Genomic DNA, 111,069 nt, shown 5'->3' on the forward strand with positions numbered 1-111,069 from the left:
CATGCTGCCACAGAGAGCGTATTTTTTATCCGGTTTCGTATGATGCAATCGCCCTGACGCACAGGCAAGCATCGCTTGCCTGTCCTACAAACTATGCTACAATCACGTGTTGGCAGTTGAACCTTAGCGATGTGCCGCGTGTCGGTGCATGCCGATGCCGGAAAGAGTGATGGTTTCACGACGACTCCTGCTTGGCGCGACAATCTTTTGCCTCGCAGTTGGTGCGCTGGGTGCGCTGCTCTATCTTCAGCAACGGATCGCTCGTTGCAATCCGCTTGTTGCCCGTGAGTTGTTGCCAAATGCTGACTTTGCCCTCGTGAGTCTGCCTGGTACACTCCCTGATGGCTGGAACCGCCGTGCCGGTGGCGTCGAGTTGCGTGGCCCGGCGGTTGATGGTCAGGGCTTTGATCTTGATGGCGATGGCCGTGCGATGCAGGTGATCGGCATTGGCAATTATCTCCAGACACCCGCTGTGCCGGTGCAATCCGGTGTGCGCTACTGTGTGTCGGGGTTTGCCCTGACCGATTCGATCCAGCGCTCGCCCACCCGTCTGCGCGTTGCGTTTCACTGGTACGATGAGGCCGACCAGCCTATCCAGACCGACCGAACCCTCTGGCAGCCTGTGGTGCTCTGGACCCCTGCACAACCTCCACGGGATTGGTCGCCGATCCTGGGGAGTTTTGAGGCCCCTGCTGAGGCAGCGAGCCTGACCATCCGATTTGCGCCGGCCTCAGATGATCGCATCTACCTTGATCGCCTGCGTGTTCGCCACGGCGGGGTTGCCCTGGCGCAACTGGCTGCCATGCCCGATCCACGCTGCTGCGACCAGTAAGCCTATGAAACCAACCAGACCAGGCCAGCAATCAGGGTTCCTCTCACGGCGTCGCTTTTTGCGGCTCGCTGGGGCATTGGCTGGCGGCTCCCTGCTTGCTGCCTGTGCATCACGTACGCCTGCTTCTCTCGGCGATACACCCTTCCTCCCTCGACTTGCAACCTGGCCGGCCGGGCGGCGGGCGGCGGTCGCTTTTACCTTCGATTGGGAAACGGCGATGGGAGGCCTGGTTCATTCGCGTTCGATTGGCGATCCAAATGTTGATCAAGACTATCTGCTGCGCGCCCGGCGTATGCGCGAGGGCCTTGCGACAACCATGGCTATCTTTGCCCCACTCGCGATCCGGGCGACCTATTATGCGACGGGCTACAATTTTTTGCGCGGCAACCGCGAGCAGCGTCAGTTCCTCGGCAATCCGATCTTTCCCTGGGCGACCCAGGCCAATGGCTGGACTTCGGATCGCTGGACGACAACGCCCTGGTTTGCCGATGACCCCTTTGGCACGGTTGAGTCCCATCCCGAGTGGTATTTTGGGGATCTGATTGAGCCGTTGCGTGAAGCCGGGCATACGATTGAGAGCCATACCTTTAGCCATTTCCACGGCGGCCTTGTTGATCCAGTGACCTGGCGCCTTGATCTCCAGACGTGGAATAACCTTGCGGCAGAACGGGGTGTGCCCCCCGCTCGTTCGCTCGCCTTTCCCTGGAGTAGTAGCGCAGGTATGAGCGATGCTTCGTGGGATGAATTGGAATTGGCAGGCATCACCAGTGTGACTCGTCTCAGTAACCAGGCCCAGTATAGTCTCTGGGAGGTTGATCAAGACGGGGTTGTGCTCCATCCGCGCCCATGCTGGTTGCCTGGACGTGAGGGCCGCATGATGGCGTGCCCCGATTTTTACCTGACGGTATCGCGCACAAGCCTCGCCCTGGTGCAAATTGAACGAGCCGTCGAGACTGGTGGTATGATAGACTTCTGGGCGCATACCGAAGAGGTGGTTAGCGCTGAACAGATTGCTTCCTGGCAACGGGTGGCTACCCGCGTGGCGAATGATATCCGCCTCTGGGTTGCACCATTAGATGAGCTTGCGACATGGTCTGCGGCTGTTGCCGAAGTACGTGTTGAGGCTGATGCGCTTGATGCGCAGCGTGGCGATCTTCATCTGCAACTCACCAATCCAACGCGAACCGCTTTATCTGGCCTGACGCTGCATGTGCCAGCGGCAACGCAGCAGGTTTTTGTCGAAGATGTCGAGCTTGAAACTTTGCGTGGGCGGTTGTCGTGGCGGATGGGTTGGTGGCCCGCCGCCGCCCTGGTCACGCTCGATCTCCCTGCGGAAACAGTACTACGTATGCGGATAGTAACGTGAATTTCTTTGATCGTCTTGCTCTGCTCAATCGAGTTGTCCTGGGCTTACGGCTCTATCAATGGCTCTGGGTGCTGCTTTCCGTAGTGGGTGCTCTTGCCGTTGCCGTGCCGCGGGTACTCGCGCAGCCGGTTGTCTATTATGCGACGGCGCAGACCCATTTTGATCTCGAGCGCTATGGCGCGATCTATAATCCGGTTGGCCCTAATGTGACTGGCCTGAGCATTGCGATCGGCGATGCCAATGAGGTCTTGCGTCAGCGCGCCTTTGCCCGTGGCGATGTGCGCTTTGGGCTGCCTAATTATCGGGTTGATTTCATTCCTGACGAGCCTGGCGTGGTGCTGGTGCGCGGCGTTGGGTCAACCGCAAGTGACGCACAGGCTCTTGCAAATGCTGGGGCCGAAGAACTGGTTCGCCAGATTCGTGCCGCCGGTGGCCGCGAGATCCTGCGCAATATGCTTGGTTGGGAGCTCTGGTTGTCTACCTCGCCTGAGGCTACGCCCACTGAGCCTGATGCGTTTGCGCAGTTGCTGCGCCAGATTATTCGCTCTCAGGCATTTCCGATGTCACGCGAGCTTGAGCCCTTTGCGACGCCTCGCGATCTGGCGACCCTCCCTGAAGAGGAACTCCAGGATGTGGCTCGTGCGCTCGAAGCGCGCTACGATCTCTGGCGTTTTGCCATCAATACGCGCAATGCGACCCTCGATGCCCTCTGTGGTACCGCCGGGATCAATGGTACTGAAGCCCGCGAGACTGCGTTGGTGACCTGTGCAGCGACGAATCCCGTTGCTGGCGCTGAGCTCGCCGAGCGTGATCGCGCCATTGTGCGCCTCCGCATCATTGAGGCAACGCTCAACTATGTCGTCGTGACCTATGATGTACGGTTTGATCCAACGTCCCCCGCTAGTGTCTGGGCAGTTCCGGCACCCCTGCCGGAAGCCTCTGAGCCACGGTATGTTCCCCATTTGATCGCCCTCGCGACCGTCTTTGGCCTCACCTTTGGAGTCACAGGGGTTGCTTTTGAGCGGAGTGCCGGGATTACCTCCAAAGCTGTTGAGCTCTGGAGCTATCGTGAACTGATTCGCAACCTTGCCCTCCGCGATCTCCGCACGCGCTATAAAGGCAGTGCGCTTGGCTACCTCTGGACGCAACTAGCCCCCCTGGGGATGATGCTGGTCTATGTGATTGTTTTTAGCCTGCTGCTGCCTAGTAGCATCGCCATGTTTCCGGTCTTTATTATTGTCGCGCTCTTGCCCTGGAACTATACCGCCGAGTCGATCATCGGTGGTACCCGCAGCATCATTGACAACGCGTCTTTGATCAAAAAGGTCTACTTTCCTCGCGAGGTTTTGCCGCTGGTGACGGTCTTTTCGAGTCTGATCAACTTTGTGCTCTCGTTGCCGATGATGTTTCTGGTGATGGCGGTGGTGCAGTTGACGACTATCGGGCGCCTCAATTTTGCCTGGTCGTTTGCCTATTTGCCGGTGCTTATGCTTATCCAGACGATCATGCTTGTGGGTTTTGCCATGCTGCTCGGCTCGGCGGCGGTCTTCTATCGTGATGTTGTCCACCTTATCGGCATCATCATGAATATCTGGTTCTTCCTGACGCCAATTATCTATCCGCTTGGGGTCTTTGGCGAAGGATTAGCGGTTCGCCTGGTGCGCTGGTTCAATCCGATGGCGTCATTGATCGAATTTTATCGTGAAATTCTGTATGGCAATGTCGTTGCCGTTGGGCAGATCCCGACGCCCGCACTCCCTGCGTTGAGCAGCGTTTTACGCGTGAGTGTGATGGCGCTGGTGATTCTCGTGGTTGGTTACTGGGTCTTTCAGCGCGTTAGCCGCAATTTTGGGGAAGAAATTTGAGCCCTGTCATTGAATTCAACCAGGTTAGCAAGCGCTTTGTCTTGCACAAAGATCAGCGCAAGACCGTGCAAGAGCGGGTGATTGGGCTGGTGCGCCCGCGGCCGCCTGGCGATGTCTTCTGGGCGTTGCGTGATGTTGATTTTGTTGTTCACGAAGGGCAGTCGCTGGGCCTGGTTGGGCATAATGGGGCCGGCAAGAGCACGGCGCTCAAGTTGATTACGCGGATTCTCGAGCCAACAAGTGGGCGCGTGCGTACCCGTGGGCGCATTGCAGCGCTGCTTGAGCTGGGGAGCGGCTTTCATCCCGAGTTGAACGGGCGGGACAATGTCTTTCTCTACGGGTCGCTGATGGGGATCGGGCGGCGCGAGATGGAACGCAAGCTCGAAGAGATTGTTGATTTTGCTGATATCGGCCCCTTCATTGATACCGAGATCAAGCACTATTCTTCGGGTATGTATACGCGCCTCGCCTTCGCTGTTGCGACCGCAGTTGATCCTGATATCTTGATCACCGACGAGGTGCTGGCTGTTGGCGACGAGGCGTTCCAGCGCAAATGCATGGAACGCATTTATGGTTTTCGACGGGCTGGCAAGACGATCATCTTTGTCTCGCACGCCCTCGAAGTCGTGCGCTCGCTCTGCGATGTGGCCGTCTGGCTTGACCACGGTGAACAGCGCGCCGATGGCCCCGCAGGCATGGTCATTGATGCCTATCTCGCTGAGGTCAACCGGAAAGAAAAGATTCGCCTCGAGCACGAGCGTACCCGTGAGGGTGAGGAGAGCGAGGATGCTTCACCAGCGACCGAGAGCCTCTTTCGGCGGGGAACACGCGAAGTTGAGGTTGTTCGTGTTCAATTGCTTGATGAGACCGGTGAAGAACGGGCTGTCTTTCACACCGGAAAATCTTTGACAATACGGATACATTACGAGGCCCACGAGCCGATCACCGAGCCGGTGTTTGGGGTGGGTATCTACCACGAGAGCGGGATCTGGATCAGTGGCCCCAATACCGGGTTTGACAGTGTTGCAATCCCACGTATCATGGGCCAGGGTTTTCTTGATTACACCGTCAACGATCTGCCTCTCTTGACCGGTCGCTATAGCCTTAGTGTTGCGGTCGTGGATACTACCCAGTTGCATGTCTTTGACCTGCATGATCGGCTCTATCAGATTGTTGTGCATAATGATGCCGGACGTGAGCGTTATGGAATGCTGGCGTTGCGAGGCACTTGGCGTTGTGATGCGTGAGAAGGAGCAGCGGGATGTCGGAACAGAATCCGCAGAGCCTGTACGATAAGTTCTATTTTGCGACAGGCTGCGGAAGACCGTATGAGCGTGATGATCACTGGACGAATTTTTTTGGTGAGATTGCCGACGAAATCGTTGCCACGATTGCTCCCAGCGATGCCCTTGATGCAGGCTGTGCTCTCGGGTTACTGGTGGAACAATTGCGTGAGCGCGGGGTCGCCGCCGAGGGAATTGATATCTCGGAGTTTGCGATTGCCAATGCTCCCGAAACAGTCAAGCCCTATGTCCGGGTTGGCTCGGTGGCTGAGCCATTTGAACGTCGTTATGACTTGATCATCTGCATCGAAGTCCTCGAACATATGCCAAAGGAAGACTCCGAGCGTGCGGTGGCGAATTTCTGCGCCCACAGCGACGATATCCTCTTCTCCTCTTCGCCGTTTGATTATAAAGAAGTCACCCACTTCAACGTCAATCCCCCTGAATACTGGGCTTCCCTCTTTGCGCGTCACGGTTTCTACCGTGATGTTGATTTTGATGCGTCCTTCATTACGCCCTGGGCGGTACGCTTCCGCCGTCGCAATGAACCGACAGCACGCATTGTGCGTGATTATGAGCGCCGTTTCTGGGAATTATGGAAAGAGACGACCGACCTGCGGACGTTGAACCTGGAACAGCGCGATCAGTTGCGCGATCTCAATGCGTTGTATGTGCAGGCCCAGCAGAACTATGAGGACGAACAGCGTCGTCATTACGAGACTTTCCAGCGTTATGAGGACGAACAGCGTCGTCATTACGCGACCCTCCAGCATTATAATGAAGCGTCGCAGCAGAACCAGGAATTCGACGCACAACTTCGCGATTTGCGGCAACAAGTCGCTGCACTCAAGCAGAGCAAAGCCCTTTTGCGCCAGCAGCGTGACCTGATCCGGGCGATGGCGCGTGAGGATCTTGCCGATCTCCGCACTGATCCAACGCTGAGTCAAACCCAGGCCTATGCCCATCACCTTGAAGCTGAGATCACGCATCGCGATGAGTATATCGCCTGGCTTGAAAGTCTGGTGCGGGCCTTTGAGCAGGGACGGTTGATGTCACTGATGCGACGTTTGCGCCGGAGTGGCACGATCCTCCCGCCTGCTTCTTCGCCTGCTCCTGCGCTTCCACCGCCGCCACCATCACTGCCTGAAGCGCCTCCTGCACCAGTGGCCTTGCCTTCTGATCCTGCGTCGGTCTATGCACGCTGGATCGCGGCCCATGAGCCCGATGCGGTTACGTTGATTGCCCAGCGGCAGCAGGGGCATCACCTGGCCTATCGTCCCTTGATCAGCATGGTGACGCCGGTCTATAATCCTGCTCCAGAAGCCCTCAAGGCGATGCTTGCGTCGGTCTTTATGCAGACCTATGATCGCTGGCAGTTGTGTCTCGCCGACGCTTCGACCGAGCCAGAGGTGCGTGCGTTGCTCCAGCAGTTTGCTTCAACTGATCCCCGCGTACGCCTGACGACCCTTGAACAGAATGCGGGTATTAGCGCCAATTCCAACGCTGCCCTTGCCCTTGCCACCGGTGAGTTCGTTCTGCTCCTTGATCACGATGATACACTGGCCCCCGAGGCGCTCTTTCAGGTGGTGCAAACCCTCAATGCCCATCCAGAGGCTGATATCGTCTACTATGATGAAGATAAGCTCAGTGAGGACGCGACGACACGCCATAGTCCCTGGTTCAAACCGTCGGCCTGGTCGCCGGATCTGTTGCTCTCGACCAACTATCTGATGCACGGGGTCTTCCGGCGGAGCCTGGTCGAAGAGTCCGGGCGCTTCAATCCGGCTACCGACGGTGCCCAGGATTGGGATCTGGCGTTGCGTTGCAGTGAGCGTACCAGGGCGATCTACCATCTTCCGCGGGTGCTCTACCACTGGCGTCAGATGCCTGGTTCAGCTTCGCGTGATGCCAATGCCAAGCCGTGGGCGCTGGTAGGCCAGGAACGTGCGCTGCGCGATCATCTTGCGCGTGGTCTCGGTTCTTCCGCCGAGGTGGTGCGGCTCAATGTGAGTGACCTCCGGGTGCTCTGGCCTGTTTCAGATAAACTTGTTTCGATTATTATTCCCAACCGCGATCGCTACGAGTTGCTGCATGCCTGTCTCAGTTCGATCTTTGCCGCCACAACCTATCCCAACTATGAGGTGATCATTGTTGATAATGGCTCGGTTGATGGGCGGACGCTGGCCTATTATGAGCAACTCAAGGCCGACGGTCGGGTGCGCGTCGTTCCGCTTGCGGAAGCCTTCAACTGGTCGCGGGCCAACAATCTTGGAGTCGCCGAGGCGCGGGGCGATCTGCTGCTCTTCCTCAATAATGATACCGAGGTGCGTGCCGGTGACTGGTTGCACGAACTGGTTGGCTGGGCCGAGCGCCCCGAGGTTGGGGTGGTTGGCTGTAAGCTGATCCGCCCTGATGGCACGACCCAGCACGCGGGGATCGCGATTGGTGTGGAAGGCCACGGGAGCCACCTCTTTGATGGGGATGTGACCCCGACCTATGGCCCTTTTGGTTCCTCTGAGTGGTATCGCGATCTGCTGGCGCTTACGGGTGCCTGTATGATGATGCGCCGCGATGTTTTTGAAGCCATCGGTGGCTTTGATGAACGCTACCGTGTCGGTTATAGTGATCTGACCTTCTGTCTTGCCGCCCATCAGCACGGTCTGCGGGTTGTTTATACCCCGCACGCCTCGTTGTTGCACCACGAAGGTGCATCACGCGGTTTTGCTTTGCCCTTTGCTGATATCCTGCGGGCCACGCTTGAGATGTTGCCACACATTCTGGCAGGCGATCCCTACTTTAGCCCCCATCTTTCGCCGGTGCAGCGCCGTCCCGCGATTGCCGATCCCGCCGGTGAAAAGATCATTGAGCGGATGGCGCTGCTTGTTTCCACGTTTCACCTGACCAAGACGTATGATCCCGCCCAACTGGCTGCAGTTGCCGAGCAATTGCTCAAGCCACGTCTTCCTGCGCAGCCGGTAGGATCAAGCGCACCACGACTCCTCGTCTGTTCGCACGAGCTCTCATTTACCGGAGCACCGTTGATCCTCTTCCAACTGGCCCAACACTTTGCCGCGCAGGGTTATGAGGTGACGATGGCTTCGGTCAAACCCGGGCCACTCGGGGCTGTGGTCGAGGCCGCCGGCATCCCGGTCGAGGTTAATCCATTGCTCTATGACGATGCCCTGGTTGCAGCTACCCTGGTGCGTGACTATGATCTGGTGCTGGTCAATACGATCCTCGGCTATCGGGTGATCCTGGCTGCCCACGTGATGGAGGTTCCCTCGGCCTGGTGGATCCACGAGTCGCGCTCGGGCTATGCGTTGATGGAAAGCGAGGCGGCCCCGCGTGAGGCGTTGTCCCTTGCCGATCGCTTGATCTTCCCCGCCGCAGCGACGGCGGCCCTCTATCGCGGCTTTACCTCGCGTCAACTTCCCACGCCGCTGCCGTATGGAGTTCCCGACCTGCCCTTTGAGCCTGACCGGCCACGCGATCCTGAAGAACCGCTGATGGTGCTGGTGATCGCCAGTATGGAGACCCGCAAAGGCCAGGATCTTGTGGTCAAAGCCTTTCAGCAGTTGCCCCCGGCGTTGCGTGCGCAGTTTGAACTCTATTTCATCGGTGGGATTCACGATCCACACTATTATCGCCAGGTACGCGCCGATCTCGCGGCTGAACCGAATGTCTATTTTATTGGGTTGCTCAACCGCGATCAGACCCTGACCTATCTGCGCCAGGCCGATATCTTTGTTCTGCCTTCGCGTGACGAGGTGTTGCCCGTCTCGATCCTTGAGGCGATGGCCTGTGGCAAGGCGATGGTCGTGACTGATGTTGGGGGTGTGACCGAGGCAGTTCGCCATGAACAAGAAGGCCTTGTCGTACCGCCTGATGACCCGGATCAACTGGCTGAGAGTTTGGCCCGCTTGATCAGTGCGCCCGAGCTCCGTCAACGCCTCGGTCGTGCCGCACGTGTACGCTACGAAGAGCGTTTTACCGCTGCGACCTTTGCGCAAGCGATGGATGCGCTTGTGCGTGATCTTTTACCCCCTGAACGTGCGTTGCCCGCTGGTGAAGATGCTGATGCAGAGACTCAGGTACCCCAGGAGTAATATGACACGTGTTTTGATGGTGAGTACCGATGTGGTCGGTCCATCGATGGCGGGGCCCGGTATTCGTGCGCTCGAATTGGCTCGCGTGCTCGCACGCACACACGAGGTGACACTTGCGATCCCCGCAGGGAGTAGCCCTGCTTCGCTGCCATATGCGGTTGTTCACTATCAGCCAGGGCGCATTGGTGATCTCGCGGCTGCTGTCGCGGCTGCCGAGGTGATCGTTGGTCAGGGGTTTGTCTTCACCAGCCATCCTGAATTGCTGGCTGCCTCACAACCGATTGCCATTGACCTTTACGATCCTCAGATCCTCGAGAGTCTGCATCTGGTGCGCCAGGTCGATCCGGTGACGGCGGCTATTGAGGCTCAGGGTTTTGTTGTTCGTACCAGGGCGCAACTCGAGCGCGGTGACTTCTTTTTCTGTGCGACTTCGGTGCAACGCGATTATTGGCTCGGGGCTTTGAGTGTACTTGGCCGTATGACGCCAACCCTGGTGGCTGAGGCTGATGATGATCTGCGGAGTTTGATCGATCTCGTGCCGAGTGGTCTCGATCCTCAACCGCCACGCCGTGACGAGCCGGTGTTGCGTGGGGTGCATCCAGCGATCCCCGAGGATGCGTTTCTCTTGATCTGGGCCGGTGGTCTCTGGGATTGGTTCGATCCGCAGCTTGTCGTACGTGCCGTTGCGCAACTGCGTGAGACGTGTCCCCAACTCAGGCTCTGCTTCTTTGCTGGTGCTCGCCCTAATCCTGATGGCCCGCCGATTGTGACGCCCGAGGGTGTTGCCGTTCGCGAGTTGGCCGCTCACCTTGGGGTGCTCAACGAGACGGTGATCATGCTTGATACCTGGGTGCCCTATGCTGAACGTGGTCGCTATCTCAGCGAAGCGGACGTTGGCGTCTCGGCGCATATGCCTGGGATCGAGACCCATTTTGCGTTCCGAACTCGCTTGCTCGATTATCTCTGGGCGCGCCTGCCGATCCTCTGTTCGCTGGGTGATAGTCTGGGGGAGCAGATCGCGCAGGCGGGGGGCGCGATCTGTGTTGCGCCCTACGATCTTGATGGCTGGTGCGCGGCCCTTCATCAGCTCTATCACAATCGTGTGCAATGCAGTACCATGGCTGCGTCAAGCGATGGCGTGGCTCGTACGTTCACCTGGGACGCGGTTGCGCAACCGCTGGTGGCTTTCTGTGATGCACCGCGCCGCACGGCACCCGATCATGTTGCAACAGAACGCCCTGCCCCAGTTGGGCTTGATCCGCAGGTGCTCGCGGCTAAACAAGCGCAACTCGCCGCGCTTGATCACTATGCGCGGCAGCTTGACACCGCCTTGAACCAGAAAAATCAGCACATTGTCCACCTCGAACGCCATATCGAGCGGATCGAGATGGGCCGTGTGATGCGCTTGCTCAAGCTTTTCACCCGACAGCGCTAGCCCCTCGTTGTTCGTTCCGTTGATCTGTGTGGCCTCGGCCGACTCTGGCCTGGAGCGATCAGCCTGGCTTTTCTAACGTTATGCAGTTGTTGATGTTGAGCCACGATGTTGTAGGATCGCGCATGGCCGGGCCCGGTATCCGCGCCTGGGAGCTTGCCCGTGCCCTGGCGAGCTATGTGCCAACGACCCTGGTTGCGCCCAATCAGATTGATCTGACGCCACCACCTGGTTTGCAACTCGGTTCTTATACTTTGGGTGAGCCAGCTAGTTTTGCTCCCTGGCTTGCTGGTGCGACCGTTGTGTTGCTCAACGGGCATTTGCTTGAGGCGCATCCTGAACTGGCTGAGCTCGATGTGCCTTTGATCATCGATCTCTACGATCCCACCATGCTCGAAAATCTTGAGCTTTTCCGCACTGCCTCGGCGGCGGAACGCTCATTGCGCCACCAGCGTGATGTGGTGCTTTTCCAGCGTCAGTTAGCCGCCGGGGATTGTTTTCTCTGCGCCACCGAGCGTCAGCGTGATCTCTATATCGGTGCTTTGCTCCTCGCTGGCCGGGTGACGCCCACCTTGACTGACCACGATCCCGATCTTCGTCGCCTCATTGATGTGGTGCCGTTTGGTCTCCCTGCCGCTGCTCCTGTTCGCCAGGGGCCAGGGTTGCGCGGTGTGGTGCCCGGCATTGGCCTAGATGATCTGCTGCTGCTCTGGAGTGGCGGCCTGTGGGATTGGATGGATCCGCAGACGCTGGTCGCGGCGATGCCGGCGGTTGCCGAGGCGCTGCCTCAGGTGCGGCTGGTCTTTCTGGCGGGGCGGCACCCTGGGCACGCGCTGCCAATGCAGGCAGGGGCGCAGGCACGTACGCTTGCGGCACGCCTTGGTCTGCTTGATCGCCACGTCTTTTTCTACGACGAATGGGTGCCCTATGCCCAACGCGCCGATCTGCTGCTTGAGGCGGATCTCTTTGTCTCGTTGCATCGAGACCACCTCGAGACCCGCTATGCGGCGGTGCGTTCGCGGGTGCTTGATCATTTCTGGGTGGGTCGCCCCAGTCTCTTGAGCGACGGCGATCCAGCGGCGGAATTGATCCGTGCCGAAGGCGTTGGTCTGGTTGTTCCCCCTGAAGATCCTGCTGCCGTCAGCGCGGCCCTTGTGCAGTTGCTTGAGGATGCTGAACTGCGGGCACAACAGGCGAGCCGGGCGCACGCCCTGGCGTCACGGTTGCAATGGGCTCACCTGATTGAGCCAATCCTGCGGTTTGTCCGTGAGCCTCGGCATACCCGAGTCCTCGTTCCCCTTCTCCGTGAGCCTGTCCGCCCGACGGTGGCTTCGCCGGTTGGGCGACGCAATGAAGCCGTGCGATTGCTGGAAGAACGCTGGCACCAGTTGCAGCAACCTGCCCCTGGCACGCCCTTTTTGGCCCACCTCGGCAGACGCCTGGCGCATCTGCTGGTGCGCCCCGTCATGCCGCTGCTCGCAGCGCATATTCAGGTTGTCTATGCCCAGGCCGAAGTAACCGATCATCTGGCTCGGGTTGGCAAAACCCAGATCGAAGCCTTTGCGATGCAACTCCAGGGCCTCGAAGACGCTGTGTTGCGCCTGGAGGCGCTGCAACGCGGGGAGGTTCCACCTCCCCCGATCAGTAAGGAGTAACGCCGGTGCGGGTGGCTGTGTTGGTCTTGAGTTGGAACGCTGCCGATGCTCTGTGCGCCTGCCTCGCCGCTGTGTTGCGCCAGCAGCGCCCTGCCGACAAGCTTCTGGTTGTGGATAATGCCTCTGCTGATGCGAGTGTCGCCCGGGTTGCCACCACCTTCCCCGAGGTTGAAATCCTGGTGAACGCACGCAATCTTGGCTTTGCCGGCGGCATGAATGTGGGTCTGCGCTCCCTGCTCGCCGCCTCGCCCCCGTTTGACGTTGCTGTCCTGCTTAACCAGGATACCCTGGTTGATCCAGGCTGGTTGGCCGGTTTGCTGGCTCCGCTCGATGAGCCTCAGGTTGCAGCCGTTGGCAGCAAGATTCGCTACCCTGATGGACGTCTGCAGCATGCCGGGGCTTTGCTTGAGTGGCCGTTGGGCCTGGTGCGCCATGTCGGCCTGGGCGAGCCTGATCAGGGCCAGTATGAGTCGCTGCGTGACTATGAATTGCTGACCGGCGCGGCACTGGCGTTGCGCCTGTCGGCCCTTGTTGAGGTTGGTCTGTTTGATGAAGGCTTCTGGCCTGCGTATTACGAGGACGTCGATCTCTGCTGGCGACTCGCCCGGGCTCGCTACCGACTCGTCTATGCACCAGCGGCAACCCTCACCCATCAAGAGTCGCATTCGACACGCGACGAAGTCACCCGCATGACCTACTATCACCGCGGTCGTCTACGGTATCTCTTCAAACGCATCACGGTCGATCAGTTAACCAGAAGCTTTCTGCCTGCCGAAATGACCTACCTGGCGACCAGGATTGCCTCACCCGAAGCGCGCGCCCTCCGGCGAGCATATGCTGACATCCGTGACACGGTGGCCGAACTCTGTGCGGCGCATGCCTTCTTCCATCCAGATGAGTCTGATATCAGCACGCATCTACCAGCTATCCTTGCTCGTGTGCAACACACCATCGCCCAGGTCTACGATCGGCAGGCGCACGAAGCGGCTACTGCCTTGGGTTGAGCCTGGACTGTAATCAGATAGTACGTAAAATCATAATAAATTCAAGCTCGTTTTTGATTGTCATTTCAGTATCAAATAACAATGCAAAATCGCGCCTTAAAATTATCAGAAGCTCAAGTAATTCAAATTGCGTCCAGGCGTGATAGTGGATGCTGTAATCCATCCCCAACAGAAAAGCGACGTGCTGGGCAATCGCTTCTTCCCCTTCGACTTTATGGACAAATTGAGTCCACTCTTCAAAATGTTGATGCTTTGACCAGGTCGGTCCTTCGGCATGATCACGTAACAGATGTTCAATGCTGGTTGACGGGCGTTCATGGTCAAAGGTAAAGCGTTTATCGGGAACAGCCAGGTAGAGGATGCCTCCGCGCTTCAAGACACGTAACAGATTTTTGATCGTGCCAATGGGATCCTCGCAATGTTCAAGGAAATGATTGGCAATCACAAAATCTTGCGACTCACTGCCAATGGTTGTTAATGTTTCACCGTTGTCAATAATGTCTGGTTCAACCAGATCTAGATGGGCCAGTTCAGCATAGTGTGTACGCAAATCGGCGACTGACATCCGATCCACATATTTGACATGGGCTGTAGGCGGAACACGTAACGGTTGATTGAGTGCCCCGATCTCAAGTCCTTCACCGTGGAGGTACCGCGATGCGGCGAGCCAACGCCCCATCTCGAAAGGTGTGTTAGGTGCAGGCTCGGCAGGTGGGGCTTCTTCGCTGGGTGGGGCTTCTTCGCTGGGTGGGGCTTCTTCGCTGGGTGGGGCTTCTTCGCTGGGTGGGGGTGGCTCGGCGATTGAAACGGTGCTTGATAGAACTGGGGGTGGTATCGAAGCTGGGCCTGATGGAACCGGCATTGCAACAGGCTCAACTCCTGCTAGCGCACGGAGGCTTGCACGGAGGCGTTTCTTGACTCCATTCAATCCTGACATAAGATCTGCTTCCTCCAGGTTATGTTACGCAGAAAATTACAGTCCCCATTGCATGTCAATAGCACGCTCTTATTGATGAAACGAGGATAGCGCAAGTATATCACATTGCAATCTCATGCGTTTTCTGCTAGAGGTCTTCACAACTTTGCAAGGCTTGAAGGACTGGTATAGTATAACAAGTACGACGTTAGGCCATCCTCTTTATGACCAGGGCTGAGGAGCCGTTGTGACCAAGAAGTTTGACCCCCAACCGCTGTTTGTTGTCCCTGATACCCACGACGAGCCGCTGCTCGCTGCGGTTGAACGTGGTTTGCACGCTGATCACCCTGCGCTCGCGTTGTTGCCGACGCTGACTGAGCTTGCACTGCGCGATCCGTTTCTTGCCCGTGAGTTGATTACGCTGCGTGAGCAGTACGAGCTCCGCCCGCCTCCGGCGCACGGTTTCATTGCCCGTCTCCGTACACGTCTGGCCTGGTGGTTGCTTGGCCCCGAGTTGGCCCAGACGAGTACGTTCCATGCTTCGCTGGTGCGTGTTGTTGATAGCCTGACGGCCCATCTTGATGAAGAACGGGCCGCCCGCGCACGCCTCGAAGCGCGTGTACAGACATTGGAGCGTGAGGCGTGACCGAACTTGTCTGGCATTCCTCGTTTACCTCGCTCACCGGCTATAGTGGCTCGTCCCGGGCGCTTGTGCTTGCGCTGCGTGATCAGGGGCGGGCTGTGCGCCCCCTCTATCTCTTCGACTCAGATGACCGCGAGGCTGCCCTCTTTGGGGTCGGTGATGCGCAGGTTACCGCTTTGCAAGCGTTGCCCCTGCGCCTCGATGTGCCCCAGGTAGTCTATGGCCGCGGCGATCTCTTTGCCAAGAATAGTGGCCGTTATCGGATTGGCTTCACGATGCTTGAGGTTGATCGCTTGCCGGCAACCTGGGTTGACCAGGCCAATCTGATGGACGAGGTCTGGACGCCGACGGCGTGGGGGGCGGCAATGTTTCGCGACAGTGGCGTGACGCGCCCGGTACACGTGGTGCCACTCGGCGTTGACCTGGCAATGTTTCGCCCCGGGCCTGCCCGTGAACGTCTTGCCGAGCGGACGATCTTTCTTTCGGTCTTTGAGTGGGGGCGGCGCAAGGGGTGGGATCTGCTGTTGTCGGCCTATCGGGCGGCCTTTCGCCCTGATGATCCGGTGCTTTTGCTGCTGAAACTTGACTGTCGTACGCCTGCGACCAATCCGCTCCGTGAGTTACACGCTGCCTTGCCCGCGCCTGCTCCGCCTGTAGGTATTCTTTACAACCGTGCCATGACTGCGCCGCAACTGGCTGAACTCTATCAGAGTGCCGATTGTTTTGTGCTGCCGAGTCGCGGCGAGGGTTGGTGCATGCCCGCCCTTGAAGCAATGGCCTGTGGGTTGCCTGCGATCGTCACGGACTGGAGCGGATCGACTGCTTTTCTCACTGAACCCTATGGCTATCCGCTCGCCGTGCGTCGCCTGGTGCCTGCTGATCCGCACGAGCCACTCTATCGTGGTGCGCAGTGGGCCGAGCCTGACCATGACCATCTGGTCGCCCTGTTGCGCCACGTCCATCTGCATCGTGACGAAGCCCGCGCCCGCGGTCAGGCCGCCGCGCTTGAGGCGCAACGCTGGAGTTGGGCGACAGCCGCAGACGTGATCGGGCATCGCCTTGATGCGCTTACGTGACTGCGACTATCTATTGTACGCTTGGCGTCCAGATACGTTCTCAAAACCCTTTGCGCCTTTGCGCCTTTGCGTCAAATCATCAGAAAGGTGATTGAACGTGCTGCTCGTTACGCGGCATCCCCCAGAACCTCGCCCACCTTCAGCACCTCTTCCGTTGTATTGTAGAAGTGGGGCGCAAAGCGCAACCCGCCGCGTACCGTCGCAATCACCCCGGCTTCATCAAGGCGCTTGCTGGCTGCATCGGGGTCGGGCAGGTTGTTGATGACCACAATGCCACTGCGATGCGCTGGCGACGGATCGGCGGCAAACGTATACCCGCGCTCACTTAGGTCGTTGATCAGCGTATCCACATGGGTCAGCACCTGGCGCTGAATCCGCTCGATGCCAACCTCTTGCAGCAACATCACCGACTCGCGCAGCGCCACCGCCCCGTAAATATTCGGCGTGCCAAGCGTAAAGCGATCAGCGCTTGCCGGGAAGGTCAGGTTGTAATCGAGGTAGTTCATCGAGTCAACGACACTCGATGCCCCCACATACGCCCCTGGCTCAAGCTCATCAAGCAGTTCTTGACGGACATAGAGAAAGCCCGCCCCCGGTGCCGCGAGCATCCATTTTTGCGAGCCAGCCGCCAGGAAATCAATGTTGCACGCCTGCACATCCATCGGGAACGCCCCCAGCGTCTGGATGCCATCAACCACAAAATAGATCCCACGCTCTTTGCAGAGTTTGCCGACGGCCTCGATATCATTGCGAAAGCCGGTGGCAAACATTGCGGTACTCAGAGCAATCACGCGGGTATGGCGATCAATGCGGGCGGCGAGCATGTCGAGATCGAGGCCACCCTTGTGTTGCGGCACTACCTTGGTCAGAACGCCCTTGTAGGCCAGTTGCTGCCACGGGTAGACATTCGCCGGATAGTCACCTTCGAGAATCAAGACATTATCACCGCGCCGCAACGGTAGACTGACCGCCGCCGTATTGAGCCCCATCGCCGTATTAGGCATCAACACAACTTCAGCGGACTCGCGGGCATTGATCAGCGTTGCCAGGCGTTGGCGCAGATCGCCCATGAGCTGAAAGACCTGCCCCAGAAAACGCATCGGCGGCTCGGTTGAAGCAAGTTGATTGTGGGCGGCAACGGCCTGCACAATGCGCGTATTGAGTGGCGAGACAGCCGCATGACTCAAAAAGGCGTATTTCTCAGTAATCGGAAATTCGGCTCGGTAACGTACGAGATCTTCGCTCATGCCATCCTCTTGCTCAATCAAGAAACTCACGCAATACGCGATGGTAGACCTTCGGGCGCTCGATCATTGGCAAATGCCCACACCGCTCGATCCAGGCGAGTCGGCTATTGAGGATCAGCCGTGCCACCTCGGGGGTTCCTGATGGTGGCATAATCGTATCCTGGCGTGCCCCGATCACCAGGGTTGCATTGCGTACCGACGCCATCGCCGGATGGATGGCGTGATCGCCGGCACTCGACGCCGTTTCGAGCGCGGTACGCTGATCCATCTTCATAAAGTCAATGAAACTCTCGTAGAGGATCTGATCGTCACTGGGCGTTCGGTAAAAAAAGCGTGACGCAACCGTACGATAGAAAGGGCGAACCCGCCCCATCCACGGTCGTCGTAGCGCCATCCAGAGCGCTAGAATATGGTGAACCTGCTCGACAATGCGGCGTTCGCCTTCACTGCGAAACGTGCTTACGCAGGTAAGCACCAGCCGTCGCACGCGGTGCGGATAGCGCACTGCCAGATAAACGGCGACACTTGCACAGAACGAGTGCCCATTAAGGTCAAACTGTTCCAGGCCCATCCTGTCGGCAAACGCAATCACCATCTCAGCCAGATTCTCGGCGGTAGCAGTACCCTTGAGTGGTGGCGACTCACCGAACCCGGGCAAATCAGGGGCGATCACCACACGATCGTTGCCCAGATCCGCCATCGTGGGTCGCCAGTAGCGTGACGAGCCGCCCCATCCGTGCAAGAGCAAGAGGGGTGGGTGAACCGCTGGCTCACCAATCGTTTCACGGTAAAAGACAGGCCCATCCCAGATTTGAACCGGCCCACGGAGTGGATACTCATCAACGGGCAGGACGTTTGCCTGCATAATGCCTCCGCGAACTAAACCGAGCACATAATGTCTGCTATTATACACCACGCTTGACAATCATTAGCGCAATGCGCTATACTTCCCCCGAAAGCGGCGCGTAAAATTGCGCAGTCTGATGCCGCAAATGTGCCTGAGCAATCTTGTTCACAGTGCTGTTCAGCGTCTCTCCTCCCCGGTGTTTGTACAGCATGCACCAGTTTGCACAACCACGAGGTTTGTCCTATGGCTCAAGGCTCTGCCTGGCCTCCTGAACCTGATCTCCCGCCGTCTTCAGCCCAGGAAAGTTCGTTTGATGACGAACAGCGCTTCAGTGAGTGGATTCAGAAGCGGTTGGCGATCTATCAAACACTTGAGCAGCAAATTCAAACTAGTATCCAGCAGACAGTGGAGTTTGGTGGTGAGTTTACCCGCCAGCTTGAGCAGGAGACCGAGCGCTTCATTGCGCGCTATCGGCGTCAGCGTCAGGAGCAGATCCAGATGCGCGATGCTCTGCGCCAGGAACTTGCCGATCTCCGCGTGGCTCTCGCTGAGGAACGCCGCCAGCACGAGCAAGCTCTGAACCAGGCTCGTCATCAGGCCGACCAGGAACGTGCCCAGACACGCCAACAGGTGGCCGCCGAGGTTGCCCAGCAACGCGCTTCCGCTAAAGCCGATTGCGAACGCATGATCCGTGAGGCCCAGGCCGAGCGTGAGCAGATCCTTGCTGAAACGCAGCAGATGTCCGTCCAGTTGATGGACCTCCAGCGCTCGCTCAGCAATATGCTCAAGCCAATGTCTTCGGTCGGGTTGCCCCCGTCATCTACCTCTGAAGCAAAAAAAAACGCTGAACTAGCTGAACGCTCCTATGCGCGTGTCAGTGAGTCACCGTCGACTGTTCCTCCCCCCTCTGTTCGTACGAACTGGCCCGAGCCATCGGTGCGCCCGTCTGTGCCCGATGCTCCTGCGTCTCAGCCAGCTCCCGAGGCTCAGCGGATGGTCGAAGCGACAGTGCCCGGTGAGCCTGCGGTGGTGGTTGAGCCCGAGCCGCCCGCCGAACCTGCGCCGCCCGCCGAACCTGCACTGCCCGCTGCCCCCCTTGAACAAACCGAATACACGGTGCATTTCAAAGATGTGCAGAGTTTTATCATTGCCTCGGATCTGCTTGATCGCATCGGCAACCTCAACGGGATTGAAAGCACGCGTCTGGTAGAGTACGAGCATCAGCAACTCTCGGTTGCGGTAAGCTACCGAGGTACTATTCCTCTTGAGCGTATACTCAAAGAACGCCTGTCAGAAGTCACCGTAGTGGTTGACGCAGCTGGTCAGTAGCCTTCGCAACGCTGATGACACGCCACCCTCAGCCATCAGACGCCTTTCTTATTGATGTTGCCAGTGATGGTCAACCATTTCTTGTTGATACCCTGACCGGTGTTGGCTATCAGGTGACGTTGCTTCGCCATGATCAGGTGCCGTTCCATCCTCTGGTGGAAATGGCTGTGCTGGTTGTCGTTGGCAGTGCCGGTGGTGATACGAATGTCCTGATCACCTATCGCCATTTTCATCATCATCCCCCGCTGATCATTGCTGCTTCCGATCAGGTGCGCCTGGCTGCTGGCTTCGAGCCTCTTCCTCCCGGGCCGCATCCCCTTGCCACTTTGCCTGCGTTGCTCCGTCAACATCGTGGCCTCCCTGAGCCTGCGCCTTTCGCCGGGGTTGGTGGCGATGATTCTCACTCTGAGGCGCTAGTGAGGCCGGAAGCGCCGCTCACGCCTGCCGAGGTAGCGACAGAAGCGCCGCCCGCCGAGGTGGCTGAGGTAGTGGCAGAAGCGCCGCTCGCGCCCATTGAGGTGCTTGAGGTCGATGACGGGGAGCATCTCGTTCGCCCGGGAAGTGAAGACCAGCCCGTGTCGGAAGAAGACTCGCGAGCTTCCTGGGGTGATCAGCCTCGCCAGTCCCCGTTCCGCAGTCCGCTCGAAGAGGCTCTTGGTACATATGGCAAGCCCGCTGCTTCTTCGACCGTAACACCTGATGAGGGGGCTGAGGAAGAACGTTCTGGCCCGGTCCTATGGATCTGGCTGCTCTTTTTGCTTGGTGTGGTGATGTTGGTCGTTTTTGTGGTGGGCAACCTCATTGCGCGTCAAGACCCGCTTGCTGGGCAAACACCGGTGGCAACCGCTGTCCCGACTCTGCCGACTAGCCTTGTCGAGGCTACAGCACTTCCTCTTCCACCTGAGCCATCGATCATTGCCAATACCCCAACCCCCGTTTTGCCACCGACGCCGACCCCGGTGCCTGCCATGGCGCAGATCGAGATCGCGATCGTTGCCGTCACGCCTTCGCAACCACAGGTTGGTGAAAACGTCAATATTCTCGTTCAGGTGCGCAATGTTGGTACCAGGCCAATCAATCAACCCTTCTGGGTAGATCTCTATGTTGATCCTGATTTGCCGCCGGCGCTGGCCGTCGCCTGGCCCGAGATTGCCGAGTACGGCTCAACATGGCGGGTTGATCGATTGGCACCGGGTGAAGTTCGCGATCTTAATACACTCAGTGCCGACCCCGAACGCTCGAACTTCCTTGCGTTCTCCACCGCCCAGGAGTACGAGATCTATGCACTGGCCGATACATTTGACGAGTTGTCAACTGACCCCTCCTTTGATCAAAGTGATCTGTTGCCCCTCGCAATGATCACGGTGAACGTGGTGGAGAATGTCTCAACACAGCCGTAGTCTCTTCCTCCCGCTTTTGCTGATCCTCCTGGCATTGATGATCGCCTCGGGGGTATACGCGGATGGAACAAGGGTAGTGCAGGCACATGCCAGTCCGCCTCGCGAGGCAGGTGGAGCCATGGTTAGCCTCCGCCCAACGCTTGATCCGACTCGGAAGCCGCTCACCACGCAGCCAGTTGAGACGATTCGCGCCGAATTGACGGCTACTGTACTGGCTTCGTCACCGACTCCCTCACCGACTCCCACCGCAATGCGACCAACCGTCACACGCACGCCTAGTGCCATTGCCACGGTCACCCCGACGAGTCCACAAGTTCCCCACGTAGGGGCCTCCCCTTCCTCCGCAGGATCGCTCTCTTTGCTCTGGATCGGGTTCTTCTTCTGTGTCGTAGGGCTTGTCTTCAAGTGGCTCAGTTCACAACGTTCGTAGCACGAGGCTAGCGTTGTTCAGCAGGCTGAAGAGCAAGGCTCAATGCGAAGATACGTGCGCAGCAAGTTCGGTGCTTGTGGCCGCAGGTTCAGCCGACGTTTTAGCGTGCGAAGAGATGGTTGGTTGGCGCAGGGACTCTTGTGATCGCTTATAGCGCACGGCCAGCGGCCACTTGCCCCAGACAAGCAATGAGTCGAGGCCAGCAGCATTTTTGTTTGCCGAACGTCGCCAGCGATAGCCACGCCCATTAAAAGCTGTCAGGTTCTCTTCACCCCAGACGATAACGCACGTGCGGCCATTCATCCGCAGTTCATGAAAAAGCCTCAAAATGTGCGTATCAGAATGGGTAAGGGGCAGAATAACATAATCAGGCATCTTTTCTGTCACCTGATAATAGGCTTCTTTACTATCTTCTATGATCTTGAACTCAACCAGAATGCGCACAGCCTCAAGCAATGAGCTATTCTCATCGCTTATTTCACCAACAAAAATGGCTATGTAGGCACTGTGTATCAAAATACTCTTCTGCTTTCTTCTCTCACCCACATACGTATTATAGCATATAACATCCCCAGAAAAGAAGCTTTTTGCGTTGGTCAAGTGTGAGGTTTTCGGGGCAATGTGCAGGATCGTTAGGCCTGCTGCCACCCCCCCCCCAGTTCGCTAGCGGGAGGAGCTGGGAGGGAGGTTGGCTCGGTCGCGGGCGTAGCCCGAAACCGAGCCAGGTGGGCATTTGTTTCTTTTATACAATCAGGCCGTGCTGAGATTGGATCTTCTCACTCTGGCACGAGGGCCAAGTGTCGCTTATGATGGAATGTAATGTGCATGGGCAAATTGCTTGTCCAGACCCGCGCAAGGAGAGATCGACATCGTGGTGCGCCAGGTACGCGTGATAGTTGTCGACATTGCAATGGCGCAGACAGTCGCAATCAACGGTTCAGCCCTTTCTGTATCTCGGAAGACATACAGAGTCCCCGGGGTTGACGTTTTCTCGTATCTTCTCCCGTCCATCGCCCATCAGGGCATGTCGTCAGTGCATTCGCGCCGTGTCGCGCCCCAGTATTGTCGCGCCGCCGCGTTGCGCAGGTTGGATCGCGTCCGCAGGACCCTGTCCGTTCTGTAGCTACACAAGGAGATTGGCTGTATGAGTATGACCGCTAAGGACGTTCTCAAACTGATTAAAGACCATGACATCAAGATTGTCGACACCCGTTTTACCGATCTTTTCGGTGCATGGCAGCACTATTCACTGCCTGCCTCGCGGTTGACCGAAGATATGATGGAAGAGGGTCTGGGGTTTGACGGTTCATCAATCAAGGGTTTTCAAGTCATCAACGAGAGCGATATGCTCATGGTGCCTGATCCCAGTTCGGCCTTTGTTGATACGACGCTCGGGGTGCCGACGCTGGTGCTGATCTGTGACATTATTGATCCGCTTGTCCGCGAACCCTATTCGCGTGACCCGCGCAATGTTGCCAAGAAGGCCGAAGCTTATCTCAAGAGCACTGGCCTTGCTGATACGGCCTACTTTGGCCCCGAGGCTGAGTTTTTCCTCTTTAGCGATGTGCGCTTTAGTCAGGCGGCGAATCACGGCTACTACTTCGTGGATAGCCCCGAGGCAGTGTGGAATACCGGCGCAGAGGTTCCTGGCGGCAATAAGGGCTATCGCATTCGCCACAAAGAGGGTTATTTCCCTGTGCCGCCCACCGATACCCTTCAGGATCTTCGTTCCAAGATGATCTTGAAGATGATGGAGTTTGGGATCGATATCGAGTTGCACCACCACGAAGTGGCCACAGCCGGGCAGTGCGAAATTGATATGCGCTTTGATACGCTGGTCAAGATGGCTGACCAGTTGCAGAAGTACAAGTATGTGGTGCGTCAGATCGCACGTGAGCATGGCTATAGCGCGACCTTTATGCCCAAGCCCCTCTTTGGTGACAATGGATCGGGTATGCACTGTCACCAGAGTCTCTGGAAAGATGGCGAGCCGCTCTTCTTTGATGAGACGCAGTATGCGCTGCTCTCGAAGATGGCGCAGTATTACACTGGCGGCATTCTCAAGCACGCCCCGGCTCTGCTGGCGATCTGTGCGCCTTCAACCAATAGCTACCGGCGTCTGGTTCCAGGCTTCGAGGCTCCGATCAACCTGGTCTATTCGGTACGCAACCGTTCGGCGGCCATTCGTGTCCCGACCTATTCGTCGTCGCCCAAGTCACGCCGCATCGAGTTCCGTGCCCCCGATGCCATGTGCAACCCTTATCTGGCCTTTGCTGCGATGATGATGGCTGGCTTGGATGGGATTATGAACAAGATCGAGCCGCCTGCGCCGCTTGATGTTGATATCTACGAGCTATCGCCCGAAGAGAAGGCCGATATTCGTGGTACGCCTGGTTCGCTGAGTGAAGCGCTGGATGCGCTTGAGGATGACTACGAGTTCTTGCTCCAGGGTGGCGTCTTTACGCCTGACCTGCTCGAGGCGTATATTGATGCCAAGCGCCGTGAGGCTGTCTCCATTGCTCTGCGCCCCCATCCCTATGAGTTCTCGATGTACTACGACGCATAAGCCGCGGTTACAGACGAACACAAAAAAGGCCAGCATTGCTGGCCTTTTTTGTGTTCGTCTGTAACCGCGATTTATCTTACTTCAAGAGCGGGTGTGTGTCCGACGCGACACGCCAATCACCATAATCACGCCAAGGGCAAGCGTCGTGATGCATACATACAGCACGGCGGTGTAGGTGGTGAGCAAGCCTTGCAACACCAGCGCCCCAAACGCGGGAATCATCCAGATCGTCCAACTAAAGACACTCATGACTCGACGGTCGGTAATGGTTAAACGTGAAGCATTCTCAAGCATCAACGTGGTGGCTGCCCAGCCGATCAACCCGATCAGGATACTTTGCAGGTCAGATAACATTTCCATGGTTGAACCTCCGCTGCATCGTTGCAGTTTCTTTCCCGGTTCAATCATAGCAGACTAATTGGATCATTTCAACAAATACAAGCACGATGAAGTGTACAAAATGCACAACTAATGGCTTTCTGAGGTGATATGATTGGTTGTGAGACAACAAAGAGGTGGCAGGCTCGAGCCTGCCACCTCTTTATACTCGCTTGATGAAAGCAAAGCTTACTTGGCTGGAGCGCGGCTGACACCACCGGAAGGAGGAGCAGGCGGGGCCATGCCCGGGGTTGGGGTCGGGATGAAGTCAGGATAGGCAGCCATACCGTGTTCGCCAAGGTCGAGGCCGAGTTCCTCTTCCTCTTTGCTGACGCGCAGACCGATGGTGGCCTTGATGCCATAGAACAGCGCACCCGAGAGTACCACGGTCCAGACACCAACCGCGACCACACCAATCGCCTGAGCGATCAACAGGGCCATCCCGCCACCATAGAAGAGGCCAAGCGTGCCCGTGTTGCCTTCGATGGCGGCAAAGAGACCAAGCGCCAGCGTGCCCCAGACGCCATTGACCAGGTGGGCAGGCACAGCGCCGACCGGGTCGTCAATCTTCAGCGACTCAAGCCAGGAGGTCGAGAAGACCAGGAGCGGCCCGGCGACCAGGCCGATGATCACGGCACCCACTGGCGTTACAAAAGCACACGCCGCAGTAATTGCCACCAGACCGCCGATGACACTGTTGAGGGTCAGGGCAGCATCGGGCTTGCCCGTGCGGATCCAGGTGAGAATGACAGTGGCAACAGCAGCAGCAGCGGCCGCCAGGGTCGTATTGACGGCAACCAGGGCCACCGCATTGGCATCAGCCTGTGACGAGAGCGCCAGCTGGCTCCCAGGATTGAAGCCGAACCAGCCGAGCCAGAGAATGAAAACACCAAGACCGACCAGCGAGACGTTGTGGCCAGGAATTGGCTGCGATTTGCCATCTTTGGAGAAGCGGCCAATGCGTGCGCCGAGCACAATGGCTCCCATCAAGGCGGCCCAACCACCGACGCTGTGGACGACCGTGCTCCCAGCGAAATCGGTAAAGCCAAGATCGGTCAGCCAGCCTGCGCCACTCCACACCCAGTGAACCACCACCGGATAGATGAGCACGGCCATCACGGCGCTGACAATCAGGTAGGACGAGAACTTCGTGCGTTCGGCCATAGCTCCCGAGACAATTGTGGCTGCGGTACCGGCAAAGACGACCTGAAAGAGCCAGCTTGCCAGGATTGGTACGCCACCAGCCTCAGTTGCATCATAGCCGAGGAAGAACTGATCGATACCGATAAAACCACCTGCTGAAGCACCATAGGCAAAGCCCCAGCCGATCATCCAGAAGGTGAGCGCTGCGATGCAGAAGTCCATCAAGTTTTTCATCAAAATGTTGACGGCATTTTTTGAGCGCGTCGCCCCTGCTTCCAGCAAGGCAAACCCGGCCTGCATGAAGAAGACAAGGAACGCTGCCAACAGCAACCACATCGTATCAAGTGCAACTACCATCTCTTCCATTCTGAACACTCCTTAAACAACATATGCAGCTTGTGACCAGTTCGGATGCGTGAAACTTATGATACATACGAGAGAAATCCATCCGGTCGACTTCGGAAGTACGCTACTCAGCGATAGTTGTGTCTCGTTAGAGCAGCTCACCCCCGGCGCTGCGACGTTGCAGAGCGGGTAGCGAACGTAGTACTCACCCCCTTACGCATGTTGGCGCACATGGCCTGAAATATCTGTCTTCTTTGGTTGCTAGATAGTAACCATGTTAACAGAATGCTCCGTTGCATCAAGGGTCAAGGCATCCAAAATCATTCGAACGAAAGCTGGATCTTTTGTACAAGTCATTCATGTTGACTGCACACAACCGTATCCAGACGCGGTACAATAGAGACAATGGTGGCGAGCTACGTCTGCTTGCCGGCAAGCCCGTATGGGCAAGGAGCACGTGCCATGGCAATGGTGATGGCAACCTTTACTGACCAGGCGCAAGCCCAACTGGCGGCGTCCCGTTTGCGAGAGGCTGGTTTTGGTGAGGTGACGGTCGGGATGAGTGACGATGACGCTGGTGCGTACCTTGGTCTTGGCGAGACGGTTGAATGGTTTCGCATCAAGACCATTCTGGTCTCGACCCTGGGTGGGATGGTGACCATCGGTGCGCTCGGTGGTCTGCTCGGGTTGATTTATGGGGTCTTTCCCGAGAACCGGAATATGGGTGTGCTGGCAAACTTTCCGACGACCCTTGCCGTCGCGCTGACCTGGCTCGGGGTTGCCCTGGTTATTGGCATTGTCCTCGGTTTTCTGGCTGGCATTCCGGTTGCGTATCTGCTGGGCAGCGCGGCCGAGAAGGCCGCTGCGCGCGGTGAAATTCAGCGCCGACCGTTGGTGTCGGCCAGTGCGCCTACCCCTGAGTCCGTTGATACGGCGTTTGCTGTTATCAAGACCTGCAGTCCTTTTGAGATCGCTCGCGTCGAGCCTCCGACCGGGCTGCGACGGATGACGGTACGAGCGTAGGCTCCCAGGAGGGGCTGTTTTAACTTGCTCAAAAACGCCAGCTACGCTGGCGTTTTTGAGCAAGTTGAATCTCCCCTGTTTGGGCAATCACGCTAGCTATGGTATGATCATGCTGGTTCCGGCTTACCCCAGACAGAAGGGTAGCGATGAAGATTTTACTGCTTGCCCCGTATCCTCCTTTCCCACCGCGTAGTGGCGGTGCTTTGCGCGTCTTTCATCTGGCTCGCGGCCTTGCGATGCATCATGATCTGACCTTGCTGACGTTTGCTCCCAATCAGGCTGCGGCTGCTGCACTGGCGCCGTTGCGCGAACGTTATAGTGTGGTGACCGTGCATGGCCCTCCCCCGCGTTCGATGCTGCGCCGTGCCGTGACCACGCTGGCTGCACCGTTGCCCGATATGGCCCTACGGAATCGTAGCCAGCCGTATGCAGAGGCGCTGAGCCGGTTGTTGGCGGCGGAACATTATGATGTGGTGCAGGCCGAGAGTATCGAGATGGCTCATTATGCGCTGATGGCCCGCGATCTGACGCAGCGGATCGTGCTTGATCAGTTCAATGCTGAATATCTGTTGCAACGCCGCGCTGCGCTTGCCGATCTGAAGGGCGGTCTCGCGCTCCCACCTGCCAGGCTCGTTGCCGGGATCTATTCGTTGGTGCAGTGGCGTAAGTTGTCGCGCTATGAACGACGTTTGCTGCGGGCGTTTGACCATATTCTGGTGGTCTCGGAGCAGGATCGCGCTGCGCTGCAACGCCTGGTGCCTGCGGCTGCGTCGAAACTGGCGGTTGTTCCCAATGGTGTTGATACGGCGCGCATCCGTCCTGGGGCCGTGCGGGGCGATCTTGGTGCCTCGACCATGGTCTTTGTGGGTGCGCTTGACTATCGACCCAATCTTGATGCCCTGCGCTGGTTTACCACTGAAGTTTTGCCTCTGCTGCGCCAGAAACGTCGCGGGGTGCGCCTTTTGGTTGTTGGCCGTGCCCCGGGGCGTGTTGTGCAGACACTGGCAAGCGATGAGGTGGAATTGGTGGGTGAGGTGCCCAGTGTTGCCCCGTATATTGATGGGGCTGCGGTCTTTGTTGTCCCGATGCGCATTGGCGGTGGCTCGCGCCTCAAGTTGCTCGAGGCGCTCGCGATGGAGGCACCAGTGGTGGCTACCTCAATGGCGGTTGAGGGAATTGCCGGGCTGCGCAATGGCAAGCATCTCTTGATTGCGGATCGACCCCAGGCCTTTGCCGAGGCAGTGATCCGCTTGATGCACGATCCCGAACTGGGACGGACGCTCGGGGCCGCCGGGCGTGACCATGTAATCAATCACTATGATTGGGATGCAAGCATTGCCTCGCTGAATCAATTGTATCAGCAGGTGAGTGAACCAGTAGCCAACGAACGGAAACGACGATGACAGCTTCCAGGCAGCGCCGCCCGGCAGATGCGTTGCCAGTGGACACGCCACTGGCTCCGGTTGTATCCGCAGATGAGCTTGCGACCCTTGAACGGGTGCAGCAACGGATTCGCTGGTTGTCTACGCTCATTGTCCATCATGCCAATTATGTACGCCCAAATCATGATGGCACCAAGATTGGTGGTCATCAGGCTTCTTCGGCTTCGATGATTTCGATCTTGACGGCACTCTATTTCCACTATTTGCGCCCTGGCGACCGTGTGGCCGTCAAGCCCCATGCCTCACCGGTCTTTCATGCGATCCAGTATCTGCTTGGTCAGTTGCCCGAACACTATCTGCCGACGCTGCGCGCCTTCGGTGGGTTGCAGGCCTATCCGTCGCGCACCAAAGATCCTGATCACGTCGATTTTTCGACGGGTTCGGTTGGGCTTGGTGCGGTGGCGCCTGCGTTTGCGGCCCTTGCCGGGCGCTATGCGACCGCCCATTTTGGCGCACCCGATACCCGTCGTTTTGTCGCCCTTGTCGGTGATGCTGAACTCGATGAGGGCAATGTCTGGGAGGCGATTCTTGATCCGGCCCTCGCCGGTCTTGAGCATCTGCTCTGGATCGTTGATCTCAATCGGCAGAGCCTTGATCGGGTCGTGCCTGGGATTCGGGCAACTCATCTCAAGCGTCTTTTTGCCGAGAGTGGCTGGCGTGTGCTAGAGGCGAAGTATGGCCGTCGCTTGCAGGCGCTCTTTGCCTGTGAGGGTGGCGCGACGCTTCGGCAACGCATTGATGAGATGCGCAACGAGGAGTATCAGGCGCTGATTCGGTTGCCGGGGGCGGAACTTCGCCCGCGTTTGCTTGGCGATGATCTGGCTCTGGCTGCGTTGCTGGCTGATGTTCCTGATGCTGAATTGCCGCAGATCCTGGCGAATCTGGGTGGTCACGATCTCGAAGAACTGCTGGCAACGCTGGCTCAGGCTGATGAAGCGCCGCGTCGCCCGACGATCATTTTTGCCTATACGATCAAGGGGTGGGGGTTGCCGATTGCCGGGCATCCGCTGAACCACTCGCAGTTGCTGACAACTGAGCAGATCGAGACGCTCCGTGAAGACCTTGGCATCAAGCCTGAGGCGCTCTGGGCTGGTTTTGAGCCTGCTAGCCCCGAAGGGCAGTTGTGTGCTGCCGTTGCGCAGCGTCTGTATGGGCCACGCGAGGCGTCTTCGGGGGCGCGTGAGCGGCTCGCAGCGGTGGTGGCGGCGATGCCTGATGATCTTGAGGTACTGGCGACTGGGCAGACAAGTACGCAGGAGAGTTTTGGGCGTGCGTTGATGCGACTGAGCGAGGTGCCGGGGCTGCGTGAACGCATTGTGACGACCTCGCCGGATGTCTCGGTGTCAACGAATCTTTCGGGCTGGATCAATAAGACCGGGGTCTATGCGCCCACCGAAGAACCCGATTTCGAGAGCGCCGAGGTTTATCGGTTGCTCCGCTGGAAACGCGGGCCTTCGGGTCAGCACATTGAACTGGGCATCTCCGAGATGAACCTGTTTATGCTGCTGGGCATGTTTGGGTTGAGTCACGAGTTGCTTGACGAGGTGCTGCTACCGATTGGCACCGTCTATGACCCATTTGTGTGTCGGGGGCTTGATGCTTTGATTTACGGGCTCTATGCGGGGGCAAAGTTTGTGGTAGCCGGCACGCCTTCGGGGATTACGCTTGCCCCCGAGGGTGGAGCGCACCAGTCAACCGTCACGCCTTCGCTCGGGATCGAGTTGCCCAATTTGCATAGTTTTGAGCCTTGCTTTGCGGTTGAATTGGTCTGGACGCTGCTGGAGGGGCTAACGCAGTGTTGTGATCGCGAGCAGGGCCGGGCGACCTATTTGCGTCTTTCGACGCGGCCACTTGATCAGGGCTTGCTTGAACCAGCGCTGCAACGGCTTGGGCGGGCCGAGTTGCGGCGTCAGGTACTGGCGGGTGGGTATCGGCTGATAGACCGCCGTGATCATGCCGATCATCCTGCGGCCCCGGTCTTGCAACTGGCGGCAGCGGGCGCAGTTATGCCCGAAGTGGTGGCGGCGGCTGAATATCTGCGTCGCGAGGGCGTTGCGGTCAATGTGCTCAACCTGACGAGCCCGCGGCGGCTCTATGAAGCCTGGCGTGCTGGTGATGACCTGACCTGGCTGCTTCCACCAGATGAAGCTACCGCACCTTTTGTGACCGTCCATGATGCTGCGTCACACGCACTGGCCTGGCTCGGCAGCATCTATGGTGCGCCGGTTCTTGCGCTGGGCGTGGATACCTTTGGTCAGTCGGGTACACGTGATGAGCTCTATCGAGCGTTTGGACTTGATGTCGAAGGCATTATCAAGGCGGGTTTTGAGGCGGTTGATCGTATACTGGTGCCCACAGCAGGGTGGTAGCCATTTCTCAACACCCTGTAGAGCGCATGAAACCATTTTCCTGATCGTGGCTGTGACTGCCGGGTGTATACTACATAGCATCCAGTGAAAGGCAGTGCGGCCATGAGCATTGATCACTATCCTAATCGCATCCAGGAACCATCGGGGCGCTTTCTCGAAATTGCTGAGCGTGAGGTCGGCCGGATCATTCTTGACATTCATGATGGCCCGGTGCAAAATATCTTTGCCGCGCTCTCACAACTCTATGTTGTGCAACGCCGGATGGTGCAAAGCCCTGATCAGGCCCCGGATGAGCTCGAACGGATCAGACGTAGTGTGACCTTGCTTGAGCACGCCCTCAATGAGATTCGTACCTTTATGGGTGCGTTTCGTCCACCTGAATTTGAACGTCGTGACCTGGTTGCCATCCTTGAAGGGTTGGTGATCCAGCACGAGGAATTGACGGGTAATTCGGTCTGTCTTGAGCTTGAGGGTGAACTGCCTTCGGTGCCTTTGCCCGTGAAGATCAGCTTCTATCGTATCTTGCAAGAGGCGCTTTCGAATGCGGTGCGCCATGGCGAAGCCGATCATCATACGGTGAGCCTGCGTTGCAAGGGTCAGAATGTGATCATGGAAGTACGCGACAATGGCTGTGGCTTTGATGCCCCGTCGGTGTTGCAGCAGGCGCTTACTGGTCATTTCGGGTTGCAAGGCATGCGTGAACGGGTGAGTCTGCTCGGGGGTACCTTCATGATCGAGAGTAGCCCTGGCCTTGGGACGTGTGTGCGGGTTATCGTGCCATGTGGTGACAATGATCAAAGTCTTTCTTGCGGATGACCATGCGCTTGTCCTTGAAGGTCTGCGTTCGCTGATCGAGAGTGAAGGCGACATGGAGGTTGTAGGGACGGCCAGTGACGGTGATCAGGTGCTCGAACGAGTTCGTGCGCTTGCGCCCGATGTGGTGGTGCTCGATCTTCAGATGCCGACCGTTGGTGGGATTGCGTGCCTGCAGAGTATCCGGGCGGCGAATGTGCCTGCGAAGGTGTTGATTCTCTCGGCCTTTTATGACGGTGATACGATGCAATCGGCGCTTGAGGCCGAAGCCGATGGCTTTGCGCTCAAAACCGAGGCCCCACAACAGACCCTGGCCTGTATTCGTCAGGTCTACCAGGGCCAACTTGTCTTTCCGCAGGCGGCCAAGCGTTGGTTACGGCAACACCGCCAGCGCCCCAGCCCGGCCTCCGATCTCTCCGATCGTGAAGCCGAGGTCTTGACCCTGGTGGCGCAGGGGTTGACGAATACGCAGATCGCCCAGCGCCTTCAGGTGAGCGATAATACAGTCAAGTTCCATCTGCAGAATATCTACCAGAAGTTGGGTGTGAGCAACCGAACCGAAGCAGCTGGTATCTTCTTCAAGCTGCGTCAGGAAGGTCGGCGGTGAGTGCGTATGTGCTCTTCTTCGGTGCTGTCGTGTTGCTAATCGGGCTGATTGGCCTCGTCTGGTATGCCTGGTTCACATTTGTGCGCCGGAGTCCCGCTGAGCAAGAGCATGAGCGGGCGCTGGCGTCACTCAACGATGCCCAGGCCAACCGGTTCAGTGATGAGCAACTGACGCAGGTTCCCGACACGGATACCGCCTGGCAGACGATGGTGCAACGAGGGAACGCACCGCCACGTCGCACAAAACGACGACGGCGTTGAGTTCATTCTTCGTGCCCCCCAAACCCGCGCAGCGGGTTTGGGGGGCACGAAAGATTCTTACACCAGGGCTGGTGCCTCATTGCCCACTTCTTCGATCGCACGACGGACGTTGACAAAGAAGAGCAAGACAATGCCGGCAATGAAGAAGACCATCAGCGAGATGAGGGCAATGCGGTAACTGCCCGTCATTTGGAAGGCGAGACCAAACAAGAGCGGTGCAAGCCAACTCGTGCCACGTTCGCTGATCTCGTAGATGCTGAAATATTCGGCTTCCTGCCCCTTCGGGATCATGAGCGAAAAGAGCGAACGACTGAGCGCCTGACTGCCCCCGAGAACGACGGCAATCGCTGCGGCAAGCAAGAAAAATTGGGCTGGCACCCCGGCGGGCATCACATAGCTATAGGTGACCACAACAGTCCAGATCACGAGACTGAGCATAATCGCCCTTTTGCTGCCGATGCGCTGCGCTAACCAGCCAAAAGCGAGGGCACCAAAAAAGGCGACAAACTGCACCATCAGGATCGCCTGAATGATCACGCCCTGGGGCATACCGAGCTCTTCGGCGCCAAAGAGGGCGGCCAGCGCAATGACGGCCTGAATGCCATCGTTATAGAGCAGGTAGCCCAGCAAAAAGAGCAGCGTCTGGCGATAGTGCCGCATCTGGCTAAACGTATGGGCCAGTTGTTTGAAGCCGATCGTCAGGTAGCGCTCGCCGGGGGGCAGGCGCTTGATAGCACCACGGGTACGCAGGCGGATCAGCGGCATAATCGTGAAGATAGCCCACCAGAGACCGGCAGAGGTGATACAGATGCGGACTGCTGTACTTTCGTCGATCCCCAGCGCCTCGGCATTGGTAAAGAGGATCAGATTCAGGAACAAGAGCAAGCCGCCGCCAAGGTAGCCCATGGCCCAACCCCGTGACGAGGCCCGGTCGCGGTTATCGGGGCTGGCAATTTCGGGCAAGAAGGCATTGTAGAAGACAATGGAAGCGCCAAAAGCGAGATTGGCGATCAAAAAGAGCGAGCCACCAAGTATATAGCGTTCGCCCTGAAGGAAAAACATGCCCATGGTGGCAAAGGCCCCGATATAGGCAAAGATACCGAGCATGAGCTTTTTGGCACGCGAGTAGTCAGCAATCGCCCCGAGGATGGGCAGGAAGAAGACCTGGAGGAGCACTGAGAGCGAGACGATATAGGCGAAATAGGAACCGGCTGCGACTGGAATACCGAGCGGATAGATCATTCCATCGGCATCGGCTGCGGCTCGGGCAATTGATGTGAGATAGGGGCCAAGAAAGACTGTCACCACCGTGGTTGAAAAGGTCGAGTTGGCCCAGTCATAAAAATACCAGCCAACCAGTTCGCGTCGATCATCAATGGGATACTCGGTTGTGGCCGTTTGCTCGGCGCTCATAGAGACTCTTTCTGCTCAGATGCATTAACCTCCAGCACGAGCGCAATCCTCGGGAGTCTGCGACCCCATCATACTTCTGACGCAAGATGCCAGCAAAGCTGGCATCTTGCGTCAGAAGTATCTTTCCTGGGGGCTGCAGGCCCCCAGAAAGCACCCCTATCCCATCACGTTCACCGGGTTGAGTAACCCTGGGTGTTCGCGGTTAGCGGTGGCGATCGCCTCGGCGGAACCAACGACGGCAATGATACCATGATCTTGCACGGTGTCGAGGATCTCGGCGAAGGCACGGAAGTCGGCTTCGGTCGCATTGAGGATCTGTTCGCGCAGTTCTTGACGGTAGGCGTCGGTAATGCCATTAAGGTGGCGCATCATGGCGGTGTAGCCTTTGGCGTCGGGCAGTTGGTAGCCGTCAATGTCGCCAATGGTTCCGATGATGCTGCGTTCGATCGCCGTCGCATCCATTGCTACCGTGCGCAGATAGTCGCCGGCATGGTCATAGACAGCAAGGGTTTTGAGCAGATGTGGGTCACGATATGAGACAGCCCCGAAGATGCCCGTACTACGTTCAAAACTGGCTCCGACCCCATAGGCACCGCCTTGAACACGCACTTTTTCGAGGTAGTAGCCGATATTCATGAAGCGGGTAATGGCACTTGCGGCGCCACTGACCTTGAGACCCAACGGGTAGAGGCTTGCAGCTTTGGCGACATAATTGACTTTGGCGGGGACGATCAGGCCTTCACCGGGGCCTGCCTCGGTGATCGGCCACAGGGCCGGTTCGTAGGTGGTGGAAGGCAATGCGCCGAGGAAGGCGGCGAGGGCCGGTTCCACCTGGCGCTGATTGGCTTCGTCGAGCGTCAGATTCGCCACCATCGTGCTGCGGTTGATCAGGCTGGTGCGGATCAGTTCGAGATCGGCGAGTACACCCGGCCAGTCCTCGTCGATGCGTTGCACCAGTTGACGGACAAAGAAGAGGGCGCTGATGCCACCGAGTTGCTCGTCGGCCCATTCGGCAGGGGCGAGTCGAGCGAGAATGCGCTTGCGGGCGAAGGCATTGCCACTTGGCACAAGGGCTGACTCGCGCATGGCCCGACTGCGGGTGGCGATCTGGCGGAACCGCTCGCGGTCATTGAGGTTGACGGTTAGCAGAATGTCCCGCATTAGGGCGAGCATCGCCTCGGTCTGGGCGACGGTCGCCTTGCCTCGGATCACGAAGTGCCCCAGCGGTTCGCCGGTCTGGAGATGGGTTGAGGTGCTTGTTGAGGCATAAATGCCACCGGTATCGCGTCCGATGCGCTGGACAAGGCGCACAAAATCCTCGTTGGCGGTGCCCATCTCGGTCAGGGCGCGGGCGAAGAGCGGGACATAGCCGAGCAGGTGCGCTGGAACCGCTCGCAGATCAAAGGTGAGATCGAGATAGACGATGCCGTTGGTAAAGAGATCGTGATAGAGCAGGGGCACTTCAGCGCTGGTCAGTCGTGCCGTTGGGATCGTTTTGCTCTGACGATCTAGGTCGCCCAGGGTCAGCGTGGGAATCCGGGCGAGATCTTCGGGGCGATCCGGGGTCTCTTGCAAGATCTTCAAGGCCTGGGTGTCGGCAATAATTTGTTCAAGATCCTGGTCGTTCAGGGTCGCCTGGACGGCGTCGAGCCGAGCGCGTTCTTCGGCCGCATCGCGGGCTGCCTGTTCGGGATCGGGGCGCAGCATCACTCGTACCCGGTGCGTATTTTCGAGCAGGGTGCGCCGGATTAGATCTTCGAAAATTCGTTCGCCGTTGGTCAGGGCAGCCTTGATCGTTGCCAGCGGTGTCTCGAAGCGCAGCGGGGCCAGCGGGTCGCCATCGTAGAGCCAGGTATCGAGCGCCCGGAGCATGATGCTCAGCCCGCGAGGGAAGCCGCCGGTATTATTCTCACGCAGCGAAAACTCGACCGTGTTGAGTGCAGAGGCCAATTGGTCGGCATCAAAGCCTTCGTCGGCCAGGCGCTGCAACGTGGTCAGAACGAGATCCTCGATGGCCGATGCATCGGTCGGATCAATGCCTTTGAGCCCCACCGAAAAGGTGTGTTGCCGTAGCCCATCGTTATAGCCCCCGCCGGTCAGGCTATCGCCGAGGCCCGAGTCGGTGAGTGCCTTGTAGAGCGGTGCGGCTGGCGTGCCGAGCAACAGATAGCTCAGCATTGCCATCGCGAGGACACGGGTTTCGTCGGCTTCTTCACCGATCATCCAGTTGATCGTCACCATCCCCTTCTTGCTGCTCTCTTCAGAGGGTGCCGTATAGGTCTCTTCGACAATGCGAGGCTCGGGGAAGCGGGGTTGCAGGGCCACTTCTGATGGGATCGGCAGAGCTTCGAACTGTGCGAGGTACTCGTCGAGCAGTTCGAGGCGGCGCTCGGGATCGTCATCGCCATAAAAATAGATCCGAGCGTTGGAGGGATGGTAGAGCGTCGTGTGGAAGTTTTGGAACGCCTCAAAGGTGAGATCGGGAATGTATTTTGGATCACCTCCCGAGGCCATGCCATAGGTTGTCGCGGGGAAGAGCGCGGCCTGACTGGTGCGATAGAGCAGATAATCAGGTGACGAATACTGCCCCTTCATCTCGTTAAAGACCACCCCGTGGAAAGAGAGCGGCTCATCTTTGCGGGTCAGTTCGTAGTGCCAACCCTCCTGCTTGAGCACTTCGGGCGTGATGCGCGGGAAAAAGACCGCATCAAGATAGACATCAACGAGATGATAAAAATCGGCAAGATTCGTTGATGCGACGGGATAGGTCGTCTTATCCGGGTAGGTCATCGCATTGAGGAAGGTCTTGACTGAACTCTTGATTAACTCAAAGAAGGGCTTCTTAACCGGATACTTACGTGAGCCACAGAGCACGGAATGTTCGAGAATATGGGCAATTCCAGTATGATCGGATGGCGGCGTACGAAAGGTGATGCCAAAACATTTATTTTCATCGTCGCACTCGAGCGAAAGCAGTTCGGCCCCGGTGCGCGTGTGGCGATACAGCCGGGCGCGGGTATTCAACTCGGTGATCTGCTCATCGCGAAGCAGTTCAAAACCGTGGTTACGCGTCATTGCAACCTCCATCGAAAACAAGGATCAGTTTTACGCGACTGGTGACGATGACTGGAACGTAAGCGCCGGATAGAACCGGTTCATCAAGCCAGCCGTCTGCTGGAGCAAGGTCGGGGTTTCGTGGGCAAGGCTGACCAGGCGGTTGTGCATCGGCGAGCCTTCATCATATGCTGCATTGACCCTGGCCCATTTGGGCAAGACATCCTGCTCGATCCACTGCCAGCGGTCGGCAGCATTGGTGACACTGCGTGTCCCGGCGAGCACCGCGAGCGGCCCATAATAGAACGTGAACGAGGCCTGGCTTTCCAGACTGGTGCCGCCTTCAAAGTCGAGCCACGAACCAAGCGAAGCAATACGTCGCCCCAGATCTGACATCTGCTCCATATACCGGGGCAAGACGGTCATTTGCTCGTGGCGCAGCATCGTCACCGCCGCCTGGTTGATCAGGGTGAGGCCTGCCTGATACTCCTGTGGTTTGCAGAGCAAGTGGACGCCTGCGTCGAGCATCCGAAACGCCTCGCGCAACCCGGATTGATCATGTGACGTAAGATTCGCCTCTACGGTATCAAGGCCACCATAGAGATAGGCGAGGTGGGCCCAGCCAATATCATTGAAGATGGCGTCGTTGGCCTGCTTGACCAGTTCGAGGTCAGCGAGCAGTAGGGGGCGCGTGGCGGCATCGTGGAGGGCCAGCGGAAGTGAGAGCATCAGGTTAAAGACACGCACCGCCATCTCATTGTTGGCTGGAGACTGTCCGCTCGCGAGCGCCTCTTTGACGCGCACGGCCTTGTGTGGGGCAAGGAGCATCTCGACCATCGCGAGGCCGACGCCTACCTGGAAGGAGGCAAACGCCGCCATACCGGCCCATTTGAAGAGCCACGGCTCTTGCAGGTACCACCCCGCATAACAGGCGGTAATCGATCGATTACGGGCAATATAGGTTGATTGAGGCGGAAGTTCGTGCTCAAGAATGGCATTCCACTCATCGCGTGTAGGCATAGATAGATCTCCAGGCAAAGATGATCGGTAGGGCAGAACGACACCAAGGCTGTTATGGGTACAGAATGTTATAATTCATTATACGTCAGTTCAGATAGGCTTGGATATTATTTTGATGCAACAATTCCTGCGGCTGCAACAGCATATTACCCCTATTCTCGAGTTGCTTGACGAGGGGTTGCGGCTTTACCGGCGTCATTTGACGCGGTTTCTCTTGCTGGTTGGCATGCTTGCTTTGCCCCTGGGGGCGGCGTTGTTTGGCATGTTCCTGTTAGCGGATCGCGTGAGTGAGGCGGTTGTCGTATTGATGATCCTGGGCGGCACTCTTCTCACCCTCCCACTGAGCTTTTATATTATGGGCGCCCTGAGTCGTGCGGCGGTGATGGCGGTTGCAGGTGAGCCGGTCCGTCTGCGTGCTGCGCTGGCGATCAAGCCGCGGCATCTGGCCGGGATGGGCTGTTATGGCACGATCTTTCTGATAGTCGCGAGTACGATGATGAGCATTGCAAGCCTGGCGTGCATCTTTCTTGCCTACCTCGTCGTCTTTGTTGGCATTATCTCGGCGGCGGCCCTGCCTCTCGGTGGCGGGGCGATTGAGCAGGCGACGGCTGGCTTGCTGGTGATAGTAGTCGTGCTCATCTTTATCGCCAGTTATGTGGTGAGCCTCGTTGCGAACGGGGCGGTCTATAGCAGTACGATCTATGCCTTGCAGCCGTTTGTGCAGGATCAGATCGGGGTACGTGCCGCGATGCAGCGGAGTCTCGATCTGGTGACCTATCGGTTGGGGCAGAACCTGTTGATGTTTTTCTGTGCGAGCCTGGTCTTTGGGGCGGCAGCGTTGGCGACCACACTGGCAATCGGGGTGCTGGTGCCCTTGCCGACCTTTTTTTTGCTGGGGGAAGAGTCGGCGGTGGCCCAGGCGATCACGGCGGCGGCCTGGGTTACGGGCCTGGCGGCGGCGATTCCGTTGCTGCCGATCTGGATGGCCCTCTTTTACCAGCAGCGGCGCATTGCGCGACGTGGTGAAGACCTCGCCGCTCGGATTAACAGAGTCGCCTGAGTGATGGTACAATAGAACATCATACAGGCGTGCTCCAGTCGTTCCATGTGTTTAGCGCAGAGTTCTATGCCCATTGCTTATCAAGAGCCTGAAGCGTTTGTGTGCCCCGACTGTGGTGCCGATTTCGAGGCACCAGTCTGGCTCATTCTTGATGCCCAGGAAGTGCCAGAAGCGGTTGCGGCGTTGCTTGAGGGCACCCTCAATCTGGTGACCTGCCCGGCGTGCCAGCGGCGTGGTCCCGCCGGTGCGCCATTACTTTTTCACGATGGTCTGGCGCGCCGCGTGATTTTTGCGCCTGCACCGGGCTTGCCCGAGCATGCCTGGGGTGAGCAGGCCCGCGATTTGCATGCAGTGCTGGTTGGCTCGATCCCTGAAGAAGCGCGCCGCCCCTATCTGGCGGATGTTGATATTGCCCAGGATCTGGCCGGTATTGCCCATCTGTTGCGTCGGATGAAGCGTCGTCCGATGGCGCCTGCGCAGGCCCAACCAGCCGAGGCACCTGTTGCGCCACTTGTACGTGAACCACTTGTTGAGGCGCAGGCGCCCCCGCCAGCCGATGAGCAAGATGCTCCTCCACTGTTGCTGGCGGTCGAGGCGTTGCTGGGGGCCAATAGCGCCGAAGAGCTTGAGCAGGTCGTGGCGCAGTACCCCATTCTCTTTGATCCGACCACTGATGCGGTGCTCAACGAACTCGCTGAGGTTGCCGTGAATCAGCGTGCCTTCGAGATTGCCGAGAGTCTGCGTGAGGCGCGGGCTTTGCTCGCCCGGATGAGCCAGCGCCTCAGCGTTGCTCTGCCGCCCTCTCTCGTCGCCGGTGAGTCTGTCTCCCCTGCTCCGCTCACCCATGTGCCTGACGAGGTGCTCCAGGCGTTATTGCAAACCCAGAGTGCCACAGAAGTTGCGCAGGTTGCGGCACAGTATCCGCTGCTGTTACAGCCAGAGATTGATCAATTGCTGGCAGAGCGTATCGAGCAGGCCCTTGATGATGAGCACGAGCGCCTGGCGCAGGTGCTCGAAGATCGCCGTGAGGCTCTTGCTCAGGTGCGTGAGCAGGTTGCTGGTGGGCCAGGTGAGCTTGATGAGGCGATTGAAGCACTCTTGCTGGCCGATGGGGCTGACAGTCTTTCGCAGGTGCTGGATCGCTACCCGATTTTGCTCGAAGAGATTGCCTTGCAGGCGCTCTGGCAATTTGCCGCCGAGGCGCGTGCCGTTGATGATCAAGACCTAGCCCGCTATGCCATCGAATGTCGTGAAATGTTGCTTCGTGTTCGTAAGGGACTGAATTCGTCGTAAGCAAGGAAAGATGCCATGCTCAAACGCACGCCGCTTTTTGCAACCCATGTTGGCATGGGTGCTCGCATGGTCGAGTTTGGCGGCTGGGAGATGCCGGTACAGTATAGCGGGATCATCAATGAACATATGGCGGTACGTCAGGGGGCGGGTCTCTTTGATATCAGTCATATGGGGCGTTTTATGGTGCGCGGGCCGCAGGCCGAGGCTTTTTTGCAGTATGTGGCGAGTTGCAATGTCGCCGCGATTACGCTGGGCCAGGCCAATTATGGCTTGCTCTGTCAGCCTGACGGTGGCATTGTCGATGATATTTTCATCTACCACCTGCTCGATGAATATCTGGTGGTGGTGAATGCGTCGAACCGCGACAAGGATTGGGCCTGGTTGCAGCAGCATTGCGTCGGGTTTGACGTTGAGCTTGAAGATCGCTCCGAGCGCTGGGCGATGCTCGCGTTGCAGGGGCCTGCCGCCGAGCAGTTGCTTGCTCAGGCTGAAGACTCAACCACCCACGATCTGACCCATCTGCCGTTTCACGGGGTGGCGCTGACGACGGTCTTTGGACAGACGGCGCTGATTGCGCGTACGGGTTATACGGGTGAAGATGGCTTCGAACTCTTTTTTGCGGCGGGTGCAGCGCCCGAGATGTGGCAGCGCCTGCTGGCCCTTGGTGACGTCAAGCCGTGTGGCCTTGGGGCGCGTGATAGCCTGCGTTTTGAGCCGTGCCTTGCGCTTTATGGGCACGAGATTAGCGCGACGATCAACCCGTACGAGGCCCGCCTTGGCTGGGTCGTCAAGCTCGATAAGGGCGATTTTGTGGGGCGTGAGACGCTGGCCGCGATCAAGCAAGCGGGGCCAACGCGTCGCCTGACCGGTTTTGAACTGGTTGGCAAGGGCGTTGCCCGTGGTGACTATGCCGTGCATTCGGTGGAAGGTGAACCGATCGGTGTTGTGACCACTGGCATGCCTTCACCAACGCTCGGCAAGCCATTGGGGATCGCTCTGGTGCCGACCGCCCTCAGCAGTGAAGGCAGTGCCTTCGATGTTATCATTCGCGACCGCCCGGTTCGTGCGCGTGCCGTGAAAATGCCGTTCTATAAGCCGCGCTATAAGAAATAAGAGGAGACCATGAGTATCAGTATCCCAGGCGATCTTCGCTACAGCACGTCTGACGAGTGGGTGCGCACCGAGGGTGAGGAAGTGGTGATCGGGATCACCGATTATGCCCAGGATGCGCTTGGCGATGTGGTTTATATCGAACTGCCTGCCGTAGGTACGGTATTGATCCCGGGGGAATCGTTTGGTGTGATCGAGTCGGTGAAAGCCAGTTCTGATCTCTATGCGCCGGTCGGTGGCGAGGTTGTGGCGGTGAATAGTGACCTTGAAGCCAATCAAGAACCGATTAATCAGGATCCCTATGGTGCCGGATGGCTGTTGCGCATCCGCCCGTCAGGTGAAGAAGAGCCGTTGATGGATGCGACGGCCTATGCCGCCTATTGTGAAGAACGAGCCCACTAGTGGAGCAGAGCATGTCCCATTATATTTCGATTACCGCGACGGAACGCGCCGAGATGCTCAAGGCGATCGGAATTGCGTCAACTGATGACATGTTTGTTGATGTGCCGGAAGCATGGCGTTTCCCGGCCCTTGATCTGCCCGCGCCAATGTCTGAACCAGAATTGGTACGTGCTCTGCTCGAGCGGAGCAACAAGAATGCGCATGTCCATACGCACAGTATCTTTCTGGGGGCAGGTGCGTACAACCATTTTGTGCCGACGGCGATTGACCAGATCCTGCGTCGTGGTGAGTACTATACCTCGTATACCCCCTATCAACCTGAAATTAGTCAGGGAACGCTCCAGGCGATCTTTGAGTACCAGAGCATGATCTGCTCGCTGACCGGGATGGAGATTGCCAATGCGTCGCACTACGATGGTGCGACGGCGCTGGCCGAGGCGGCGATCATGGCGCTCAATGTGACCCGCAATCGGCGCAAGATCGTCGTGGCCCGCAGTGTCAATCCGCAATATCGTGCGGTGTTGCGCACCTATCTCCAGGGGCTCGACATTGAGGTTGTCGGTGACGAGACGCCGGGCAGCAGTATCGACGATGCGCTGGCTCTCGTGGATAAGCAGACGGCCCTGTTGATCGTGCAGAGTCCTGATTTCTTCGGGCGGATGCACGATCTGCGTGGTCTGGCCGACAAAGTCCAGGCCCAGGGCGCGCTCCTGTGTGTCCATTTCGACCCGATTGCGTTGGGGCTCTTTCAGACGCCCGCTGAAGTGGGGGCCGATATCGCGACCGCCGAAGGGCAACCGCTGGGTCTTGGGCTCAATTTTGGTGGGCCATACCTCGGTATCTTTACCACGCGCCAGAAGCATGTCCACAAGATTGCCGGACGCATTGTTGGTGTTACCAAAGATGTTGATGGGCAACTGGCCTATGTGTTGACCCTGCGTGCGCGTGAGCAGGATATTCGGCGCGAGCGGGCGACGAGCAATATCTGTACCAACCAGGGCCTGATGGCGCTTGCCGCAACGGTCTATATGAGCCTGATGGGGCGCCAGGGGATGCGCAAAGTGGCCGAGCTTTGTTATCATCGGGCGCACTATGCCGCCGAGGCGATTGCCCGGTTGCCTGGATATCAGGTTGAACCGGGGACGTTCTTTAAGGAGTTTGTGGTGCATTGCCCACGACCGGTGGCCGAGATTAATGCGGCCCTACGTGAGCACCAGATGATTGGTGGCTATGATCTGGCTGAGGATGAACCGACGCTCGGCAACGCAATGTTGCTCGCAGTGACCGAGATGAATAGCAAAGCAGAGATTGATCGCCTGGTGGAACTGCTTGGTCAGTTTGATTGATGCCGACGAACGTTGGGTGTCTGGACAGGCCTCATGCTTGTGCACAGAGGCCGAACTCAGGTCAATCGTTGCCCATGCCTTGCCGGGGGCAGGGCTGCTGAGCACGCAGCCCTTTGGTGAGCGAACCCACTCTTGCGATGGCACTACTGAGAGGTGAAGAGGTGACACGATGAGTACGCTCACGCGCTTACTGACAGCTGAAACCTTTGCCCTTGTACCTGGTTCACGACATCAGGAACTTGTAGCTGGAGAGGTTATTGATCAGGTGCCGCCTGGTGGTGTGCATGGGGTTGTGGCCGCTATGCTTGCGGCCCTTTTGATCCAGTGGAACAGGCAAACCAACCAGGGTTTTATTGGCGTTGAGTCGGGGTTTGTGCTTGCGCACGATCCGGACACGGTGCGCAGCCCTGATGTCTATTACGTTCGTGCCGAGCGATTGCCTAAGAATGGCCTTCCCGAGGGCTTTTGGCCTTTTGCGCCTGACCTTGCCGTCGAGATTGTGTCACCTCATGATACAGCCGATGAAGTACAAGCCAAAGTGGGTGAATACCTGCACGCTGGTACGCTTGCCGTCTGGATGGTCTATCCGACGACGCACCTGCTGGTGGTACATACGCCAGATGGGCTGGCCCGTACCTATGGCCTTGAGGCAACGCTAGATTCTGTTGCATTTTTGCCTGGTTTTGTGTTGCCGATCAACGCTTTGTTTTAACGGGGCAATCATCGAGCGCCCTGGTGCCAACGATACGTGTGAAATAAGGAGAGCTACGTGGATACGTACGAACCACATATTTATGAACTTTCGGCTCTGGGCAAGCATGGCACTAACCTGCCGCGCCTGGATGTACCCGAAGCAGCGTTGCCGACCGCATTGCTGCGGCAGGACGGGATGAATGACTTTCCCGAACTGACCGAGCCTGAGGTTATGCGGCACTACACGCGGATCAGCCAGCGCAATGCTTCGCCAGATACGATGATGTATCCGCTGGGCTCGTGTACGATGAAAGCGACGCCCAAGTTACACGAGGAAGTGGCCCGTTATGCGGGGTTTGCGGCGGCGCACCCGTTGCAAGACGAGAGTCTGAGCCAGGGCGCGTTGCAATTGATGTACGAGTTGCAAGACTACCTTGGTGAAATCTCGGGGTTCGAGGCGGTCTCGTTGCAACCGGCGGCGGGCGCGCAGGGCGAATTCACGGGCATTCTGGCGTTCCGGGCGTATCACCTTGATCGCGGCGACGATGATCGCACCGAAGTGCTGGTGCCCAACGCTGCGCATGGAACCAACCCTGCGACCGCCGCGATGGTCGGGCTCAAGGTTGTCGAGTTGAAGAGCGATGCCCGGGGCAACGTGGATATGGACGATCTGCGGGCGAAACTTTCGCCACGTACGGCCGGCTTGATGCTGACCAATCCCAATACGCTCGGGCTCTTCGAGGATCAGATTGTCGAAATTTGCCAGCTTGTGCATGACGCAGGTGGCCTGATGTACGGGGATGGTGCTAATTTCAATGCAATTCTTGGTATTGCAAAACCTGGCGAACTTGGTTTTGATTTTATGCACTATAACTTGCACAAGACCTTCACGACCCCGCACGGTGGTGGTGGTCCTGGCTCAGGGGCCGTCGGTTGCACGGCAGAACTTGCGCCCTTCTTGCCGGGGCCACGGGTACGCCAGACGGCGAGCGGCAGCTACGAACTTTTTACCCCCGAGAAGAGCATCGGGCGGATGAAAGCTTTTCATGGCAACTTTGCGATGCTCGTGCGGGCGTGGACGTACATCCGCACGCTAGGGGCGGCAGGGTTGCGCGAAGTGAGCGAGATTGCGGTTCTCAACGCCAACTACGTTCGGGTCAAACTGAAAGACCTCTACCCGCAGGCTGTTGACCGTATCTGCATGCACGAGACCGTGCTCAAAGGGCAGATTGCAGGTGCGCAGGGTATTCGCACCCTCGATATCGCCAAGCGGTTGATTGACTACGGGTTCCACCCGCCAACGGTCTACTTCCCCCTGATCGTGCCCGAAGCACTGATGATTGAGCCAACCGAAACGGAAGGCAAACGCACCCTGGACATCTTTATCCAGGCCATGCGCGACATTGCCCGCGAAGCCGTCGAGACCCCCGACGTCCTGCATGACGCCCCGACGACCGCACCAGTGCGCCGACTCGACGAAGTGAGGGCCGCCCGCCAACCAATTTTGCGTTACAACGCCGCAGCCTTTGCGCAGATCCTCAACGAGCGGTAGCGGATGGGCAAGGCTTGGGGGCCACAGGCCCCCAAGCCTTGGTTTTAGGCCGCTAGCCCTAACGCCTCTATCCCCCACTTTCCCCACTTAGCGGTATAATAACTCAAGCGTATCTGGACGATGAGCTCTCCCGGCAGATACCATCCATGCCAGAAACAAAGTTGAGCCAGGGATTAGCCGTGATTCATCTGAAGAACGGCGTGCGGAGCACGCGATGAGCCTCTATCGGAGCCGCCACGCTGCGGCGCGTTTTCTGCCCGGCATGTTTGTGCGTTTTGTACAAATGTATGTGCGGCCGCGCATCAGTGGGCTTGAGTATCTTCCTCACGAGGGTGGGTTTGTCATTGCTGCCAACCACCAGAGTCACGCCGATACGGCCGTCATTTTTGCAAGTCTTCCTCCCGATATTCGGGCGCATTTTGTGGCGGCAGCGGCTCAGGACTATTTTTTTCAGGGGGGGCCGCAGCAATATTTTTCCCGCGTGCTGTTCAATGCAATTCCAATTGCCCGCGATCGCCGCGGTGGTCAGGATCCACTTCGCCATGCGGCGCGGGCGCTGCGTGAAGGGTATGCGCTCTTGCTCTTTCCTGAGGGGACGCGGAGCAAGGACGGCTCACTGGGGCCTTTTCGGGCAGGCATTGGCAAGTTGCTGGCTGATTTTCCGCAGATCCCGGTAATTCCAACCTGGATCGGCGGGACTACCAGGGTCATGCCCAAGGGTAAGTTTGTGCCCCGCCCGGTGCAGGTGACGGTTCGTTTTGGTGAACCGCTACATGTCGAGGCGCATCCGCGGATGCGGCGTTCGTGGCAGACTGCTGCTGACCAGATTCGCAATGCGATCCTTGCCATTGGTGAGTATCCTCCCGAAACGCCTGATCAAACCGATGATTTTGTCCAGGATGATGAATAACCAAGAGGAGTTTTGTGCATGGCTGATGCAAAGAGTCTTGTCGCCCTGTTTGAGGCGATGACCGAGAATCTTGAGCGCGATCGCCCCGATCTCAACCAGCTTGATCGCGATGATGGTGATAGCGGCGACAATATGGTCAATAATTTTCGTCTGGTTACCAGTGCGTTGCAGCAACAGATCAATACTGGTGCTGGCAGTGACCTCGGAGCCGCGCTGGCTCAGGCGGCTCAGGTATTGCGTGACAATGGCAAAGGGGCGACGGCACCGATCTATGCTCAAGGGCTTGATCAGGCCGCATCGAATCTGTCCGGGCGCTCGGATTTTAGTCTCAATGATCTCCAACCGATGCTTGAAGGTCTCCTGGGTGGTGCTCAGCAGTCGAGTGGTGCGGCTCCCGGCCAGGGTACCCTGCTTGATGTCTTGTTGCCCGCGATTGGGGCCTTCAGTCAGGCGAAGAAGAAGGGCGATGGCGATCTCGATGCGATCCTCACGGCGCTGCTCGAGGCGCGTCGTGCCGCAAATCATACGGCTCAATCACCTCAAGGGCACGGGCGTGGTTCGGGTCGAAATACCCAGGGTGAGATCGATCCTGGCGCGGCCGGTGCGGCCTCGTTGCTCGAAGGTCTCTTTGGGGCTTTGCTCAAAGGTGCCTTGAATCAGGGTGGCAATGCGGCCGGCTCCAATGAACCTGCTGCACAGCCAGCAGCGAGCGGCAACCCGATTTTTGAGATGATTGGCAGCCTTTTTCGTCCGAAGGGGTGATTTTGTGGGCTGCGCCGCCAAACCCAGCTTCTTTTGCTAAAAAAAGCCAGCGCAGCTGGCTTTTTTTAGCAAAAGAGAGGCTTACTCTTCATGCACAAGCCACGCCCGCAGCGCCGCTTCATGCCCTGGCAAGAGCGGCAAGGCGGCGATGCCACTGGCATAGTGTTCCGCTTTGCCTCGCCCTGGATAGAGCAACGCGACGCGCTCGACGAGGCGTTGCCCTGCGCTGTTCCCGATGGCCCCCAGATAGCTGTATCCGTCGGCCAGGGCGTCGGCAGGCACTCCGCCACTGGGATCAAGGCGATATTTGGCGTCGAGCAGGCTGATCCGGGGCAGGCCTTCCGGCGGGGTGCTCTCAAGCGCAAGATCGGGGATGCGCGTGTGCCGGTCGAGTGAGCGTACGTTGGTGCCGTCAGGTGGATAGCGAGGATGATAGCGCAAGGTCAAGATGTTCCCATCCTCGTTTGCCAGCACAACAAGCGCCGTTCCTTCGGTCAGTGTCAGCCCCTGCTCGGCGGCATCGTCGTTCCACAGCGCCTGGCTGATCAGCGTATGCCCTGGCAATTCAAGCAACGTGAGCGCGACACGCACAGCGCACCATCGCTCGTAGAGGCGGGGTAACTGGCTGATGGGCAGGGTCAGGGTCGCTGCGTCCCAGGTGATCAGTGGGTGTCGCCGGAGCCATTGCCAGACGCGGGCGACAATGCGGTAGTCGGGGTCGCGCTGCATGCGCGACGTGAGTCCGCGATAGGCTTGCAGCGGAGGCACCTCGGCAAGCAAGGGCAGTGACCGCAGTTCGCGCAAGCGTTGCCGGGCTGACTCCAGGGCTGGCGTCGGGTTGATCAGGCTCGCCAGTTGACCAAGGCGATGCAGCAGCACTTCGATGAGCCGTCGCAACAGGCGTGTCTCATAGCTGTCGTAGCTCGCCTCGGTTGCCTCTTCTGGTATGCTGCTTAAGGAAGCTGGCGACAGATGCTCCGATTCAGGCGACGGCGCTGGTGATAGATTGATCAACTCGCCCCGGTGAAGGGCCGGTCTTCGCGCCGTGCCTGGATCGACCGCGATGGTACGCGTCTGTAGGCGCTCGGGGGGGCGTTGGGCGAGGCGTTCCACTGCCGCCACGAGGCGCGGGATTTCGTCGCGACAGAGGGCGTTCAGCATCGCGGTGGCATTCGCGCTCGGTGAAGTTGGATCAGGTTTTACCCCGTGACGCCCACCAGTGAGCGCAAAGACCAAGCGGGGGGCCACTGTTTGCAGATCTTCGAGCAGCAGCGCATAGTGTTCAGCGTCAAGCTTACGTGGCACAACCACGATCTGCGCACGCACCTCTTCGGTGCGACCATCAGGCCAGCGGGCACACACCAGCACTTCATGCTCGCCTGTACTTGCTGGAGCAAGCCAGCGCCAGCGCCAGGCCGGGTCGCCCGGGCGCAAAAATGGCTCCAGAGATACCCCACCAAGGGTCAGGGTAAGCGAAGAAGCCCCGGCTGGTGGCACCGCGTGCAACTCAACCGACGCCCCCTCAACGACGGAATAGGGTTCACGATACATCTGCTCATCAAGCAACAGATCGATAGGCATACGACTTTAGGTGAGGGTAATCGATCGTGGTCTACCACGGTCAAACGTGCAGCCTTGCGCACCGGGGTTACAGTTGCCGCATCCTCCAGCACATGCAGCCAGGCGGCTATCTTTCAGCTTGCCTTTGCGCACCCAGAAATCGATCATTCCCTCGAGTACCCCCACATCAAGCTCAAGTTGGCGACTCAACTCATCGAGCGACACTGGGCCTTGTGTCTCTTCGAGGGCCTGCAAGACTTTTTGCAACATGTGATTCTTTTCTTTCTTTGCCTGGCATAAACGGTTCGTTTCGCTGGAAAAAAGCCAGCGTAGCTGGCTTTTTTCCAGCGAAGGAAGCCGGGTTTGGGGGCCGCAGGCCCTACAAAAAGAACCGTCCCCCCTGGAAGACGATCAGCGCTGCGAGCCAGGCAATCACAAATTGGCCGATAATGCTGACCCACATCCAGCGTGAGCCGAACTCCTGGCGGGCAGCCGCAACCGCGACCATACAGGGTGTATAGAGCAAGACAAAGACCAGGAAGGCGAGGGCCGCGAGCGCCCCGTGCCCGCCGCTACTCGCGTCAAAACCGGTGCGAATCGCCCCTGTGAGGCCATCCGGGGCTTGCTCGTCCTCTCCTTCAGCCAGATTGATCCCGATAATCGAGGGAAGTGCTTTGAGTGCGTCGCCGGTGGCGCTGAGCAAACCGCCGCCGATTGCCAGCAGATCTTCCCCAACGGTCGTTGCCACGGCCTCTTCTTCTTCTGCCCCAGGCACATTGTAGACCTGGATCATCGTGCTCACCACGACTTCTTTGGCGACAAAGCCGGTCAACAGTGCCCCACTCGTCTCCCAACTGCCAAAGCCAAGGGGGGCAAAGACGGGCGTCATAACCCCTGAAACGGCTGCGAAGGCACTCTGGTCAACGTCAGTATCAGCAAAACTGCCTTCGCCGCTGACGGGAAGTGCGAGCAGCAGCCAGACAACAATGCTCGTTCCCAGGATGATCGTCCATGCTTTGCGCAAAAAGGCCGACGTACGTTCCCACATCTGTTGCCAGACGCCACGGAGGGTGGGAAGACGATAGGGCGGCAATTCGAGCACAAAAGGGGACGGCGGCTCATTGCCAAAGAGCGTACGTTTCAGTAACAGCCCTAGCGCAATTGCGAAGAGGATGCCCGTCAGATAGAGGCCAAAGATGACCTGACCTGCGAGAGCGGGAAAAAAGACAGCTGCGATCAGAACATAGACCGGCAGGCGCGCACTGCAACTCATAAAAGGCACCAGCAGCCCGGTCAAAATGCGGTCGCGTCGGTTTTCGAGCGTGCGGGTTGCGTAGATCGCGGGTACCGTACATCCGAAACCCACAATCATTGGCAGAAAACTCTTGCCATGCAGCCCAAGGCTGTGCATCAGCCGATCCATCACAAACGCAGCACGAGCCATATACCCAGAGTCTTCCAACAGCGCGAGGGCAAAGTAGAGTGATAACAGGATGGGGACGAACACCAGAACACCGCCTACACCCGCAATAACGCCATCAATCACCAAGGACTCAAACCAGCCTCCACCGAGGCCGGTCAGCCCAAGCAGGGCCACCATCCAGTTGCTCACCGGCCCACTCAAGACCCCGTCAACCCAGTCAACAAACGGCCCAGAGACGTCTGTGGTCAGTTTGAAGACAATCCACATCAGCGCCAGAAAGATTGGAATACCCAGCCATCGATTGGTCACAATACGGTCAATCCGATCCGACATCGTCAAGGGAGGTGTTGATGGGCGGGTCAGGACGCGTTGCGCCAGATGATTCACAAAGCGGTAACGCTGGTCAACCATCGCCACATCAAGGTCTTCACCATAGGTCGGTTCGAGGATGGCCAGACTCTTTTCAAGGGCCTGCGTCACGAGAGGCCCACCGAGGCGTTCAACCTCGGCACGGAGCACGTCATCGCCCTCTAACAATTGAATCGCCAGCCAGCGTAACGGATAACGCGCAGCGAGCTCAGGGCATTGCCCCAGGGCATCAATCAGTCGTGTCAACTCCTCTTCGATTGGTGGGGCATAGGTAATGCGGAGCGACGGATTCAAGGCAAGAGTAGTCATCGTACAACCTCCTGCGTTGCCCCAACCATTGCTTCGCGTGGAGCGGGTACCAGCTTGGCCAGGATTGCCTTGAGTTCACCGATGCCTTCGCCTCGGCTGGCTGCCATTGAGACAACCGGAATATTGAGTTGCTCACTGAGCACTCGTGGCTCAAGGATAAGACCTCGTGACGCGGCGACGTCAGTCATATTCAACACCAAGATCATTGGTGCCCCTGTTTCAAGGATCTGTGCGGTTAGATAGAGATTGCGCTCAAGATTGGCTGCATCAAGCACATTCACAACTGCATCGGGCCGTCCACACACGATGAAATCGCGGGCGATCTCTTCTTCAGGCGAGCGTGCAGCGAGACTGTACGTGCCTGGCAGGTCGATGATGGACAGGCGTTTCCCGTTCATCACGACTTCACCCTCTTGCTTTTCCACCGTTTTGCCGGGCCAGTTACCGACATGTTGCCGTTTGCCTGTGAGAGCATTAAAGAGCGTGCTTTTGCCCACATTCGGATTGCCAGCGAGCGCAATTGTGAGATGCGTCATGAGCCATTCCTCTCCAGGAAAGTAACCAGCACTTTATGGGCAAGACCTCGCCCTACACCCAGGCGGGTGTCACCAACTGCCAACAACAGGGCACCCCCATCATTATTCAGAATCGTTACTTCTGATCCAGGGGTCAAACCAAGCTCGGCCAGACGATGTGCACTGCGCATGCCGCCGCTGAGTCCGACGATCTGGACACGGGCACCTGTCCCTGCGATCGAGAGCGGAAGCGTTGGTTCAGAGGTTGGATGCATTGACTGACTCCACAATAATAAGGCGAGCCTCTGCTTTGCGCAGTGACAGGTGATACCCTTTTACCAGCAGTTCAAGGGGGTCACCCATGGGGGCAACACCGGTAAGCGTGACCTTTTCCCCTGTGACGAGGCCCATATCAAGTAAGCGCCGTCGGAGGGTTCGTTCGCCACTCACCCGTACAATTCGTCCCTGTTCACCATGCCCGAGTTGATCAAGGGTTCTTTCGCTAGAAACGGCCGTCATTGCGCGTCCTCACTCCTTGTTTGTTGCCGCAGTCAGAGCGGATACGATGCGATCTTTGGGTGTGCCTGTACACTAGAGGTATATCACTTTGGGTAAGGCTAAACAAGTAGTGGCAAGACAACTGTTAGGAGAGAAAAATTCACTATTTAACCATCGGAAAGTATTGTATACTACTTTTGTCTCACTCGATAGTATAGGTTTACCTTATTTTTCTTCTACTGGTGGAAAATGTCAGTTCCACTGACATTTTCCACCAGTAGAAGAGCGGATGTTGAACGCCTTGCTGCAGAGATATCGTATAGCATGCTCCAGGGTAGGAGTGGATGATGAGTGAAAGTATTGAGATGTACCTGGTGATGACGGCGCTGCTCCGCAGCGAGCCGCAGCAGCCAGTACCAGTATCGTTATTGGCGAATAAGCTTGGCGTCTCGCAGGTCTCGGCCAACGAGATGTGTCACAAACTCGATGAGCGCGGCCTTCTTGCCTATCAACCCTACAAAGGGGTGACGCTGACCGAATATGGTGAGGCTCAGGCTCAGCAGATCCTCTCACGACGCCGTCTCTGGGTGATGTTTCTGGTCGAAAATCTGGGGATTGAACCGGAAGAGGCCGATGATCTCGCCTGTCAGCTTGAACATATTACGTCGGAACGGCTCGTGACGGCGCTCAAGGCGTTTCTCGAGCACGCACCCGGGGCGAGGCAGCGTGCGTTTGAGGCTGTTCCTGTGCAGGATCTAACCCATTGTACGGCAGGTACGCGCGGTGTCGTGGCGTCGGTCGCCACCGATCCAATGGTTGCCTCGTTTTTGCGTGCTCAAGGTCTGGTACCGGGGATGCTGGTCGAGGTGCTGGCGATCAGCGCCGAAGGTGCCGTCCTCGTCGGGCTTGGCGAACGCCACGTCGCGCTTGCCCCTTCAATGGCGTCGCAGATTATACTCGCTCCGCCTTCAACTGATCAGAGCTCACGCCATCGTGCCTGGGCCCGTTGCAGTGCCTACTGGTCGTGTCCACACAGTGACGCCTGTGATTGTGTCCTCGACTACCAGGTGCAATGATAGATCTGGAGCGGGGTGGCAAACCGTGGATCGGGCAGGGCGGCAACTTCTTTACATGCTGCAGCCAGCGTAGGATCATGCGAGATCAGCGGGAAGGCCTCTTCGTGGTTGACCAGGTACGCTGGCCGGTGATGCGCAAGGGCAGCAAGCGCCGCGTCGCGGTAGCCGCCTCCCTCGCGAAAGATCGCGTTCACCTCGGGCTGGATCAGTCCGGCGAAATCAATCATGTGGCGTTGACTGTAGTAACCAATGACCCCGATTTCGAGGGTGCCGACATGGGCGTCGGGCTCGGTATTGGCAGCCAGCCACTCGCCCGCAGCGCGGTACGCGGGAATGCGTAGATCAGGATTGCGTGCGGTAAGGTTGACGATGCTACCATAACCAGCCAGGGCGAGCACGATCAACCCTGTTGCTACGCTCAGCCCCATTCTTCGCCCCCCGACACGCTCCCCAAGCTCAGCCAGCAATTGGATGCCCAGTGCCCCGAGGATGGTCAAGCCGGTCATCACCGGGCCAAAGTACCAGAAATAGTCGGTCACCCCCAGCAGACTATAGGCCAGCGCGTGAGCCAGTGACCATCCGGCAACCAGGGCCAACGGGCCACGTTTCCAGAGCGCCTGGACGCACCCGATGACGATGAGGACGGCAAAAGGCCGCCACGGCATCCAGTTCCAGAGGCTGCCCAGGCGCAGCACCAGGCCCGCCAGATAGCTGCGCCCACCTGGAATATCGGCCTGGCTCTGTTTGGCCCCCAGCGTCACCGGCAAAGGCGAGCCAAAATACCACCAGGCAGCCGCCACAAAAGGCAGGGTTGTCAGCGCCACAACCGCCCCAAAAGTCAGCGCCGGACGCACGCCACTGCGTCGCAGCAAGATTGCCCCGGCCATCACCACGGCCAACCCCGCATCGGCGCGGGTCAGGGTCGCCGCCGCGAGCAGCACCCCGGCGAGCCAGGGCCGTTCGCGCCAACTCGCCTCGAAGCCCCAGAGTACCAGCGCCAGAAAGAGCATCGTTTCGGCCCCGAGCGTATTGATCAGCAGCGGCGTCAAGGGAAAGAGCAGTGCTGCCGCCGCTCCGGCGACGGGCATCCCCCCCATCCGGCCCATCCGCCAGAGCGCCACCGAACCTGCGCCGAGACTCAGCGTGCCGATCAGATTGCTCACGAGCGGCAGATCTGCCCCGACCATTGCAAACGGCACCAGCAGCAACGCATAGAGCGGAGCTGTTGTACTGAGCACCCGTTCACCAGGATTATAGACAAACCCGTTGCCGTTCGCGAGATTGACCGCGTAGCGATAGGTAATGAAAGGATCATCAAAGCCGGCATCGCGGAAGATCACAAAGAGCACCGCAGCGCTCAGAAGCGCCCAGGCGAGGATCAGCCGATCAGAGAAGGTAGACTTCGCGATGCTCATTGCAACGCCTTTAGACGCTGATAGATCAGCAAACCGATCACCAGCCACAGCCGGAACGAAGGCGGATAATGCCGTCCATAAAAGGAGCGCAGGCTTTCATAATACGCGTCTTGCGCCGCCGGATTCTGTTGCAAACTCTGCCCACCGAGATGGGTAATCGCAATGGTAGGCACATAACAGATCTTCCAGCCATCATGCCTGATCCGCCGACAGAGATCAACATCCTCAAAATACATAAAAAACGCCTCATCGAACCCCTTGACCCTAGCCAGGGTTTCGCGCCGGAGCATCAAACAGGTTCCGGCAACCCAAGCCACTTCAAGCACCTGCGCAACTCCCCAGTCATGGAGCGGGCGCTTCAAGAGCAAGCGCCACAGACCTCGACGCAGCAGATAAGCAGGCGTTGGATCATCACCGAACGCAAACGCCTGTGGCTGACCCTCAGCGGTCAACAGACGCGGACTGCAAGCCCCCACCTCTGGATTGGTCGCCATAAAATGCAGCAACCCCGCGAGCGCCCCAGGTGGCACGAGCGTATCAGTATTGAGCAACAGCAGATAGCGCCCCTGGGCAAGCGCGAGCGCCTGATTATTGGCACGGGCAAAACCCACATTCTGCGCATTCTGGATCAGCGTCACCTGCGGGAAATCAGCGGCCACCATCGCCCCACTGCCATCGTCTGACGCATTATCAACAACAATGATCTCAGCCCGATCCTGTTGAAGATAGGGCACAAGCGTTGTCAAAAGCGCGTGCAGCAGGGAGCGGGTATTCCAGTTGACGATAATGATAGAGAGTTGAAACATTGCATCAGGCTCGCTGACAGACCTTCTGGTAGATCGACTCGAGCGTTGCAATCGTTGAGGGCCAGGCATGGTTACGCAGCACACGTTCTCGACCTGCGCGGGCTAATTGCAGCCACAGGGTATCATCTTGGAGCAGGCGTACCACTGCACGACCAAAGGTAGAAGCATCATCAGCTACAAGCACTTCTTGTTCGTCGCGTACCGCAATGCCTTCCACCCCAATGCGTGTCGTAACGATGGGACATCCGGCTGCCAGCGCATCAATTGCCTTCTTGATAATGCCGCCCCCAACAAAAAGAGGGACGATGGCGAGCCGCGACGACGCATAAAAGTTCTCGATCCGTTCAACTGCACCCGTCACAACAACACCTGGATCGTTCGCCAGGCTTGTAATGGTATGCGGAGGATCGGCCCCGACCACCATTAAACGGGCCTCAGGCACCTGCTGGCGCACATACGGAAACACCTGGTGATAAAACCATAAAACAGCACTCACATTGAATGGACGTTGCATATGGCCCACAAACACAATATCTTTGGATTGATGCAGCTGTAGCGGCAGTTGTAGGAGGATCTCATCGACTCCGGGCAGCAAGACACTCGCTTGCACATGACGCATATGGCTCATCAGATAGTCGTGGTCTTTTTGCGACAGCGTGATGATATGGTCTATCTGAGGATAGATCTTTTTTTCGTAGCGTTTGGCATCCTTGGCATACCAAGATAGCCAGAGCTTACGCACAAAATCCTTCTCGTTGACACAGTCCCGTTCAAGCGTCGTCGACAATACATCAATTGCACATAACACCGTCGCACTTTTTTGCTTGAGCAAGCCCACATACTGGCCCAGTTCACTCCAATTGAGCTGCACAACATCAAAAGTTTCCTGAGCCACCAGGTTCCGCAAGATCGTTGCCAGCTTCGGATGCCAGCCTGGAAAGGTTGCCGGAGCAACGAGGTGGCGTGGCAAATACTGTACCGCATGTCGCCAGTGCGGATCGGTAGGAATCGTAATAACACGGCTACAGATCGCCTCCATTGCCGCAAGGTGGCCTGCTTCATCCTCAGTAATAAGGGAAAGCAGTGAAACCTGATGACCACGTTCAATCAATCCCTTGATCATCTGAAACACATACACGCCACCTGCATGTGCCACACTCGGGTAGGGAAAATAGGGTGTAACAAAAAGGATCTTCACAGCAATGGGCTATTTTCTACCGACAATGATGATCTGACTTCCGATTGATGTGTAATGCAGCAAGCGATCATACAACGGTCGCAGTCCTCGTCCTAGCAGGGGCATCTGTGTTGTTGCTACGACCATGCGATGAACCCAATGCTGGGGTTGTCCACGCACAATTGGCTTGACCGCAATCTTGCGCAGACCAGCTTTCCGCAGGGCCTGCACATACTCAGACTCGAGATAGCTATGTTCATTCACCCCAAACGGAACGGCGGGATGGCGTTGCCGAAACTGTTCATCGCTACTCCACCATGGGCGACGATGATCGCCATAAGCATAAAAGATCCCACCTGGTTTGAGCACACGGATCAAGTTTTTTGTTAATTTTTGCAGATCAAAGGCATGATGCAACGCCTCACGGCAATACACAATATCGAACTTATCAGCTTGCACGGCAATATATTCGCCATCAGCAACAACAGGCTGGATCTGCTGGCGATAGGGCTGAAAAATATCTGCACTCCGCATCATCCCAAGGCCGGCATCCTGACTTGCATTGATGTCAATGGCTACGACGTTGCACCCAGCCTGCGCAAACGCAAATGAAGCGAGACCTCGGCCTGCACCATAATCAAGCACTGTCATACCTGGAACGAGCTTAAGCGCGATGACTGTAGCGCGCCATTCTTCGCTCTTGCAGAAACGTTCGACCGCAACCTCGATCTCCTCATCGAGAAAATTATCGGCAATGATCTGTGCGCCATCGGGCAAACGACGCAAGGTAGCCAATACATCGCCATACCCTCGCACCTCATTCTGTTTAATATGGGCTTCATCCCTCATCATGGATCTTTCTTTCTTTTGCCTCGTACAACGAATCCAGGATTTCGGCAAGCATACCGGTTAAATATTTGCGGTCGTAGTGTGGATAAGCCCCCACCGCTCCTGCCTGATGTGGCTCTTGCTGAAACTGCTTGAACAACAGCATAATTGCCTCGTGGATCGCATCGACATCATCAGGATTCACCACGATTCCTGCGCTCTCCTGCCGAATAAGTTGTGCAGCTTCACCCTCAGGCGGGACAAGCGCGAGCATCGTTTTGCCACATCCCAGATATTCAAAGAGCTTATTGCCATGCGAAAGCTCAATCCCTGGTACATCAGACGGATATTTCAAGAGAGCCACATCAGCCTGAAGTATTTCGCGTAAAGCTTCGTGATGCGTGACAGGTGGACGGAGCACAAGAAATTCATGATCTTGCATTGCAGCGAGTTGGTACTGTATCTCTGGTAGTATATGCCCGATAAATCTGAATTGCATCGCATTGACGAGATCTGTATCGTTGTGGATTGCTTGCAAGGCTGTGATCAAGGGATCTTGCTTTGATGAAGCATACCATGTCCCTACATGCGTAACCGTGAATCTTGCATGCGATTTGCGATCAGGTCCAAGCTGAAGCTTGCTCAAGTCATAGCCATTGGTAAGCGTTACGATCTTTGCTTCTTCGAGGTCTGGCTGCTGACGCAAAGTAAGCTGGCGAATGCCCTCAGTCACAACAAGGACGCGATCAGCCTTTTGCATACACCGACGTTCTTGTTGTACGGCGGCATGGTAGCCTGATGTTGCTTTCGTAAAGCGGTTTTCGCTCCACAAATCGCGTAGATCCATCACCCAGGGTAGCTCAGGATAGCGTTGTTTGAGCCAGTACCCTAATAACTGGGTTCGATGTGGTGGCGATGTTGTGAAAATGGCATCAACCGTGCCAGATTCGATGAGTGAACAGGCCTGTTGATAGGCTGAAAGCATCCATGAGCGCACATTGATCTCGAATTGCACAACCTTTTGCATGATGCTTTTGAGCGAAGAAGGCGCTCGTTGCGTTGTGAGCGCAGCTTGAACGGAACGAGCGCTGGCGGTGTGTTGTGCCATCCTCAACTTTCGCAGCGCGGTAAAAAGTCCGAACCGTTGCATTGTTGTGAAGAGATCATACGTGCGATAGATCGCTTGACCGTGTGGCAGATCCATAAACAGATCGCGATCATACTGTGAGACAAACGAGGTTGTCACAATAAGCGGCTTCCACCCATAGTCTGGCAGATATGTGCAGAACTTGGCGATTCTGATTGTTCCAGAACCAGCCTGAGGAGGATAATAGTAGGTTAGCACCAGCACTTTTCGCACGTTTCGCATAGGAGGGTATCTCAGGATTGACCTCGAGTTGGGCGCGAGGCGACACGATCACGTACTTCCCTGGCAATCGCCCGAACAAAACGATACGTTCGACTGAACACATTCGTGATGGGCATCCAGCGCTCGTTTGCCTGGCGTTCGTAGAGCGTCGGATCAGGCAGCACAAAATCATCGCGTAGCCGGGTCATCGAAGCGCGGGGCCAGATCGCTACCTCATTGCCCAGGTTGCGTTGATGCACAAGTTGCAGCCACATCGGGTCAGTGCGGAGGTTCTTGATTGGCCCGATCTCGCTGAGAAACGTATGATTGTGGCACAAAACGGTACGCGGGTTGTCCGCACGCTCGATCAGGCTGATAAACGAATTAGAGGTGTAGTTCCGTATAAAGAGCCGACGACGCTGCAAATCGAGGGTATAGCCATCAGCAAAATTGATAAACTCAAACGCTTGAAACGCAAATTGACTCTGCAATTGCTCGACAAAACGCCTCGAGAGTGCATCATCATTGTCAAGCCGGGTGGTGATCAAGTAGGGTGTTTGCACATAGGGCTTCACCACAGCTAACAGACTCTCGATCGTGAAGTGCTGCATGTAGATGGGCTGGAAGTTTGACCAGGCTGCATACGCCGCGATCCTGGCACGAAATGGCTCAGGTGTTTCAGCATCAAAGAGCACCAACCAGCGAAAATGTTGACATGTTTGCGCCTGGAGCGAAGGGAGGCAGAAGCGTTCAAACAGCTCGAAGCGATGCGCCAACCATGCCTCATCGGGAGGTTGCTGAATCCATTGTCCAATGCGCACATTGAAGCGGGTCAGAATCAGGTGCTCAAACGGTGCTTCGGTCATACCGATCTTTTTTCCTGGGTTATCGTAGCCAAGATGGTTATGCTTTGCAGCGCTGCTTGGCCAGCACCAAATACCGCTGGTGGCGCGGATGACGGCCAGGTGTGTTCCGCCAATGTCGTGACAATGCGTTCCTTGCTAGCACCAACCACCACATTCCACCCCGCCTCGACCGTCTCAACCCACTCCGTCTCTGGGCGCAGCGTAAGACACGGCACGGCAAAGAAGTAAGCTTCCTTTTGCATGCCACCCGAATCGGTCAGGATCATCCGGGCATGCTGCTCCAGCATCAACATATCCAGGTACCCCACTGGCTCAATCAGGCGCACCTGCGGCGCATCTTTGAGCATCGCCATCACGTCGGCTTCTGCGAGTCGCGCCCGCGTACGGGGATGCACCGGAAAGATCACCGTTTCACCACATTCCACGAAAGCCGCGATGATTGAGCGCAGATGCTCTGGGTTATCCGTGTTGTAGGGCCGATGCACGGTCGCCAGCAGATACTGTTTGGGCGTCAGGCCAAGTGTCTCCAGGATGCGCGAGCGCTGGCGGGCAAGTTCGCCGAACTGCAACACGGCATCGTACATAGTATCGCCGACCAGATGGACGCCCTGGGTGATGCCTTCATGGGCCAGATTGTTCACCGCAGTTTGGGTGGGGCAAAAGAGCAGGTCGGCGCAGTGGTCGGTCAAGATCCGATTGTGCTCCTCGGGCATCGTGCGGTTGAAAGAGCGCAGCCCGGCCTCGACATGGGCGACGGGTACGTGCAATTTGACCGCAGCCAGCGCCCCAGCCAGCGTGGAATTTGTATCGCCATAGACGAGCACCCAATCCGGTCGCTGCTCGAGGATCACCTCTTCGAGTCGCATCAGCATTGCGCCGGTCTGTTTGCCGTGCCCCCCGGAGCCAACCCCCAGGTTGACGTCCGGCTGCGGAATGCCGAGCTCATCAAAGAAGATCTGCGACATCGCGTGGTCGTAGTGCTGACCCGTATGAACCAGATACTCGTGGTGACCGGCCTCGCGCAGCGCCTTGCTGACCGGCGCGGCTTTGATGAATTGGGGGCGAGCACCGAGGACGGTAAGGATGTTCATGCTTCGGATCCTTCGGTAGCATCTCGAAGCAAGGCTTCAAAAACCTCCAGGTCTGCTTGAACAGTGCGCCAAGTGACAGGTAGCCGATCGAGCAGCGCATGCAGGCGCTCGGCATCCAACTGAAATGTATAGATGTTGCGTACGCGGTGACGAAAGGCCAGAAATTCATCCAGCATTTCGACGGAGCCAGCGGAAAGCAGCGCTGGTCGCACACCAGGGATTTCTCGCCCCATTTGCATCAAAAGATCACGATGCCAGCGCTCGCCAACGGGGAAGGTTGGATCGAGTTGGCGGGCAATGGTTTCAAAGATGCGTTCCAATCCGTTGTAAAAGTTGTGCAAACTAAGCGCAAGCGAGTTCAAGAAATGTGTCTGCTGATCGGGGAAATCACAGGCACCCTCCCACGCCGCAGTAGCAATCTGCACCGTGTATTCAACATCCTTGCGCTCACGCATGATGCGGTCATGAAGTGCGTGCAGGTTGACGCTCAAGATCAACCCCTTCCCGTTCAACGATTGTCCAAATAGCGGGTGGACATAACTCGGGATCAACCAGATCGACGACGATCTGATTGTCGAGGAACAAAACGTCTGCCAGCGCATCCCAGTAATGCTCAACCGCCAATCCTTCCACAGCCAGATCAACGTCCGACTGACGATGAAACTGATCGGGGGCGAGAAGCGACCCAAAGACGCGCACGCGTGTGACGCCATATTTTTGTCGTAACAGGTGTGCAGCCTCGTGGGCGACTTCCCATGCTCGCTCGATGCGCGTACTCAAGCGGGGGCGCTGTTGGGTCGCTGCCCGACGCAACCATCGGACGTGTTGTTCATGAAGTGTGTTTGGTACAGGTGGCTCAGTGGATGCAGCCATCAATGCATGCTCCTCGTGATCGTTCAGAAGCCCGCACGGTTCGTCTGGACTTTGCGGTTGTCTTCATCCATCGGGATAGAGACCATTTTACAATATTCCACCCTACCTTCACCATCTCCATCCACGCTATCGTCGGACGCAGGAAGCATTACCTCTTCCAACCGCATCAGCATCGCGCCGGTCTGTTTGCCATGCCCCCCTGAACCAACCCCCAGGTTGACGTCCGGCTGCGGAATGCCGAGCTCATCAAAGAAGATCTGCGACATCGCGTGGTCGTAGTGCTGACCCGTATGAACCAGATACTCGTGGTGACCGGCCTCGCGCAGCGCCTTGCTGACCGGCGCGGCTTTGATGAATTGGGGGCGAGCACCGAGGACGGTGAGGATCTGCATAATCATGGATTCACTGATTTCAGTCCGGTGATTTTAGATAAGACAAGCTGTAATTGATGAAAGATCTGTGCATCATATGCATTGAAAAGAAAAACTTCATGCCAAGCATTTTTACTCAACCGTGCATACATCCAGACCTGAGTAACGCAAGCTACAAGGTATGCAATAGTTGTCGCAAGGGCGGCCCCTGTGATGCCCATGCGTGGTATTAAAACAATGTTCCCTACGATATTAATCACCACAACGATAGCCATATTGTACATATTTAATTCAGGGCGTCCACGTGATGCCAGATCATTCGCTAAGATTCGTACAAGACTCCAGCTTACAATGCCAGGTAGTAAAAAGAGAAGAGGGTTGAGCGTTTCTCTATAGGCGGAGCCAAATAGGATCTTAATCAAAAATGGGGCGATAATGGCAAGCGCAATAGCTCCTGCGGTTGTGAAGATGAGCGTCCAACGCGCAATCAAGGGGGTTAGTTGCTTGCGAACCTCATCATCATTATGGAGTTCTGCCAGGCGCGGGAGCAGTACAGCGCTGATTGACTGTGATAGAAACCATAATTTTTCACTGAGTGATAGAGCAATAACATAAACCCCTGTCATTGCTGGATTCAGCATTAAATTAACAAAGAATAAATCTGCTCGGTAATTGATAAAAGTCAAAATCCCGCTTCCGTGGGCTTTTATGCCATATTTTGCGGCTTGAATTACATATTGTTTGTAATTGATATCTTGTTGTGTCGTTGCCACCTCATCTACATCTGATCTCAGATGGTGTTGAACTAATAGATAATGGATTATGACGTTGATAACCTGAACAACAACTATAGCTACGATGACAGCAGTAATTCCTCCTTTAAATACAAGGAGTAGCGATACGAATCCAAACATCATGACAGGTGAGGAAATGGTTGCCAGATTATAACGACGAAAATCTTGTACTGCCTGAAGCAGACTCCCTAGATAAAATTGCAATAACCCTGGTGGAAAGGAGAGTAGCGCTAACCAAAGGAGCAATGCCGGTATTCCCGGAAAGAGAATATCATCATAAAAGAAGATTAACACGCCCCCGATAAGCATGCCAATACCTGAAAGGCTTATCCATATATAGAGACTAGCCTTAAAAGCAGTATCTGGTGTGACTTCTTGACGTCCTACATAATACACATTGGCTGCACCAATACCTAACTCTAATAGGGTCAAGAGAAATGTTGGGAGGAGCAGAGCAATCGCATACTGTCCATTGCCTTCAGGACCAAGTACACGGGCTATGATGACAACTGTGCCAAGACCAAACAGAAAGCCAAGCAATTGCCGCCCAAGGGTCTGTCCAATATTGCCAGCGATTTTGCCTAGACCCAGTTGACGTGGTGGCTTGTCTTCTTGGGAAACCATGTTATGCTTTCATCTGCACAGGTGTCATATCATCAATGACCTGATGCACGAAGGATGTGTAATTGCTCTCGGCGTTGAAGTGTTTGATGATCCATTGTCTTGCTGCTTGACGTGTCTGGTTATCTTTATAGTGATCATAGGCACATAAGGCACAGGCTATTTCTTCTATCGAGGGTTCGGTTGATAATAAACATCCATGTTCTGGTCGTACCAGTTCTGGAATACCACCGACAGTTGGTGCAATGCTTGGAATGCCATGGGCCATGGCTTCCATAATCGAAACAGGTATGCCCTCAGACGCGCTTGTATTGATCAGTACATCAATAGAATGTGTTTTGAGATAATGTAATACTTCTTGATTCGCAAGCTGGCCTACAAATGTGAAGTTGACATTGCTAAGTTTGCCAAGCATCTCTTTGGCATATGCGATCAGTTCGTCTTGAAGATCTCCTGCCCCTATATGAACCCAGTCTATGCCTACTTCTTGTCCGATCTGCGTTGATGCAAGCGCCAGAGCATCAATGATGCGATCAATTCGCTTTATAGGTATGCAGAACGCAATAGATACAACCTCTATCTTGCCATCTGGTGATGGTGGTGTTACGTCCTGAGCGATGTTGACACCAAGCCGCGCAATGGCAAGGCGATCGTGAGGGATGGCATATTCTTTGTTTAGATAAGCATAACTTGCTTGTGAAATGGTAAAAATTTTATCAACTTTATCTCTGAACTGTCTTTTAATGGGCATATAATGTTCTTTTTGACGTTCTTGATACACATCTGAACTATGTGCTCGTGTAATGACCTTGTGCAATAGATTTTTCTCTTTTAATAACGCGGCCCCATACGTTCCAATATCAAACCAGTAGCTATAACAAACTACGGACTCAGCTTCTGTTTTTTTGCGTTTGTGCTTTAAGCTTGTATATATACGGAGAACGGTTCCTGTCATGCGCCAGGCAAGCAAGATACTATGGAGAGAGCAAGCTCTGTTTTGTTGTAACCAGATAACCTCACGCAGGAAGATTACAGAAAATAGTGCTTGAACAAGCGAAAAGAATTTTCTTGAGGGATTGTTGTGAGCAATGCAGCGATCGATTGACATATTTGTTGGAACCGGTCGCATCTCCCCTTTCGCAAGTATTGGAAGATAAGTGACTTTAACTCCCTCTAATTGACACCAATATTTAATTTCAGTCTCTAAGAATTGTTCTCCGGATCCATAAGGAAATGCACTCGTTAGAATCCAGATTTCTTTCATAGGTCGTTAAGCCTGTTTCGTTGCAATGATGAGCAGGCCATCTTGAAGTAAAGGATATTTTTTGAGGAGTACATTGCGGTATAATCTAAATTTTGATGGGTAATCGGTGAATTCGATCGCTTCGACTTGGTATTGTGCGTCTGTTACTGCTTTTGCTAACGTAAAAGGCGAAAACCAGTACCGATGATCGGTGTTGATGATTTCTGCTTTGTATTGTCTTCGGTTTATTCTTCGGTATGCATTCGGGGTTGTAATAACCAGTCTGTCAAAGTTGTATCGTTTCAGATCGGTCAAAAACACATTGACATTTGATACATGTTCAATGACATCAGCAGCAATGAGAAGATCGTATTTTCCTTCTGGTACCATTGAGGGATGGTAAATATGTGGAAAACCTAGCTTTTGCATCACCTCTATGCCTTCAGGATTTATATCTACTCCTACGAGTTTGCTGCTGCTATGCTCTAATAACTCATGTAAATACGTACCCTCTTTGATTTTGCGCTGAATTAAAATGGTATGATCAGCACATCCGATGTGAAGAACTGATTTGTTTTGTGCAAGTTCAATCAGACGCTTGTTGCGCGAAACGATGCGCTGTTGCCTGGGTATCGGAAGTGACCATCCGTTTGAAAAATGCTCTCCACGAAGGTACTTGTGCGCTTCTTCAGAAATCAACATGATCTTTAGATCCAGGTATGAATGGTATCGACAATCCTGGCTTGCTGCTCCTCCCCCAGCTCCGGATACACCGGGATCGCTAGGGTCTCCTCGGCCGCGTCTTCGCTTGCCGGGAAGTTGCCTACTTCGTAGCCAAGGCTGGCAAAACATTCTTGTAGGTGGATCGGTACTGGGTAGTAAATTTCACAGCCAATCTGGTGTGTTTTCAGGTGTGCCATGAGGTCGTCACGCCGCGTACTGCGGATGACAAATTGGTTGTAGATGTGGCGTCCGTAGCCCGCATCCTGGGGGATCTCGATGTTCGCTCCGGCTGCGCTGAAGAGTTGACGGTAGCGCTCGGCGTTGCGCTGGCGGCTAGCCGTCCATTCGTCGAGATACGTGAGCTTGACCCGCAGGACGGCTGCTTGCAGCGCGTCGAGCCGGAAGTTGCCGCCGATGATGCGGTGATAGTATTTTGGGTGCGCACCATGGCCGCGTAGCAGTCTGATCCGCTCGGCAAGTTTGGGGTCGTTCGTTGTTACCATGCCCCCGTCCCCAAAGCCGCCCAGGTTTTTCGAGGGGAAGAAGCTGAAACAGCCCATGTGTCCAATCGAGCCGGCTCGCCGCCCTCGATATTCCGCGCCGATCGCCTGCGCTGCATCCTCGATGACATAGAGGCCGTGATATTCTGCGAGGCCCATGATTGGTTCCATGTCGGCCATTTGCCCAAAGAGATGCACTGGCATGATCGCTCGGGTGCGCGGGGTGATCGCTGCCTCGATGCCCGCCGGGTCGATGTTGTAGGTCAGTGGATCAATGTCAACAAAGACCGGGTGCCCGCCGAGACGTGCGATCGAGCCGGCTGTGGCAAAGAAGGTGTACGGCGTCGTGATGACTTCGTCACCCGGCTGTAGGTCGATCGCCATCAGGGCAACCAGCAGCGCGTCGGTGCCCGATGAGACCCCAATGCCATAGGTACACTGGCTGTACGCAGCGACTTCCTGCTCGAAGGCCTCAACCTCTGGACCCAGGATGAACTGTTGACTCGCAACGACCCGTTCTATTGCAGCCCCGATCTCCTCACGCAGCGCTGCATACTGGGCCTTCAGGTCGAGCAACGGGATTGGCTCTGGATTTGATACCGTCGTCATAGGCTTGTTCCTGCTTTCAGCAGAAGTTGAGGGGTGCGCCAACCGTTTATTTGGCACATGAAATCATATGTCTAGCGTTTGCTCTTCGGGCCAGTCGAGGCAACGCACGAGGCCCGGTTGCGCTTCGCGGTAGCGCCACCCGCTTATCTCGCACATCATGATACCATTCTCGTCTGGCGGTGGCAAGCGTTGCCCGTGGCGACTCATCCAACCTCGTTGTTTGCCAGGGACGCCGACGATCAGGGCATAGTCGGGAACATTGCCCCGTATGACCGCTCCTGCCCCAATGAAAGCATAGCGCCCGATGGTGGCCCCGCAGACGATGGTGGCGTTGGCTCCGATGGTCGCCCCGCGTCGGACGAGCGTTTGCTGGTACTCGCTCTGGCGGTTGATCTGTGAACGTGGGTTGATCACGTTGGTGAAGACGCACGATGGCCCGCAAAAGACGTCGTCTTCTAGTTCGATGCCGGTGTAGACGCTGACGTTGTTCTGGATTTTGACGTTGTTGCCAATCTGTACGTGTGACGCCACCATGACATTTTGCCCCAGGGTGCAGTGTGCGCCGATGCTTGCGTGGGGCATGATGTGACAGAAATGCCAAATTTTGGTGCCTTCCCCGATGGTACAGGGTTGATCGATGTAGGCACTTGCGTGGGCGAAATATGGGGTCATTTTTTTCTTCTTTGCTGGAAAAAACCAGCGTAGCTGGTTTTTTCCAGCAAAGAAAAGACTCCTGGGGCCGCAGGCCCCAACCCTCCGTCACGGTAACAATGGATGCCGCAGCGGTGGTTCGTTGGTGACGATGGGGGCGTTACGCAGTTGATGCACCAGTTCAATCGATGGTCGCACCTCGTCAATGCCAAAGCCCCCGCCCGCCAGGATGTCTTCGTAGACGCGGGTGTGCAGGTCGGTAAATCCTGCGGTGAATTCAACTTCTTGTTCGTCAATGGTGATTGAGCGGTAGGTTGTTTTGCTTCCGGCCTGGGCCGCAAAGGGCAGGTCGTGATGATCCACCGAGAGAAACCAGCGCACGCGGGCGCGTTCGAGTTCGAGGATGCCCCCCATCCGCTGTGGATCGTTGTGATGAACTCGCTGCTCAAGCACATCGCCAAAAAGCCAGATCAGCAGGTCAAAGAAGTGAATGCCAATGTTGGTGGCGATCCCTCCCGATTTTTCGCTGATCCCTTTCCATGAGATGTGGTACCAGAAACCGCGGGCGGTAATGTAGGTGAGCACAACGTCGTGACGGTGGCCGCTCGGCGCTTGCTGGAGTTGTTCGCGCAGGGCGATCAGCCGTGGATGGAGCCGAAGTTGCAGGATCGTGTAGATTCGCCGCCCACTCTCTTGCTCGAGTTCTTGCAGGGGGTCAAGGTTCCACGGGTTGATCACCAGCGGTTTTTCACAGATGGCGTCGGCGCCAATGCGCAGCGCCGCCCGGCAGTGCGCGTCGTGCAGGTAGTTTGGTGCGCAGATGCTTAGGTAGTGGATCCGTTGTTCTTCTGGGCCGCGCCGCAGTTTTTCGAGGTGACGATCAAAGCGCTCAAATTCAGTAAAGAATCTGACATCAAAAGCATATTGATCAAGAATGCCAACGGCATCATTCGGGTCGATCGCCGCCACCAGACGGTTGCCTGTCTCTTTGATGGCCTTGAGGTGACGTGGGGCAATGTAGCCCGCCACGCCCGTCATGGCGAAGTTTTTAGGCATGGACACCTCCCTGCATGCGTTGTTCGGCCCAGAGTCCGAACATCAAAAGCGCCCAGAGCTTTTTGCCGTGGTTGGCCCGTCCTGCGCAGTGGTCTTCAAAGAGGGTCTGGACGGCGGCCGGTTGAAACCATTCGTCAAGCGCTGGATTGCCAAGCAGCCGTTCGCTGGCCCAGGTGCGGAGATCGTTGCGTAGCCAGTGACTGATTGGTACGCCAAAGCCCTGTTTGCCGCGTGCAGCAATTGCCGGTGGTAGTGTAGCGCCAAAAGCGGCTTTGAGCAACCATTTGGTGGTGCCTCCACGGATTTTGTAGCGCCTCGGTAACTGCGCAGTCCAGGTGACCCAGTCCACATCGAGAAAGGGTGCGCGTGCTTCGATCGAGTGCGCCATCGTCATGCGGTCAGTTTTGGGGAGAAGGTCGCCCGCGAGATAGGTGGCATGATCTGCGGCCAGGGTGCGGTCGAGTTGGCTGTGTGCCTGCGCCGCATCATACGCTGCCGCCAGCCATGCCGCGCTGTCGTGTGCGCCCGGCTCTTCCCGCCAGCGGTCATGGTACAAGGCTAGCTTTTCGGCGTGGTTGAAGTACGAGCCCCAGCGTACCAGCGAGGCTTTGTGGGTGACAGAAGCGAAATGACCAAGACGCTTCAAGCCTGTGATCGGGTTGCGATCTTCTGGGAGCCACGCGGGTTCTGGGATCATTGCGGCCATTCCAGGTATTGCCTGCTGGGTAATCCAGTTTGGGAGGGCGGCATAGGGCCGCAGCCATCCGTCAAGCAGGTAGCGCCGGTACCCGGCAAGGGTTTCGTCGCCGCCGTCGCCACTCAGGGCGACCGTGACATGCTGCCTGGTCTGACGGGCCAACTCGTAGAGCGGTAGCGCGGCCGGGTCGGCAAAAGGCTCGTCGGCGGCAGCGGCGACGCCTTCAATCACGCGCACGAGATCCTCGGGACGAAAGATAAATTCGTAGTGCTGGGTGCCGTACCGTTCGGCCAATTGGCGCGCATAGCCGACCTCGGAAAAGTGACGTTCGACAAAGCCAATTGAAAAGGTGCGCACCGGCTCGCGGGTGCGTTCGGCCATGAGTGCGACAATGATCGACGAGTCGATCCCGCCACTGAGAAACGCCCCGAGCGGTACTTCGCTGATTAATTGACGCTCGACTGCCGCAGTTAACAATGTCCGCGCCTGCTCAATCGCGTCGGCGTCGCTCAGTTCCTCTTTTGGCTCAAACTGGAGTTGCCACCAGCGCTCGATTCGCGGCGGTTTGCCATCTTCTACCACTAATTTGTGTGCTGCCGGCAATTGCTTGATATCGGCGTAAATCGTTAGCGGGTCAGGGGTATACTGCAAGCTCAAATAGTGGTGCAGCGCCACCGGGTCAATGCGCCGTTCCACCCAGGGCGCCGCCAGCACCGCCTTGGCCTCAGAACCCCAGACGAGGCCGTGGTCGCTGTCGTGCCAGTAGAGCGGCTTTTCGCCCATACGGTCACGTGCCAGCAGTAATCTGCGCCGCCGCCCATCCCAGAGCGCAACCGCAAACATGCCCTTGAGTCGCAGCAGCATCGCGTCGCCCCACTCTTCATAGGCATGCACGATCACCTCGGTATCGCTGTCGCTCGCAAAACGATGCCCACAAGTGCGCAATTCTTTACGTAACTCTTGAAAATTGTAGATTTCGCCGTTAAAGACCAGGGCAATCGTTCCATCTTCATTGAACATCGGCTGTTGCCCACCGCTTATATCAATGATCGCCAGGCGCCGCATCGCCATGCCCAGCGCCCCTTGCACCAGGAAACCAGCGCTATCAGGGCCACGATGGATCAGCGTCCCATTGAGCCGCTCGAGCAATGCAGGCTCGACAGGGCGTTCAGGATCACGATAGAGCACGCCGCAAATTCCACACATGCGTTTCTCCACCCCAGATAAGCTTCGTAGGCACTTGACATTTTGCTGCCCTACGTAGTGCCGACTTTAGTCGGCCTCAGCCGACTGAAGTCGGCACTACAAAGGTCACGCTCAAAGGCTCTTTCTGCAACCTTGGCTTAGCGTGACAGTCCTCGCTCAAAGATCGCCAGATAGCGTGCTGCGGCATGTTCCCAGGTAAAAGCGCGCGCACGTGTACGGGCAGCGTCTCCCATCTGGCGCGCCAGGGTGCGGTCCTTCGCAAAACGGCGCAGGTACTCGGTCAGGGCTTCAAGATCCGCCCAGGCGAACCGGAAACCCGAAACGCCGTCGGCAATCAATTCGTCAGTCCCACTCGTCTTTGTCACCACGGCGGGCAATCCAGCTGCCATCGACTCAAGCGTCGCAACGCTCATTCCCTCGTTGAACGACGCAAGCACAAAGACATGCGCAGCAGCATAGCGCCCAGGAATCGCTTCACGCGGCACATAACCAGCAAATTGAACGCGCTGACTCACCCCGGCTTGCTGTGCCTGCTCGCGTAGCGCTGGCTCGGCATCGCCGGTACCAACGAGTTCCAGGACAACATCGTACCCTTCGGCGACCAGGCGGCGCATGGCTTCAATGAGATGGTGCTGGCCTTTGCGCTCAATGAGACGCGCCACGCTTAGCAGGCGCATTGGGCCATCATCACGGATAGGTGCCTGGGGGAACTGGGCCAGATCAACCCCATTGGGAATCAGATCAATCGTCAGCCCAGGCGCAACCGCCAGCATCATTTCAGCCTCACCCTGACATTTAGCCACCAGATGCGACGCCCCATGCCAGATCGCCTTGATCACCGGCGTCAGCACCGGATAGAGCGCCCCATACCGTCGTTCGAAACCAGGAATATCGGGGCCACAGACCCGCACCAGGTACGGTAAACCCGTAAGTTTACGCAGGGCCAGCGCGACCCCCCCGGCAGGCACGGCACTCCACGCAAAAACGGCATCGTAGGGATGCCTGCGCTGCAAACGCAACGCCAGGGGCAGCGCACGTGCCGCATACGTCAGCAACTCGCGGTTACTGGAATGGTGCAAATTCCGGTTTCTCACTGGCACCTTATAGATCCGCACGCGTTCGGCAAACTGCTCATGCTCAACCGCTCGCCCGAGCGCCGACGTCACCAAGTCAATCTGCAACCCTGGCACATCCGCCAGGCGCGCCAGAATCGCTCGGTTCACCGTCCCCGTCCCCCCACCCAACGGAGGGAACTCGTTATTGAGCATGAGAATATGCATAGTTTCGATAAATCTGTCTGACAACGTAGAGTGGCCGGTGCTTGACCTCTTCAAAGATACGTCCGACGTATTCGCCAATGACGCCGATGGTGATGAGTTGGATGCCGGCAAAGAAGAAGACGGCGACGACGAGCGTGGCAAAGCCGGGCGGCGAGAGGCCGATGGTGAGACGCTGGATGGCGTAGCCAATGGCGATGAGGATCGAGAGCAGCGAGACGATGAGGCCGGCGATTGAGATCATGCGCAACGGAATGTAGCTGAATGAGACGAGGCCATCGAGGGCGAGGTAGATCAGTTTGCTGATCGTATATTTGGGCTTGCCAGCATAACGAGCGTGCCGTTCATAGGCGAGTCCGGTTTGCCGAAAGCCAACCCAGCTCCGGATGCCGCGAACAAACCGGTTGCGTTCGGGCATCCCGTTGAGGATGTCAACGACCCGGCGATCCATCACGCAGAAGTCGCCCGCATCAAGGGGGATGTCAATTTGGGCGATGCGCTTCAGGATGCGGTAAAAACTCAGGTAGGCGAGTTGCTTGAGCATGCATTCTTTGCGTTGTTCGCGGATGGCATAGACCACCTCGTAGCCTTCACGCCATTTGGCGATAAAAGCAGGCAATATCTCGGGTGGATCTTGCAGATCAGCGTCCATAATGGCGACCGCCTGCCCATGACTATAGTCCATCCCGGCACTGATGGCGACCTGATGCCCAAAGTTACGCGCCAGATCAACGACTAATACACGCTCATCTTGGCGGGCCATTTCTTGCAACAGTGCGAGCGTCTGGTCGCGGCTGCCATCGTTGACAAAGATGATTTCGTAGCTCAGGCCCAGTGGGTCAAGGGCTGCGATGATCCGTTGATAGAGCGTTGGCAGATTCTGTGCTTCGTTGAAGGCCGGGATCACCAGCGAGAGTTCAACGGTTGGCGGTCGTCGCGGGGGCAATTGTGGGGCAAGAATACTCGTTTGCGCCAGCCCTATGCTCGAGTTGTTGGCCCCTGTCAAAGCCGCCAGGGTGCGGCAAAAGTGGAGGGCCGCTTCGGGATCATCAGTCGGAATAGGTGCAAAGGCGAGCGGGACTTCAGGGCCTGGTGATGTTGGTCTCCTCGTGACAGTCTCATTGACCGTTGCGGTTTTGTTCGCCATATCCCATTTCCTTCCAGGTCTTTTCTCTCTTTGCCTTGTTCTATTATACGTACCTGGAAGAACCAGGGGTGTACCAGAATGCAACCCGTGCTTGTGCTGGGGCAAACGGCCAGCGAAGCTGGCCGTTTGCCCCAGCACAAGCACGGGTTTTTAGGGCGACAGCCCTAGGGCTAAAAAGTTGTCTTGGATGAAACCCTATGGTATACTGAATGCTTGTGAACTGCACTGGCAGCGCTTTATGCTGCTCTGCTTGCTTATTCTGTGGCCTCATCAGTCCCGCGTTGGTGCGGGCGCCTGGTGGAGGTTGATGCTGAAAGGAACGACATCGTCATGTCGCAGCAAACCATGGACGATTTGGCACAACGCTATCTCAAGCCTGCTCTTCCTGAGTTTCAGGTTGGTGATACGGTTCGCGTTGGGGTGAAGGTGGTTGAAGGAACTCGTGAGCGTGTGCAGGATTTTGAGGGTGTGGTGATTCGCCGCCGCAGTGGTGGCTTGAATGAGAATTTTACGGTGCGCCGCATTGCTTCCCACGGGATCGGTGTTGAGCGTACCTTTTTGGTGCATGCTCCTCGCGTTGATTCGATCAAGGTGATTCGGCGCGGTAAGGTGCGTCGGGCCAAGCTCTACTATCTGCGTGGGCGTTCGGGCAAAGCGGCTCGGATCAAAGAGCGTCGCGATACGGTGCGTCGCTAATCTGGTGTTGCTCTATCGCCAGGTGGTGCGGTGGGCTTTTCACGTGCTCTACCACGAGTTTGCGTGGAGTTATGATTTTGTAGCGGCGCTGGTGTCACGTGGGTATTGGCAGCGCTGGACAGCAGCAGCGCTGCCTGAGTTGCAGGGTGTGACCCTTGAGCTTGGCGCGGGGCCAGGCCACATGCAACTGGCCCTTGCGAACCGTGCCGCAACGTTTGGGTTGGATCGCTCGCCCACGATGCTTGCCCTTGCTGCCCGACGTGTGCGCCGGGCAGGGGCAACTCCCCGTTTGATGCGTGCTGATGCCGCCGCGCTGCCTGTCTGCTCGGCGGCTTGTGCGACGGTTTTTGCTACCTTTCCCTCGGAATATATCGTTGATCCCGCAACGCAGGCTGAAATTCGCCGCGTGTTGATGCCCGGCGGCCGGTTGGTGCTGGTGCCGTTTGCCGAACTCGATGCCGGTTGGTATCAGCGGTTGATGGCGCTGGCGTATCGCCTGACGCTTCAGTTCCGCCCACGTGCCGATCACCCATCTGACCAGGGTGTCTCCTTGACCGGATCGCCCGCTGGGACGCCCGAGCGCCTCGAACTGGCCGGGATGGTGCTCTACGGACGCTGGGTGAGGGTCGGGGCGAGTCGGGTGATGGTGATGGTTGGTACTCACGGTCAGGAGGCATATGGCACCGACCTGTGAATACGAACGTGAGCTTGTGGCGCAGGGCTATCAGGTGATTGCTGGTCTTGACGAGGCCGGTCGTGGGTGCTGGGCCGGGCCGGTCGTGGCGGCTGCGGTCGTCTTTCCGCGTGATCTGTTGATGGCCTCGGAGACTCTGCACGGCATTGACGACTCCAAGCGACTCTCTTCGCTTGCGCGTGAGCAGGGCTATGCTCAGGTGAGGCGATGGGCAACAGGTGTTGGTGTCGGTATTGTCCCGGCCTACCTGATTGATGCCTATGGCATCATTGCTGCGACGAGGCTGGCAATGACGGTTGCGCTGTTGCAGTTGCCCTGTCAACCTCACGCACTCTTGCTTGATGCCCTGGTCTTGCCAACGCTCCGCTTGCCACAGCAGCCGTTGATCAAAGGTGACGCCCGCTCACTCTCGATTGCTGCTGCCTCGCTGGTCGCCAAAGTGACCCGCGATCGCCTGATGCAGACTGCGGATCGGGCCTTTCCGGTGTACGGTTTTGCCGCGCACAAAGGCTATGGCACGGCTCGCCATCAACGCATGCTGGATCAACACGGCGCATGTGGGTTGCATCGGCGTACCTTTGCCCCGTTGCTTGCCCTGCACGCCGAGGGAGCCTGACATGCGGTTTCGTACCCACCTGATCACCTCGTTGCTTCTCGGCGCGGTCTGCTATCCCCGGCAGCCTGTCCAGTTTGCGTCTGTCGTGGTCGGTGGTACGTTGATTGATCTTGATCATCTGGTGATCTATGCGATGCGTACTGGTGACTGGAGCATCGTTGGGGCGCTGCGGTATGATCGCTATCGTCACCTGCCGTTGCAGCCAGGTGATCATCGCCCGCGTTATGGTTTTTTGCGCTCGTGGTTGCATCGGCCCCTCTTGAGCCTGCCCCTCTGCTGGGGTCTCGCCTGGCGGTATCCTGCCTTGCGCCCGGTGGCCCTGGGGGTGACCCTGCATTTGATCCTTGATCGTCGCTGGAAGGGTTCTGTGGTACACTGAAGATCAAGCAATGGAGAAGGGAGGCCAGGATGGATGAATTCCTTGATCCGCTGGATTCCCAGCAGGAAGATCCCAGTGGTGAATTAGAGCGGCTTGCTCGTGAAGCACTGGAGGCACAAGCAGAGACGAATGATCCTATTGCGACCCGCCAACGGTGCCAGCGTGTCATTGATCTCTATGCTGGTGGCTGGGTTCAGAATGAGCGTGACAATTTTCATGCCGCATGGGTGATGATTTGTGGTGAAAGTCAGGGCCATTTTAGCCTGGCGCAACTCTTTGCGCGCCGGTCGGCTGAACTTGGTGAAGATCGGGCTTGGACGTTGTGGGCGATGGCGTGGGATCGCTGGCTGGTAGCCGGAGGAAAACCACAACGCTTTGGTACCCAAATTATTAAACAGCACGGACGCTGGTCACTCGGTGTCGTTGATCCTGACATTAGTGACCTCGAGCGTGCCCTTTTTGCTGTGCCCCCACTCTATGTGCAACTTCAGCGCGCCGAACAGTTGCAGCGCCAGGAGAATAACTGACCCGTCAAAACGCTGCGAGGATTTCCGTCCAGCAGCGTTTTGGCGGGTCAGCAGGTCAGACAGTATCACATCTTTGCTCGGTATCAGGAGGCACTTCCTGGAGACCGGTGAAGAGTTGTTGCAACAGATCACGCAATTCATGAACCTGCGGCTGCGAGAGGGTTCGCATGCGGCGATGGACACCCGCATGATGGCGTGGTCGGATCTGGCGGAGTTTTTCCGCCCCGGCTTCGGTGAGACAGATCAGGCTCACCCGACGATCCTGCGGGTCGGGACGACGTTCGACAAACCCTTTGCTGATCAGGCGGTCGACGATGCCGGTCAAATTGCTGTTGTCACAGAGCATGCGACTGCTGATTTCGCTCAGTGGAACCCCCTGGGCGTTGGCATAGGTCAAAATCATAAACTGAGGTACCGTCAGCGCCTCGCTACGTAAATCGTACCGATTGTAGGTCTCCATCATCGAACTAATCTGGCGGATCAGAGTGTACGCCTCAAGTTCAGGAGTGAGCAGTTCTGGTGAGGGTAGCTCAGAAGGCAGACTCATAACGTGACTTTCGTATACTGTTTCGAATGAGACAATTTGAGGAACACTCTTTTGATAGTTCAAACTATAACATGTTTTACCGCACAATGTCAATAAGTCATACATGCTTTGCACAGTAAATCTGTGCAGAATGTTGGACAAGCATGAAACCTTTCTGGGGTGAGGAGGACGTGTATGCTCTCGGCGAGTTCACCAGTGCCGCGTTTTGATCGCATTGTTTCGCTGATCTTTGTGATCTTGATCGGTCTGGGGGTGATTTTTCTTATTGATGGGAATCCTGACACCCTGCGGATTGTGCCGGGAGGCGATCTGCCAACGATTACCCTGTCGTGGTTTCTGGTTGCGTTGCTGACCGTCATTACGAGTGCCGCTGCCGATCTGTTGGCCCGGGCGCATCCACAGTTGCAGACACGTACGTTGCCCGAGGTCAACCTTGGCTTTGTGCGTTTTGAGGTAGTGCCCAACTTCTGGGTGTTGCCCTCGCTGAGTGTGGTTGGCTCGTTTGCGTTCTTTCGCCTCTTTAGCAATGCCTTCGAGGGCCTGGCTTTTGTGCTGGCCCTGGTTGCTGCTGGCAGTTCGCTTTTGATCGTGTTGCTTGCCCAGCATTATGTGCTTGATCGTACGCCCAGGGTCAGTCAACTTGCGCAGGTGGTCTTGCAAGCGGTGGGCTATCTGCTGGCGTTTGGTATCTTTAGTGCGGTGAGTTATACGGGCTATCGTACGCTCTATTCAGCCTCGATGATTGGGTTGACTGGTGCGCTGCTTGCCTATGCGTTGCTGGCGTTTCATCCGCGTACCAGCACGGTGCTCTTAGCGCTGCTTGTTGGTCTCGTGCTTGCTGAGGCGACGTGGGCGCTGAATTACTGGGCTACCTCTTTTTTGATCGCCGGAACAGTGCTGCTGGTGCTCTTTTATGTGGTGGTCAGTCTGTTGCAACATCAGGCTGCCGGTCGCCTGCAGCGCCGGATGTTGCTGGAGTACGGCGTGCTGGGTGGGGCTCTCTTTGTGACGATTGCCTATGTTGCGTTATTGATCTAGCAGTTCGTCGTACCGCTGGCGCCAATGAATAGCCCGCTCGGTCGCGTCGGCACAGGTGTCCAGGTTGGCAAAGATCTGCGCGGCCAGCGGTTCGAGTTCAGGCCCAATTAGGATGAGTCGGTTGAGCGGTTGCTGGTGCCGTTGAGGTCGTATGCTGGTGAGGCTGTGCCGTCCAAAGACGTGGTGGACTTCGTTGGGCCACGGGGCATCAGTGCAGTGAACGAGGCCCTTGGCCCGGTAGATCCGATCTGGCAGGCTCGCCAGGGTTTGCTCAAACGCACTGCGTATCAGGGGCGTGTCGTTGCTCCACGTGAGCGAAGTAAACCCGTCTTGCGTGCGGTGCCCGGTGTACGCGGGCGGGTCTTCCCCTTCCATCCGAAGGCTAAAGAGCAACTCAGCAGGAACGTGGCCCTGGACAGTTGGGACAAGCGCGGCACGGGCATTGATGCGTTGCACCTCTTCGCTGACCTGTTCGCGTTCTTTTGCAGAAATAAGATCAGTTTTGTTGAGAATAATCAGATCGGCTGCCCGCAGTTGCCAGGCAGTGACTGGCGAGGCGGCGAGGGCTGCTGCGAGATTGGCGGCATCAACCACCGTCACAATGGCATCGAGGGGCAGTTCGGCGGCTCGGATGCGGCGCACCAGGCCCCCTGGCTCAGCGAGGCCACTGGTTTCGACCAGGATTTGCTCGGGATGGTAGTCAAGCAATTCTTCGACGGCCAGCAGGAAATCCGAGCCTGCTTCGCAACAGACGCAGCCTCCGGCGAGTTCAACGATCGGGGCGTGACCGCTGCGGGCGAGCGTTGCGCCATCCAGGCCGATCTGCCCAAATTCGTTGACAATTACGCCCAGCCGCCGACGCGGGCTTCCCTCTGCCACCAGTCTGCGCACGAGCGTTGTTTTGCCACTGCCCAGAAAGCCTGTCACGAGTGTCAACGGTGTTTGCATAGTTCAACCTACCAGCGACAATCAACCGAACGACAATCGTCGCCTGCATAGCCGGTCAATTCGACATAGCCGCGCCCACTAAGGGGTTGCCCGCCCTGTGAACCGCGGACATCCACCGCGCCTTCCCAGTAGATAAGCGTGACGGGTAACTCCTGGTCACGCAACACGGGTTGGATGGTGAGTTCGAGGGCAAGCTCGGGAATGGTCATCCGCCAGCCCGATGGGTAGACAGCCCCGCTACGCGGGCTACGCCAGGTGTCGAGCACGTCGATGGTCACTGGAGCTTGATCCAGGATGCGTATCGTGCCGTCCGCCTCGACGAGTGAGCCGAGGCGATAGCTAATTGCATCGGCGGTTCGCACCTGTGCGTACATTATTTCGCGTCCATCATCAAGCTGAATGCTGAACCAGTCCCACCCGACGGCCCCATCTTCAAGGGCACTGGTGCCCCATTCGTGATCCATCCAACTGAATCCGGTAACCGCATACTGTGCGTCGCCGATGCGCACGGTGCCGTTTGTCGCCATCCGGGTCAGCGAATAGTAGAACGAGGCATTGCCGAGGGTCGAACCCTTCTGGCTCAAGCCTTGGTCGCCCTGAAGCGCCGGAGCTTTGCGGCTCACGAGGGTCAGATCGAGGGCAACATCCGCTTCGGCGGCGCGGAGGCGCATTGTCATCCCCTCGGGGCCACTTCCCTCGGCTGACCAATCTTCGAGGAAGACCCGAAACGGCTCACCCGACGCCCCGGCGAGGCCGACTGCATCGCGGCTGAAGCGTTCGAAGGCATAAAAGCGCCCATTCGCCACATCACTGAGCGCCAGATGAGCCATATAGATCGCACTGGTTCCCCAGGGCGAAGCCCGTTCGGGCGGCTCAGGCGTCAGCGCACTACGAAAAAAAGTCAACTGATAACCGAAACGGCGCTCACCGGCGTCAAGGTTGCCTGTATAGTACCACCATTCAATCGCATACTCAGGGTGAGGGCCGTGATCCTGTGGGAAGACAAAGGGACGTGGTTCGAGCACCCGGGCAAACCCACTGTCACTTCCACGGTTGATGGCCTCAACCGCATCGAGGCGCGCCGTAATTGAGGGTGGCGGAGCGGTGCAGCCTGTGATCAACAGGATACCAATGAAAATGAGCCAATAGGGCATATCTTTCACGCTCTTCTAGCGGTATATGGTGTATCGACCTATTCATTGTACCTGGATTTTGTTATGCTTGACGACCAACCTGAAGATCAGGCGCGTGTGCTTGTTGTCATTGTGCCACAGCCACGTGATCTGGCCCTTGCTCGTGACGATGGCTGGTATCGCGTGCCCCTGGCCCATACACCGGCGCAGTTTGCCGCTGACTACCTGGCCTTTTATCAGACGGCGGCCTTTGGCGACGAGCGCTGGTCAATTCGCTTGTATGCCGAAGTCTTGCGCTACACAATCCAGACGCGGCGCGAATTATTGCCCGACGAACCGGATCATCCGCGGGCCAACGAGCGCTACTATCGCGTCACCCTGGGGCCTTTGCGCGAACTGCCCTTGCCCATACCATCGGCGCGCCTGCGGCGGGTCGTTTTTATTGCGACCACCTTTGGGCAACTACGCCGGGCCAGCGATCTGCGTGAACTCTATCACCCGGATGAAGACGACCTGCCTGACGATGATCTCTGGGGGGCAGGGTTGGCAGGACGCACGTTGCGCTAAAGAGATGCAAGCGTCCTATTTAATCCTGTGCAAGTACTTGACAAATTCTGTGCAAGTGGTATCGTTAATAACGGCGCTGTGATATAAAGAATGATTTGTGGCAGCGCATTTTAGCGCCCCGACTGACGCAAAGATCCTGTAGAGAAAGAAGCGACTATGGTTCAGGCGACGCGTCGTTTTGAGTTTTCCGCCGCGCATCGGTACTGGTATACTGATGGGAGTGCCGAAGAGAATCAGTGTGTCTTTGGGGCTTCCACGAGTCCGTATGGGCATGAGGAGTTCGCCCCCCTTTCGAAGGCCGTTTGCGCCACCTGAAACTGTGGGAGACGCGCAAGAATATCTTTGAGTACGCTGTCGCGTAAATGACTGAAGTAATTGCTGGCAATGGTTGCCAGGATATCGTCGAGAAGATTGAAGAGGAAACAAACCTAATGGGTATGCATAACGGGAACGGACACAACGGGAACGGACACAATGGCAATGGGCACCATCATCGAAGTGTCGATGAACTTGATGGACACGACTACGATTTGTTGATTGTGCCGGGGCGTGGCAAGCTTGAGGGTGTGACCTACACCTCTGACCCGCAGATCGAGGGGGCAGTGCGCGAGATCCTCGACGGGATCGGTGAGCAGCCGGATCGTGAGGGTTTGCTCAAGACGCCTTCGCGGGTCGCCAAGATGTATGCCGAGTTGACCGCTGGCTATCATATCGATCCCGCAGCGTTGATCAACGACGCCATCTTTACGGTTGGCTATGATGAGATGGTGGTGGTCAAGAATATTGATTTCTACAGCCTGTGTGAGCACCACATGCTGCCGTTTATGGGTCAGGTGCATGTGGCCTACATTCCCAATGGCAAAGTGGTTGGCCTGAGCAAAATTCCGCGCATTGTCGAGATGTTTGCCCGGCGCTTGCAGGTGCAAGAGCGTATGACCGTGCAGATCGCCGACTTCATCAACGAGCACCTCGAGCCGCAGGGTGTCGCGGTGGTCGCCGAAGGGGTGCATATGTGTTCGGTGATGCGTGGTGTCAAGAAGGCCAACGCGAGCATGGTCACTTCGGCGATGCGTGGCGTCTTCCGCGATGACTCCAAGACTCGCGGCGAGTTCATGGCTCACGTTGGTCGTTCGCGTTCATTTGAAGCGTAATGTACTCTATCGGCCACGTTGTTGGTCGCCTCTAAAACCTGTACTCAACTTCCTGCAATTGACCTTGCTGGGGCCGTAGGCCCCAGCAAGGTCGCAACAAATCTCCTCATCAACCAAGATCAAATATGTTATCCTATGCACATGCCAGCGAACCATAGCCCGTGGCAGGGTTCGTTGGTACGTTTCAGCTTAGTGTAAGGAGAATGACCTATGCGACGGTTGGCGATGGTGACTCTTGTGGGCCTGTTGCTCGTGCTGGTTGCGGCGTGTGGGGGGCAACCCGCCGTTGCTCCGGCACCGACAAGTGTGCCAGGCACAGATTCTTCTACCCAGACGGAAGGTGGCTTGCCCGATCTCGGGGGTCGCAGTGTGACGATTGCAGTCGAAAATGCGTATCCTCCCTTCAACTATATCAATCCCCAGACGGGGCAGGGTGAAGGGTGGGATTACGATGCCTGGAATGAGATTTGCCGCCTTTTGAACTGCACGCCAGTCTATCAAGAGGCTTCATGGGAGGGGATGATCCAGGCGGTCAGCAACGGGCAGTTTGATGCGGCTGCCGATGGCATTACGATCACCGAAGAGCGTGCCCAGCAGGTCGATTTCTCGGATGGCTACATTCAGATCAGCCAGCGCTTGCTTGCCCTGGTTGGCGAGGATCGCTTTGCGAGCATGGATGATTTCATTGCCAATGAGAGTCTGTTGCTTGGGACGCAGACTGGTACGACCAACTATGAGACGGCGCGGAACCTGTTGCCCGAGAACCGCATCCAGGCCTTTGAGCAGTTCCCCTTTGCCGTTGCCGCGCTGCTCAATGGCGATGTCGCCGCCGTTATTATGGATGAAACCGCCGGGCAGGGCTATGTTGGCACGAATGCCGACCGCCTCGAGTTGATCGGCCCGTCGATCTCGAGTGATGAACTCGGTTTCATCTTCCCCAGGGGCAGCGATCTCGTTGAGCCAGTCAATTTGGCCCTCGCCGAGATGCGCAGCAGTGGCAAACTCGATGAGTTGGCGGCGCGCTACTTTAGCGATGACTTCAAATTGCCCGAGTAGGGTCTTTTTGGTGACGCGCAGCATGTGGTAGATGGTCAGTCAGCGTCGGAAACCTGCACGGTCTCCGACGCTGACGGTAGAATCTACCGGCAAGACATGCTTCTGAGCCAGAGGAAATGCTGTATGACGGTTGACCACGAGCGTCCCGAGATCCAGCCCCGTCCGCGTGACCTTCGTGCCCATTTGGATGAGTTTCCCTGGTGGCTGCTGATCATTCTGTCGGTCATTGGGTACATGGTAGTTCAGATTATTGTTGATCCGATCTATCGTAATATTTTCAATACGATCCTCCAGGGCCTCTCTACTACCCTCTATGTAACGGCAATCTCGTTTGTCTTTGCGCTTATTTTCGGCCTGTTCCTTGGGCTTGGTCGTGTCTCGAACAGTGTTATCCTGCGCAATCTCTCGATTACCTATATTGAGTTCATTCGTGGCGTGCCAATGCTCGTGCTGATCTTTACGATCTCGTATGCGGTTGTGCCGCTCCTCGCACGTACCTTTGGTTTGCCCAATAATGCCATCTCGTTGACATCACGGGCGATTATTGCGCTGGTCTTGATCTATGGAGCCTATATTGCCGAGGTCTTTCGGGCTGGGATCGAGGCGATTGGGCGTGGGCAGATGGAGGCCGGTCGTTCGCTTGGGATGTCGCGCTGGCAGACGATGCTCTATGTTATTTTGCCCCAGGCTACCCGCAATATGCTGCCGGCACTTGGCAATGATCTGATTGCCTTGCTCAAAGATACATCACTGGTATCGGTGCTTGGTGTACGCGAAATTACGCAGGTCTCGCGGCTGTCGGTCAGTACGTCGTTTCGCTATGAAGAGACCTATTTCATTCTGACGCTCTTTTATCTGAGCATGACGCTCATCCTCTCGTTGCTGCTCCAATGGATCCAGCGTCGCGCCAAAATCAAAAGGTAGTGTGATGGTAGCAACTTCAGTCGACCCGATGATCAGGATCGAGAACGTCTCGAAGTTTTATGGTCATTTTCGGGCGCTTGACCAGGTCAGTCTTGATGTGCAGGCGGGTGAGGTGTTGATGATTGTTGGCCCGTCGGGGTCAGGTAAATCAACGTTGTTGCGCTGTATCAATCACCTTGAAGTGCCCGACGCCGGGCGTATTGTTGTTGATGGCATTCTGGTCGATAATGATGAGAAGCATATCAATGCGGTGCGCGCCGAGGTGGGCATGGTTTTTCAGCGCTTCGAACTCTTTCCCCACCTGACTGTTATCGACAATATTTGTCTGGCTCAGCAGAAGGTGCGCCGTCGCTCGCGGGCCGAGAGTCAAACGATTGCGCGTGCTTTGCTCGAGAAAGTTGGCATTCCCGAACAGGCGCAGAAGTATCCCGAGCAACTCTCGGGTGGTCAACAGCAGCGGGTAGCGATTGCCAGGGCGCTGGCGATGCAACCCAAGATTATGCTCTTTGATGAGCCGACGTCGGCCCTTGATCCCGAGATGATCAAAGAGGTGCTTGATGTGATGCTCGCACTCGCCCACGAAGGGATGACGATGGTCGTGGTCTCGCACGAGATGGGGTTTGCGCGCAATGCGGCGCACCGGGTCGCTTTTATGGATCAGGGCCGGATTGTGGAACAGGGCCCGCCCGACAAGATCTTTGGCACGCCGCAACACGATCGCACCCAACTCTTTTTGTCACGTATTCTGCATTGAGGTCTGCTACCGCACTTCGATGATGAGCGGGTAGAGGGTTGTGTTGCGCCAGATGCCGAGGATTTCGACTGGGCCAAAGACGATGCGTCCGTCGTTACTGGTGGTGAGTTGCTGTCGTACGGCTTCGTCGCGCAAGGGGTCGCTGAGCTTGATCTGGCGTGCATTGTCGGCAGGAACGCCGCCTGATCCGAGCCGCTCGACCAGCAGGGCGCTTTGCGGTGAGGCGAGCAGTTCGCCACTGAGGCGTACTGGTTGCCCACTATAGAGCGCACTGTTGCGCAAGAGCAGATCGATAGTCAAATCACGTGATGAACGTGGGGTTAGGGTTGGTGAGTTCAGGCGGTACGCATACGCCCCCGCAGGCCCGAAGGTGCCCGGGCCTTCAAGGATGCCGCGAGCTTCAACGACAAGATAGCTGAGTTCTCCCAGGCGGACTGGCGCTGGTTCGGGGGGCAGCGGGGGCACCTGATCAAGCCAGATTAGTGCGGTGCCAACTGGCTGCGGCATTGCCCCACTGACACTCAGCCCGTCGGTGAGCAGTGCCCCTTCAGCGCTCAGCACAAGCAAGCCAATGGTCTCGATCACCCCTGGTTGCGGCTCGGCCAGGATTTCACCAACGACTGGCACCGTTGGCGCTGGCAGCATCGTTGGGGCCGGTGTGGGCTCTCTGCTGCAGGCAGGTAACAGAAGTAGTAGCCCACAGAACAAAAACGCGAGTCGTGAAAGCATAGTTCAGAAAGATAGCGCGATCGCCATCTGGTAATCTGCGGTGTGCCATGCGGCCCCCTGGTTACCCAAGGAGGGCGCGAGTGCGTGCTACATCCTGGGCAATCTGGCTTACCAGGGCCTCAATGCCACTGAACTTCTGTTCGCCGCGCAGATAATGGAGAAATTCAAGGCGTATCGTTTGCCCATAGAGATCCCCACTCCAGGCGAGCAGGTGGGACTCGACGGTGCGTCGCACACCATCAAAGGTTGGACGCAGCCCGATATTGGTTACGGCCGGCCATCGCATCTGCTCAATGATGACGTGGCAGGCATAGACCCCATCGGCAGGCAGCAACCGACCTTCGGCAAGCTGCAGGTTGGCCGTGGGAAAACCGATGGTGCGGCCACGTTGATCCCCCTTGATGACGGTACCCTGGAGGGCAAAGGGCCGCCCTAGCAATTGCCCAGCTATGCCTACCTCGCCCTGATCCAGCAGTTCACGTACGCGTGAGGCACTGACCGGGGTTCCTTCGATCACAAGTTGACGAACAGTGCCCACGGCAAACCCCAGGTTGGCCCCGATCTGCATCAGACTGGCTACGTCACCACTGCGCCCGCGACCCATGGCAAAACCTTCGCCCACCCAGAGTTCACGCAGTTGCACCGCTTCGGCAATGGTTCCCATATAGATCTCGGCACTGGTACGCCGGGTCTCTTCAGTAAAAGGGGCGATAATGAGCAGATCGGGCGCATACTGTTCAATCAGTGCGATCTTTTCATCAAGGGTGGTAAGCAAACGAACCGGTTGATCCGGGCGAAGCACCGTGTTTGGATGAGGTTCCCAGGTCAACACGGCACTACAGAAATCGAGGGTTCTAGCTCGTTCGACCGTGGTTTTGATCAGTTGCTGGTGGCCCAGATGCAACCCGTCAAACTTGCCCATCGTAAGAATTGTTGAACGCCTGGTGTGTCCAGGTTTGAGCGTACCGACAACTTCCACAGCGATGCTCCCGGCCAGGAACGACTTACAACCATCTTAGTGTACCATAACTGGTGCCCCGGCTTGATCAAGCATCGCCAGGAAGGTCTTGACGACCCACGGATCAAACATGCTGCCTGCCTGAGCCTCAATATACTCACGGACTGCCTGGTGGCTCAAGGCTGCGCGATAGGGTCGATCTGACGTGAGGGCATCCCAGACATCAACAATGGTAAAGATGCGTGCCGCCAGGGGAATCTCGTCACCCTTCAGTCCTCGTGGATAGCCGCTGCCGTCCCAGTGTTCGTGATGGCAGTAGGGGATCGCGAGGGCGGGCCTCAGAAAAGCGATTGGTTGCAAGAGTTGATAGGCATATTCAGGATGGCGGCGCATGATCTGCCATTCGTGGTCGGTCAGTGGCCCGGGTTTGTGCAGGATAGCATCGGGAATGCCAATCTTGCCAATATCGTGCAAGAGCGCCCCGCGGCGCACATGCTCCAACTCTTCTTCATTGAACCCGAGTGCCTGGGCGAGTTGGAGGGTCAGCAGGGTCACGCGACTGCTATGGCCTTCGGTCTCGCGGTCACGGAGGTCGAGCGCCTGTGACCAGCCTGCCAGCGTGCTATCGTATGATGCGATCAAGGCATCGTGAGCGGTACGTAACGCCGCTTCTGCTTCTTTGCGTTCGGTGATATCCTGCTTGATCGCCACAAAATGGGTGATGCCATTGCCATGCATCTGTACTGGGGTAATGACCTGCTCTTCGGCATAAATCGTGCCGTCACGCCGCCGATTGATGGTTTCACCCTGCCAGACCGTGCCGTCGAGAATCGTTGCCCAGAGCTGAGCATAGAATGAGGCATCTTGATGCCCTGACGAGAAAATTCTGGGATTCTGGCCCAACACTTCTTCGGCGGGGTAGCCGGTCAGCGTTGTAAAGGCAGGGTTCACCCATTGGATGGTTCCCTTCGTATCGGTAATCACAATCGCGTTGGCGACCGCCGCCAGCACTTCGCCCTGAAGCCGGATCTGGGCTTCAGCGGCGCGACGTTGACTCAGGTCACGAATGACGCTGAGCAGCACCGATTCGCCTCCGTACCTCATGCTCGTGGTGCTCACCTCAACGGGAAAGGTTGAACCATCAGAGCGCTGATGCTCTGTTTCAAAGATGAGCCCAGCTGAGGCGGCGGCGGCCAACTGGCCTCCAAGGGTTGGACGCGTACTCGGAGCACGCAGGTCGTCGAGGGTGCATTGCAGCAACCTGGTGCGACTGTAGCCATACACTTCTTCTGCGGCTGCGTTGGCTTCGATGATTCGTCGATCGGCTTTGCGCACAAAGAGCACAATATCGTGCATGTTTTCCGAGAGCAACCGATAGCGCTCGAGGATCGCCTGGGCCTCGATGCGGGCGGTGATGTCGCGGGCGACGCCTTCAAGCGCCGCGAAATGTCCTTGCTTATCGTAGATCCGTGTATGATGCTGTTCGATCCAGATGATCGCGCCATTTTTGTGTAACCAGCGCAAGGTCAGCGGGCCATCTGTGCGCGCCTGACTATTCAGCATTGCCTCGAAGTGGGGGCGGTCGTCGGGATGCACAATGTCTATGCAGAGGTTAGGGTCGCGGTAATAGTCTTCCGGTGTATAGCCGGTGATGCTACTGATGGCAGGGCTGATATATTCGGTGAAGCGGTGAGGATGCAGACTAAGACGATAGATGGCGTCAGGTGCATATTCGGCCAGGGTGCGGAAGCGCCGCTCACTCCTTTCCAGGGCTTCGACGGCATTGCGTCGCTCGCGCTCGCGGTAGGCTGACTCGATGGCAAAGGCCAGGTCATCGGCAAAGACCGTGAGCAGGCTTAGTTCCTCCGGGCTAAAGGTACGTGGCTGGTCGACATAACAGCAGAAGGCCCCGACGATCTTCTCCTCGACCCATAACGGAAAGGCTGCTGATGACCGCAGGCCATGGGCTTCGTACCGCGTTCGCCAGAGCGCCATGTAGTCGGCTGTCTGGACATCAACACAAATGCGAGGTTCACCACTGCGTAACGCCATCCCAAGGGGGCTTGTCATATGCGCATCATCGGTTGTGTCAAGGACGAGTTGATCGAGAAACGCTGTTCGCCCCCAGGCCGCGAGTGGGTAGATGCGGCTGGTTTCACCATCGATCAGTGCAACCCACGCCAGTTGAAAGCCGCCCCGTTCGGCGGCAATGCGACATGCTTGTTGTGCAATCGTGGTCGGATTGCGTTCGTAGATGATCGCCCGATTGACCGCAAAGAGCAGTTCGTAGAGACGTGTGGTCTGTTTGATCGTTCTGGTAAGGCGTAGGGCGAGGAAGGTGATCAGAATGGTCGTGATGCTAATGAAGCCGAGCCCTTTGAGCATGCTGACCTGAATCAGGGTCTGTTCGTTCAGCACCAAACGGAGCAGGATCCAGTCTGAGAGTATGATCCAGGCAAAGGAGACCACAAAGTAGATGCCTCCTATCCAGAGAGCTTGATGCCAGAGTGGCGGCCCCCGGTCTTGATCGAAGCGATGATGTTCATGTGCTTCCTGGGTTGGCTTTTCTCTTTTACCCGCCATAGCTTTTATCCATATGTGCCTGTGTTATTCAACCTTAAAACTTTCTGGTTGCTCCACGTGCGCTACGTGCTGGTTGGCAAGGAACGCGGCACCTTTGCCGAGGCGTGTATTGATGGGTTGGCCTGCTGCGCAGAGCGGGCATGCCTCAGCGTCAAAACTCTCAAGTGGTACGCTCGTTAGGCAAAAGAGGTCGGGTGCATCAATGGCGGCGGCAGTGATGCCCCCGCGATTGCAGAGTGCTCCGACGCCTACGACGGTGCCACCGACGGCCCTGACCGCCTCGATCACCATGCGTACCGAGCCACCGGTCGTCAGGATATCTTCGACGACCAGTATCCGCTGAGCGCGAATGAGATCATCGTACCCCCGACGAAAACTCCGTTGTTTGCTTGCTCCGCTCACTTCTTCCTCGGCATAGACCGCCAGGATATCGCGGTTGTTTAGCCTGCTCAGATGATGCGCCGTCCACTGGGCCATAATGACGCCACCGACGGTTGGCCCGGCTACCACATCAATCGCTGCGCCCGCAAAATGGTGCGCCAGCCGCGCACACACGGCGCTCGTTGCCCCCGTATGCGGATAGAGCGCGTCTTTGTTGACATAACTGCTGCCGTGGCGGCCCGAGGTATAGACCAGGTGGTCATTGGTGATCAAAGCACCGACCTCGGCGAGGGTGACGAGAAGATCCTGTTCCATAAGCTATCGTTTCTTTGTTCAACGGGCGAGTTCAGTGACGATACGGGCGGCAGCGGCGACAGGATCATCTGCTGCCGTGATTGGTCGTCCCACCACGAGATAGTCAGCTCCGGCTGCAATGGCCTCGGTAGGCGTCATCACGCGACGTTGGTCATCGCGTGCAGCCCAGGTCGGGCGTACGCCTGGGGTCACAATCAGTAACTCGGGGCCACAGGCTGCACGAATTGCTGCGACTTCGTGCGGTGAAGCGACGACTCCGTCGAGCCCACACGCTTGCGCGAGGCGTGCGAGATGGACAACATGGGTTTCGAGGTCGGCCCCAACGCCGAGTTCATTGTGCAGTGCCTCTCCATCAATGCTCGTCAGCACCGTGACGCCAAGCAAGAGCGGGCGTTGGGGCGCGGCGTGGGCCGCAGCGACGGCGGCTCGCAGCATAGCGGCCCCGCCCTGGCAGTGCAAGGTGAGCATGCGCACGGCTGAGCCCAGTTCACAGACGGCGCGCACACTTGCTGCCACGGTGTTTGGGATATCGTGGAGTTTCAGATCAAGAAAGAGTGCGCCCCCCGCCTTGCCCACAGCTTCGACAACCTGTGGGGTGCCTAGCGCAGTGCAGAGTTCGAGCCCCACCTTGAAACCGCCAACATATGGTTGAAGCAGGCCGACTAGATTGAGGGCCGTTTCGATCGTCGCTACATCCAGCGCTACAAGGATGGGTTGTTCAATGCTGCGCGCACTCATCGTACTCTCCTCGCGAGGGTCTGTTTGATCTGGCGGGGCAATCCCGGACCCTGATAGACGAGCCCCGTATAGATCTGGACGAGGCTTGCTCCGGCCTCAACCATGCGGAGGGCATCCTCGCCACAGGCAATGCCCCCAACCCCAATGATCGGCAGAGCACCCCCGGTTTCACGGGCTATAAAGCGAACGACAGCGAGCGCCTTGGCGGCGAGTGGTCGCCCACTTAGGCCACCGGTTTCACCTCGCAGCGCTGCATTTTGCTCAGACAGGCCCTCGCGGCTCAGGGTGGTATTCGTGGCAATGACGCCGCTGATCGCGTGGGTTGCGCAGACGTCTAGCACTTCACCAAGGGCCGACTCACTCAGATCTGGTGCGATCTTGACCAGGATTGGCCGGGGTTGGCTGGCCTCATGTGCGGCCAGTTGGCGATTCTCGTGCGTGAGCGTGGCGAGCAACGCATCCAACTGGGCGCGATCCTGCAGGCTCCGTAGTCCGGGTGTATTGGGTGAACTGACGTTGACCGCAACATAGCTTGCATAGGGAAAGAGCGCCGTGAAAGAGGCGACATAATCTTCAATTGCGTGCTCAAGCGGGGTCTGTTTCGACTTGCCAATGCTGATGCCAAGCGGAATAGAGAGCGTCCCGAGTTGCTTGAGGCGTAGGGCAAGCGCATCGGCCCCGTGATTATTGAAGCCCATCCGATTGATAATGGCTTCATCTTTGATGAGACGGAAGAGCCGCGGACGTGGATTACCGGGTTGGGCATGGTGAGTGACTGTTCCGACCTCAACAAAACCAAAACCGAGCGCGGCCCAGGCAGGCAACGCAACCCCATCTTTATCCATACCGGCGGCGAGGCCGACAGGGTTGGGAAAAGGCACCCCGAAAATCGTACGTGCCAGTGATGGGAGGTGATCGGCATACAAACGCTGCATCAGGTGCAAAAGCATCCGCCGACGCGCAACCATTGCGAGCAACGCAAGCGTCCGTTCGTGTGCGCCTTCGGCATCACCGCGATGCAAACGAAAGAGCACCGGTCGTAACACATACTGATACATAACGTCAGAAAGGCTCAACGCCAGCCTCTGAGAGACTATCAGCCAGGCGTTCGAGGTCGCCGATAGTACGTACGCGCCCAATACGCTCAAGCAGGCGTGAGCGCATCGCATCTTCAGCGATGACCGCCCGTTCGAGATACTGACGCAGATAGATCTGGATCAACTCAAGTTGCGCTGGTGCGAGTTTCTCACCGCGCATATAGACCTCAATCGCCGCTGCCAGTGCCCCGGTTGTCTCCTCCATCCAGAAACGGGGTGGCTGTTCCACCGCAAAAGGATAAGGATACTCAAGATTTTCCACAAAGACCAGCGGCCCAATCTGTTCTTCCATACGCTCAAAGACCCCGCAACTCGTATAGAACGCTGCGCAGAAGCCCGTGTGACCAGGCTTGCCTCAGCGCAATCTCATTCCCATCGCATCATACAAACGGTCAAAATCAAAACTTGCCTCAAGCAATTCGGCAAAACGTTGCAGTTTGGCGGCCTGATGAAAGCGCACGCGCCCAAAGAGCCGCTCAGCCCGGTCGACGGTTGTCAGGGTATCGTCAGGGACAAGCACAATAGGCACCTGACGCTCGTTGGCGCGGTCGAGCACCTGGGGACTGGGGCGGAAATTCCCTGTCAACACGAGGGCCGTCGTACTTGTCTCAAGTGCAGCGAGTTGCAGGTCACTGCGATCACCGCCGGTAATCACAGCCTTATTGGCGCGGCGGCGGAAAAACGAAATACTCGCATCCGCGCCCATCGCCCCGATCATCAACGCCTCGACGGTTCGGGTACACCATGCTGGTTGCCCAATCAACTGCCCCCCGAGATGTTCGAGCAGTTCATTGACCGTCACACCGCCGAGGGTTGGATCGCGTGGCATCAAGCCAAAGACAGGGATGCCGCGTCGTTCGAGAAAGGGCATCACGCGACTCTGCACAAAGTCGAGATGCGGCTCTTCGATCTGATTGATCAACACACCGAGCAAGCGATCACCGACATACCGTTGCACCGACAGGATCGTATCAACATTGAGGGTCGAGCGATAGCGCGTCACCAGGAGGGTTGGGGCCTGCAACAGATCGGTCACCTGGTCAGAGGTCAAATCAACCAGGGCGCCTTCAGACCAGGTATTGGTGCCTTCAAGCACCACGATATCTTTATCGCGTGCAATAGACAGATACGCATCACGGAGCGTTCGCGCATAGGTTGCCGACTGCCCACGCAAAATCGACTCGACCACACCCGGTGTAATCAAGACCGGCGCGATATGTTCCAGGGAGGCTTCCAGCCCGAGGGTTCCGCGAATAAAGGCTGCATCCTCATCGATGGCTGCCTCGCGGGTATGCGCTACCGACACACTGACCGGCTTCATATACCCAATTCTGAAGCCATCCTGCTGCATCCGGCGCAGTAACCCGATACAGACAGCGCTTTTGCCCACAAACGTCTCTGTTGAGGCGACATAGAGCGTTGCCATACAAACCTCCGCAGGAGAGATGTCGTTCCTCCTGCTATTATAGACCCTCTTTTCACTTTTCGGGAGTAGCAAATGGGGCGCTTATTGGATCAAGATCCGTGCATCAAGCACCACGGCGCCTTCGCCTTCGTGATGGATCACGAGCGGATTAATATCGAGTTCAACAATTTCGGTAAAATCGGTCACGAGCTGACTAACCCTGAGCACACAATCTTCGACGGCGAGCACATCAACCGGCAGATTGCCACCGGCCCCGCGTAGCAGCGGATAGGCGCGTAGCGAACGGATCTGGTCACGAACATCTTGTTCGCTGATCGGGGCGAGCCGATAGGCGACATCCTTCATCACTTCGACATACATCCCGCCGAGCCCAATGGCAACGAGGGGGCCAAATTGCGGATCGCGATGGACGGTGATCAAAAACTCTTGACCGGGTTTAACCATCTCCTGGACAAAGACCCCATGCACGCGCGCTTCGGGCCAGTATTTGCGGGTGCGGTACTCGATCAACTCGAAGCTATCGCGGGCAGCCTCTTCACCGGTAATGCCCAGTTTCACCCCACCGATCTCGGTCTTGAGCAGAATATCGGGGCTGGCGATCTTCATTACCACCGGAAACCCGAGCATGGCAGCCTGTTGAACTGCTTCTTCGGGTGACATTGCGAGGTGGCTCTCGGGGAGGCGCAGGCCATAGGCAGAGAGAACCGCACGGACTTCACCTTCACTCAATTCAACGCGCCCCGTCTCGCGTGCATCGGCAAAAATTTGGCGCACCTGATCCTGATCGACCTCGAATGTCCGATAGATCCGCTGGGGACGGCGGCGGCGCTCATAATAGTGGTGCATGCCGGCAAGGGATTGCACTGCTCGTTCGGGGAACGTATAGTTGGGAATATGGGCGCGACTCAGTGCATCGAGCGCTGGCCCGAGGCTATACCCACCCATAAAACTTGTCACAACTGGCTTCTTGTACCGTGCAACCGTCTCACCAATTGTCTCGGCAATCTCAACGAGCGCACTCTGTGCTTGTGGAGTTAACATAATGATTAGGCCATCAACCCCCGGATCTTCAAGCACGGCGGTGATGGCCGTCTGGTAGCGATTGCTCCGCGCATCGCCGAGAATATCAACAGGATTATAGACACTTGCCGAAGGGGGCAGATCGTGATTCAGCCGCTCGATCGTTGCCGGGGCAAAGAGGGCCATCGCCAGGCCACTGCGTTCAACCGCATCAGCGGCAATAATGCCCATCCCGCCTGAATTGGTCACCACAGCGACGCGATTACCCTGGATCAAGGGCTGATACGAAAAGATCAACGCCAGATCAAAGAGCTCGCTCACCGTGCGGGCACGCAGAATGCCACTCTGCGCGAAGGCTGCCTCGTAGGCGTATTCCGAGCCTGCCAGGGAACCTGTATGTGATGATGCAGCTCGTGAACCTGCTGCCGTTGTGCCACTCTTAATCGCAATCACGGGCACCTGACGGGTCACTTCGCGTGCCGTCGCGATAAATGACGCACCATCGCTAATATCTTCGAGATAGGCCAGAATGACCTTGCTTTCGGGATCGTGACTCCACGCTCGCAGCAACGTGACCTCATTAATATCGGTCTTATTGCCGAGTGACACAAACCGTGAAAAGCCAATACCGCGATTCTTGCTCCAGTCAAGAATCGCCGCGCAGATAGCCCCCGATTGCGACATCAGGGCAATATTACCCTGATTGGGCATGACGCCGGCAAACGAAGCATTAAGTTTGCTGAACGTGTCAATCACGCCGAGGCTATTTGGCCCGATCATGCGCATGTCATAGCTACGCACCAGGGCCAACAATTTACGTTCAAGCTCGTTGCCTTCACTGCCGGCCTCTTTGAAGCCAGCGGTGATGACAACCAGACCGCGCACGCCTTTCTGCCCACATTGATCAACCACAGGCAAGACCTGACTGGTTGGGACAACGAGCACCGCCAGTTCAATGGGATCAGGAACATCCAGCACGCTTGCATATGCTTGACACCCCAGAATCTCGGGGATATGTGGATTGATCGGGTAGACCGCACCAGGATATCCATTATCCAGGATATTCTTGAGGACGGCATAGCCTACACGATCAGGATTGGGCGACGCCCCGATCACTGCGACTGACTCTGGCGTAAAGATCGCCTCGAACATCCCTCCCTCCTTGCGCTGCGCCTTTCATCATACTCTAATGCGCCTGTATACGCAAAAAGCGAAAGCCAGGCTAGCATAGCAAGCCCGGTTACAGCCGCTTGTGGTGAGGTGTGAGCGATCTGGGATCACCAGTTAATCAACGCTGGAGGCAACGGCTACGGTTCGTCGTGCGGGCAAGGCGAGCATCCAGTGCTCGATGGCGCCGAGTGTCACCAGTGAGGCGAGCAAGGCGAGCCGAACGCCTGATGGTTCGAGGCGGTGTGCCCATGTTGCCAGCCACAGCATGATGGCAAGCATGGTCGCAATCGAGACCGAGGGAATGAAGAATCCGCTTGGAACCCGGGGTGTCCAGTAGCTCCCCAGGTAACGCAGATGTTGCGGAAAGAGTTCGACATTCAACCGCGGTACCCCGAGCAAGACATTGAGTTTGGCGCTATGTTGCATTGCCCAGCTTAAACCAAAGACCAGGAGGCCAAGGGTATTTGTTCCGCCACCTAGAAGCCAGAGCATCAACACCACTTCGGCGAGGACGGCCAGTTCGTGATAAAGATGAGTTCCAAGCGCATAGCCAAAGCGTTTGACGCCGCGTGCCTCGGGTGGGCAGGGCTTGCGCCAGGGGCCAGTTAAGACCCCGCTATAAAAAGCCAGTTCGTGCCAGGCCCAGATAAACGTCCCCGCCACAAAGGCTCGGTAGGCTCCGGCAATGCTTGCATCGTGTGCCACGACCCAGAGCTCGTGGTGTGCCATTGCCAGCAATGGCAGCACCGCAACGAGCGCAACCCGCCCCGGCCATGGGCTGTGGCGGTTCAAACTGCCCACGATCACTGTCAAGCCAACCCAGAGCAGCATCGCCGCGAGCAGTGGGTAGAGCAAAACATCGGGCCAAGCGGGCAATGGGCTGAGCATGGTGCCTACTTTGTCGGCTTATCTGAGAGTGGATAAACCGATGACAATTTCTTTGGGTGACATGGAGGTCACATTCTCATATATGCGATGGTAGCATACATGCTCTTGCCGAGTCAACTCTGGAGGGGCCTTGGAAGAGGGCGATGGCATCTTCTTCACTCATTGCGCAGGGCGCGGATCGGGTCAAGCCGCGCCGCACGGATCGCCGGGAAGAGCCCGAAGAAGATCCCGATGCTCGCCGAGATAGAAGTCGCCAGGATGATCGAGAAGAGCGAGACACTGGCACGGATATTGGGGTCTTGCGAAATCGTGTAGAGCACAAAAGTTCCCCCGAACGAGAGCAGATACCCCAGGCCGATCCCTATTGCGCCACCGGCGAGGCAGAGTACCAGCGCTTCGATCAAGAATTGGAGCAGGATATCACGTCGTTTGGCCCCGACTGCCTTGCGCAGGCCAATTTCGCGGGTACGCTGGGCGACACTGACGAGCATAATATTCATGATGCCAATGCCTCCAACAAGCAGCGAGATCCCCCCGATGGTTCCCAGAAAAGCACTGAAGCCGACGGTGATCGCTTGAAACTGCGCCGAGAGTTGCGCGGGATTAGTGATCCGAAAATCGTTGGCCTGGTAGGTCAGCCGATGCTCTTCGCGCAACACCTCGGTCACCTGCCGGATCGCCTCATCAATCAGATCGACATCGCGTGCGCGTACCGTCAGGCTCGAAACATCAACCCGTGTTGTTACGTCGTTGCGGAAGAGCCGGTCACGGGCGGTGCGATACGGCAGATAGACCTGTTCGCCTGGGTCACTGAACCGCCCGAACGCGCCGGAAATCTGGCTCTGTTGCGCGACCGAGACCCCGATGACCTCGAATTGTACCCCGTTGACAGTGATGCGTTGCCCGACCGACCCCTCAATGCCCCCAAAGAGGGTTTCAGCGACATTTTGCCCGATGACGGCAACCCGTGCGCTCGCGAGATCTTCCTCGTCGGTAAAGTAGCGTCCATCACCAAGTTCTTGGGCACCGATGGTAAAGAAACCGGGTGTCACCCCTTTGACCCCAAAGAGGAAGCGTTCGCCTCCCGCACTCACAACCCCGTTCCGGTTCAGTTCGATCACCACCAGATCGATCGCTGGCGCTCGCCCCGGTTCCATCAGCGTAGCCGCGTTGGCGGCGGTCAACTGTGGCCGCAAGGTCTCGTCGTCGGCGTCGCGGTCAACTGATGGATTGACATAAAATGTGCCAACCCCAAGCGAATTGAACTCGGCATCAATATAGCGTGAGTAGCCTTCGCCAATCGCAAGCATGCCGACCACCGCCCCGACACCGATAATGATGCCAAGCATCGTCAACAACGAACGTAGTTTGTGGGTAAGCATTGCGCCCCAGGCAATGCGAAAGGATTCTAAAAGCGCCATAGTCTCTATTCGGTACGAAGGGCTTCAATCGGGTTCAGACGTGACGCCTGTAATGCCGGAAAGAAGCCAAAGATAATGCCGATGATGGCTGCAATGCCGCTTGCCAGCATGATATTGCTCATATTGACCGTAGCTTCAGCGCCTTCGGCATTGAACAGACTAACCAGGACAAAGGTTCCAACCAACGAGAACCCATAGCCTAATAACGTGCCTATTGCTGCTCCGATCAGACAAAGCACCAACGCTTCGATCAAAAATTGTAGGAGGATATCACGCTGTTTCGCTCCAACAGCACGACGAAGACCAATCTCACGGGTGCGTTCAGTCACACTGACGAGCATGATATTCATAATCCCAATACCCCCAACGACGAGCGAAATACCGGCCACGAGCCCGAGAAAAGAGTTGAAGGCTCCGATCACGCTATTGAGTTGGGCGGCGATCTGTTCGGGGTTGATGATCGAAAAATCGTTATCCTGATAGGTCAGGCGATGTTGATCGCGCAGAACTGCGGTCACCTGACGAATCGCCTCATCAACCTCATTCACACTCTGGGCTTTGATCGTGATAATTGAAACGTCAATACGATCATTGACCTGATTCCGATAGAGTCGGGCGACCCCGGTATGGTAGGGAATGAAGATCGCCTCGGCAGGATCGGCCCCGATACTGAAGGTGCCTTCAGGGGTCGTCAAGACTCCGATGACATCGAAGCCGACGCCATTGAGATCGAGCCGCTGACCGACTGCACTATTGATATCACCAAACATGCGTTCAGCCACAATGCTGCCAAGCACGGCGACCCGTGCGCGATCCTGGTTCTCGCCGCTCGTGAAGAGGCGGCCCGGCCCGAGATCCTGAGGGGTCACCTCGAACCACTCGGGGTTGACCGCGCGTACGCTGTAGGTGCGCCGCTCTCCGCCGGCACTCACCTGGGCGTTGCCACTGAACTCGATTGAAACCTGACTGACCGCCGGGGCGCGGCCTGGTTGCATGATGGCCTGCGCATCACTCGCCATCAAACGTGCCGATGTGAGCACATCAATCCGGTTGCTATCAATAAAGGGGGCCACATAGAAGTTGCCCGCCCCAAGTTGTGCAAACTGACTATTCAGGAAACCCTGAAACCCGTTGCCCATCGCCAGCATGCCAATGACAGCTCCAACGCCAATAATGATGCCGAGCATCGTCAACAAAGCCCGGAGTTTGTTGCTGAGCAGAGCCTGCAGAGCGATGCGAAAGGACTCGATCAGATTCACGATGCGACCTCATCCATTGCTTCAGCCTCGGTTGCAACCGCAGCGACCGTTGCCCCCGCGAGAATTCGGCCTTGTACGGGTTCGTCGCCAGCAATGATCCCGTCGCGCACACTAATAATGCGTTCCGCGTGTTGGGCAACATCGTGTTCATGGGTAACGAGGATCACCGTAATGCCTTGTTCGCGGTTGAGTTTTTGAAAAATGCCCATAATCTCTTCGCCGGTGCGGGTGTCGAGGGCCCCTGTGGGTTCGTCGGCCATGATAATGCGCGGTTCGTTGACGAGGGCACGGGCAATCGCCACACGCTGCTGTTGCCCACCCGAAAGCTCGTTGGGTTTGTGGTGCATGCGTTCGTCCATGCCGACGGCTGCCAGTGCCGCCATAGCGCGCTCGTGGCGGCTGCCCCCCTTGCCGCCATAGAGCATCGGCAGTTCAACGTTGCGCAGCGCGGTTGTACGTTGGAGTAGCATATACTGCTGAAAGACAAAGCCGATCTTCTGGTTGCGTATCTCGGCTAACTGGTTGTCGTTGAGATCTGCCACGCTGACCCCGTCGAGGTTGTATGCGCCATCGCTCGGCTGATCAAGGCAACCAATGATATTCATTAGGGTACTTTTGCCACTGCCCGATGGCCCCATAATTGCGACCATCTCACCCTCACGAATGGTCAGTGAAACCCCACGCAGGGCGTGAACCTCGACGTCGCCCATGCGGTACACTTTGGTGAGGTTCTTGACGACAATCAAATCAGTCATGGCATCGCTTCCTGTTGACCCTTGTTGCCAGCGACCACAAGAGTGAGGATAATTCGTAGGCTGTGAACGAAGTTTGTTGCCTTCCTGAGCGCACGGGCGGCCCGCCCGCGCGCTCAGCGACTTAATTCGGCGGGCCAGCCGGATTGAAGGTGCTCACAACATCCTGCACCAGGACGCGCTCTCCCGCAGCAAGACCCTCAACGATTTCGACAAATTCACTGCTGCTCAAGCCAATGGTCACTGGTCGGCGATCACCAGGCAGTGCAGCAGGTTGCCCCGGAATGGTCGGTTGCGGCTCAAGCTCAGGATTGGGCACCAGGACAAAGCTCTGCCCGCCCTCGGCGCGCACAGCACGTCGTGGAACAAGGACAACGTCCTCTTTTTCCTCGGTAATGATCGCGACGACCGTCGTCATCCCTGACCGTACGCCTGGGCTGTCCTCGTCAAAGGTGACCGTGACTTCGTAGGTCGTGGTTCCCGTTTCGCTGCGTGTCGCGAGTGGTGCAATCGCCGTTACGACGCCGCCGAGCTGTACACCAGGAAGGGCATCAAGTTCGATCGTCGCCCGTTGCTCAAGCCGTACTTCGGCAATGTCGAGTTCATCGACGGGCAAATCGACGTGAAAGCTGCTCAGATCGGCCAGCGCAATCACGGCTGATGCGTCGGCTGGTTCTCCCACGCGCATATCAATGCGGGCAACCGTTGCGGCAAAGGGGGCTGCCAGGGTGCCCTGTGCCAGATCACGTTGCGCACTCTTGAGCGCCACTTCAGCCCGGATCAGCCCTGCTTCGCGGGCGGCGAGGGCGGCACTGCTTGGCTCGGCGAGCAGTCGATCAAGCGAAGCCTGGGCAATTTCGATGCCCGATTGTTGTGTGGCGAGCTCACTCCGGCGCTGTGCCCCGGTCAATTGATCAACACGGGCGCGGGCCCGTTGCACGGCGGCGCGGGCTTCGGCGATGGTCTCGGTTTCAGTGCCACGGAGCAGGCGATCACGCGCCGCGATGGCACTGTTCAACTCGGCTTCGCGGGCGGCGAGACTGTTGATCTCTTCTTGTTGCGCCTGTTCGTAGGCCGTCTGGGCATTGCGCAAGGCCGTTTCTGCATCAGTCACATTGCGTGCCGCTTGCTCTTCGCGATCGCGCCGCTCTTGCGGGAGATCCGTTGGCAAGCGCTCAAGTTCACGGTTTTCCCAGTAAATCCGGCTATACTCATCCTGGACGTTGCGCAAGGCGTTGGCGCGTGTTTCCAGATCGTTGCGGGCGCGTTCTTTCGCCGCGCTCAGATTTGTGCGTGCGTTGGCGAGATTCGTCTGGGCACTCTGCACACGTTCGTTGGCGCTTGCCAGTTCGTCGGTCGCGGGCCCTGCTTCAAGGCGGGCCAGCCGCGCCTGGGCACTCTCAAGCTCGGCACGGGCTGCGCTCACGTCAGCCGCACTGACACTTCCTGCCGCCTGGGCATACTGGCGCCGAGCCTGTTCGACGCGTGCGTTCGCCTCGGCAAGCTCTTCTTCAGTCGAACCCGTCAGCAGGGCTTCAAGATCGGCCTGGGCCTGCGTAAGATCCGCCTGGGCCTGTTGCACGCGCAACTCAAGCGTAGTCGTGTCAATGCGGGCGAGTGGCTGACCGGCTTCAATGACGTCACCAGGTTGCACCATGATTTCGGCGACTGTGCCACTGGTTTCAAACCGTACCCGCGCCTCGGCCTGTGGCTCGACATTTCCTGTGGCGCGTACCGACGATGTGATGCTTCCGCTGGTAACTTCGACTTCTTGCCAACCCGCAGGCAAGGTGCCGGGTGTGGCCCCTTGATTCAGGAAGGTCATCACGACGCCAGTTAGCGCAGCGATGCCCAGCACGATGACGACGAGCGCAATAATCCAGCGCCGTCCATTGCGGTTCCGTTTCCGAGGTGTGGCTGTTGCAGCCATCGCTGATAACTCCTTGCGTTGTAGAGCCTTGCCCTACCCACCCACATGAATCTTGTAGCGGTTGCTATGGGCAAACCTTTATCCATTATGCCTGATCTGACGTTTGTCTGCATCAGTCTGTTGCAGGATATGCACTCGTACTTCAGTCGATTGTCGCATTGACACTCCCTTTCCTGTCGGGTATCCTTCGTTTGGACACCTCGCTCGATGAGGAGAATGCGATGCGTATCGGGCTGGATTTTGGGACGACAAATTCGAGTGCGGCGATCTATGATGGCAGTCAGGTACGGCTCTTGCCGCTTGATCCGGTCAATGTGAATCCGGGGATTTTGCGCTCGACGCTCTTTATGACTCGCGAAGGGGCCGCCTATCTTGGTCGTGAGGCGCTTAATCGGTTTACCGAGGGCAATGTTGGGCGCGAAGTTGAGTATGAATGGAAGTATATTGGCGATGCCGAGGTGACCTTCGCTGATTTTGGTACGATTCAACAGGCCCTGTATGTGAAAGTTGATGCTAATGCGCCTGGGCGGCTCTTTCAATCGCTCAAGACAGGGCTACGCGACCGCAGTTTTTCGCGTACCAATGTGTTCGGTACCTTGTATACGCTCGAAGAATTGATCGCGATTGTCTTGCGCATGATCCTTGAACGGGCCGAGGCAGTGCTGGATACCCAGGTGACCAGCATGGTGATTGGGCGTCCGGTCTTCTATAGCCTCGATCCGGCTAGCAATGAACTCGCGTTTCAACGTATGCAGGCTGCCTGCAAGCTCGCAGGTTTGCCCGAGGTGACCTTCCTCGAAGAACCGACGGCCGCGGCGCTTGCTTATGCCCAGACGGTGCGGCGTGCCGAGCATGTGCTTGTCTTTGACTTTGGCGGCGGGACGCTCGATGTCACTGTGATGCGCCTCGATGGTTCCGGTAGTCGGCAGATTCTGGCGATCGATGGGGTGCCTGTGGGCGGCGATCTGCTTGATCAGCGCCTGGTGATGGGGCGGCTCTTGCCCCATTTTGGCGAAGGTGCCACCCTCGGTTCCCGTCGCTTGCCCTTCCCTACCCACGTGCTCGATCATCTCTGCGAGTGGCAGCAGATTATCGATCTCACCCAACCCCACTATCTTGAGATTATTGATGAGGCCATTGCGATTGGCGACCGCCCCCGCGAATTGCGTGCGCTACGCTCTCTTGTGCGCCAGAATTATGGTTTGCCCCTCTATGAGGCCGTCGAATCTGCCAAGGTGCGGCTCAGTGATGCCCGTGAGACGGTGCTCAGTATGCATATGGGCGAGATTGCTTTTGATGAAGTGATTCCACGCTGGGATTTTGACCGCTTGATTGGCCCTGATGTGCGGGCCGTTGAGCAGTGCATTGATCGGGCGCTTGCCGCCGCCGATCTCTTTCCCCACGATATTGATGTCGTCTTGCGCACCGGTGGCTCGTCACGTGTGCCGCGCTTTGTCAAAATGCTCACCACCAAATTCGGGGCCGACCGCCTCCAGGAGATGGATGTCTTTACGGGCGTAGCTTCGGGGTTGGCGCTTGCTGCGGCCGGCTGAAGTCGGCACTACCACGGGTAGTGCCGACTTCAGTCGGCTTCCTGCTCAGCCGGCTGAAGTCGTCACTACCATCGTGGCTGGCTTGAACCTATGCTACAATGCCGGAGAGCTTACCGCCGTATAGTATGGTTACTCTTGTGATGCATAGCTCTTTTACTGATCAATGCGATGAACTCGTTGCCGTGCTTCAGCGTTTTGCGGCGCAGTCAGCGGCGGTCGATGCGCTTGTTGATCGCATTGCCGAGGCGGTGCTGGCCGGGCAGACGCTCTTTACATGTGGTAATGGCGGCAGCGCTGCTGATGCGATTCACCTCGCCGAAGAACTGGTCGGGCGCTATCGGAGCGATCGGCGTCCCCTGGCCGGGATTTGCCTCAATACTGATGTTGGGGCGCTGACCTGCATCGCCAATGATTTTGGCTACGAACAGGTCTTTGCCCGTCAGATCCAGGCGCTTGGGCGGCCCGGCGATCTGCTGGTTATCTTCAGTACCTCTGGTGGCTCGCCCAATCTGCTGGCCGCGCTCCGTGCGGCCCGCGAGTCTGGACTCATCACGCTTGCCCTGCTCGGCAAAGATGGCGGTTCGGCACGCAACCTCGCCGATCATAGCCTCGTGGTGCCGAGTGATAACAGCGCCCGCATCCAGGAAGTCCACGGTCTGCTCCTTCACGCGATCTGTGAAGAGCTTGAGCAGCGGTTGCAACGCGCCCAGGGCTAACCTTATTTGGAGGCACACCAGGCGGGTTGATCTGCTTGAAACTCGCCCTGGTATGATAAAGTGTGGGCTGATTTGCGCATCGGCCTCTTTCGTGTTGGCTGATGTCTATAGCTGGAGAATGCTTTCATGGATCGGATTCTTGTCACAGAGAAGATTGCGGCTGAGGGCCTCGACGTTCTCAGGCGGGCGGGCGAGGTTGATGTTAAGCTCGATCTTGATAAGGCAGCGCTACTTGCGCAGGTTGCCGAGTATGATGCCCTGGTCGTGCGTTCGGCCACCAAAGTGACCGCCGAGGTCATTGCGGCAGGCAAGCAGTTGAAGGTGATTGGGCGCGCTGGAACCGGTGTAGATAATATTGATGTTGAGGCGGCGACCCGCAATGGCATTATTGTCGTCAATGCGCCTGCTTCCAATAATGTCGCCGTGGCCGAACTTGCGATAGGCTTGCTCATCAGCCTTGCCCGTTCGATCCCTCAGGCTCACGCTTCACTCCAGAGTGGCAAGTGGGAGCGGACGAAGTTCGTTGGTTGGGAAGTTCGGGGCAAGACGCTTGGCCTCGTTGGCCTCGGGCGGATCGGTTCCGAAGTCGCCATCCGTGCCCGTGCCCTCGAGATGACGATCCTCGCCTATGATCCGGTGGTCTCGCTCGATCGCGCCGAACAGATCGGGGTCGAACTAGTCTCAATGGACGATCTGCTGGCTCGAAGTGATGTTGTTTCGTTGCATGTGCCTCTTGTTGATGCTACCCGCAATCTCTTTGATGCCAGCCGCATTGCGCGCATGAAGCGTGGGGCGTGTTTGATCAATGCTAGCCGTGGTGGCATTGTTGATGAGGCAGCTTTGATGGAAGCGCTTGATAGCGGTCAGTTGACCGCCGCTGCGCTTGATGTGTTTAGTCAAGAGCCGCCCGCGCCTGATGCGTTGGTGACCCATCACCCCAAGATCATTACGGTGCCCCATATTGGTGCGTCAACCGCCGAAGCCCAGATCTCTGCCGGAAGCGAGGTCGCCGAGGGTGTTGCGGCTGCGCTCGGCGGCGAAACGCCACGCTACGCTGTCAATGCACCGTTTGTAGCCCCTGAGTCTTGGGGTGTCCTGCAGCCCTACATGACCCTCGGTCGTCAACTCGGGTGCCTGATCTCCCAGATGATTGTTGATCCGGTGCGCAGCTATGACCTTGAATTTCGCGGTGAATTGGCCGAAGTAGATACCCACCCGGTTCGCCTCGCGGTGCTGCAAGGTCTGCTCGAAGCCAATAGCCCCATGCGCATTACGCCCGTCAATGCGCCGCTCATTGCCCGCGAGCGTGGTGTGCGCCTCACCGAGCGCACTGATCCCGATGCGCAGAGTTATACTGGCCTGCTTGTTGTCAATGTCCAGACGGCAGATAATCTCCATTGTTTCAGTGGCAGTGTCTTACGTGGTGAATCACATATCATTCAGGCTGACGGCTATTTTGTTGATTTTGTGCCCCACGGTCCGCTGCTCTTTACCTATCACCGCGATCGCCCTGGCATGATCGGCCGTGTTGGTACCTTGCTTGGCACCAGTGATGTCAATATCTCGGGTATGTATGTTGGTCGCCTTGCGCCCCGCGAGCAGGCGATGATGGTTTTGACCCTTGACGAGCCAGCCTCAGCCGAGGTGTTGGCGAAGATCGAGGAGGAAGAAGATATTCAGCGGGCAATTGGCGTGGTGTTGTAAGGTTGCGCATCGTTCCTTCGCCGCAAGGCCAGTTACGCTGGTCTTCTAGCGAAGGAACCTACACTTACTCCGGCAAGCTCCAGATTGCAAAGCGATCCAACCAGACTTCGACCTTATCAACGTCGCTGTACGAGTTGGTCGAGACGCCAACTTTACCGCCAGGGTAGGTGTTGTCATTGACCCTGGCGAGCATGACGTTGTTCAGTTCAATTTGGATGAGGTTGCCTTCACGGATGATGCGTAGCTGGTTGAGTTCCCCAGGTGGGTTGATGACCGATGACGGATCGCCTTCGGCCAGGATCCCTGGTTCAGCATTGCTCTGAATGATAAAGAGCCGGTAGTAATCCTCAAAGAGCTCGTATTTGTAAAACCCCAATTCACCCTGATGACCAAAAATGAGGCTGCAGCTTCCCTTGCGATGCCCCTCGTGAATGCGACAGTCGAGTTCGGCAATGAAATTATTCAGCTCGCGTACCTCAAAGAGTTCGTACGATGCCCCTGAGGCTGTCCAGGCTATTTTGAAAAAACCATCCTCGATGGTGTTCGTTTCAATTTCATTGAAAACGCCGGTAAACCAGGCGTTGCGATTATCAGCAAATTCGTCACGAAAGACCTGTTGGGCAACTTCTTGCCGCTGCGCTGCAATGTTGGTTGCTGTCATGTGGGCTTCTTCAGCCTGGATGGTTGCCATCAGTTCACGTGCTGTTGGCGTTGGTGTCTCGACGATCGTTGGTGTCATCACCAGGCGCGTCGGTGTCAGCGTTGCCTCGACGGTAGGCAGCGCTGTGATATTCTGCTGAGCCGCCCCATTGTTGCTGCATCCAGTGGTTAGTAGACTCATCAGCAGGATGAATATCACGTGCAGCCTGATCCTCCAGTCTGTTCTGGCTCCAGGTAGGTAGGTGTGCATTGCTCTTCTCGCTTTGTGGTTGCTCTCTGTTCGCCTCATACCTCGCGTACGCCGGCTGCGTGCGCCCCCGATGATGTGCCGCCAGTCACGCGCATCTGCAATCCCGACTCCTCGGCAACGTTCTCAACCAGGGTTTGTAGTGCAGCCTCAGCATCGCTGTGGCCCAGCACGACCAGGCTTGCGCCCGACGCCGCTGCGGTTGCCCGTGCCCCATAGAGACCGAGGCTAGCCCCGTCGAGCGCAATTGCTTCGACGAGCCGGTCGGCCCGCGGATCGCCCAAGCCTGCTGCACGCTGGCCGCCGTGTGAGCGTGCCAACAATTCACCGGCTAGATGCAGATCCTCGTCGCGCTGCGTTTTGCTGGCCGCCGCCCGTAGCAGCGCAGCGATCATGCGTGCGCGTAGATGCTCTTCAACGGCTAGCGCTGCGGCTGCGCGCACTGGATAGAAGACTGCTGGATCGATGAATATGCCCGCAGGTACTTCTGCACGTTCCAGAAACGCGGCTCCACTCAGACTCACCGGCAATGCAGCACGTACCCGTGCTTCATAGCGGGCTGTTCCCAGGTTGCTCAGATACCCGCGCCAGTAGCTGTTCGCGTCGCTTGGCGCTGTCGCGGTCACCTCAGCGACGAGATGGTACGCCATCGCCGTTGCCGCCTGCAACTGATGCTGGGGTTCCATCGGTGGTTCATCCTCGATCACCACCGCCCACAGTGCTGTGCCCGGTGGGAGGTGCAAGTCGCCCCAGAGCCATGCTGGTTGTTGATGCACGAGCAGCAGTGACCCAGCGTGGCTACAGACACTGACGAGGGGCCCAAGCACGCCCGGATTCACGCCACTGATCCGATGCAGTGCCGTCTGAACCAGCAGACCCAGTTCACGTGGCGGAAGCTGGACCTGATACGCCACGACAAGTGCCTGCGCGATGGCCGCCCCGAGGCCCATCGTTGCGCCAGGGCCGGGATGCGGCTGCACCAGCACCCGCATCCCGCCAGGAAAACGCACAAACTCTTCACGCATTAGGGCAAGCCAGATCCCACCGATGATCTGCACCATCGCCGGGAATTCGCTTAGAACCTTTATCCCCTCGCCATAACTGTATGGTGTACCATCGAGGGTCGCCAACTGACGGCACAGCACCCTGTATGACGCAACATCGGCAAAAGGATCGGGATCTTTGTCTCTTCTGCGTTGTCGCGAGCGAGTCTGAACCTCCCCAGTTGCGTGCGGGTCAGGCAGGATCCGTACCTCGATAACGGGCTCGCTCTGTGGTTGGACGGCCACAAATGTGCCCGTACCAAGCGGCCAACCCAGGGCGAGTGTTCCGCCATCAAAGGCTGCCCCGCCAATCAGATCAACCCACCCGGGGCCACGGCTCGCATACACAGAATGCTCGGCATGGGGAAAAAAACCTCGTTCCGCCCGGATAACCTGCAGAAAACGCTCGAACTCATGTGGCACGTGGTAACTCCTCTGGTGAGCGATGCCAATTTCGTTGGCATCGCTCACCAGAACATTGAGGGCTGACGGTTATTAAACATTGAATTGGGCGTACCGGAGTGCCGACTTCAGTCGGCTAAGCCGGAAGCCGACTGAAGTCGGCACTCCCTGATTTCAGCCGTCGATGTAACTCAGCTAGCAGAACGGGTTCGATCTGGCTGCGAATGGCCGTATTCGCATAACCAATCCAGCCCACGTCAGCATCAAGCGTGAAAGGGGCATCGAACGGGTTGCCATACTCATCGGTGAGCAGCACTCCCGCTCGTTCGGCAAGCAGTGCCGTACAGAGATCGTACGGATGACAACAGATGCCCAGGGCCTCGCCGCGGGCAGCCATATATCGGTCAAGCAGCGGGCGCAGGTCAGCGACAAACCGGTCGTGCCCAGCGATCAACTCGTAGAGTTGGCCTCCCGAGCAGATATACTGATCTTCAAAACACTGGGCTTTGCCCGCCTGGGGTGGGCCGAGCACCGCCCGTACCATCGCTTCATCAATCGCCGCAAGTTCTTCCCGTGCCCCCGGAAAGAAGCGGCTGATCATCGCAAAGCCGTGGGCAATCGTGGTCGCCCGTGATGGCCGCAGTGTGATCGGCCACCGCTCACCACTCAGCCGATTGAACCGTTCCGCGTGCAGCGGCCCGCCAGCTGTTGCCCAGAGTGTATCGCAGAGATGCTGCTTGACCAGGGGGATCTCGGTCTGCACAGCCAGCACAATGTCACGCAGGCGCGTTGCCGGGCCACGATTGGGGGCCACGCCAGTCAGGACCCAGGCCGGGCGTTTCTGGTACATCAGGCCTCGGGTGCCATCAATCGGATCAACGAGCACACGGATCACGGCCTTGTCAGGTGATATCCCGACCGGCAGGGTGATGCCCTCGGGCGGCAAGCCCTCGGCGAGCAAGACCAGTGGCCAGCGCGGGGCCACATACGCGCCAAAAAAATCCACGAGCAGCGCCTCACTCACCCGGTCGATCGCATAGATCGTATCGCCGGCCTGCTCATCTTCGGCCACGCCAGCCAGTTCTTCCACCGCCGACTCTTCGCAGGCCACCACCACTGCATCACGAATCTGCTCGTGCAGTAAGCGCAGCAACGCTAATAACGCTTCAGCATCATCAATTGGAATCTGCATAGGGATGATCGGGGTTGTCTCAAACAGCAACTACATCGATGACAAGGATACCCTAGTGTCAGCCGCAACCGAGGCGACCCTCAGTCCAGAAGTTTGGAAACGCCAGCATACCACAGAACGAAATCACTCACAAGCACCTGCACAGCGTATCCTTTCCCGCCCTCTCGACGGTCTATCTTGTAGATGCAGTGTGTGCAGCTTCCCTTCACTTTGGCGGCCTCATTGCCTCACATCTGCCTGGTTCCTCCTTCAGGTTCGCCCAGGCGCTACACCACAGAGAGGTTGTTATGCGTGTTCTTGTATGGATGGTTGTTGTGGTAACCTGTACGCTTGCTTTCGCGCATCCACCAGTCGGTGCTCGCCCCAGTTCTGCTCCCAGCCAGGTCTTCCTCCCGTTGATCCGCAGTCCCTATCCGAATCCTGATCTTGCTGCGCTTGCCCAGGCCGCCGAAGGCTTGCTCTATCCCAGTGAGATTGATGCGCCTCTCGTCCCTTTTGTCCCCCCTGCTCACTCCGGTCTGACTCCTGCTCAGTCGTGCCAGATCCTTGCCGATGGTGCCCCGCTCCGCTTGCTTGACGCCGATGCCTTCCTGGCGGCCCCTGCTCGTGCCGAACCCTGGATGTCGCCGGAGCAACTTGCCCAGGCAGCCCGCTTTGCGACGTTGCATGAGGTCTTTCGGCAGCGTCTTGCTAATCCGGTTGCCTGTCGCATCGGTGGCTTTCAAGCCGATGTCTTTCTCATCGGGATCTCATCGACAGGTCAGCTTATTGGCCTGCATACCGTTGTTGTCGAAACATGATCCGTCGAAAAATCCATGCGTGTGCTGACGCAAATGGCCCGCGTTGCTGGTCGTTTGCGTCAGCACACGCGAGTTTCTTCGGGGCCGTAGGCCCCAAAGCTGCGCTCTGGTGCTAACGAAAGCGGCCTGTGCTGGGGGACAGCACAGGCCGCTTTGACCATAGAGGATGTGTGTGAGAGGTATCAGATGTGGCGGCTGCTCCGCCTGCACCATCATTCTAGCACCGGAATGATCATTATTGAGAAAAGATTCGTTTGCGTAGTGAGGTAAAATAATAACGGAAGGACTGCACGAAAAACTACCCTTATCGCAAGGCCTGGTCTGCTGGCACGGGGTGCCAGCGTAACTGGCATCGCGTGCCACCAAGAATGGAAGGCGTATGGTCTCTGTACGTGTACGTGAGTATCAAGAAGAACTTGAACGCCGGACGCTTTCGCCTCTGGCGGCTTTCAGCGCCGAGGCGGTGCGTGAACATTCTGAACCTCCATGCCCAATTCGTCCGGCTTTTCAACGTGATCGCGATCGTATCTTGCATTCGAAGCCGTTCCGCCGCTTGAAACATAAAACCCAGGTCTTCATTGCTCCCCTTGGTGACCACTACCGTACCCGCCTGACTCATACCCTCGAGGTGACGCAGGTCTCGCGGACGGTGGCGCGGGCCTTGCATCTCAATGAGGATCTGACCGAGGCGATTGGTTTGGGCCACGATCTCGGCCATGCTCCGTTTGGTCACGCCGGTGAGACGGCCCTGACCCGCATCTTCCCCGACCACTTCCGCCATAATGAACAGTCGCGTCGGATCATCGAGGTGCTCGAACGCGATGGCCGTGGCCTCAATCTCACCTATGATGTTCGCGAGGGCATTTATCTCCACTCCAAAGCGCGCCGTGATATCATGATGACAGCCTGGGGTACCGCCCATACCCTGGAGGGGCAGATTATTAAGATCTGTGATAGCGTCGCCTATATCAACCACGATATTGACGATGCTCTTCGCGCTGGTGTTTTACATAAAGAGGATTTGCCCGCCGATCTACTCGAGATCCTTGGTCATACTCACGGCGAACGCCTCAATACGATGGTTGGTGACCTGATTGCCCATAATTGGTGGGCCACCGGTGAAGGAACGCCCCCCGATCCTCCCTTGATTGCGATGAGCGCTCCTATTCTCGAGGCCACCAACCGGCTGCGCGAGTTTATGTATCGCGAGGTCTATTTGAACCGGAAGGCGAAGGCTGATGATGAGAAGGTTCGCTTTGTGATCGAGACGCTCTATGCCTACTTTGTCAAATATCCTGAACAACTTCCCCCTGATTTGCTACGCATTAATCGGGAACGCGATGAACCGATCGAACGGGCCGTCGTCGATTATATCGCGGGCATGACTGATCGCTATGCCCTCGAAATCTTTAAGCGGATCTTTGTGCCGCGTACCTGGGGGGCTTGATGCCAGCTATTTCATCGGAACCGCATTCGCCGCGCCGTCGCCGCTACGCCTTGCTTGCGCTGGTTCTCTTTGTGCTTCTGCTGCTCACGCTTGTTCAGTTTCCCGCTGGTGATGCTGCCCAGGCTCGCTTGGTTGAGCAGTTTGGTTCACATGCCGCCCATGTTGCCCCGCAGCGCGATCCTGACTTTGTCAAGCGTCTCGCTGAATTGAGCAGAGCCGCCCAGGCTGATGGCAGTGTGCAGGTTATCGTGACGCTTGGTGTTCCCACGGTTCCCGAAGGCTCGTTGACGACTGCGGCTGACGTCGCTGACCAGCGCCGCCGCATTGAACAGATGCAGGACGCTGTCCAGTCCCGGCTTGCCGCGCACGCTGCTACCGTCCGCCATCGCTATGTTTTGACTCCGGCCATGGCGCTTGAAGTTGATGCCGCTGCGCTCCAGGTGCTCGCTGCTTCCCCCGAGGTTGTGCGCCTCCAGTCCGATTTGATGCTCCAATCTACGCTCTATGAGAGTACTGCGCTGATTGGTGCGACGACGGCCTGGGCGAATGGGGCCACTGGTGCTGGACAAGTTGTCGCCGTGCTCGACACGGGTGTCCAGACAACGCATCCTTTCCTGGCCGACCAGGTTGTGGCCGAAGCGTGTTTCTCTTCCACGAACTCCACAACGACGAGCCTCTGTCCGGGTGGGGTCAGTTCCTCAACGCAACCTGGCTCAGGTCAGGCGTGCGCTTCTTCCATTACGGGGTGTGGACATGGTACGCACGTGGCTGGCATTGTTGCTGGTAAGCCGATCAGCCTCACGATCGGTGGCGTGCCCCAGACGGTCGCCGGGGTCGCCCCTGAGGCAGGTCTGATTGCCATTCAGGTCTTTTCCCGTGTTGCGTGTGACTCTTCATATTGTGTCACGGCCTGGTCAAGCGATCTTATGGCGGCGCTTGAACATGTCTATGGCCTACGCACGACCTATGCGCTGGCCGCTGTGAATATGAGTCTCGGCGGTGGCCGCTCCGAGACGACGTGTGATAATGATCCGATGAAGCAAATTATCGACTCGTTGCGCAGTGCTGGCATCGCGACCGTCGTTGCTTCAGGCAATACCAGTTATAGTGACGCGATCTCGTTTCCGGCCTGTATCTCGACGGCAATTAGCGTTGGTGCAACGACGACCAGTTCCTCGGGCCTGCCCGTTGATCAGGTGGCAAGTTTCTCGAATAGTGCCTCGTTTCTGAGTTTACTTGCTCCAGGTCATTTTACCCTCTCGTCCGTCCCAGCTACTACCTATGCCTGGTATTCGGGCACCTCAATGGCGGCACCTCATGTCGCTGGGGCCTGGGCAGTGTTGAAGCAGGCCGCCCCCGCCGCAAGTGTTGCCTCGCTGTTGGATACGCTTCAAACCACCGGTAAGCCGATTGCTGCTCAACGCTCTGGTTTTCCGACCATCATCAAGCCGCGTATTCAACTTGATGCGGCCCTGACTGCACTGAGCACCAACAACCCAACGGCTACGGCTACCCCTGCTCCGCCAACCGCTTCACCAACACGCACCGCCACGGCGACGGGCACCGC

General features: G+C 57.2%; 102 protein-coding genes. 48 read left to right on the forward strand and 54 right to left on the reverse strand.

What is annotated here, in order from left to right; translation table 11 throughout:
- The first annotated feature begins 169 nt into the window (after nt 1-169).
- The 8 genes from EYB53_RS03120 to EYB53_RS03155 all read left to right on the forward strand — a co-directional run bounded on the left by EYB53_RS03120 (nt 170) and on the right by EYB53_RS03155 (nt 13,543).
- A complete protein-coding gene (locus EYB53_RS03120) occupies nt 170-832 on the forward strand; it encodes a hypothetical protein (protein ID WP_135476658.1) in 663 nt (220 codons plus the stop codon).
- 4 nt (nt 833-836) lie between these two features.
- Nucleotides 837-2,198, forward strand: coding sequence for a polysaccharide deacetylase family protein (locus EYB53_RS03125; RefSeq protein ID WP_135476659.1), 1,362 nt, complete (start codon nt 837-839; stop codon nt 2,196-2,198).
- Nucleotides 2,195-4,063 carry an ABC transporter permease gene (locus tag EYB53_RS03130; protein ID WP_135476660.1) on the forward strand — a complete coding sequence of 623 codons (1,869 nt, stop codon included), beginning with the start codon at nt 2,195-2,197 and terminating at the stop codon, nt 4,061-4,063. The genes EYB53_RS03125 and EYB53_RS03130 overlap by 4 nt, the downstream gene beginning before the upstream one ends.
- Nucleotides 4,060-5,310: an ABC transporter ATP-binding protein gene (locus EYB53_RS03135; RefSeq protein ID WP_135476661.1), complete on the forward strand. Its 1,251-nt coding sequence runs from the start codon at nt 4,060-4,062 to the stop codon at nt 5,308-5,310. Before EYB53_RS03130 ends, EYB53_RS03135 begins: the two co-directional genes overlap by 4 nt.
- 14 nt (nt 5,311-5,324) lie before the next feature.
- Nucleotides 5,325-9,452, forward strand: a complete 4,128-nt coding sequence (locus EYB53_RS03140; protein WP_135476662.1) for a glycosyltransferase — start codon at nt 5,325-5,327, stop codon at nt 9,450-9,452.
- A 1-nt stretch (nt 9,453) separates the two neighbouring features.
- Nucleotides 9,454-10,887 carry a glycosyltransferase family 4 protein gene (locus EYB53_RS03145; RefSeq protein WP_135476663.1) on the forward strand — a complete coding sequence of 478 codons (1,434 nt, stop codon included), beginning with the start codon at nt 9,454-9,456 and terminating at the stop codon, nt 10,885-10,887.
- 92 nt (nt 10,888-10,979) lie between these two features.
- Nucleotides 10,980-12,539, forward strand: a complete 1,560-nt coding sequence (locus tag EYB53_RS03150) for a glycosyltransferase (RefSeq protein WP_254150860.1) — start codon at nt 10,980-10,982, stop codon at nt 12,537-12,539.
- A gap of 5 nt (nt 12,540-12,544) precedes the next feature.
- Nucleotides 12,545-13,543, forward strand: a complete 999-nt coding sequence (locus EYB53_RS03155) for a glycosyltransferase family 2 protein (RefSeq protein ID WP_135476665.1) — start codon at nt 12,545-12,547, stop codon at nt 13,541-13,543.
- Between the two features lie 13 nt (nt 13,544-13,556).
- On the opposite strand, the gene EYB53_RS03160 is transcribed toward EYB53_RS03155, so the two are convergent.
- Nucleotides 13,557-14,480, reverse strand: a complete 924-nt coding sequence (locus EYB53_RS03160; RefSeq protein WP_205712566.1) for a methyltransferase domain-containing protein — start codon at nt 14,478-14,480, stop codon at nt 13,557-13,559.
- A 226-nt stretch (nt 14,481-14,706) separates the two neighbouring features.
- Between EYB53_RS03160 and EYB53_RS03165 the strand changes: the two genes are divergently transcribed.
- Together EYB53_RS03165 and EYB53_RS26550 are read left to right on the forward strand one after the other, a co-directional pair.
- Nucleotides 14,707-15,105, forward strand: coding sequence for a hypothetical protein (locus EYB53_RS03165; protein WP_135476667.1), 399 nt, complete (start codon nt 14,707-14,709; stop codon nt 15,103-15,105).
- Nucleotides 15,102-16,178, forward strand: a complete 1,077-nt coding sequence (locus tag EYB53_RS26550) for a glycosyltransferase (protein WP_135476669.1) — start codon at nt 15,102-15,104, stop codon at nt 16,176-16,178. Before EYB53_RS03165 ends, EYB53_RS26550 begins: the two co-directional genes overlap by 4 nt.
- 107 nt (nt 16,179-16,285) lie before the next feature.
- On the opposite strand, the gene EYB53_RS03175 is transcribed toward EYB53_RS26550, so the two are convergent.
- Nucleotides 16,286-17,425: an aminotransferase class V-fold PLP-dependent enzyme gene (locus EYB53_RS03175; RefSeq protein WP_135476671.1), complete on the reverse strand. Its 1,140-nt coding sequence runs from the start codon at nt 17,423-17,425 to the stop codon at nt 16,286-16,288.
- Nucleotides 17,426-17,438: 13 nt separating this feature from the next.
- Nucleotides 17,439-18,290, reverse strand: coding sequence for an alpha/beta fold hydrolase (locus EYB53_RS03180; protein ID WP_135476673.1), 852 nt, complete (start codon nt 18,288-18,290; stop codon nt 17,439-17,441).
- Between the two features lie 225 nt (nt 18,291-18,515).
- Between EYB53_RS03180 and EYB53_RS03185 the strand changes: the two genes are divergently transcribed.
- The 3 genes from EYB53_RS03185 to EYB53_RS03195 are packed head-to-tail and all read left to right on the forward strand — an operon-like array spanning nt 18,516 to nt 21,431.
- A complete protein-coding gene (locus tag EYB53_RS03185) occupies nt 18,516-19,601 on the forward strand; it encodes a F0F1 ATP synthase subunit B (RefSeq protein ID WP_167857234.1) in 1,086 nt (361 codons plus the stop codon).
- 14 nt (nt 19,602-19,615) lie between these two features.
- Nucleotides 19,616-21,001 carry a hypothetical protein gene (locus EYB53_RS03190; RefSeq protein WP_135476679.1) on the forward strand — a complete coding sequence of 462 codons (1,386 nt, stop codon included), beginning with the start codon at nt 19,616-19,618 and terminating at the stop codon, nt 20,999-21,001.
- The gene (locus tag EYB53_RS03195; protein WP_135476681.1) at nt 20,982-21,431 is read left to right on the forward strand and encodes a hypothetical protein; all 450 of its coding nucleotides are present in this window, start codon (nt 20,982-20,984) and stop codon (nt 21,429-21,431) included. The genes EYB53_RS03190 and EYB53_RS03195 overlap by 20 nt, the downstream gene beginning before the upstream one ends.
- Nucleotides 21,432-21,470: 39 nt before the next feature.
- On the opposite strand, the gene EYB53_RS03200 is transcribed toward EYB53_RS03195, so the two are convergent.
- Nucleotides 21,471-22,031: a hypothetical protein gene (locus EYB53_RS03200; RefSeq protein WP_135476683.1), complete on the reverse strand. Its 561-nt coding sequence runs from the start codon at nt 22,029-22,031 to the stop codon at nt 21,471-21,473.
- A 544-nt stretch (nt 22,032-22,575) separates the two neighbouring features.
- Here EYB53_RS03200 and glnA point away from each other — a divergent pair.
- Nucleotides 22,576-23,997, forward strand: coding sequence for a type I glutamate--ammonia ligase (gene glnA / locus EYB53_RS03205; RefSeq protein ID WP_135476685.1), 1,422 nt, complete (start codon nt 22,576-22,578; stop codon nt 23,995-23,997).
- A gap of 81 nt (nt 23,998-24,078) precedes the next feature.
- On the opposite strand, the gene EYB53_RS03210 is transcribed toward glnA, so the two are convergent.
- Entirely contained in the window at nt 24,079-24,357 is a 279-nt protein-coding gene (locus tag EYB53_RS03210; RefSeq protein ID WP_135476688.1) for a hypothetical protein, read from the reverse strand.
- Nucleotides 24,358-24,564: 207 nt separating this feature from the next.
- Entirely contained in the window at nt 24,565-25,884 is a 1,320-nt protein-coding gene (locus EYB53_RS03215) for an ammonium transporter (protein ID WP_135476690.1), read from the reverse strand.
- Nucleotides 25,885-26,325: 441 nt separating this feature from the next.
- Between EYB53_RS03215 and EYB53_RS03220 the strand changes: the two genes are divergently transcribed.
- From EYB53_RS03220 to EYB53_RS03245, 6 genes are all read left to right on the forward strand, one after another.
- Complete coding sequence (locus tag EYB53_RS03220; protein WP_135476692.1) at nt 26,326-26,886, forward strand: hypothetical protein; 561 nt, start codon at nt 26,326-26,328, stop codon at nt 26,884-26,886.
- 146 nt (nt 26,887-27,032) lie between these two features.
- Nucleotides 27,033-28,289 carry a glycosyltransferase gene (locus tag EYB53_RS03225; RefSeq protein ID WP_135476694.1) on the forward strand — a complete coding sequence of 419 codons (1,257 nt, stop codon included), beginning with the start codon at nt 27,033-27,035 and terminating at the stop codon, nt 28,287-28,289.
- Complete coding sequence (locus EYB53_RS03230; protein ID WP_135476697.1) at nt 28,286-30,697, forward strand: thiamine pyrophosphate-binding protein; 2,412 nt, start codon at nt 28,286-28,288, stop codon at nt 30,695-30,697. Before EYB53_RS03225 ends, EYB53_RS03230 begins: the two co-directional genes overlap by 4 nt.
- 102 nt (nt 30,698-30,799) lie before the next feature.
- Nucleotides 30,800-31,513 carry a sensor histidine kinase gene (locus EYB53_RS03235; RefSeq protein ID WP_135476699.1) on the forward strand — a complete coding sequence of 238 codons (714 nt, stop codon included), beginning with the start codon at nt 30,800-30,802 and terminating at the stop codon, nt 31,511-31,513.
- Nucleotides 31,488-32,117, forward strand: a complete 630-nt coding sequence (locus EYB53_RS03240; protein WP_135476701.1) for a response regulator — start codon at nt 31,488-31,490, stop codon at nt 32,115-32,117. The genes EYB53_RS03235 and EYB53_RS03240 overlap by 26 nt, the downstream gene beginning before the upstream one ends.
- A complete protein-coding gene (locus EYB53_RS03245; RefSeq protein ID WP_135476703.1) occupies nt 32,114-32,377 on the forward strand; it encodes a hypothetical protein in 264 nt (87 codons plus the stop codon). Before EYB53_RS03240 ends, EYB53_RS03245 begins: the two co-directional genes overlap by 4 nt.
- A 57-nt stretch (nt 32,378-32,434) precedes the next feature.
- Here EYB53_RS03245 and EYB53_RS03250 read toward each other — a convergent pair whose 3' ends face one another.
- The 3 genes from EYB53_RS03250 to EYB53_RS03260 all read right to left on the reverse strand — a co-directional run bounded on the left by EYB53_RS03250 (nt 32,435) and on the right by EYB53_RS03260 (nt 37,864).
- Nucleotides 32,435-33,790 (reverse strand): MFS transporter, encoded by a 1,356-nt coding sequence (locus EYB53_RS03250; RefSeq protein WP_135476705.1) that lies wholly within the window; start codon nt 33,788-33,790, stop codon nt 32,435-32,437.
- Nucleotides 33,791-33,946: 156 nt separating this feature from the next.
- Nucleotides 33,947-36,865 carry an insulinase family protein gene (locus tag EYB53_RS03255; RefSeq protein ID WP_135476707.1) on the reverse strand — a complete coding sequence of 973 codons (2,919 nt, stop codon included), beginning with the start codon at nt 36,863-36,865 and terminating at the stop codon, nt 33,947-33,949.
- A gap of 30 nt (nt 36,866-36,895) precedes the next feature.
- A complete protein-coding gene (locus EYB53_RS03260; protein WP_135476709.1) occupies nt 36,896-37,864 on the reverse strand; it encodes a DUF2515 family protein in 969 nt (322 codons plus the stop codon).
- Nucleotides 37,865-37,979: 115 nt separating this feature from the next.
- Between EYB53_RS03260 and EYB53_RS03265 the strand changes: the two genes are divergently transcribed.
- From EYB53_RS03265 to EYB53_RS03305, 9 genes are all read left to right on the forward strand, one after another.
- Nucleotides 37,980-38,924 carry a hypothetical protein gene (locus EYB53_RS03265; RefSeq protein WP_135476711.1) on the forward strand — a complete coding sequence of 315 codons (945 nt, stop codon included), beginning with the start codon at nt 37,980-37,982 and terminating at the stop codon, nt 38,922-38,924.
- 66 nt (nt 38,925-38,990) lie between these two features.
- Entirely contained in the window at nt 38,991-40,217 is a 1,227-nt protein-coding gene (locus EYB53_RS03270) for a CpXC domain-containing protein (RefSeq protein WP_135476714.1), read from the forward strand.
- A gap of 15 nt (nt 40,218-40,232) precedes the next feature.
- The gene (gene gcvT / locus EYB53_RS03275; RefSeq protein WP_135476716.1) at nt 40,233-41,330 is read left to right on the forward strand and encodes a glycine cleavage system aminomethyltransferase GcvT; all 1,098 of its coding nucleotides are present in this window, start codon (nt 40,233-40,235) and stop codon (nt 41,328-41,330) included.
- A gap of 9 nt (nt 41,331-41,339) precedes the next feature.
- Nucleotides 41,340-41,729 carry a glycine cleavage system protein GcvH gene (gene gcvH, locus EYB53_RS03280; protein ID WP_135476718.1) on the forward strand — a complete coding sequence of 130 codons (390 nt, stop codon included), beginning with the start codon at nt 41,340-41,342 and terminating at the stop codon, nt 41,727-41,729.
- A gap of 11 nt (nt 41,730-41,740) precedes the next feature.
- On the forward strand, nt 41,741-43,075 hold the full coding sequence (gene gcvPA / locus EYB53_RS03285) for an aminomethyl-transferring glycine dehydrogenase subunit GcvPA (RefSeq protein WP_167857235.1): 1,335 nt from the start codon (nt 41,741-41,743) through the stop codon (nt 43,073-43,075).
- A gap of 169 nt (nt 43,076-43,244) precedes the next feature.
- Nucleotides 43,245-43,787 (forward strand): Uma2 family endonuclease, encoded by a 543-nt coding sequence (locus EYB53_RS03290; RefSeq protein WP_135476722.1) that lies wholly within the window; start codon nt 43,245-43,247, stop codon nt 43,785-43,787.
- Nucleotides 43,788-43,844: 57 nt separating this feature from the next.
- Nucleotides 43,845-45,320: an aminomethyl-transferring glycine dehydrogenase subunit GcvPB gene (gene gcvPB / locus EYB53_RS03295; protein WP_135476724.1), complete on the forward strand. Its 1,476-nt coding sequence runs from the start codon at nt 43,845-43,847 to the stop codon at nt 45,318-45,320.
- Between the two features lie 214 nt (nt 45,321-45,534).
- On the forward strand, nt 45,535-46,230 hold the full coding sequence (locus EYB53_RS03300) for a lysophospholipid acyltransferase family protein (RefSeq protein WP_135476726.1): 696 nt from the start codon (nt 45,535-45,537) through the stop codon (nt 46,228-46,230).
- Nucleotides 46,231-46,248: 18 nt separating this feature from the next.
- A complete protein-coding gene (locus EYB53_RS03305; protein WP_135476728.1) occupies nt 46,249-46,992 on the forward strand; it encodes a dihydroxyacetone kinase subunit L in 744 nt (247 codons plus the stop codon).
- A gap of 81 nt (nt 46,993-47,073) precedes the next feature.
- Here the strand turns inward: EYB53_RS03305 and EYB53_RS03310 are convergent, their stop codons facing one another.
- The 6 genes from EYB53_RS03310 to EYB53_RS03335 form a co-directional block, all read right to left on the reverse strand.
- Nucleotides 47,074-48,573: a DUF2357 domain-containing protein gene (locus EYB53_RS03310; protein WP_135476730.1), complete on the reverse strand. Its 1,500-nt coding sequence runs from the start codon at nt 48,571-48,573 to the stop codon at nt 47,074-47,076.
- Nucleotides 48,574-48,579: 6 nt separating this feature from the next.
- Entirely contained in the window at nt 48,580-48,822 is a 243-nt protein-coding gene (locus EYB53_RS03315; protein WP_097651582.1) for a FeoC-like transcriptional regulator, read from the reverse strand.
- Nucleotides 48,823-48,931: 109 nt separating this feature from the next.
- Nucleotides 48,932-50,653 carry a ferrous iron transport protein B gene (feoB, locus tag EYB53_RS03320; protein ID WP_135476732.1) on the reverse strand — a complete coding sequence of 574 codons (1,722 nt, stop codon included), beginning with the start codon at nt 50,651-50,653 and terminating at the stop codon, nt 48,932-48,934.
- A complete protein-coding gene (locus EYB53_RS03325) occupies nt 50,650-51,189 on the reverse strand; it encodes a FeoB small GTPase domain-containing protein (protein ID WP_135476734.1) in 540 nt (179 codons plus the stop codon). Before EYB53_RS03325 ends, feoB begins: the two co-directional genes overlap by 4 nt.
- Nucleotides 51,186-51,443, reverse strand: a complete 258-nt coding sequence (locus tag EYB53_RS03330) for a FeoA family protein (RefSeq protein ID WP_135476736.1) — start codon at nt 51,441-51,443, stop codon at nt 51,186-51,188. Before EYB53_RS03330 ends, EYB53_RS03325 begins: the two co-directional genes overlap by 4 nt.
- Nucleotides 51,427-51,687 carry a FeoA family protein gene (locus EYB53_RS03335; RefSeq protein ID WP_135476738.1) on the reverse strand — a complete coding sequence of 87 codons (261 nt, stop codon included), beginning with the start codon at nt 51,685-51,687 and terminating at the stop codon, nt 51,427-51,429. Before EYB53_RS03335 ends, EYB53_RS03330 begins: the two co-directional genes overlap by 17 nt.
- A 326-nt stretch (nt 51,688-52,013) precedes the next feature.
- Between EYB53_RS03335 and EYB53_RS03340 the strand changes: the two genes are divergently transcribed.
- Nucleotides 52,014-52,742 (forward strand): metal-dependent transcriptional regulator, encoded by a 729-nt coding sequence (locus EYB53_RS03340; RefSeq protein ID WP_135476741.1) that lies wholly within the window; start codon nt 52,014-52,016, stop codon nt 52,740-52,742.
- Here EYB53_RS03340 and EYB53_RS03345 read toward each other — a convergent pair.
- The 19 genes from EYB53_RS03345 to EYB53_RS03435 all read right to left on the reverse strand — a co-directional run bounded on the left by EYB53_RS03345 (nt 52,727) and on the right by EYB53_RS03435 (nt 72,041).
- A complete protein-coding gene (locus tag EYB53_RS03345) occupies nt 52,727-54,157 on the reverse strand; it encodes a DUF8728 domain-containing protein (RefSeq protein WP_135476743.1) in 1,431 nt (476 codons plus the stop codon). The two genes, EYB53_RS03340 and EYB53_RS03345, sit on opposite strands and share 16 nt — an antisense overlap.
- Entirely contained in the window at nt 54,154-54,963 is an 810-nt protein-coding gene (locus EYB53_RS03350) for a glycosyltransferase family 2 protein (protein ID WP_167857236.1), read from the reverse strand. Before EYB53_RS03350 ends, EYB53_RS03345 begins: the two co-directional genes overlap by 4 nt.
- 4 nt (nt 54,964-54,967) lie before the next feature.
- On the reverse strand, nt 54,968-56,095 hold the full coding sequence (locus EYB53_RS26555; protein ID WP_135476748.1) for a glycosyltransferase family 4 protein: 1,128 nt from the start codon (nt 56,093-56,095) through the stop codon (nt 54,968-54,970).
- Nucleotides 56,096-56,170: 75 nt separating this feature from the next.
- Nucleotides 56,171-56,992, reverse strand: a complete 822-nt coding sequence (locus EYB53_RS03360; RefSeq protein WP_135476750.1) for a class I SAM-dependent methyltransferase — start codon at nt 56,990-56,992, stop codon at nt 56,171-56,173.
- Nucleotides 56,979-58,172, reverse strand: a complete 1,194-nt coding sequence (locus EYB53_RS03365) for a glycosyltransferase (protein ID WP_167857237.1) — start codon at nt 58,170-58,172, stop codon at nt 56,979-56,981. Before EYB53_RS03365 ends, EYB53_RS03360 begins: the two co-directional genes overlap by 14 nt.
- 176 nt (nt 58,173-58,348) lie before the next feature.
- Nucleotides 58,349-59,182 carry a glycosyltransferase gene (locus EYB53_RS03370; protein WP_135476755.1) on the reverse strand — a complete coding sequence of 278 codons (834 nt, stop codon included), beginning with the start codon at nt 59,180-59,182 and terminating at the stop codon, nt 58,349-58,351.
- Entirely contained in the window at nt 59,179-60,273 is a 1,095-nt protein-coding gene (wecB, locus tag EYB53_RS03375; RefSeq protein WP_135476757.1) for a non-hydrolyzing UDP-N-acetylglucosamine 2-epimerase, read from the reverse strand. The genes EYB53_RS03370 and wecB overlap by 4 nt, the downstream gene beginning before the upstream one ends.
- On the reverse strand, nt 60,270-60,728 hold the full coding sequence (locus EYB53_RS03380; protein ID WP_135476759.1) for a ribonuclease toxin HepT-like protein: 459 nt from the start codon (nt 60,726-60,728) through the stop codon (nt 60,270-60,272). The genes wecB and EYB53_RS03380 overlap by 4 nt, the downstream gene beginning before the upstream one ends.
- A 7-nt stretch (nt 60,729-60,735) precedes the next feature.
- A complete protein-coding gene (locus tag EYB53_RS03385; protein WP_205712567.1) occupies nt 60,736-61,146 on the reverse strand; it encodes a nucleotidyltransferase family protein in 411 nt (136 codons plus the stop codon).
- 23 nt (nt 61,147-61,169) lie between these two features.
- Complete coding sequence (locus tag EYB53_RS03390) at nt 61,170-61,544, reverse strand: UDP-N-acetylglucosamine 2-epimerase (protein WP_205712568.1); 375 nt, start codon at nt 61,542-61,544, stop codon at nt 61,170-61,172.
- Nucleotides 61,541-62,935, reverse strand: a complete 1,395-nt coding sequence (locus EYB53_RS03395) for an oligosaccharide flippase family protein (protein ID WP_135476761.1) — start codon at nt 62,933-62,935, stop codon at nt 61,541-61,543. The genes EYB53_RS03390 and EYB53_RS03395 overlap by 4 nt, the downstream gene beginning before the upstream one ends.
- A gap of 1 nt (nt 62,936) precedes the next feature.
- Nucleotides 62,937-64,196, reverse strand: coding sequence for a glycosyltransferase (locus EYB53_RS03400; protein WP_135476763.1), 1,260 nt, complete (start codon nt 64,194-64,196; stop codon nt 62,937-62,939).
- A gap of 6 nt (nt 64,197-64,202) precedes the next feature.
- Nucleotides 64,203-64,877 (reverse strand): methyltransferase domain-containing protein, encoded by a 675-nt coding sequence (locus EYB53_RS03405; protein WP_135476765.1) that lies wholly within the window; start codon nt 64,875-64,877, stop codon nt 64,203-64,205.
- Nucleotides 64,878-64,882: 5 nt separating this feature from the next.
- Nucleotides 64,883-66,007 (reverse strand): DegT/DnrJ/EryC1/StrS family aminotransferase, encoded by a 1,125-nt coding sequence (locus EYB53_RS03410; RefSeq protein WP_135476767.1) that lies wholly within the window; start codon nt 66,005-66,007, stop codon nt 64,883-64,885.
- 63 nt (nt 66,008-66,070) lie between these two features.
- Nucleotides 66,071-66,679: an acyltransferase gene (locus tag EYB53_RS03415; protein ID WP_135476770.1), complete on the reverse strand. Its 609-nt coding sequence runs from the start codon at nt 66,677-66,679 to the stop codon at nt 66,071-66,073.
- An 87-nt stretch (nt 66,680-66,766) separates the two neighbouring features.
- Nucleotides 66,767-67,714, reverse strand: coding sequence for a Gfo/Idh/MocA family oxidoreductase (locus tag EYB53_RS03420; protein WP_135476772.1), 948 nt, complete (start codon nt 67,712-67,714; stop codon nt 66,767-66,769).
- Complete coding sequence (gene asnB, locus EYB53_RS03425) at nt 67,707-69,617, reverse strand: asparagine synthase (glutamine-hydrolyzing) (protein ID WP_135476774.1); 1,911 nt, start codon at nt 69,615-69,617, stop codon at nt 67,707-67,709. Before asnB ends, EYB53_RS03420 begins: the two co-directional genes overlap by 8 nt.
- 137 nt (nt 69,618-69,754) lie before the next feature.
- The gene (locus EYB53_RS03430) at nt 69,755-70,897 is read right to left on the reverse strand and encodes a glycosyltransferase family 4 protein (RefSeq protein WP_135476776.1); all 1,143 of its coding nucleotides are present in this window, start codon (nt 70,895-70,897) and stop codon (nt 69,755-69,757) included.
- Nucleotides 70,875-72,041, reverse strand: a complete 1,167-nt coding sequence (locus EYB53_RS03435; protein WP_135476778.1) for a glycosyltransferase family 2 protein — start codon at nt 72,039-72,041, stop codon at nt 70,875-70,877. Before EYB53_RS03435 ends, EYB53_RS03430 begins: the two co-directional genes overlap by 23 nt.
- 330 nt (nt 72,042-72,371) lie before the next feature.
- Between EYB53_RS03435 and rplS the strand changes: the two genes are divergently transcribed.
- Genes rplS through EYB53_RS03460 form a run of 5 tightly spaced genes read left to right on the forward strand, consistent with a single transcriptional unit; the run spans nt 72,372 to nt 74,953 of the window.
- On the forward strand, nt 72,372-72,737 hold the full coding sequence (gene rplS / locus EYB53_RS03440; RefSeq protein WP_135476780.1) for a 50S ribosomal protein L19: 366 nt from the start codon (nt 72,372-72,374) through the stop codon (nt 72,735-72,737).
- Nucleotides 72,738-72,741: 4 nt separating this feature from the next.
- Nucleotides 72,742-73,431, forward strand: coding sequence for a class I SAM-dependent methyltransferase (locus tag EYB53_RS03445; RefSeq protein ID WP_371879059.1), 690 nt, complete (start codon nt 72,742-72,744; stop codon nt 73,429-73,431).
- Nucleotides 73,415-74,047 (forward strand): ribonuclease HII, encoded by a 633-nt coding sequence (gene rnhB, locus EYB53_RS03450; protein ID WP_135476782.1) that lies wholly within the window; start codon nt 73,415-73,417, stop codon nt 74,045-74,047. Before EYB53_RS03445 ends, rnhB begins: the two co-directional genes overlap by 17 nt.
- A gap of 1 nt (nt 74,048) precedes the next feature.
- Nucleotides 74,049-74,426, forward strand: a complete 378-nt coding sequence (locus tag EYB53_RS03455; protein ID WP_135476784.1) for a hypothetical protein — start codon at nt 74,049-74,051, stop codon at nt 74,424-74,426.
- 29 nt (nt 74,427-74,455) lie between these two features.
- Entirely contained in the window at nt 74,456-74,953 is a 498-nt protein-coding gene (locus EYB53_RS03460) for a hypothetical protein (RefSeq protein WP_135476786.1), read from the forward strand.
- Between the two features lie 55 nt (nt 74,954-75,008).
- Here EYB53_RS03460 and EYB53_RS03465 read toward each other — a convergent pair whose 3' ends face one another.
- The gene (locus EYB53_RS03465; protein ID WP_135476788.1) at nt 75,009-75,500 is read right to left on the reverse strand and encodes a MarR family winged helix-turn-helix transcriptional regulator; all 492 of its coding nucleotides are present in this window, start codon (nt 75,498-75,500) and stop codon (nt 75,009-75,011) included.
- A 174-nt stretch (nt 75,501-75,674) separates the two neighbouring features.
- On the opposite strand from EYB53_RS03465, the gene EYB53_RS03470 reads away from it, so the two are divergent.
- The gene (locus EYB53_RS03470; protein ID WP_135476790.1) at nt 75,675-76,538 is read left to right on the forward strand and encodes a DUF5656 family protein; all 864 of its coding nucleotides are present in this window, start codon (nt 75,675-75,677) and stop codon (nt 76,536-76,538) included.
- On the opposite strand, the gene EYB53_RS03475 is transcribed toward EYB53_RS03470, so the two are convergent.
- Nucleotides 76,527-77,486 (reverse strand): CobW family GTP-binding protein, encoded by a 960-nt coding sequence (locus EYB53_RS03475; protein ID WP_135476792.1) that lies wholly within the window; start codon nt 77,484-77,486, stop codon nt 76,527-76,529. The genes EYB53_RS03470 and EYB53_RS03475 overlap by 12 nt on opposite strands.
- 8 nt (nt 77,487-77,494) lie before the next feature.
- On the reverse strand, nt 77,495-78,640 hold the full coding sequence (locus EYB53_RS03480; RefSeq protein ID WP_135476794.1) for a lipocalin-like domain-containing protein: 1,146 nt from the start codon (nt 78,638-78,640) through the stop codon (nt 77,495-77,497).
- A gap of 63 nt (nt 78,641-78,703) precedes the next feature.
- Here EYB53_RS03480 and EYB53_RS03485 point away from each other — a divergent pair, with 63 nt between their 5' ends.
- The 6 genes from EYB53_RS03485 (at nt 78,704) to EYB53_RS03510 (ending at nt 83,071) form a co-directional block, all read left to right on the forward strand.
- Nucleotides 78,704-79,186, forward strand: a complete 483-nt coding sequence (locus EYB53_RS03485; RefSeq protein ID WP_135476796.1) for a DUF8743 domain-containing protein — start codon at nt 78,704-78,706, stop codon at nt 79,184-79,186.
- Between the two features lie 156 nt (nt 79,187-79,342).
- Nucleotides 79,343-79,501: a tunnelling fold family protein gene (locus EYB53_RS03490; RefSeq protein WP_254150861.1), complete on the forward strand. Its 159-nt coding sequence runs from the start codon at nt 79,343-79,345 to the stop codon at nt 79,499-79,501.
- Nucleotides 79,502-79,548: 47 nt separating this feature from the next.
- Nucleotides 79,549-80,337 carry a GTP cyclohydrolase I FolE gene (gene folE, locus EYB53_RS03495; protein ID WP_503827054.1) on the forward strand — a complete coding sequence of 263 codons (789 nt, stop codon included), beginning with the start codon at nt 79,549-79,551 and terminating at the stop codon, nt 80,335-80,337.
- 210 nt (nt 80,338-80,547) lie between these two features.
- Nucleotides 80,548-81,393: a substrate-binding periplasmic protein gene (locus tag EYB53_RS03500; protein ID WP_167857238.1), complete on the forward strand. Its 846-nt coding sequence runs from the start codon at nt 80,548-80,550 to the stop codon at nt 81,391-81,393.
- Between the two features lie 123 nt (nt 81,394-81,516).
- A complete protein-coding gene (locus EYB53_RS03505; RefSeq protein ID WP_135476798.1) occupies nt 81,517-82,317 on the forward strand; it encodes an amino acid ABC transporter permease in 801 nt (266 codons plus the stop codon).
- A gap of 4 nt (nt 82,318-82,321) precedes the next feature.
- The gene (locus tag EYB53_RS03510; protein WP_303646657.1) at nt 82,322-83,071 is read left to right on the forward strand and encodes an amino acid ABC transporter ATP-binding protein; all 750 of its coding nucleotides are present in this window, start codon (nt 82,322-82,324) and stop codon (nt 83,069-83,071) included.
- Between the two features lie 6 nt (nt 83,072-83,077).
- On the opposite strand, the gene EYB53_RS03515 is transcribed toward EYB53_RS03510, so the two are convergent.
- The 14 genes from EYB53_RS03515 to EYB53_RS03580 all read right to left on the reverse strand — a co-directional run bounded on the left by EYB53_RS03515 (nt 83,078) and on the right by EYB53_RS03580 (nt 99,738).
- Nucleotides 83,078-83,716 (reverse strand): hypothetical protein, encoded by a 639-nt coding sequence (locus tag EYB53_RS03515; protein WP_135476800.1) that lies wholly within the window; start codon nt 83,714-83,716, stop codon nt 83,078-83,080.
- Nucleotides 83,717-83,861: 145 nt separating this feature from the next.
- Nucleotides 83,862-84,779, reverse strand: coding sequence for a bifunctional riboflavin kinase/FAD synthetase (locus tag EYB53_RS03520; protein WP_371879060.1), 918 nt, complete (start codon nt 84,777-84,779; stop codon nt 83,862-83,864).
- A gap of 36 nt (nt 84,780-84,815) precedes the next feature.
- On the reverse strand, nt 84,816-87,341 hold the full coding sequence (locus tag EYB53_RS03525; protein WP_135476802.1) for a PAS domain S-box protein: 2,526 nt from the start codon (nt 87,339-87,341) through the stop codon (nt 84,816-84,818).
- A 24-nt stretch (nt 87,342-87,365) separates the two neighbouring features.
- On the reverse strand, nt 87,366-88,037 hold the full coding sequence (locus tag EYB53_RS03530) for a phosphoribosyltransferase family protein (RefSeq protein ID WP_135476804.1): 672 nt from the start codon (nt 88,035-88,037) through the stop codon (nt 87,366-87,368).
- A gap of 18 nt (nt 88,038-88,055) precedes the next feature.
- On the reverse strand, nt 88,056-88,775 hold the full coding sequence (pyrF, locus tag EYB53_RS03535; protein ID WP_135476806.1) for an orotidine-5'-phosphate decarboxylase: 720 nt from the start codon (nt 88,773-88,775) through the stop codon (nt 88,056-88,058).
- Entirely contained in the window at nt 88,772-89,833 is a 1,062-nt protein-coding gene (locus tag EYB53_RS03540) for a quinone-dependent dihydroorotate dehydrogenase (RefSeq protein WP_135476808.1), read from the reverse strand. The genes pyrF and EYB53_RS03540 overlap by 4 nt, the downstream gene beginning before the upstream one ends.
- 4 nt (nt 89,834-89,837) lie before the next feature.
- Nucleotides 89,838-90,164, reverse strand: a complete 327-nt coding sequence (locus EYB53_RS03545) for a hypothetical protein (protein ID WP_135476810.1) — start codon at nt 90,162-90,164, stop codon at nt 89,838-89,840.
- Between the two features lie 63 nt (nt 90,165-90,227).
- Nucleotides 90,228-91,298, reverse strand: coding sequence for a phosphotransacetylase family protein (locus EYB53_RS03550; protein ID WP_135476812.1), 1,071 nt, complete (start codon nt 91,296-91,298; stop codon nt 90,228-90,230).
- Between the two features lie 81 nt (nt 91,299-91,379).
- Nucleotides 91,380-93,470: an acetate--CoA ligase alpha subunit gene (acs, locus tag EYB53_RS03555; protein WP_135476814.1), complete on the reverse strand. Its 2,091-nt coding sequence runs from the start codon at nt 93,468-93,470 to the stop codon at nt 91,380-91,382.
- Nucleotides 93,471-93,602: 132 nt separating this feature from the next.
- A complete protein-coding gene (puhE, locus tag EYB53_RS03560) occupies nt 93,603-94,376 on the reverse strand; it encodes a putative photosynthetic complex assembly protein PuhE (RefSeq protein ID WP_135476816.1) in 774 nt (257 codons plus the stop codon).
- Nucleotides 94,377-94,531: 155 nt separating this feature from the next.
- Nucleotides 94,532-95,797 carry an ABC transporter permease gene (locus EYB53_RS03565; RefSeq protein ID WP_135476818.1) on the reverse strand — a complete coding sequence of 422 codons (1,266 nt, stop codon included), beginning with the start codon at nt 95,795-95,797 and terminating at the stop codon, nt 94,532-94,534.
- Between the two features lie 5 nt (nt 95,798-95,802).
- Nucleotides 95,803-97,056 (reverse strand): ABC transporter permease, encoded by a 1,254-nt coding sequence (locus EYB53_RS03570; RefSeq protein WP_135476820.1) that lies wholly within the window; start codon nt 97,054-97,056, stop codon nt 95,803-95,805.
- The gene (locus tag EYB53_RS03575; RefSeq protein WP_135476822.1) at nt 97,053-97,811 is read right to left on the reverse strand and encodes an ABC transporter ATP-binding protein; all 759 of its coding nucleotides are present in this window, start codon (nt 97,809-97,811) and stop codon (nt 97,053-97,055) included. The genes EYB53_RS03570 and EYB53_RS03575 overlap by 4 nt, the downstream gene beginning before the upstream one ends.
- A gap of 121 nt (nt 97,812-97,932) precedes the next feature.
- The gene (locus EYB53_RS03580) at nt 97,933-99,738 is read right to left on the reverse strand and encodes an efflux RND transporter periplasmic adaptor subunit (protein ID WP_135476824.1); all 1,806 of its coding nucleotides are present in this window, start codon (nt 99,736-99,738) and stop codon (nt 97,933-97,935) included.
- A gap of 221 nt (nt 99,739-99,959) precedes the next feature.
- Here EYB53_RS03580 and EYB53_RS03585 point away from each other — a divergent pair, with 221 nt between their 5' ends.
- The 3 genes from EYB53_RS03585 to serA all read left to right on the forward strand — a co-directional run bounded on the left by EYB53_RS03585 (nt 99,960) and on the right by serA (nt 103,711).
- Nucleotides 99,960-101,291: an Hsp70 family protein gene (locus EYB53_RS03585; protein ID WP_135476826.1), complete on the forward strand. Its 1,332-nt coding sequence runs from the start codon at nt 99,960-99,962 to the stop codon at nt 101,289-101,291.
- Nucleotides 101,292-101,431: 140 nt separating this feature from the next.
- Nucleotides 101,432-102,007, forward strand: coding sequence for a D-sedoheptulose-7-phosphate isomerase (locus tag EYB53_RS03590; protein ID WP_135476829.1), 576 nt, complete (start codon nt 101,432-101,434; stop codon nt 102,005-102,007).
- 126 nt (nt 102,008-102,133) lie between these two features.
- Nucleotides 102,134-103,711, forward strand: coding sequence for a phosphoglycerate dehydrogenase (gene serA / locus EYB53_RS03595; protein ID WP_135476831.1), 1,578 nt, complete (start codon nt 102,134-102,136; stop codon nt 103,709-103,711).
- Between the two features lie 64 nt (nt 103,712-103,775).
- On the opposite strand, the gene EYB53_RS03600 is transcribed toward serA, so the two are convergent.
- From EYB53_RS03600 to EYB53_RS03610, 3 genes are all read right to left on the reverse strand, one after another.
- On the reverse strand, nt 103,776-104,570 hold the full coding sequence (locus EYB53_RS03600; protein ID WP_135476833.1) for a LamG domain-containing protein: 795 nt from the start codon (nt 104,568-104,570) through the stop codon (nt 103,776-103,778).
- Between the two features lie 86 nt (nt 104,571-104,656).
- Complete coding sequence (locus tag EYB53_RS03605; RefSeq protein WP_135476835.1) at nt 104,657-106,084, reverse strand: hypothetical protein; 1,428 nt, start codon at nt 106,082-106,084, stop codon at nt 104,657-104,659.
- 115 nt (nt 106,085-106,199) lie between these two features.
- Nucleotides 106,200-107,255 carry an inositol monophosphatase gene (locus EYB53_RS03610; protein ID WP_135476837.1) on the reverse strand — a complete coding sequence of 352 codons (1,056 nt, stop codon included), beginning with the start codon at nt 107,253-107,255 and terminating at the stop codon, nt 106,200-106,202.
- 287 nt (nt 107,256-107,542) lie between these two features.
- Here EYB53_RS03610 and EYB53_RS03615 point away from each other — a divergent pair, with 287 nt between their 5' ends.
- The 3 genes from EYB53_RS03615 to EYB53_RS03625 form a co-directional block, all read left to right on the forward strand.
- Entirely contained in the window at nt 107,543-108,055 is a 513-nt protein-coding gene (locus EYB53_RS03615; RefSeq protein WP_135476839.1) for a nuclease A inhibitor family protein, read from the forward strand.
- A 379-nt stretch (nt 108,056-108,434) separates the two neighbouring features.
- Nucleotides 108,435-109,502, forward strand: a complete 1,068-nt coding sequence (locus EYB53_RS03620) for a deoxyguanosinetriphosphate triphosphohydrolase (RefSeq protein WP_135476842.1) — start codon at nt 108,435-108,437, stop codon at nt 109,500-109,502.
- Nucleotides 109,502-111,069: S8 family peptidase (locus EYB53_RS03625; protein WP_135476934.1), on the forward strand; the 1,568-nt coding region annotated here is incomplete at its 3' end. The genes EYB53_RS03620 and EYB53_RS03625, both read left to right, overlap by 1 nt.

Origin of the sequence: Candidatus Chloroploca mongolica (assembly GCF_004762035.2) — a bacterium.
In the GTDB taxonomy this organism is placed as follows: domain Bacteria; phylum Chloroflexota; class Chloroflexia; order Chloroflexales; family Chloroflexaceae; genus Chloroploca; species Chloroploca mongolica.

What these genes read in the sequence shown, in the direction of transcription:
- EYB53_RS03255 (WP_135476707.1), bottom strand. Translation starts at nt 36,865, where the DNA reads ATGACGCGTAACCACGGTTTTGAACTGCTTCGCGATGAGCAGATCACC.
- EYB53_RS03430 (WP_135476776.1), bottom strand. Translation starts at nt 70,897, where the DNA reads ATGCATATTCTCATGCTCAATAACGAGTTCCCTCCGTTGGGTGGGGGG.
- EYB53_RS03120 (WP_135476658.1), top strand. Translation starts at nt 170, where the DNA reads ATGGTTTCACGACGACTCCTGCTTGGCGCGACAATCTTTTGCCTCGCA.
- EYB53_RS03415 (WP_135476770.1), bottom strand. Translation starts at nt 66,679, where the DNA reads ATGACCCCATATTTCGCCCACGCAAGTGCCTACATCGATCAACCCTGT.
- EYB53_RS03235 (WP_135476699.1), top strand. Translation starts at nt 30,800, where the DNA reads ATGAGCATTGATCACTATCCTAATCGCATCCAGGAACCATCGGGGCGC.
- EYB53_RS03305 (WP_135476728.1), top strand. Translation starts at nt 46,249, where the DNA reads ATGGCTGATGCAAAGAGTCTTGTCGCCCTGTTTGAGGCGATGACCGAG.
- EYB53_RS03330 (WP_135476736.1), bottom strand. Translation starts at nt 51,443, where the DNA reads ATGCATCCAACCTCTGAACCAACGCTTCCGCTCTCGATCGCAGGGACA.
- EYB53_RS03490 (WP_254150861.1), top strand. Translation starts at nt 79,343, where the DNA reads ATGGTTCAGGCGACGCGTCGTTTTGAGTTTTCCGCCGCGCATCGGTAC.
- EYB53_RS03340 (WP_135476741.1), top strand. Translation starts at nt 52,014, where the DNA reads ATGAGTGAAAGTATTGAGATGTACCTGGTGATGACGGCGCTGCTCCGC.
- EYB53_RS03540 (WP_135476808.1), bottom strand. Translation starts at nt 89,833, where the DNA reads ATGTATCAGTATGTGTTACGACCGGTGCTCTTTCGTTTGCATCGCGGT.
- pyrF (WP_135476806.1), bottom strand. Translation starts at nt 88,775, where the DNA reads ATGAGTGCGCGCAGCATTGAACAACCCATCCTTGTAGCGCTGGATGTA.
- EYB53_RS03195 (WP_135476681.1), top strand. Translation starts at nt 20,982, where the DNA reads ATGTCTCAACACAGCCGTAGTCTCTTCCTCCCGCTTTTGCTGATCCTC.
- EYB53_RS03190 (WP_135476679.1), top strand. Translation starts at nt 19,616, where the DNA reads ATGACACGCCACCCTCAGCCATCAGACGCCTTTCTTATTGATGTTGCC.
- EYB53_RS03610 (WP_135476837.1), bottom strand. Translation starts at nt 107,255, where the DNA reads ATGCAGATTCCAATTGATGATGCTGAAGCGTTATTAGCGTTGCTGCGC.
- puhE (WP_135476816.1), bottom strand. Translation starts at nt 94,376, where the DNA reads ATGCTCAGCCCATTGCCCGCTTGGCCCGATGTTTTGCTCTACCCACTG.
- EYB53_RS03460 (WP_135476786.1), top strand. Translation starts at nt 74,456, where the DNA reads ATGGATGAATTCCTTGATCCGCTGGATTCCCAGCAGGAAGATCCCAGT.
- EYB53_RS03310 (WP_135476730.1), bottom strand. Translation starts at nt 48,573, where the DNA reads ATGCCTATCGATCTGTTGCTTGATGAGCAGATGTATCGTGAACCCTAT.
- folE (WP_503827054.1), top strand. Translation starts at nt 79,549, where the DNA reads ATGACTGAAGTAATTGCTGGCAATGGTTGCCAGGATATCGTCGAGAAG.
- EYB53_RS03210 (WP_135476688.1), bottom strand. Translation starts at nt 24,357, where the DNA reads ATGGAAATGTTATCTGACCTGCAAAGTATCCTGATCGGGTTGATCGGC.
- rplS (WP_135476780.1), top strand. Translation starts at nt 72,372, where the DNA reads ATGTCGCAGCAAACCATGGACGATTTGGCACAACGCTATCTCAAGCCT.
- EYB53_RS03505 (WP_135476798.1), top strand. Translation starts at nt 81,517, where the DNA reads ATGACGGTTGACCACGAGCGTCCCGAGATCCAGCCCCGTCCGCGTGAC.
- EYB53_RS03345 (WP_135476743.1), bottom strand. Translation starts at nt 54,157, where the DNA reads ATGAGCATCGCGAAGTCTACCTTCTCTGATCGGCTGATCCTCGCCTGG.
- EYB53_RS03455 (WP_135476784.1), top strand. Translation starts at nt 74,049, where the DNA reads ATGCGGTTTCGTACCCACCTGATCACCTCGTTGCTTCTCGGCGCGGTC.
- feoB (WP_135476732.1), bottom strand. Translation starts at nt 50,653, where the DNA reads ATGACTACTCTTGCCTTGAATCCGTCGCTCCGCATTACCTATGCCCCA.
- EYB53_RS03405 (WP_135476765.1), bottom strand. Translation starts at nt 64,877, where the DNA reads ATGTTGATTTCTGAAGAAGCGCACAAGTACCTTCGTGGAGAGCATTTT.
- acs (WP_135476814.1), bottom strand. Translation starts at nt 93,470, where the DNA reads ATGTTCGAGGCGATCTTTACGCCAGAGTCAGTCGCAGTGATCGGGGCG.
- EYB53_RS03260 (WP_135476709.1), bottom strand. Translation starts at nt 37,864, where the DNA reads ATGCCTACACGCGATGAGTGGAATGCCATTCTTGAGCACGAACTTCCG.
- EYB53_RS03510 (WP_303646657.1), top strand. Translation starts at nt 82,322, where the DNA reads ATGGTAGCAACTTCAGTCGACCCGATGATCAGGATCGAGAACGTCTCG.
- EYB53_RS03500 (WP_167857238.1), top strand. Translation starts at nt 80,548, where the DNA reads ATGCGACGGTTGGCGATGGTGACTCTTGTGGGCCTGTTGCTCGTGCTG.
- EYB53_RS03380 (WP_135476759.1), bottom strand. Translation starts at nt 60,728, where the DNA reads ATGCGTGAGCGCAAGGATGTTGAATACACGGTGCAGATTGCTACTGCG.
- EYB53_RS03300 (WP_135476726.1), top strand. Translation starts at nt 45,535, where the DNA reads ATGAGCCTCTATCGGAGCCGCCACGCTGCGGCGCGTTTTCTGCCCGGC.
- EYB53_RS03125 (WP_135476659.1), top strand. Translation starts at nt 837, where the DNA reads ATGAAACCAACCAGACCAGGCCAGCAATCAGGGTTCCTCTCACGGCGT.
- EYB53_RS03290 (WP_135476722.1), top strand. Translation starts at nt 43,245, where the DNA reads ATGAGTACGCTCACGCGCTTACTGACAGCTGAAACCTTTGCCCTTGTA.
- EYB53_RS03480 (WP_135476794.1), bottom strand. Translation starts at nt 78,640, where the DNA reads ATGCCCTATTGGCTCATTTTCATTGGTATCCTGTTGATCACAGGCTGC.
- EYB53_RS03620 (WP_135476842.1), top strand. Translation starts at nt 108,435, where the DNA reads ATGGTCTCTGTACGTGTACGTGAGTATCAAGAAGAACTTGAACGCCGG.
- EYB53_RS03370 (WP_135476755.1), bottom strand. Translation starts at nt 59,182, where the DNA reads ATGACCGAAGCACCGTTTGAGCACCTGATTCTGACCCGCTTCAATGTG.
- EYB53_RS03145 (WP_135476663.1), top strand. Translation starts at nt 9,454, where the DNA reads ATGACACGTGTTTTGATGGTGAGTACCGATGTGGTCGGTCCATCGATG.
- EYB53_RS03390 (WP_205712568.1), bottom strand. Translation starts at nt 61,544, where the DNA reads ATGATTATGCAGATCCTCACCGTCCTCGGTGCTCGCCCCCAATTCATC.
- rnhB (WP_135476782.1), top strand. Translation starts at nt 73,415, where the DNA reads ATGGCACCGACCTGTGAATACGAACGTGAGCTTGTGGCGCAGGGCTAT.
- gcvT (WP_135476716.1), top strand. Translation starts at nt 40,233, where the DNA reads ATGCTCAAACGCACGCCGCTTTTTGCAACCCATGTTGGCATGGGTGCT.
- EYB53_RS03335 (WP_135476738.1), bottom strand. Translation starts at nt 51,687, where the DNA reads ATGACGGCCGTTTCTAGCGAAAGAACCCTTGATCAACTCGGGCATGGT.
- EYB53_RS03350 (WP_167857236.1), bottom strand. Translation starts at nt 54,963, where the DNA reads ATGTTTCAACTCTCTATCATTATCGTCAACTGGAATACCCGCTCCCTG.
- EYB53_RS03545 (WP_135476810.1), bottom strand. Translation starts at nt 90,164, where the DNA reads ATGGAAGAACAGATTGGGCCGCTGGTCTTTGTGGAAAATCTTGAGTAT.
- EYB53_RS03550 (WP_135476812.1), bottom strand. Translation starts at nt 91,298, where the DNA reads ATGGCAACGCTCTATGTCGCCTCAACAGAGACGTTTGTGGGCAAAAGC.
- EYB53_RS03385 (WP_205712567.1), bottom strand. Translation starts at nt 61,146, where the DNA reads ATGGCTGCATCCACTGAGCCACCTGTACCAAACACACTTCATGAACAA.
- EYB53_RS03185 (WP_167857234.1), top strand. Translation starts at nt 18,516, where the DNA reads ATGGCTCAAGGCTCTGCCTGGCCTCCTGAACCTGATCTCCCGCCGTCT.
- EYB53_RS03150 (WP_254150860.1), top strand. Translation starts at nt 10,980, where the DNA reads ATGTTGAGCCACGATGTTGTAGGATCGCGCATGGCCGGGCCCGGTATC.
- EYB53_RS03410 (WP_135476767.1), bottom strand. Translation starts at nt 66,007, where the DNA reads ATGACGACGGTATCAAATCCAGAGCCAATCCCGTTGCTCGACCTGAAG.
- EYB53_RS03395 (WP_135476761.1), bottom strand. Translation starts at nt 62,935, where the DNA reads ATGGTTTCCCAAGAAGACAAGCCACCACGTCAACTGGGTCTAGGCAAA.
- EYB53_RS03580 (WP_135476824.1), bottom strand. Translation starts at nt 99,738, where the DNA reads ATGGCTGCAACAGCCACACCTCGGAAACGGAACCGCAATGGACGGCGC.
- wecB (WP_135476757.1), bottom strand. Translation starts at nt 60,273, where the DNA reads ATGAACATCCTTACCGTCCTCGGTGCTCGCCCCCAATTCATCAAAGCC.
- EYB53_RS03565 (WP_135476818.1), bottom strand. Translation starts at nt 95,797, where the DNA reads ATGGCGCTTTTAGAATCCTTTCGCATTGCCTGGGGCGCAATGCTTACC.
- EYB53_RS03515 (WP_135476800.1), bottom strand. Translation starts at nt 83,716, where the DNA reads ATGCTGCCAGCGCCAACGGTGCCAGTCGTTGGTGAAATCCTGGCCGAG.
- EYB53_RS03530 (WP_135476804.1), bottom strand. Translation starts at nt 88,037, where the DNA reads ATGGAACAGGATCTTCTCGTCACCCTCGCCGAGGTCGGTGCTTTGATC.
- EYB53_RS03575 (WP_135476822.1), bottom strand. Translation starts at nt 97,811, where the DNA reads ATGACTGATTTGATTGTCGTCAAGAACCTCACCAAAGTGTACCGCATG.
- EYB53_RS03315 (WP_097651582.1), bottom strand. Translation starts at nt 48,822, where the DNA reads ATGTTGCAAAAAGTCTTGCAGGCCCTCGAAGAGACACAAGGCCCAGTG.
- EYB53_RS03160 (WP_205712566.1), bottom strand. Translation starts at nt 14,480, where the DNA reads ATGTCAGGATTGAATGGAGTCAAGAAACGCCTCCGTGCAAGCCTCCGT.
- glnA (WP_135476685.1), top strand. Translation starts at nt 22,576, where the DNA reads ATGAGTATGACCGCTAAGGACGTTCTCAAACTGATTAAAGACCATGAC.
- EYB53_RS03215 (WP_135476690.1), bottom strand. Translation starts at nt 25,884, where the DNA reads ATGGAAGAGATGGTAGTTGCACTTGATACGATGTGGTTGCTGTTGGCA.
- EYB53_RS03140 (WP_135476662.1), top strand. Translation starts at nt 5,325, where the DNA reads ATGTCGGAACAGAATCCGCAGAGCCTGTACGATAAGTTCTATTTTGCG.
- EYB53_RS03325 (WP_135476734.1), bottom strand. Translation starts at nt 51,189, where the DNA reads ATGACGCATCTCACAATTGCGCTCGCTGGCAATCCGAATGTGGGCAAA.
- EYB53_RS03475 (WP_135476792.1), bottom strand. Translation starts at nt 77,486, where the DNA reads ATGCAAACACCGTTGACACTCGTGACAGGCTTTCTGGGCAGTGGCAAA.
- EYB53_RS03400 (WP_135476763.1), bottom strand. Translation starts at nt 64,196, where the DNA reads ATGAAAGAAATCTGGATTCTAACGAGTGCATTTCCTTATGGATCCGGA.
- EYB53_RS03225 (WP_135476694.1), top strand. Translation starts at nt 27,033, where the DNA reads ATGAAGATTTTACTGCTTGCCCCGTATCCTCCTTTCCCACCGCGTAGT.
- EYB53_RS03230 (WP_135476697.1), top strand. Translation starts at nt 28,286, where the DNA reads ATGACAGCTTCCAGGCAGCGCCGCCCGGCAGATGCGTTGCCAGTGGAC.
- EYB53_RS03615 (WP_135476839.1), top strand. Translation starts at nt 107,543, where the DNA reads ATGCGTGTTCTTGTATGGATGGTTGTTGTGGTAACCTGTACGCTTGCT.
- EYB53_RS03265 (WP_135476711.1), top strand. Translation starts at nt 37,980, where the DNA reads ATGCAACAATTCCTGCGGCTGCAACAGCATATTACCCCTATTCTCGAG.
- EYB53_RS03240 (WP_135476701.1), top strand. Translation starts at nt 31,488, where the DNA reads ATGATCAAAGTCTTTCTTGCGGATGACCATGCGCTTGTCCTTGAAGGT.
- EYB53_RS03435 (WP_135476778.1), bottom strand. Translation starts at nt 72,041, where the DNA reads ATGGCGAACAAAACCGCAACGGTCAATGAGACTGTCACGAGGAGACCA.
- serA (WP_135476831.1), top strand. Translation starts at nt 102,134, where the DNA reads ATGGATCGGATTCTTGTCACAGAGAAGATTGCGGCTGAGGGCCTCGAC.
- gcvH (WP_135476718.1), top strand. Translation starts at nt 41,340, where the DNA reads ATGAGTATCAGTATCCCAGGCGATCTTCGCTACAGCACGTCTGACGAG.
- EYB53_RS03250 (WP_135476705.1), bottom strand. Translation starts at nt 33,790, where the DNA reads ATGAGCGCCGAGCAAACGGCCACAACCGAGTATCCCATTGATGATCGA.
- EYB53_RS03585 (WP_135476826.1), top strand. Translation starts at nt 99,960, where the DNA reads ATGCGTATCGGGCTGGATTTTGGGACGACAAATTCGAGTGCGGCGATC.
- EYB53_RS03485 (WP_135476796.1), top strand. Translation starts at nt 78,704, where the DNA reads ATGCTTGACGACCAACCTGAAGATCAGGCGCGTGTGCTTGTTGTCATT.
- EYB53_RS03175 (WP_135476671.1), bottom strand. Translation starts at nt 17,425, where the DNA reads ATGAGCGAAGATCTCGTACGTTACCGAGCCGAATTTCCGATTACTGAG.
- EYB53_RS03180 (WP_135476673.1), bottom strand. Translation starts at nt 18,290, where the DNA reads ATGCAGGCAAACGTCCTGCCCGTTGATGAGTATCCACTCCGTGGGCCG.
- asnB (WP_135476774.1), bottom strand. Translation starts at nt 69,617, where the DNA reads ATGTGTGGAATTTGCGGCGTGCTCTATCGTGATCCTGAACGCCCTGTC.
- EYB53_RS03360 (WP_135476750.1), bottom strand. Translation starts at nt 56,992, where the DNA reads ATGATGAGGGATGAAGCCCATATTAAACAGAATGAGGTGCGAGGGTAT.
- EYB53_RS03465 (WP_135476788.1), bottom strand. Translation starts at nt 75,500, where the DNA reads ATGAGTCTGCCTTCTGAGCTACCCTCACCAGAACTGCTCACTCCTGAA.
- EYB53_RS03220 (WP_135476692.1), top strand. Translation starts at nt 26,326, where the DNA reads ATGGCAATGGTGATGGCAACCTTTACTGACCAGGCGCAAGCCCAACTG.
- EYB53_RS03590 (WP_135476829.1), top strand. Translation starts at nt 101,432, where the DNA reads ATGCATAGCTCTTTTACTGATCAATGCGATGAACTCGTTGCCGTGCTT.
- EYB53_RS03420 (WP_135476772.1), bottom strand. Translation starts at nt 67,714, where the DNA reads ATGCCTAAAAACTTCGCCATGACGGGCGTGGCGGGCTACATTGCCCCA.
- EYB53_RS03270 (WP_135476714.1), top strand. Translation starts at nt 38,991, where the DNA reads ATGCCCATTGCTTATCAAGAGCCTGAAGCGTTTGTGTGCCCCGACTGT.
- EYB53_RS03365 (WP_167857237.1), bottom strand. Translation starts at nt 58,172, where the DNA reads ATGGATCTGCCACACGGTCAAGCGATCTATCGCACGTATGATCTCTTC.
- EYB53_RS03470 (WP_135476790.1), top strand. Translation starts at nt 75,675, where the DNA reads ATGCTCTCGGCGAGTTCACCAGTGCCGCGTTTTGATCGCATTGTTTCG.
- gcvPA (WP_167857235.1), top strand. Translation starts at nt 41,741, where the DNA reads ATGTCCCATTATATTTCGATTACCGCGACGGAACGCGCCGAGATGCTC.
- EYB53_RS03525 (WP_135476802.1), bottom strand. Translation starts at nt 87,341, where the DNA reads ATGGCGGGTAAAAGAGAAAAGCCAACCCAGGAAGCACATGAACATCAT.